The sequence below is a fragment of the Mycetocola zhujimingii genome, assembly GCF_003065425.1.
GTDB lineage: Bacteria > Actinomycetota > Actinomycetes > Actinomycetales > Microbacteriaceae > Mycetocola_A > Mycetocola_A zhujimingii.
Map to the genome: position 1 here is coordinate 913818 of NZ_CP026949.1, position 113875 is coordinate 1027692.

Sequence of the window (113875 nt, forward strand, 5' to 3'; positions counted from 1 at the left end):
CGCGACCGAGTCCCAGGGACGCATCCACACGTCGACAACCGGTGTGCTCGTCTTCCCCGAGGTCGATGCTCCCGAAGAGGTTGAAATCAGCCAGAACGACCTCAAGATCGACGTCTACCGCTCGAGCGGTCCCGGCGGCCAGTCGGTCAACACGACGGACTCCGCTGTGCGGATCACCCACCTTCCGACCGGCATCGTCGTTGCGATGCAGAACGAGAAGAGCCAGCTGCAGAACCGCGAGGCCGGAATGCGCGTTCTTCGCGCGCGCATCCTCGCCCGCCAGCAGGAGGAGCAGGCTGAGCTCGACAGTGCCAAGCGCAAAACCCAGATCCGCACCATGGACCGGTCAGAGCGCATCCGTACTTACAACTTCCCCGAGAACCGGATTGCAGACCACCGCACCGGGTATAAGGCGTACAACCTCGACGCCGTCATCAACGGCGCTTTGGATCCGCTGATCGAATCAGCGATTCAGGCCGACGAAGAGGCGCGTCTCGCCGACATCGGTGACACCAACTAGCCGTTCCTCCATCGAAAAAGCCGGTCATCTCGCGATGACCGGCTTTTTTGTGAAGGAGCGGATGCCGCGTGCACGCTTGGTGGCAATGCGGCATCCCGCGCTAGATGTTGTATTCGGGTTCGGTGAGGCCGTAGGTCTTTCCCTGAACCCGCGGCCTGGCCCGAGCCGGCACGCCGACCAGTACGGACAGCGCCGGCGCGTCCTTCGTGACGACGGCGTTGGCGCCCACGATGCTGCCCTTGCCGACGACGACGGGGCCGATGATCTTGGCACCGGCACCGACCTGCACACCGTCCTCAAGCGTCGGGTGCCTCTTCTCCCGTCCGCGACTCTTTCCGCCGAGAGTGACGCCGTGGTACAGCATGACATCGTCGCCGATCTCCGCCGTCTCACCAATGACAACGCCCATACCGTGGTCGATGAAAAAACGACGGCCGATGATTGCACCCGGATGGATCTCGATACCGGTCAGGAACCGCGCGAACTGTGACAGGGCACGCGCGGGCATTTTCGCACCGCGAACCCACATCCGGGAAGAGAGCCGGTACGCCCACACCGCGTGCAGTCCCGAATAGGTCAGGAAAATTTCGACGTTGCCGCGGGCGGCGGGGTCGTGAACGCGTGCTGCTGTGATGTCTTCCCGGATGCGGGTCAGGATTCTCATTCTCAGTCGAGCAGGTCTGACCAGAGCGGGGTGGAGATGTAGCGTTCGCCCGTGTCGCAGACCATCGCGACGATGCGCTTGCCCTTGTTCTCCGGGCGCTTGGCGAGTTCTGTTGCCGCCCAGATGATCGCGCCGGATGAGATGCCCGCGAGAATGCCCTCCTCGGCGGCGAGGCGCTTGGCCACGCGGACCGAGTCCTCGAAACTCACGTCGACGACCTCGTCGTAGATCGTCGTGTCGAGGATGTCGGGGATAAAGTTCGCACCGATGCCCTGGATCTTGTGTGGGCCGGGAGCCCCACCATTGAGGATGGGGGAGTCCAGCGGCTCCACGACAACGATCTTCACGTCTGGCTTGCGCTGCTTGAGCACCTGGCCGACGCCGGTGATCGTTCCGCCGGTGCCGACGCCGGCGACGAAGATGTCGATGTCGCCGTCGGTGTCTCGCCAGATCTCTTCCGCGGTCGTCGTGCGGTGAATCTCGACGTTGGCCTGGTTGGCGAACTGCTTCGCGAGGATTGCGCCCGGTGTCGATGCAACGATTTCCTCCGCCTTCGCGACGGCGCCCTTCATGCCGAGGGCGGGCTCGGTCAGGACCAGTTCAGCTCCGAACGCGCGAAGGAGCACGCGACGTTCGGTGCTCATCGAAGCGGGCATGGCAAGGATGACCTTGTAGCCGCGCGCAGCGCCGACGAGGGCGAGGGCGATGCCGGTGTTTCCGCTCGTGCCTTCGACGATGGTTCCGCCCGGCTTCAGTGCGCCGGATGCTTCGGCCGCATCGACGATTGCGACGCCGAGCCGGTCCTTGATGCTCGATCCAGGGTTGTAGTACTCGAGCTTCGCGAGCACGGTGGCACCTGCGTCGTCCGTGACACGGTTCAGCTGGACAAGAGGTGTGTTGCCAAACGCCTCGGTGATATTGGCGTAGATTTTTCCGGCCACGAATATGCTCCTTGGGTAATGGGGACGCAACTATGCGCGTCAGGTTACAGCTTATTGCTGGGTGTAACCGGCCTGTGACGGCCCGAATTCCGGTCGGTGCGTGCCTGCGAGCGGGTAAGCTCGATCTGCGGCGGCACGACCGCAAGGGATTTGCTAAGAGAGCGCATGACTTCTTTTCGAACGACGTCTGTCGGTGAGGTCAGGGACCTCGCCATCGCCGCACTGGAGAACGCGGGAGTTCCCGGCCCCGGCGTCGACGCTGAACTGCTCATCGGGCACGTGCTCGGCATGGGCAGGGGCCAGGTTCAGGCCGCAATCGTCATGGGCCGTGAGGTCTCGGGCGAGCACGCCGACGAGATCGCCGCTCTCGTGGAGCGCAGGGCGACGAGGGAACCGCTGCAGCACATCCTCGGGGTAGCCCCGTTCAGGGCCCTTGAACTCTTCGTTGGGCCCGGCGTGTTCGTTCCCCGCCCCGAAACCGAGCAGGTGGCCCAGTTCGCCATCGACGCGCTCGGCGCTGACTCTGCCCCTGAACCCATTGGTATCGACCTCGGCACAGGTTCGGGCGCCATCGCCCTGGCGATGGCGACGGAGGTCCCTCACGCACGCATTTATGCTGCCGAGAACTCAGTGGATGCCTTCATCTGGGCGAAGCAGAATTTCCGGAAGGTGGGTGCGAGCAACGCGACACTGGTCTTCGACGACCTCGCGGGTGCGTTCAGCGAACTCGACGGACAGGTATCCGTTGTCATCTCCAACCCACCGTACGTGCCGGCAGCCGCCATCCCGCGCGACCCGGAGGTGCGGTTCTTTGACCCTGCCGCCGCTCTGTACGGGGGAGAGGACGGGCTTGACGTCGTTCGGCAGCTGTCGGTGACGGCAGCCCGACTGCTTCGACCGGGCGGCACGCTCGTTATCGAGCATGGCGAGTTGCAGGGCGAAGCGATTCGCGACATCCTCACCCGCGACGGCTGGCGCGCCGCCGCGACCTTCCGGGACCTGACACAGCGGGATCGGACGACCACGGCACTTCGCGCCTAGCCGTCGTGCCAGCATGGTGTCTATGAACGACCGGGACCAGCGACCCATGGCTTTCCGTGCGACCGCGTATCTGCGCACCTCCTGGTGGTCGCGCCGCGAGGTTCGCGCTTTCCGCTACGACGCGCTGTGGGCGGACGGTCGTGTGGACCGGGACATCGATCTCGTGAAGGTGATGTACCAGGGCGCGCCGCCGGATTTCGCGACCACGTCCAAGGCGATGCATGACGGATGCCCCGACGTCGGGATCGGGCACTGGATCGAGTACGCCACGTGTAACAACATCCCCGGGCCTCTGTGAGTCGAAACGAATTCGCGGCATCCTCCCACACTGGCTCGGATAGAATCAGCGGAATGTCACGTCTCTTCGACTCCTCAGTGGAATCAGACCTCCTCACCGGCATGCGACTGGCTCGAACAGCGCTTCGCCGCGGTGAGCTCGTCGTGATTCCCACGGACACCGTGTACGGAATCGCCGCTGACGCGTTCTCGCCGAGGGCCGTCCAGCGGCTGCTCGACGCCAAGGGTCGGACCAGGCAGTCGCCGCCGCCCGTGCTTGTACCGGGTGTGCAGACGCTTGAGGCACTGGCCGCGGTCATTCCGGACGCCGTCAGGAAGCTCGTCGACGCATTCTGGCCTGGGGGACTGACCATAGTTCTGCCCGCGCAGCCTTCGCTGGCATGGGACCTCGGAGACACAGACGGCACAGTGGCCGTGCGGATGCCGGACAACCGCATCGCGCTTGAGCTGCTCACCGAGACGGGACCGCTCGCGGTCTCGAGTGCAAACCTCACAGGTCAGCCGGCAGCCACCACGGCCACGGCCGCCGAAGCAATGCTCGGGGACACGGTTGAGGTCTACCTCGACGGTGGGGAGTCGTCGTCGGTCGCATCGACGATCGTCGACGCCACACGGCTGATCGCCCCGGGCGGACGACTCTCGATTCTTCGCGAAGGCGCGGTCTCCCGCGAGCAGATCCGCGACGTGATCGGTGACCTCCTCGAGGAGGGGGGGCCGGAGGACGGCGTGTCAGACGCATGACCCTCTATGCGATCATCGCCGCGGTCACTGCGCTGATCACCTTCCTGATGTCGATCGTCGTTTACAAACTGGCGCTCAGGTTCAAGCTCTACCCGTCGATCCGCGATCGCGACGTCCACACCAAGCCAACCCCGCGACTCGGGGGAGTAGCGATGTTCATCGGTGTGGTCGCGACGTTCGGGATCGCCTCGCAGAACCCGTTTTTCAAGGACACCTTCGCTGACCCCGGTCCGATCCTCGCCATTCTCGGCGCGGCGTTCCTGATCGTGCTCATCGGCGTTGCCGATGACATCTGGGACCTCGACTGGATGATCAAGCTCGCCACCCAGTTCCTTGCGGCAGGCCTGATCGCGTGGCTCGGCGTGCAGATCTATTCGCTTCCGATCGGCGGTCTTACCGTCGGCTCCTCCTGGATGAGCGCGACCCTGACGGTCTTCGCCATCGTGCTCGTCATGAACGCCGTGAACTTCATCGACGGTCTCGACGGCCTCGTCGCCGGTGTCGGGCTGATCGCCAACGGCGTCTTCCTGATCTACGGATACCTCCTGGTTCGTGAGATGGGCCAGTCGAGCTTCTTCAACCTCTCGCTGCTGATCTCCGCGGTTCTCGTCGGCGCGTGCGCGGGGTTCCTGCCGCTCAACTGGCACCCGGCAAAGATGTTCATGGGAGACGCGGGAGCGCTCCTCGTCGGCCTGCTCATGGCGACGTCTGCGGTCGCGATCACCGGCCAGATCGACCCATCGGCGCTCAGTGCGGGCCCCTCGGACGCCGGCGTGGTCGGACGGAGTCAGCTCCTCGGTGCCTTCATTCCGATCATCCTTCCGTTCGCGATCCTCGTTGTTCCGCTCGTTGACTTCGCACTCGCGGTGATCCGGCGGCTCAGGGCCGGGAAGTCGCCGTTCAGCGCCGATCGCCTCCACCTGCACCACAGGCTCCTCGACATGGGGCACTCGCACCTTCATGCCGTGCTGTTGTTCTACGCCTGGACCGCGGTGATCGCGGTGTCGTGCCTGATGTTCTTTGTTTTCCAGCCGTACTGGTTCGCGCTTGGCTTCCTCATTGTCGGGGTGATCGTTTGCACGGTCTTCACACTCGCCCCCCCCGGGAGACGTAAGGCCGTCGAGATCACCGTGCAGTCGGCAGAAGAAGGCACGGAGGTCGCCGAAGACCTCGCGCGCTACGACCCGCTTGACGAGGCATCGGTTGTCCGCAACCCCGACGCCCCAATCTCAGAAGACGTGGTGAGCCGTGCGCTTGCCGCAGGACCCGAATCCGACCCGCGGAATACCGAAGTACGGGCTAACGAACCACAGAAAGATCAGCGATGAAATCAACACCCATCTTCCGGCAGAGTCTCAAATGGGGCGCTGTCGCATCGCTGGCCATCGCCGTCATCGGCGGGGGGATCGGCTATATCGTCGACGGCACAGTCGGCCTGGGCAGTGCGCTGATCGGCACAGCGCTCGCACTGGTGTTCCTCAGCATCACGGCGGGCAGCATCCTGTTCGCCAACCGGTTCTTCGGGAGCGACCTGTACGTGCCGATCTTCTTCGGCGTGGTGCTCGGCGGGTGGATCGTGAAATTCGTGCTGTTTCTCGTCATGGCACTGTTGCTCAAGGACCAGCCGTGGATCAACCCGGTCGTGCTTTTCCTGAGCATCATCACCGGCGTACTCGTCACCCTCGTGATCGATGTCGTCATCGTTTCCCGGTCGCGGATGCTGTATGCCAGCGACGTTACTCTTCCCGGCGACAACAACAGATCGAACTGAACCTGTGTTTAGTTCGCCGCTCGGTTCGTGGGGATGCTTATCGTTTGATAGTGTTGGTGTGTATTCCCGCTTGAGCATCCCACTTCGTTCGTGGCTGTCTTGCACCCCCCATTGTTCGTCGTCGCGAGAGCTTAGCTCCACGCCCGAAACAGGAGAGCGCGCTGTTAGCTAACGCTGTGAACCTACTGGTTCAGACCTCAACCGACGACACGTCGTTCCACGGTCCGTCGATTCTTGAATTCTTCCCGGATGTTGTGCTCTTCGAGGGCACCGGATTCGACATCAACCGAATCATGCTGATTCGATTCCTCGCGGTCGCCGTGCTCGTCGTGGTGTTCTGGCTCGGAACCAGGAACATGAAGGTTGTTCCCGGCAAGTTCCAGAACCTCATCGAGATGGCCCTGGACTTCGTTCGGGTCAACATCGCCGAAGACCTCCTTGGCAAGGTCGACGGGAAGCGATTCCTGCCGATCCTCACGACGATCTTCTTCATGGTCGCCGCCATGAACATCACGGGCATCATCCCGTTCCTCAACATTGCAGGAACCTCGGTCATTGGTGTCCCGCTCGTTCTCGCACTGATCTCGTACGTCACGTTCATCTACGCCGGCGTTCGGAAGAGCCCGGGCAAGTTCTTCAAGAACGCCCTGTTCCCGGCCGGTGTGCCGTGGCCGGTGTACATCATCGTGACGCCGATCGAGCTCATCTCGACCTTCGTCATCCGGCCGGTCACGCTGACACTCCGACTCCTCATGAACATGGTCGTCGGGCACCTCCTGCTCGTGCTGTTCTTCGCAGCGACCCAGTTCTTCGTCGTCACGCTGAGCGGATGGTTCATCGGCCTCGGAGCCGTCACCTTCGCCTTCGGCTTCGCTTTCACCCTGTTCGAAATCCTGGTGGCATTCCTCCAGGCTTATGTCTTCACCCTGCTTACCGCGGTTTACATTCAGCTCGCGGTAGCTGAAGAGCACTAAAGAGTCGGCAACCGCCTACTCTTACATCACGGAAGGAAACACACGTGGACGCAACAACCGTTCTCGCCGAGATCAACGGAAACATCGCGACGGTCGGTTACGGTCTCGCAGCCATCGGCCCAGCCATTGGCGTTGGAATCGTCGTTGGCAAGACCATCGAGGGTGTCGCCCGTCAGCCTGAGCTGGCCGGTCGCCTTCAGGTCCTGATGTGGATCGGTATCGCCTTCACCGAGGCGCTCGCCTTCATCGGCATCGCCACCTACTTCATCTTCACCAACTAGTCCTCTTTCACCCCTCGTAAGGAGGCAAGATGCTTCACGCACTCGTTGCGGCGGCAGAAGAGGGTGCTACCAAGAACCCCCTTCTCCCCGAGACCTATGACATTGTCTGGTCCGCGGTGTGTTTCGTCATCCTCTTGGTGCTCTTCTGGAAGCTCGTTCTTCCTAAGATGCAGACCATGCTCGAAGAGCGTACTGCGGCCATTGAGGGCAACATCGCCAAGGCGGATGAGGCACAGCGTCAGGCTGAGGCGGCTCTTGAGCAGTACACCGCTCAGCTCGCCGAGGCACGTCAGGAAGCCGGCTCGATTCGCGACACCGCTCGCGAAGACGGCAAGAAGATCGTCGCTGAGGCCAGGAACCAGGCAACTGTCGAGGCCCAGCGCGTGACAGCCAGCGCCCAGGCGCAGATCGAGGCAGAGCGCCAGGCCGCTCTCGTTTCGCTCCGCACTGAGGTTGGAACACTCGCCATCGACCTCGCCGGAAACGTCATCGGCGAAACGCTGTCGGACGACGCGAAGGCAACGGCCATCGTCGACCGCTTCCTCGCGGACCTCGAGGCTTCGGAGAAGGCAACCAACTAATGGGAAGCGCTACCAGAGAAGCACTGGCTCAGTCGAAGAAGGCACTGTCCGACCTCGAACGCGTCGACCTGGCAACGGTTGCGGAGCTTTTCGCAGCCGGCCGGGTCGTTGGCGACTCTGGTCAGCTGCGCTCGCTCCTTGCGGACCCGTCCGCCCAGCCCGGTGTCAAGGCGACGATCGTCGATCGCGTGTTCGCACGCAGCATCGGCGCATCGTCTCTTGCACTGCTCAAGGATGTCGTCTCAGCGCGCTGGTCAAGCCAGATGGACCTGCTCGGTGGAATCGAGGAACTCGGCCTCCGTGCCGCCGCCCTCTCCGCCGGGTCGGACGCCAGGCTCGAAGCTCAGCTGTTCGAGTTCGGCACGACCGTCTCTTCCGATCCGGAACTCGAGCTCGCGCTCGGGTCGAAGCTCGGCAGCCAGAACGCAAAACTCGCGCTCGTCGACACCCTGCTTACCGGCAAGGGATCGCCGGAGATCGTCGAAATCGTCAAGCACCTCGTCCTGCAGCCTCGCGGCCGCCGGATCGGGGAACTTCTTCGCCACGCGGCATCCGTCGTTGCTGACCAGGGCGGCTTCTCAGTCGCAACTGTGTCGAGCGCACGGCCGCTCGGCGCCGCTCAGCTCGAGCGACTCGAAAAGGGACTCGCGGCACAGTACGGCCGCGCAATCCGTCTCAACCAGGTTGTCGACCCCGCTGTCATCGGAGGCCTGCGCGTGCAGGTCGGCGACGATGTCATCGACGGCAGCATCGCATCGCGCCTCGGCGAACTCAGACTTCAGCTTGCTGGCTAGCGCCAGTAGACAACGTAGGGGACAAGACGTCTCCACACAGATAGGGAAGAAGATGGCAGAACTCACGATCAGCCCCGACGAGATCCGGGATGCTCTCAAGGAATTCGTCACGGCTTACGAGCCGGGTAAGGCAAGCGCAACCGAGGTCGGCAAGGTCATCGACGCCGGTGACGGCATCGCCCACGTCGAGGGTCTGCCAGGCGTTATGGCCAACGAGCTCATCCGCTTCGCGGATGGCACGCTCGGCCTCGCCCAGAACCTTGACGAAGACGAGATCGGTGTTGTCGTCCTTGGCGAATTCAACGGCATCGTCGAGGGCATGGAAGTAACACGCACGGGAGAGGTGCTGTCGACTCCGGTCGGCGACGCATTCCTCGGTCGTGTTGTTGACCCGCTCGGCGCTCCGATTGACGGACTTGGCGAGATCAAGGCCGAGACGCGTCGCGCACTCGAGCTCCAGGCTCCCGGTGTCATGCAGCGTAAGAGCGTGCACGAGCCGATGCAGACCGGCATCAAGGCAATTGACGCCATGATCCCGATCGGCCGTGGCCAGCGCCAGCTCATCATCGGTGACCGTCAGACAGGCAAGAGCGCTATTGCCATCGACACGATCATCAACCAGAAGGACAACTGGGCGTCAGGCGACGTCAACAAGCAGGTTCGCTGCATCTACGTCGCCATCGGTCAGAAGGGCTCGACGATTGCCGCCATCAAGGCGTCGCTCGAAGAGGCCGGCGCCATGGAGTACACGACGATCGTCGCCGCTCCGGCGTCTGACCCCGCAGGCTTCAAGTACCTCGCTCCCTACACCGGTTCGGCCATCGGCCAGCACTGGATGTACGGCGGCAAGCACGTACTGATCGTCTTCGATGACCTGTCGAAGCAGGCAGAGGCATACCGTGCCGTATCGCTGCTCCTTCGCCGTCCGCCAGGACGCGAGGCATACCCCGGTGACGTGTTCTACCTGCACTCCCGCCTGCTCGAGCGTTGCGCCAAGCTGTCCGACGAACTCGGCGCTGGATCGATGACCGGTCTCCCGCTCATCGAGACCAAGGCGAACGACGTCTCGGCATACATCCCGACCAACGTGATCTCGATCACCGACGGCCAGATCTTCCTTCAGTCAGACCTCTTCAACGCCAACCAGCGTCCCGCTGTTGACGTCGGAATCTCGGTCTCGCGTGTTGGTGGAGACGCCCAGGTCAAGAGCATCAAGAAGGTTTCAGGAACGCTGAAGCTCGAACTCGCTCAGTACCGCTCGCTCGAGGCATTCGCGATGTTCGCATCCGACCTTGACCCGGCCAGCCGTCGCCAGCTCGCCCGAGGCGCACGCCTCACCGAGCTGCTGCGCCAGCCGCAGTACTCGCCGTTCCCCGTCGAGAACCAGGTCGTCTCGATCTGGGCCGGCACCAAGGGCAAGCTCGACGAGGTTCCTGTCGAAGACATCCTGCGGTTCGAAAGCGAACTTCACGACTACCTGGGTCGTAACACCCAGGTGCTCTCGAAGCTCCGCGAGACGAACGTGCTCAGCGACGACATCGTCGACGAGCTCGACGCGGCTGTCGACGCCTTCAAGAAGGAATTCCAGACCGGTGCGGGCAAGCCCCTCAACGGCCCGGGTTCAGAGCAGTTCACCGAACTGCCCGCTGAAGACGTCAACCAGGAAAAGATCGTCAAGGGACGTCGATAAGTAATGGGTGCACAACTTCGGGTCTATACGCAGAAGATCAAGTCTGCGCAGACGACCAAGAAGATCACGAAGGCGATGGAGCTCATCGCCGCCTCGCGCATTGCAAAAGCGCAGGCGCGCGTTGAAGCATCCGGGCCGTACTCTCGTGCGATCACCCGCGCGGTGTCAGCCGTGGCGACGTACTCAAACGTCGACCACGTGCTGACCACCGAGCCGGAGACCATCGAGCGTGCAGCCGTTGTGATCTTTGCGTCTGACCGCGGCCTCGCGGGCGCGTTCAACTCGCAGGTTCTGCGCGAAGCCAACGAGCTTGCCGAGCTGCTCCGCAGCCAGGGCAAGGACGTTGTCTACTACCTCATCGGTCGCAAGGCCGTCGGGTACTTCGCATTCCGCAAGCGTTCCTCTGAGGGTCAGTGGGTCGGCGAAAGCGAGAACCCGACCTTCGCAACAGCGCAGGAGATCAGCGCTGCGCTTCTTGAGCGATTCGTTCAGGATGCGTCAGAGGGTGGCGTCGACGAGATCCACATCGTCTACAACCGTCTCGTCAGCATGATGAGCCAGGTTCCCGAGGTTGTGCGGTTGCTTCCACTCGAGGTTGTCGAGGGTGTCGAAGAGCCCAACGACAAGACAGTGCTTCCGCTGTACGAGTTCGAACCAGACGCATCAAGCGTGCTTGACGCACTCCTGCCCGTGTACATCGAGAGCCGCATCTTCAACGCGCTGCTTCAGTCCGCTGCTGCAAAGCACGCGGCGACGCAGAAGGCGATGAGCTCGGCCAGCGACAACGCGGACAAGCTGATCACGGACTACACACGGCTGCGGAACAACGCTCGTCAGGCCGAGATCACCCAGCAGATTTCCGAGATTGTCGGCGGCGCAGACGCACTGTCGTCCGCCAAGTAACTTTACGAAGAGAGAAGAAGAGCATGACAGACATTGCCACCGCTCAGGACACGACGAGTGAGGTGAAGGCCGGCGCCACCGGCCGAGTCGCTCGCGTCACCGGTCCGGTTGTTGACATCGAGTTCCCGCACGACGCGATTCCCGGTATCTACAACGCACTGAAGACCACAGTGAACATGGCCGGCGTGACCCAGGTCCTCACCCTCGAGGTTGCACAGCACCTCGGTGACGACCTGATCCGCGCCATTGCGCTCAACCCGACCGACGGACTCGTCCGCGGCCAGGAGGTCACTGACACCGGAGAGCCGATCACGGTTCCCGTCGGTGACATCACCAAGGGCAAGGTCTTCAACGTCATCGGTGACGTTCTCAACGCTGCTCCCGGCGAGCAGATCGAGATCACCGAACGCTGGCCCATCCACCGGAAGCCACCGGCATTCGACCAGCTTGAGTCGAAGACCGAGCTCTTCGAAACCGGCATCAAGTCGATCGACCTTCTCACCCCGTACGTACAGGGTGGAAAGATCGGTCTGTTCGGTGGCGCTGGTGTCGGTAAGACGGTCCTCATCCAGGAAATGATCCAGCGCGTTGCGCAGGACCACGGTGGAGTTTCTGTCTTCGCCGGTGTCGGTGAGCGTACCCGTGAAGGTAACGACCTCATCGCCGAAATGGAAGAAGCAGGCGTCTTCGACAAGACCGCCCTTGTCTTCGGCCAGATGGACGAGCCGCCAGGAACGCGACTCCGCGTCGCCCTCTCGGCCCTCACCATGGCTGAGTACTTCCGCGACGTGCAGAAGCAGGACGTTCTGTTGTTCATCGACAACATCTTCCGCTTCACGCAGGCCGGTTCCGAGGTTTCCACCCTTCTCGGACGTATGCCGTCCGCCGTTGGTTACCAGCCGAACCTCGCCGACGAGATGGGTATCCTCCAGGAGCGCATCACGTCGACCCGTGGCCACTCGATCACGTCGCTCCAGGCAATCTACGTTCCTGCTGACGACTACACCGACCCGGCTCCCGCGACGACGTTCGCGCACCTCGACGCGACCACCGAGCTGTCACGTGAGATCGCATCAAAGGGTCTGTACCCCGCGATCGACCCGCTGACCTCGACCAGCCGCATCCTTGACCCGCGCTACATCGGTGACGACCACTACAACACGGCCGTCCGCGTGAAGGCGATTCTGCAGAAGAACAAGGAACTCCAGGAGATCATCGCGATCCTCGGTGTCGACGAGCTGAGCGAAGAAGACAAGATCACGGTTGCCCGTGCGCGTCGTATCCAGCAGTTCCTCTCGCAGAACACCTACATGGCGAAGAAGTTCACCGGTGTCGAGGGATCGACGGTTCCGCTCAAGGAGACCATCGAATCCTTCTCCGCCATCGCCGATGGCGAGTTCGACCACGTTGCTGAGCAGGCGTTCTTCAACGTCGGTGGCATCAACGACGTCGAAGAGGCCTGGGCCCGCATCCAGAAGGAGAACGGCTAGTCATGGCTTCGCTCAAGGTCAGTGTTGTCGGGGCAGACCAGGAAGTGTGGTCAGGGACCGCGTCCATGGTCATCGCCCGGACTGTCGAGGGAGAGATCGGTATTCTCCCCGGCCACGAGCCGATGCTTGCCATCCTCGCCGAGGGTGAAGTTCGCGTCACGGCTGACAACGGTGAGAAGATCACCGCAACGGCTGCTGACGGGTTCCTCTCCGTCGAGAACAACACAGTGACGATCGTGGCTGGCAACGCCAGCCTGGTCAAGTAGTACCGCCGCAAGGCTCCTCGTAACGCCCCGTGCTTATCCTGCTCCCTCCGTCTGAGACGAAGCGAGCGGGTGGCACGGGGCGTTCGTTGTCTCTCGACGGCCTGCGTTATCCCGAACTCACCGCGGTGCGTCGTCAGCTCACGGACGACGTTGTGCGGCTGTCTGCAGACCGGGATGCCATGATTGCGGCGCTTAAGCTTGGGCCAAAGCAGCACGGCGAGGTCGAGGTGAACCGGATGCTGTGGGAGTCGCCGACGATGCCGGCACTCGACAGGTACACCGGCGTGCTCTTCGATGCTCTCGACGCGGGAACGCTCGATGCTGAAGCCAGGGCGTTCGCTGGCAGGCATGTGCTCGTTCACGCGGCGCTCTTCGGCCCGGTTGGTGCCCTTGACCCCATCCCCGCTTACCGGCTGTCCCACGACTCGCGCATTCCTGGGGCGCCGATGAAACGCCTCTGGGCACCTGTCGTTGCGGAGGCGCTCGCCCAGCACGACGGTCTCCTGATCGACATGCGCTCCGAGGCGTATGTCGCTCTGGGGCCGACACTCGCGATGCCCAACTCGTTCTACCTCCGGGTCCTCACCGACGGGCCGAACGGCTCGCGCCGTGCCCTCAACCACTTCAACAAGAAGGCCAAGGGCGAGTTCACGCGCGCCATCGTCCAGGCGCGGATCCCTTTTGCCCACGTCGACGAACTGTGCGCCTGGGCGCCGACGGCGGGTTTCAGGCTTGAAATTCTCACCCCGGACTCCGGCGCCAGGGAACTCGCGCTACTCGTCTGAGTTTCGCGCCCGGAGTTTCGCCGACGGGGATTCGCCGGCTGTTCTTTACACCGCCCGCCAGCATCCCTCGACGTGATCGTCGACGATCCCCGCTGACTGCATCAGCGCGTACATGGTCGTCGGCCCCACGAACCGGAAGCCGCGACGACGGAGCTCATTACTGAGCGCCGTTGACTCCGCGGTGATCGCCGGGATGTCGCTGAACGACGCCGGGCGTGGCGGGAGGGGATCTGGTCGAAAGCTCCAGACGAGATCCGAGAGGCTTTCGCCGAGCTGAAGTGTTGCCCGCGCGTTGCCGATCACGGCGGTGATCTTGCCGCGGTGCCGGATGATGGCCGGGTTCTGTACGAGCTCTTCCACTTTGGCATCTGAGAACGAGGCGACCGTCTCGATATCGAAGTTGGCGAACGCTTCCCGGAACGCCGGCCGCCTCTTGAGAATCGTGATCCAGCTCAGGCCAGCCTGGAAACCCTCGAGGCTGATCTTCTCGAACACCGCGCGGTCGCCGATCAGGGGCGTTCCCCATTCTTCGTCGTGATAGCGCTGGTACTCGGGGTCGTTGACCGCCCAGGCGCACCGGCTCTTGCCGTCGGTTCCGGGAACTATCGATTCGGAAGGGGGCATGCCGACCAGAGTACCGGCTGGAAAAGAGAGAGTACCCGCGCGGGGAAACGGCTGGCGACCGTCTGCGGAGCTCCGACGCGTCACGCAGTCTGGAGCGTTGCCCGCTGCATCGGCTGCCGGTATTCGATGCCCTCGTGGTCGAGCAACCACTCCTTGGTGGGCACTCCGTTGCCCTGCGTGTACCCGGTGATCCGGCCTCCGGTCGCAAGCACCCTGTGGCACGGCACGAACAGGGGCAGTCGGTTCGCACGCACCGCACTTCCAATGGCCCGGCCGGCGAGGCCTGCACCGATGTCGTGCCCGAGCTGCCCGTAGGTTCGTGATTCGCCGAAGCCGATTCCGGCGAGGCCGGTCCAGGTCGCCAGTTGGAACGGGGTACCGACGGGGGAGAGCGGCACATCGAACGTCCGGCGAGTGCCGTCAAAGTAATCGGCGAGCTGTTCGGACGCGAGCACGAGCACATCGAGCGGGGATTCACGGTAGCCGTCGAGGGGAAGTTCACCCCCTCGCTCGATGGCGAGCGTCGACACCGAGGTGCCATCGCTCGTCAGTTCGATCCTGCCGAGCGGGCTGGAGAAACGGAGGAGACCGACGGGGCGGTCGAACAGGGTCGGCATCGGGCCGGGGCCGGGGCCGGGGTCGGGGCTGGGCGCGGGCGCTGGGTTGCTGTGGTGTCGTGTCATGCGCTCGACGGTAGGCGGTCGCGACACGGAGGGCTGGCGTCGCGCAGCATCGGTGGAGTCGCGCTCCCGGAACACCGGCTGTGGGGGAGCGTGGCAGCCCGGTAGCCTGATCGAATGGCAGACATCGAATATCGCACACTCGGCTCAAGCGGACTTCGCGTCTCGACGATCGGGCTCGGCTGCAATAACTTCGGGCGGCTCGGCACGGCGAGCGAATCGCAGGAGGGCACGAACGCCGTGATCTCAGCCGCGATCGACGTCGGCGTCACGCTCTTCGACACCGCCGACATGTATGGCAAGGAGCCGGGGCTCAGCGAGACGCTCATGGGCAATGCGCTCAGGGGGCGTCGCGACCAGATCGTGCTCGCGACCAAGTTCGGCCACTCAGGGGCGGACGTTGGCATTCCCGCATGGGGCGCCAAGGGATCCAGGCGGTATGTGCGGCTCGCCGTCGAGGCATCCCTGCGGCGGTTGCAGACCGACTGGATCGACCTCTACCAGCTGCACACCCCTGACCCCCTCACGCCGATCGAGGAGACCCTCGCGGTGCTCGATGATCTCGTCACGGAGGGCAAGGTGCGCTACATCGGCCACTCGAACCTCCCGGCCTGGCAGGTTGTCGAGGCAGAGCTCACCGCCGAGCTCACGTCCCATCCGAAGTTCATCTCGTCGCAGAACGAGTTCAGTCTCATCGTGCGCGACGCCGAGCGCGAGTTGTTCCCCGTTCTGGCGAAGTACGACATCGGCTTCCTGCCGTACTTCCCGCTCTACAACGGCCTCTTCACCGGCAAGTTCTCGAGGGATGGCGGACCGTCGGACAGCCGGATCGTTCGCCAGCGCAGCTATCTCCTCGACAGCGCACCGTGGGATGCCATCGAGGCGTACCAGAAGTTCTGTGACGACCGCGGAATCACGATGCTCGAAGCAACCTTCGCCTGGCTGCTCGCCCAGCCAGACCTCACGAGCGTCATCGCCGGCGCGACGCGGCCCGAGCAGATCATTCAGAACGCGGATGCCGCCACCAGCTGGCATCCGTCTGCGGAGGACCTGACCTTCATCGGTGACCTGTTCGCTCCCCGCGAAGAGGTGAACGGGTAAGACTCTCCTCGGCGCCGAGCCGCTCGGCTAGGCTCGCTGCGTGGATCTGCCGATGGGTCGGCGGTATCCCTGACAAGGACTCCCATGCTCGCAAAACTCGTCGGCCGTTACCTGAAGCCCCACTGGCCGCTTCTCGTCGGCGTCGTCGTTTTTCAGTTCGCGCAGGCGATAGCGTCGCTGTACCTTCCCACCCTCAACGCCGACATCATCGACAACGGAGTTGCCACCGGAGACACGGCGTACATCCTGAGGGTCGGGATGCTCATGCTCGGCATCACGCTGATCCAGGTGCTGTGCGCCATAACTGCCGTGTACTTCGGAGCCAAGGCGGCGATGAGGCTCGGTCGCGACGTGCGCGCGGCGGTGTTTACCCACGTCGGTCGCTTCTCCGAGCGGGAGGTGTCGAAGTTCGGCGCTCCGTCGCTGATCACGAGGAGCACCAACGACGTCCAGCAGGTTCAGATGCTCGTCCTCATGACGTGCACGCTGATGGTGTCTGCGCCGATCCTCGCCATCGGCGGTGTTGTCGCGGCGTTGAGCCTCGACCTCGAGCTGTCCTGGCTGATGGCGGTGTCGATCCCCGTGCTTCTCATCGCCGTCGGGCTCATCATCGTGCGGATGATTCCGTTGTTCCAGTCGATGCAGAGAAGGATCGACCGGGTCAACGGAATCCTGCGGGGTCAGCTCACCGGCATCCGTGTTGTTCGTGCGTTCGTGCGGGAGGCCGAGGAGACTTCTCGCTTCGAAAAGGCCAACGATGAACTGACGGATGTCGGCCTTCGCGTCGGTCGACTGATGGCGCTGATGTTCCCGATCGTCATGCTCGTGCTCAACGTGTCGAGTATCGCCGTGCTCTGGTTCGGTGGGTTCCGAATCGCTGACGGTTCCATGGAGGTCGGAACCGTGATGGCGTTCCTCCAGTACCTCATGCAGATCCTCATGGCGGTCATGATGGCGACATTCATGGCGGTGATGATCCCACGTGCGGCGGTGAGCGCCGACCGGATCGAAGAAGTGCTCACCACCGACTCAACAGTGCGGCAACCGGACCGTCCCGTCTCGACACTGGATGTCGCAGGGAGAATCCGGTTCGACCACGTCGAGTTCTCCTATCCCGGTGCCGAGCAGCCGGTGCTGCGCGACATCACATTCGACATCGAACCGGGCACAACGACCGCGATCATCGGGTCGACGGGATCGGGAAAGACCACACTGATCAATTTGCTTCCCCGGCTTTTCGACGCGACCAGCGGGCGGGTGCTCGTCGATGGCGTCGCGGTCAACGAAACGGATCAGGACCTGCTGTGGTCGAAGATCGGTATCGTGCCCCAGCGGCCGTATCTCTTCTCGGGCACCGTCGCGACCAACCTGCGGTTCGGAAAGCCGGACGCAACCGACGAAGAGCTCTGGCGGGCTCTCGAGACGGCGCAGGCGCGCGACTTCGTCGAGGCGTTCCCTGATCAGCTGGACGCGCCGATTTCGCAGGGAGGCGGCAACGTGTCGGGCGGGCAGCGACAGCGCCTCGCCATCGCCAGGGCGCTCGTGAAGCGACCGGAGGTCTATGTCTTCGACGATTCGTTCTCGGCGCTGGATCTCGCCACCGATGCGCGGCTGCGTGCCGCTCTCGCGAGGGATGTCAGAGACGCGACGATGGTGATCGTCGCGCAACGCGTGAGTACGATCCGGGATGCTGACCAGATCATCGTCCTCGAAGACGGCGCCGTCGAGAACACAGGAACCCACGAGGAGTTGCTCGAGTCATCTGAGACCTATCGGGAGATCGTCGAGTCGCAGCTCGCCGTCGAGGAGGCACTGTGAGCGACATCGACGAGGTCGACGACGACGCACCGGTCAGGGTCCCGGCACGACCACCACGCGGTGGCGGTCCGTTCGGCGGAGCGGGGATGCCCGCCGAGAAGAGCATGAATTTCGGGCCGAGCGCGAAGCGGTTGCTCGCGAGGCTGAGGCCTGAACGGTGGAAGCTCGTCTTTGTCACGGTCCTGGCCGTGATCAGTGTCACGCTGTCGGTGATGGGACCGAAGCTCCTCGGCGACGCGACAAACATCCTGTTCGAGGGCGTCATCTCCCAGGGGCTTCCCTCCGGTGCCAGCAAGGAGCAGATCGTCGACTCGCTCCGGGCGACCGGCGACGATGACCGGGCCGACATGCTGAGCGGAATGACCCTCACACCGGGGCAGGGCATCGATTTCGGCGCCCTTTCCCGCGTGCTGCTCATCGTGCTGGCTGTGTACTCCTTCGCCTTCCTCTTCGGCTGGATCCAGGCTCTCGTTCTCAACGGTGTCGTCCAGCGGACGATGTACCGGCTTCGCGAAGACGTCGAGGTGAAGATCAACCGTCTTCCCCTCAAGTACTTCGACAGGATGCAGCGCGGCGAGCTGCTCAGTCGGGTCACCAACGACATCGACAACATCGCACAGACCCTGCAACAGACGCTCAGCCAGGTGCTCGTGTCGCTGCTCACCGTGATCGGCGTGCTGATCGCGATGTTCACGATCTCACCGCTGCTCGCACTCATCGCCCTGGTCACGATCCCGGCGACGATCCTCATCACCGGCGTGATCGCCAAGCGGTCACAGAAGAAGTTCGTCGCGCAGTGGAAGCACACGGGTGAACTCAACGCGCAGATCGAGGAGATGTACTCCGGCCACGCCATCGTCAAGGTCTTCGGTCGTGCCCGCGAGGTGGGGTCACGGTTCTCGTCGAAGAACGAGGAGCTTTACGAGGCCAGCTTCGGTGCTCAGTTCATTTCGGGCATCATCATGCCGTCGATGATGTTCGTCGGAAACCTCGTGTACGTCGCCATCGCGGTCGTTGGCGGAATCCAGGTCGCGCCCGGAGGTTTGAGCCTCGGCAGCGTGCAGGCCTTCATCCAGTATTCCCGGCAGTTCACCCAGCCGCTGACCCAGCTCGGATCGATGGCCAACCTGCTCCAGTCCGGCGTGGCATCCGCTGAACGCGTCTTCGAGCTCTTCGACGCCGACGAACAGTCGCCGGATCCCTCCGACCCGGTAACCCCGCCGCGAGACGGCAGGGGGTGCCTGGTCTTTGACGACGTCTCGTTCAGCTACTCGCCGGACAAGCCGCTGATCTCGCACCTCAACCTCGTCGCGGAACCCGGGCACACGGTGGCGATCGTCGGTCCGACCGGAGCGGGCAAGACAACGCTGGTGAACCTCATCATGCGGTTCTACGAGCTGGACTCGGGACGGATCACCCTCGACGGCGTCAACATCGCGGACATGACGCGCGACGACCTGCGCTCCCGCACCGGCATGGTGCTGCAGGACACCTGGCTCTTCGGCGGGACGATCCGCGAGAACATTTCCTACGGTCGACCGGATGCCACAGAGGAGGAAATCCTCGCGGCCGCGAGGGCTACCTACGTCGACCGCTTCGTGCACTCGTTGCCCGATGGCTACGACACAGTTCTCGACGACGAGGCATCGAATGTCTCAGCGGGAGAGAAGCAGTTGCTCACCATCGCGCGGGCCTTCCTGGTCAAGCCGAGCGTTCTCATCCTCGACGAGGCGACGAGCTCTGTGGACACCAGGACCGAACTGCTCCTGCAGAAGGCGATGTCGGCGCTCAGGCAGGACAGGACGAGCTTTGTGATCGCGCACCGTCTGTCGACGATCCGCGACGCCGACCTCATTCTCGTGATGGAATCCGGGGCGATCGTCGAGCAGGGAACGCACGCCGAACTGCTCGCGGCCGGTGGTGCGTACTATGCGCTCTACAACTCGCAATTTGCCCAGGCGACGACCACGGACGACGCCTGATCACGGTCGCCAGCGCCTGATCACCCGACGAATGCGGGTCGTTCCCCTCACAGTTGCTGTGGAACGCTCGCTCATTCACCACCGAGGAAGGCTGACGTACGCCGGGACGTCCCTGGGTGAAAACTGCCGTCATGACGACGATCATCACTGCACACGGCGCCCACGATTTCCTTGCCCTCGTCCCCAGCCTCGCTGGCTTCGTCCCGCGCGACAGCCTCGTTCTCGTTGCCTTTCGCGGCAACCGCACCTGCGGCGCGTTGCGCATCGATCTGCCCGGTGAGGACGCACCGGCTCCCGTCCGCAAGGCGTTTGCCACGACAACGCTCGGTATGGTCTGCAAGATCCCCGACGTCGACGCCATAGTGCCGGTCGTGTATACGGATGACACCTTCGAGCGTTACGCCGGACCACCACGTCGCGCGCTCATCGCCAACCTGACGACGCGGGCCAGACACGGGGGCTTCCTCGTGCGGGACGCGCTGTGCGTCGCGTCCGATGCGTGGGGGAGTTACCTCGACGACGGACCGCGGCGAGGCAGGTCGCTCGCGCTCATCGCCCAGTCTGTGGCGCAGCAGGAAGAGCGGCTGCCGCGCGACGCACCGGCGCTCGCCGACGTCCCCGCGCTCGCCGATGTCGTGGCTGCCGCGACGCTCGAGGCTGCCGACGCAGCCGAGCGTGAACGTGTGTCGTCTCTGTACAGCGTGCTCAGCGCACTCAGGGAGAGTGCCGAGCTCCTGCCGGTTCTCTACTGGGAGTACAACTTCGCCGGCGATACCGTCGCGTTCGCCGATCATCTCGTCACCGCTCGCCCTCATGCTGATGCTGATGCTGATGCTGATGCTGATGCTGATGGCACTCTCGGGAAGAACGCGGCGCTGCTTGCTTTTCTCGTGCAGAGTCCGGCGGTCAGGGACACCGTACTGATGACGTGGGGATGGGGAACGACCGCGGGCGATGACAGCATCCTGACGCAAAGGATGTTCGCCTCGGGTCAAGATATCAGCGGGATTCCGGGCGCGGGTGCACTCGGCGGGTGGGACATGCCGAGGCCGGATCCCGACCGGATTCGCTCGGCGATCGCGGTGCTGAGGTTCGCCGCTGCGCGGATTCCGCCCGAGGCGGCCCCAGCGCTCCTGACGATGATCGGGTGGTTGTACTGGGCGCTTGGTGCCGGTTCGATTGCGGCCAGGTGGGTTGCTCAGGCTGTGACCATAGACCCTGGATACGGCCTCGCAGAGCTGCTCGGCACCATGATCGGTTCCGGGCATCTGCCGGAGTGGGCCTTCGACGTACCCCCGGAGGCCACCCTGGGCGAAGCAATTGAGCCCTGAAGGCGACCAGGGGGAACCACACGGTACATTCCGCCGGTATTATCGACGGAAGGGGCGACTCGCTCTGGCACCGAGAGGACGACCGCGTGACTGAGATTGACGTGCGCACCGATTCGTACGTGGTCAACGTGCCCAACGGACAGCCGCTCGCGCTGTCGTGGGCAAGTGTCACCGACACTGGCCGCAAGCGCCAGGTGAATCAGGATGCCATCATCGTCGAGTATCCGGTTTTCGCCGTTGCAGACGGCATGGGCGGTCACGAAGCCGGCGAGGTCGCAAGCGCCGCCGTCATTGCACGGCTCGCTGAGCGAGTGGAGTCCGGCGAGACCGTTGACCGCATGGCGGTCGAGAACGCCCTCCGTGACGCCGTCGCCGACATGCTCGAACAGGTCGGTGAGTCCGACCTCGGCACAGGGACGACGGTCACGGGGATCGTGCTCGGGTTTTCCGGCCCAGAGAACTCGGTCCCGTCCTGGACCGTATTCAACATCGGCGATTCGCGGGTATATCGGCTTCTCGGTGATGAACTCGTGCAGGTGACGCTCGATCACTCTGTCGTGCAGGAGCTTATTTCCATCGGTGCGATTACTCCCGCCGAGGCGGAATCCCACCCGCACGGAAACGTCATTACCCGCGCGGTCGGCTTCTCGGACGAACCGCTTCCCGACTACACCGAGGTTCCGATCCAGGACAAGGCGCGCTGGCTTGTGTGTTCCGACGGGCTCACCAAGGAGCTGACTGACTTCGGTCTCAGGCACTTCCTTCTGCAGTCTCCGACTCCGGAGCAGGCTGTCCGTGCTCTCGTGGACGCTGCCCTCGAGAACGGTGGCCGCGACAACGTCAGTGCCATAGTTTTGGACGAATTGCTCGTCTCCGGTTCCTGACCCGTCGGTTCTCTGACGGTGCCCGGCCGGTTCCGGGTGCTGCTCTCCACACGGACGGAGCCCTCCACACGGACATTGCCGCGAGGCGGCATCCACCGAGCTTGCCCCGATGTCCACCGTCACGTTCTCTCGTGATGGTGTGGACCCATGAGCGTCAGCGCGCCGAACACCGAGCCCATTACCCTCCCGCAGCAACCGGTGCGCTCGCCCCCGTCGCCCTTTCCCGTCCTCGCTGCACTGGCGCCGGTTGTCGTGTCAGTTCTGATCTGGCTCGTCACCGGATCGATATTCGCCCTGATGTTCGCCGCGCTTGGCCCGGTGATCGCGATTGCGAGCGTGATTGACTCGCGGTGGTCGTCCGGCAGGCGGCTGAAGAAGGACAGCGCCGCGTATGCAGCCGAGCTCGCCAGCATTTCACAGCTCATCGACACGAGGCTCGACGAGGAGCGCCGGGCGAGGAGACGGAACGCGCCGGGAGCGCGGGCACTCGCACGCAGCACGACCAGCGAGCCCCGCCAGACTGCTCCTCCTCGCCCTCCGCAGGATGGGGGAGGAAGCGATGTTTCCCGCGCGGTCCGAGTAGGCCGCTGGCGTTCCAACGGCGCGGCGCGGACCCGTGTGGTGGCCGGTACCGGCACCCTGCCGAGCACGCTCCGAATCGATGGTGCGGTTGACTCAGCGGCGGCTCGTGGACTGCGCGATCGAGCGCGGCTTGTGTCGGGAGTTCCGGTCGATATCGATGCTGTTCGGGGTATCGGCGTCGTCGGCGCCCCGCTTCCAGCCAGGGCGTTCGTTCGGGGAGTGCTGCTTCAGCTGTGCAACGCGATGGGACCGGACACCGCTGAAGTACGCACCGAGGGCGACGCCTGGCGATGGGCATCCGCGTTGCCGCATGCGTCGACGGGACGAGGTGTCCCGGTGACTGTCGTGATCAGGGACCTGACCGCTGAGGCGGGTCCGCTGCCGGACCAGCCGGTGGCGGGCGGGAGATCGGTGGCGGCAAATCGCAATCACGCCAGCGCCAGGCCCGGTCGCGCTGTGGGCGATGGCGACGGTGTCACGACAGTACTGATCGTGCTCGCTCGCACTGTCGAGGAGATCCCGCCGGAGTGCGGCGCGGTTGTCGAAATCACAGGGCTGGCGTCGGCGGTTCTCCACGACTCCGACCAGGACAGAGCCTCTGGCGTTACCAGAACGGCGACCCTGACGCTTGAGCTTCTGACCGAGGTCGAGTGTGAGTCGTTCGCGCAGGCGCTCGCGGGACTCGCGGAAAGGCTCGGCGTTGCGGCGGCGGCATCCGACCTTCCCGCGCACGTCGACTTCGGTGCCGTTCACCGGCTGGTCGGGAATGAAGGCACGTTGGATGTCAAAGGTGGGTCATCCCTCTCGGCGGTGCTCGGGCTCGGGGACGGAGCCGGAGCGTCTACGGGAGGTGCTGATGGGGAAGGCGGCGCGTTCGGGGGTGGCGCGGCGGTCCTGGTCGACATCGTGACCGACGGGCCGCACGCGATCGTCGGCGGCACAACGGGAAGCGGCAAGAGCGAACTGCTGACGACGTGGGTGGCCAGTATGGCGATGAGGCATTCACCGGCGGTCGTGACGTTCCTGCTTGTGGACTTCAAGGGCGGCAGCGCGTTCGCGCCATTGAGGTCGCTGCCGCACGTGGTTGGGCTCATCACCGATCTCGACGAGGTCGCGGCAGCCAGGGCTCTCGCCAGCCTCAGCGCAGAGATCGTGTACAGGGAACGGATGCTCGCGGACCTCGGATCTCGCGACATCGCCGAGACACGCGGCGCATTCCCTCGCCTTGTCATCGTCGTCGACGAGTTCGCCGCAATGCTCGACGGATTCCCCGATCTCCACGCTCTGTTCGTCGACATCGCAGCGCGGGGGCGCTCGCTCGGCATGCACCTCATTCTCTGCACTCAACGCCCGGCGGGGGTGGTCAGGGACGCCCTCCTCGCCAACTGCGGACTTCGGCTGTCACTGCGCGTGCACAGCCGCGGCGACAGTGTTGCGGTCATTGGCACCGACTCTGCCGCTCACCTGCCGACCAGCACGCCCGGTCGACTGATCCTCGCCACCGGCGGACGCGAGCGGCGGGTGCAGGTCGCGAGTGTTTTACAGGCAGAGATCGAGAGCATCGCAGCGAGCACGCAACCCGGGATCGAGCCGCGTCGGCCGTGGCTCGACCCGCTTCCCGTGCGGCTCGCCCTGAGCGATCTCGAACCGCTGAACGATACGAACGCCGCACCCGACACGATCCCGAACGCGATCCGTATCGGGCTCGCCGATCTTCCCGGACTCCAGCGGCAGGACACAGCGCTCTGGATGCCGGAAACCGATGGAAGCGTTGTCGTCGTCGGTACGGCGCGTTCGGGAAAAACGACGGTACTCGACACGGTGACCGCTGAGGCGATGGCATCCGGCGACACGGCTACCAGGAGCCGGCAAGGTTCTCGTCCGGGAGGCCAGGGCTGGCGGCTCTTCCGGGTCGGAGCTGACGACGAAGAGACCTGGGACACAGTGGTCGGGCTGGCCGCCAGCCTGCGCACCCCGGTCACAGTGGCCACAGCCGGCGCAGGCTCAGAGCAGCGCGCAGCGGCGCAGCGGCCGGGCGACAAGACTCTTCTCCTCATCGATGATCTTGACTCGACGCTCGCGCGACTGGACGACGACTATGCCACGAGGCTCCGTGATGCCGTGGTGGAGTTGCTCCGTGACGGACCCCGCCGGTCCGTCTGGGTGATGCTCACGCTCAAGCGGCTGGCGGGAGCGCTCAGCGTAGTGTCCGGGTTCGCCGGTGCTGTCCTCATGCTGCGGATGGCGAATCGGCAGGAACACCTCATGACGGGTGGTGACAGTTCGACCTGGCTGGCCAATCGGCCGGACGGCAACGCTGTGTGGCGTGGGGCTACCGTCCAGATCGCTGTCGCAGACACAATGACCGGGCCCGAATCCGGGCGTGGCCGGGCAGACCCAGCCAGACACGGGCGCAGCAGTACCGCCCCTGAGTACGTCCTGGGCCAGCATGCTCTGACGGTGCTGGTCTGCCGGTCACCCCAGCAGCGGGTGGAATCGATACTCAACGATCCGTCGCACCGGCGGGCTCCGGTACGGGTTGTTGCGGTCGGATCGGCGACGCGCATCACCGCAGGCGACCTCGGACTCGACGCTCCCGGCACCCTGGTTCTCGTTGGCGACAGCGACGACTGGCAGACCCAGTGGGCACTGTTCGCGGCGCTCCGCCAGGACGCGGAACTCATCCTCGACGGGTGTACGGTCGCCGAGTACCGGGCACTCACGAAGCGACGCGAACTGCCACCCCTCCTGGTCTGGCCCGGCCACGCGTGGCATCTCCCTCCCGGCGGCCAGACCAGACGGGTCAGCCTCGGGTGAGGGGCACGCCGTCCCCAAACGCGATGGTCGACCAACGCGCGACTACGCGTCCAGGAGTGCCTCGAGCGAGCGGTATTCGCGTCGGTGGGCGGTAGCGACCGGTGCACTGTAGACAGCACCGTCGTGCACGTTGAGTCCAAGGGCGAGGGCAGGATCTGCGCGAAGGGCATCCCTCCAGCCATGGCCGGCCAGGGTGCGGGCGTACGGCAGTGTCGCATTGGTGAGCGCGTATGTGGACGTATGGGGAACGGCACCGGGCATGTTGGCGACGCAATAGAACACCGAGCCGTGCACGGTGAAGGTTGGATCGGCGTGGGTCGTCGGATGCGAATCCTCGAAGCATCCGCCCTGGTCAACCGAAATATCGACGAGGACGCTGCCCGGCTTCATCCGGGACACCAGTTCGTTGCTCACCAGCTTGGGGGTTTGCGCGCCCGGGATCAGCACCGAACCGATGACGAGGTCCGCGCTGAGCAGTGAGTGTTCGATCTCGAGTGCGTTGCTCATGATCGTTTTGATCCGCCCGGCGTAGATGGCGTCGAGTTCCCTGAGCTTCGCGATGTTCGTGTCAAGAATCGTGACGTCAGCGCCAAGTCCTACCGCGACAGCTGCGGCGTTCGTGCCGGCCACTCCTCCGCCGAGGACGGTGACCCTGGCTGGCGACGTCCCGGGCACGCCAGGAACGAGAAGCCCTGGCCCGCCGTTGGGCTTGAGCATCGTGTTGGCGCCGACGATCGTTGACAGGCGCCCGGCGACCTCGCTCATCGGCGCCAACAGGGGGAGAGAGCGATTCGGCAGCTGCACTGTCTCGTAGGCGATCGCGGTCATGCCAGACGCGATCAGGGCGTCGGTCAGTGCCGGCTCGGCCGCGAGGTGGAGATACGTGAAGAGCACAAGATCCCGCCGAAAGTAGCCGTACTCGCTCGCTATCGGCTCTTTCACCTTGAGCAGCAGCTCCGCGCGCTCCCAGGTCGAGGCGGCATCCGGAAGTATCGTCGCCCCGACGCGTTCAAAGGCAGCGTCAGGAATGGATGAGCCGGTGCCCGCTCCCGTCTCGATGAAGACCTCGTGGCCGGAGAGTACGAGATCGTGGACGCCGGCCGGGGTGATGGCTACCCGGAATTCGTTGTTCTTGATCTCGCGGGGGACGGCAACTCGCATGGTGCTCCTCGATTCGCTGCGTGGCCCTGGTGGGGCTGGCATCTCAGGACGTCGCGCTGTAGTCCGACGTCACTGTCGGTTCGGGCCGGATCCGGCCTCGCCTCAGCCTAGCGAGAGAGGGTGCGTTTAGAGCGAGCCGGACACACGGATTTCGCCGACGACAGCCGTGCCCCCGAGGACATCGAGGTTGAGGTCGGGCCGGATCTCCTCGATGGCGTCGCGGCTGAGGGCACCGGCGTCGGCGAGCAGTTCGAGACCAACGATCGTCGCGGCACGAAGGCTTCCGTCGAGCATCTTCAGGGCGACTGTGGTGCCGTCTGGGGCAGCCATCACCATGACGCCCTCAGCGCCGAGCTTCGCGAACACGCCAAGCCGGTCGATCACCACGGTGTTCGGGCGACCGGGCCCGTCGATGGCCCAGCCGTCTTCGAGGGCCGCCTGGCACAGGATGCCGGCGTTGCGGTAGATCGCGAACGGTGAGGTCGGGCTCGAGGTCCGGATCCGGCTGATGCCGCGCGCGAGTCCGGCGAGCGACAGTGCGTGCACCGGTGCGCCACAGCCGTCGATTCCGGAGGCTGCGGGGCGCTCGCCGGTGAACCGCTCGACGACGTCGAGGATCGCGTGCTGCAGCGGGTGTTCCGGGTCGAGGTAGCTCTCGATAGGCCAGTTGTTCGTGACGCACGCGAGCAGCATGGCCGCATGCTTCCCCGAGCAGTTCATGTAGATGGGTGACTTGTCGCCGTTGTCTTTCAGCAACTCGTCGCGGGCAGCGCTGTCTGACGGCCAGTCCGCCGGGCACTGGAGGGCGGTCTCGGTGAGTCCGGCCTGCGCCAGGATGCTGCGAACGACGGAGACGTGGCGCTGGGTTCCCGAGTGGCTCGCCGTTGCGAGCACAGCGGCGGCACCGCGGAGGCCGACACCGGCGTTCATCACGGCGATGGCCTGGAACGGTTTCATCGTCGAGCGCAGGAACACGGGAGCGCTCGGATCGCCGAGGGATCGAAGGACGTCGGCGTGCTGGTCGATGACGATGGCGGAGCCGGAGTGGCGTGATTCGACGAACCCGCTTCGTTCGACGACGGCGAGCTCCACTGCGCTGGTCACCGGAAAAGTCTCGACGGGGTTCGCTGTACTGGTCACCGGTCAAGATTAGCCGGGATGGTGACAGACTGAGGCCATGGTGCGTGAACACAGCTACGGTATCGATGTCGTGTGGCAGGGCAACCTCGGTTCGGGCACAAGCGGGTACCGCGAGTACAGTCGCGACCTCGTCGTGTCAGCCCCTGGCAAGCACGAGATCGAAGGGTCGGCGGACAAGCCGTTCCGCGGTGACCTGTCGAGGTGGAACCCCGAGGAACTGCTCCTCGCGGCTCTCGCCCAGTGCCACCTGCTCTCCTACCTGTATGTCGCCGTGACGGAGGGAGTCGTCGTCACCGACTATTCGGATTCAGCGACAGGCACCATGGCGGAAGACGGCGCCGGCGGGGGAGCGTTCACCGAGGTGCTCCTGCGGCCCAGGGTCACCGTCGCTGACGCATCGATGGCGGATGCCGCGATGCGGGCGCACAAAAAAGCGAACGAACTGTGTTTCATCGCGAGGAGCGTCAATTTCCCTGTGCTGCATGAGCCGGAGATCATCGTCGCCTGAGTGCGGGTCCGAGGCTGACCGGATGCCGCAGGGAGCGTCAGAGACGTTCAGGCCGGAGCACTGCCCGCTTGATCTTTTCGATGGTGTCCGCTGGTGGCGACTCGTTGTAGGCGTGTGCCAGTTCCTGAGCGGTGAGCGTGTGGATCGCGGCCATGATCTCGTCGGTGGCCTGCCGCCTGGCCTTTCCGCTCGTAGCCGGTCCGTGCACGGTGACGTCAATGGGCTCACCAAAGATGACGGTCACCTTGCCGAGGCGGGGGAACTTGCTTCCGACCGGCATCAGGCCATCGGTGCCGATAAGCCCGACGGGAACCACGGGTGCCCCCGTGGAGAGCGCAAGCCATGCCACGCCGGTTCTGCCCTTGTAGAGGCGACCGTCGAGCGACCGAGTGCCCTCGGGGTAGATGGCGAAGGCGCTCTCGGTTTCGAGTATGCGTTTACCGGCATCGAGCGCTTCCTGCGCCGCCTGGCCTGCACCGCGCCGAACGCCAACAGCGCCGATCGAGGTGAAGAAGGTGCGGGATGCCCAGCCCCTGGCACCCTTGCCGTCGAAGTACGACGACTTCGCGAGGAATTGCACGCGACGGGGGGCAACGACGGGGATCGCGATGCTGTCGATGAATGACAGATGGTTGCTCGCGAGAATGACGCGGCCTGTCTTGGGAACGTTCTTCCTGCCGATGATCTTCGGGCGGAAAACGAGTCGCACGATCGGCATGAGAACAGCCCGGCCGAGCAGGTAGACCATGCCGGGCGCCGTGGGTTCCGAGAGCGGCGCTTCATCAATTGACACAAGGAAGCAGCGTACCCGCTCGCATATTCTCAGCGACGCATGAGGCGTGTTGCAGGCATGCTGCGATCGTTCGCAGCAAATACAGAAATGACTACGGCAGACTTGGGGCTGACCCTTCCGTTTCAGAAAGTGACCCTCCCTTGCGAACCAGGCTTCCCGTCTTTCTTGCTGCAGCAGCGGCATCCGCTCTCGTCCTGACCGGCTGCTCCGGCGGCGGTGAAGCTAAACCCGACGCGACGAAGGCATCCGCAGAGTGCCACGACACGAAGGAAGGCAGCGTCGTGACATCGGTCGACATCTCCGGGGACTTCGGAGTGACTCCCACCGTCGACTTCGCCGAGCCGCTGAGCGTCGAGAAGACCGAGCGCACCGTGCTGATCAAGGGCGACGGCGAGAAGACGGCGCCGTCAGACCGCGTGGCCGTCGAACTCACGCTGTACAACGGAACAAGCGGTGCGACGCTCGCACAGACCCGTTACGACAATCTCGGGAGCCAGCAGATTGTCATCGACGACGCGTCAGGCATCCTTCCCGGCATCGTCAGGGCAATCGAGTGTGTTCCGGCCGGCTCGCGGGTCGCCGCGGTGATCAGCCCCGACGACGGCTTCGGTGATGTCGGTGCGTCCGACGGAAGTGTTGCGGCCACAGACTCGCTTCTGCTCATTGCCGATGTGCTGAGCATCACTCCGGAAAAGGCCACGGGTGCCGAGCAGGCGCCGGTCGATGGCATGCCGACCGTCGAGCTCGCCAAGGACGGCCAGCCGACGGTCACCATTCCGGAGACCGACCCGTCGCCCGAACTCCAGATCGCGAACCTCAAGCTCGGCGACGGTGAACAGGTCCAGGCCGGCGACACCGTGACGATGCAGTACCAGGGCGTCAACTGGCGCACCGGTGAGGTCTTCGACCAGAGCTGGGGCACCCAGATCGCAAGCTTCAAGACCGTCGGTCTCATCCCCGGTTTCACGGCTGGGCTCGTCGGACAGTCCGTCGGTTCGCAGGTTCTCGTCTCGATCCCCCCGGCACAGGGCTACGGCGAAGCCGGTAACTCCCAGGCGGGCATCGAGGGTACAGACACCCTCGTCTTCGTGATCGACATCCTCGCCACAACGAGGTAGCGGCAGCGCGGTGACGGATGCCGCTGGCTAGGCTGTGGGCATGCGACGCGTCATAATTCTCGGATCCACTGGGTCCATCGGTGTCCAGGCCCTCGACGTCATTCGGGCGAATCCGACAAAGTTCGAGGTCGTCGGCCTCGGCGCGAACAGCAAACGGGACGAGGTTCACGCCCAGGCCGAGGAGTTCTCGGTCGATGACATCGCCTTCGGTGCCGCCGATGCCGAGCAGCTGGTGCGGACCGTCGAGGCCGACGTCGTGCTCAACGGAATCACGGGCTCGGTCGGGCTCGGCCCGACACTCGCCGCTCTCGAGACCGGCCGCACCCTCGCGCTCGCCAACAAGGAGTCGCTCATCGTTGGCGGCGACCTGGTGAAACGGCTCGCGAAGCCGGGGCAAATCGTCCCGGTCGACTCCGAGCACTCGGCTATCGCGCAGGCGCTCCGCTCAGGAACGAGCGATGAGGTTCGCCGTCTCGTGCTGACGGCATCCGGTGGCCCGTTCCGTGGGAGGACTCGCGAATCCCTCGCGAAGGTCACTCCGGCTGAGGCGCTCGCCCACCCGACCTGGGACATGGGACTCGTCATCACGACGAACTCGGCAACCCTCGTCAACAAGGGCCTCGAGGTGATCGAGGCGCACCTGCTCTTTGACGTGCCGTACGAGCGCATCGATGTCGTCGTTCACCCGCAGTCGATTGTGCACTCGATGGTCGAGTACATCGACGGCTCGACGATCGCGCAGGCCTCACCGCCGAACATGCGCCTGCCGATCTCGCTCGGTCTTGACTGGCCGCACCGCGTCTCGGGGGTGGGGCGTCCGCTCGACTGGACGACGGCATCCACCTGGAGCTTCGAACCACTCGACTCCGACGCGTTCCCTGCCGTCGAACTGGCGAAGACGGTCGGTCGTGCCGGTGGAGCCTACCCGGCAGTTTTCAACGCAGCCAATGAGCAGGCCGTCGCTGCGTTCCACGCGGGAGGTCTCGGCTTCGTGGACATCGTCGACACCGTCAGGCGGGTCGTCGATGCGCACAACCCGGACGGGGAACTGACCCTCGAATCCCTCGCCGAGGCTGAGTCGTGGGCGCGAGCCACTGCTGATCGCCTGATCGCGGGAGTCCGCTGAGGTCAGGCCGTTACGGGGTGACCCAGCCCGCCTCGGTCAGGGCTGCCCGAGTCTCGTCGAGCACCGAGAACGGAATCTTGACACCGGCTACTTCGCGGTATTCTTTCTCGGGAAGCCCGGCCCAGAGGATGGTGTCTTCGGCTGTCGCCTCGGCGACCGCGGCGCGAATGGCGAGTTCCGGCGCCGCAATCTCGCGGATGTCGCCGTCCGGTTTTGCCTCGCGGGCACCGGCGAGAACGGCGCTGCGGATCTCCGCCGGATCCTCAGATCGCGGCTGGTGATCGGTGATGATGAGCACATCGCTGCCCAGCGCCGCTTCCCGGCCCATCTCCGGTCGCTTGAGTGCGTCGCGGTCGCCGTTGGCGCCGGCGACCATGATGACGCGGCCCCGCGTGAGCGACCGCACCGACTCAAGGGTCTTGGCGAAAGCGTCGGGGCTGTGGCCGGCGTCGACGTAGACGGCCGGGCCGTCAACGACCGGCACGAGCACCGATCGTCCGGGAAGCGTCGCGAGGATGCCGCCGTCCCGGTCGAGCACCGAACGGATATCGTTCGGCGAAATTCCGGCCTCGACGAGCATGGCGATTGCGAGGCCTCCGTTGGCGGCCATGTGGCGCCCGATCACCGGCACCCGAGTCGAGAACGAGCCGGCGCGTTCGGAGTGCACGGTGAATGCCGTCGAATCCGGCTTCTCGTCGTCGATCGTGACGGTCCAGTCGGATGCCACTCCCGGCGTCGACGAGATCGTCACGACATCGACACCGGCGCGTTCCGCCACAGCGAACCCGGCAGGGGTGTCGAGGCTCACAACCGCCTTCCGTGACCGTTCGGGGGTGAACAAGGCGAGTTTCGCTTCGAAGTACTCGTCCATGTCGGCGTAGTCATCGAGGTGGTCGTGGCTGAGGTTGGTGAAGGCGGAGACATCGAAAACGACACCGTCGACGCGGTGCCTCGTGAGGGCGTGGGCAGACACCTCGAGGACCGCCGCGTCAACGTCGACCTCGTGCATGCGCGCGAGCAGCGCGTGAAGTTCGGGGGCCTCGGGGGTGGTCAGTGAGCTGACGACGACCTCGTCGCCGATGCGTCGTTCGGCCGTCGAGCTGAGGCCGGTCTTTCTGCCGAGTTGCGTGAGGATCGCGTCGAGGAAGTGCACCGTCGACGTCTTCCCGTTCGTGCCGGTGACGCCGAGGGTCAGCGGGCGGTCCGTCGATGTGCCGTAGAGCCAGGCAGCCAGGTCGCCCGCGATGTCGCGAGGGGACTCGGTGACCAGGAGAACCGGAACGCCGGCGGCTGTCGCCTCAACCGCGCCACTGGCATCCGTCAGGATCGCGACGGCTCCGCGAGCCACGGCATCCTTCGCGAACGCTGCTCCGTGGAATCGCGCGCCTGGCAGTCCGAGATACAGGTCGCCGGGCTCGACGTCCCGTGAGTTCATGGTGATGCCGGTGAGCAGAACGTCCGGTGCCTCACTGTGCAGGGCGAGCATGAAGTGTTCGGCGAGATCGACAAGGGGCCTGGGGGTGGGGTGGAGAGGACGCACAGCCCATGTTCTCACAGGCCCCCGTGCCAACGCCGGGGGCGAAAGCCCCACCGGGGTTGGCGTTCATTCACAGCCCGCCGCCAGTCCTCATCCAGCGCGGGGATGTAGTGTTCTGGCGTGGAAACCGTCCTGCTCTATATCCTCGGCATCGTCATCATGGTGATCGGCATCGCCGTGTCGATCGGCCTGCACGAAATCGGTCACCTGGTTCCGGCGAAGCTCTTCGGCGTCAAGGTCACGCAGTACATGATCGGCTTCGGCAAGACGCTCTTCTCGAAGAAGAAGGGCGACACCGAGTACGGCGTCAAGGCGATTCCCCTCGGCGGTTACATCTCGATGATCGGCATGTATCCGCCGGCGAAGGACGGCAAGGAAGAAACCGCGAGCAGGGGGTTCTTCCGGACCCTCGTGCAGGATGCCCGCAGCGCGAGTGCCGAATCCGTCGGTGACGGCGAAGAGGACCGCACGTTCTACAGGCTTCCCGTCTGGAAGCGCATCATCATCATGCTCGGCGGTCCGACCATGAACCTGCTCCTCGCGATCCTGATGTTCGCTATCGTCCTCGTCGGATTCGGAGCGCCGCAGGCGTCGACGACGATCGCGACGGTCAGCGAGTGCGTCCTGCCCGCGTCGAGCACGAAGACGAGCTGTGACCCCGACGACCCGCTCGCACCGGGCGCGGCTGCAGGACTGGAGCCGGGCGACACCATCATCTCTGTCGCCGGTCAGAAGGTCGACACCTGGGACGACGCGACGGAGATCATCCGCACCTCACCGGGCACAGACCTCGAGGTCGTCCTCGAACGTGATGGCGAGACCCGGACGGTGACGCTGACGCCGCTACTCACGGAGCGTCTCGTTCTCGACGACACCGGTGAGGCCCAAACGGATGCCGCTGGCGAGCCAGTGACGGAAGAGGTCGGTTTCGTTGGCATCGGTTCGCAGTCCGAGCTCGTGCCTCAGCCGGTGACCGCAGTTCTTCCCGCCGTCGGCGACAACGTGGCCCAGGTCGCGAACATGATCCTGAACCTGCCGGAGCGGCTCGTCGGCATTGCCAACGCCGCGTTCGGACCGGGGGAGCGCGACCCCAACGGTCCAATGAGTGTTGTCGGTGTCGGACGCGTTGCTGGCGAGATCGTGAGCCTTGAAGAAGTTCCGGTGTCGGCGAAGGTACAGACCATGGTCGGCCTTCTCGGCTCGCTCAACGTCGCCCTGTTCGTCTTCAACCTCGTTCCACTGCTTCCGCTCGACGGCGGGCACGTGGCAGCGGCGCTGTGGGAGTCGATCCGACGGTTCTTCGCGAAACTCTTCTCGCGCAAGGATCCCGGCCCCGTCGATGCGGCCAAGCTGATGCCGCTCACCTTTGTCGTCGTGATCCTCCTCGGCGGGATGAGCGCGCTGCTGATCTTCGCTGACATCGTCAAGCCGGTGAACCTGTTCGGATAGCAGTGCCTGCCGAATCCCCGGTGCTCTTCGTACTCCTCCGGGAGTAGTGTCAGGCGCTTCGCGAGGCCGACGCCCTGCCCGGTGTCTGGCGATACCCTCGGAGGATGGACGCAGCGCGCACGGGACAGGGCGGCGCACAGAGGTACGCCGGGCCAGCCGGGCCAGCGGGGCCGGGGTTCCGTGGGCTGCCTCCCGCTGCTCGCCTGTGGTTCCCCGTTATCGTGTCGTTTCTCGTACAGGTGCCGCCAACGCTGTTCATCCTGTGGAGGACCGGGACGTACACCGCCGGTGAAGCCGCGCTGGCATTCGCCCTCGCGGCCGCAAGTCCGCTCCTTCTGATCGGTGCCAGGCGGTTCCCCGGACCCGTCGTGGCCGCTGTCGCGGCTGTTGCCGTTGCCGACCTGCTTCTCGCTCCCTTCGTCGGCCCGCCGACCGTCGCGCTCGCGTTCGCCATTGTGTCGGGGATTTTCCGCGGTGCGCGCGTGTGGGTCTACGCGTCGGTGGTCATCGGCTGGCTCGCAGCGGTGATCGGTGGTTCCCTGCTCGGGATGGACTGGAATCCGGTGCGGATCGCATTTGCGACGGCCGGACTCGCGTTGCTCGTTGCGCTCGCCGAGGGCGCGCGGACGCGGCGGGAGCACCTGAGCCAGGTTCGGCAGCAGTCGATGCAACACCGGGCGGAGGTGGAGCAGGCTGAACGAATGCGAATCGCCCGTGAATTGCACGACGTCCTCGCCCATTCGCTCTCGCAGATCTACGTGCAGGCGGGTGTTGGACTGCACCTCATGGACACCCAGCCCGAGAAGACCCGCGAGTCGCTCTCGAGCATCAAGTCGTCGAGCAAGACCGCGCTGGATGAGGTGCGTGGCGTGCTCGCGTTCCTTCGCTCGGATTCCCTCGATCCCGTGAGCCTGACACCCGAACCCGGCCTGTCGGCGTTGCCGCAGCTCATTGAGTCGTTTCGCGCGCAGGGCATCGAGGTCTCGTTCGAGAGTTCCCTGACCGAGTTGCCATCCGCCACTGTGCAGCTCGCTCTCTACCGGGTTGCCCAGGAGAGTCTCACCAACGTTCTCCGGCACGCGCGTGCGTCTAAGGCGAGCGTTGTTCTCGAAGACGTTGGCGACAACATCCGGTTGCGGGTGGCTGACGATGGTGCCGGAATGCAGCAGAGTGCACGCGACGTGCCGAGCGGCAGCGGGCTGCTCGGCATGGCGGAGCGTGCGGCCCTGCTCGGTGGCACTCTCGATGTGGGCAATACTCCGCAGGGTGGGTTCGCGGTGACCGTGACGGTACCGAGGGAGCAGAAATGACGATCAGGGTGGCGCTCGCCGATGACCAGCAGCTGATCAGGGCCGGATTTCGCGCCCTCCTCGAGGCCGAAGCCGACATTGAGGTCGTCGGTGAGGCGGCGACGGGGGCGGATGCTGTCGACCTTGTTCGTTCACAACGCCCCGATGTCGTACTCATGGACATCCGGATGCCCGGAGGTGACGGACTCTGGGCAACGGAGCAGATCACCGCGGCTCCCGAGCTCTGCGGGACCCACATTGTCGTCGTGACCACCTTCGAGCTCGACGAGTATGTGGCGCAGGCGATTGCGGCTGGGGCCAGCGGGTTCCTCGTGAAAGACACGGAGCCCGTTGAACTGATCCGATCGGTGCGCGTCGCTGCTGCCGGCGATGCGCTGCTGTCTCCGAGTGTGACCCGGCGGCTGCTCGAACGTATTTCAAGCGGGCTCGTGGCGAGCCGGCCGGTGGATGGACTCACCGAACTCACCGCCAGAGAGCGCGAAGTGATGGTGCTCATTGCAGCGGGGCTCAGCAACGACGAGATCGGGGCGCGACTGTTCCTCAGTCCGCTGACGGCGAAGACGCACGTGTCGAGAATCCTCACCAAGCTCGGGGCGCGTGACCGGGTGCAGCTGGTGGTGCTCGCGTACGAGAGCGGGCTGGTGACTCCCGGCTTCTCGGTGTAGCCGCGGCGGCTCTGTGCTCCGTGTGGAGTACCGCCGATTCGTCGTTCCGGCAGATTTGCTGTGAGGCGGGATTCGGGAGAGTGAGAGCAGAAGGTTCCGACGGGACCGTCACGGACAAAGGACACGCTCATGCTCACCTCACTGACTCATACGGCACTGGCAACTCTGCCTGGCACGATTCTCGACCTGCACCCGGGTGGCTGGGGTGGAGGACCGGGCTGGCTCTTCCTCCTGATCCCGCTGTTCTGGATCGTCGTTCTCGCGCTCCTGTTCGCTTTCCTCGGCCGCCGCTTCCGGCGCTCAGGGCCGCCGTGGGCGATGGCGCATCAGGCAGGCAGAAGCGCTGAGGCCACCCTCGCGCAGAGGTTTGCGAACGGGGATATCGACGAGACCGAGTACCGCGCACGGCTCGAGGTCATTCGAGCGAACAACCCCGATCCGCGGCAGAACTAGAGCAGGCGCGGGGAAGACAGGCGCGGGGAAGACAGGCTCGGCGACGAAGGCCAGGGGAGCTCAGGCGGTGGCGTATCGCTTCGCCGAGCGTTCCCTGGCCTTTGCCGCCTCGACCTCCCGGTCTTTGGGTGGCGCCGTCGTCACGAGGTCCTCGAGAAGGTGTCGCGTCGCATGAGCGATGTCACGGACCGCCCGGTCGAAGGCTTCCGCATTCGCCTGTGACGGGCGGGTCGAACCGCTCACTTTCCGTACGTACTGGAGGGCCGCGGCGTGGACCTCGTCATCTGTCGCTTCTGGCTTGAAGTTGTGGAGCTGATGAATGTTCCTGCACATGCCACCGAGGGTAGTTCGCGCTTCGCGACTCCGGTAGCCCCCGCGGGCTCAGGGTCAGAGCGAGAACTCGGCCTCTGGTCGGTTGTCGACGGCGGCACGGATCCGCTCCGTCATGTCGTCGGACATCGGGGGAAGGTCATCGACGGGGAACCATGCGGCTTCGGTGTTCTCGCCGTCGGCGGGGAACGGTGTGCCCGACTCGAATCGCAGGCGGAAAACGAGATCGAGGTACTGGCTCCTGTCGCCGTTGGGGTAGACGACGGGGTCAGTGACGCCGACGCGGACTAAACGCTCGACGGATGCCGTCACATCCGCTTCTTCTTCGACCTCACGAATCGCCGCCGTCGCCGGTTGCTCGCCGGGATCGATGATGCCGGTTACGGGTGTCCACGCTCCGGTGTCACTGCGGCGGACGAGGAGAATCTCATTTCCTCTGAAGACCACAGCAGTCACCCCGGACAGCCACAGCGGGGCCGTGCCGATCTTTTCGCGGAGAGCAAGGACGAAATCGGGAGTCGGCATGGCAAAACTCTATTCGACGTCGCGAGCAACACGCTCAGGAGGCCCAGCGTGCGCCACCTAGGCTGAGGGGCATGACCTTCGTCGAAGACTCCGATCCGTACCGCTGGCTTGAGGATATCGATGGCGCCGAAGCGCTGGACTGGGTGCGCGCCAGGAACGCGGTCGCCGAATCCACACTCGCGGCCACGCCTGATTTTGCGCGGGTGGAGGCTGCGGTGCTCTCCGTGCTGGACTCGGACGCAAAGATTCCGATGGTGCAGAAGATCGGCGACTGGTACTACAACTACTGGCGGGATGCCGAACATGAGCGGGGATTGTGGCGGCGAACGACGCTCGAGGAGTACCGCACGTCGACTCCGGCGTGGCAGACAGTCCTTGACCTCGATGCGCTCAACGCCGCGGAGAACGAGGATTGGGTCTGGCATGGCGCTTCGGTGCTTCGACCCGGCTACCGCAAGGTGCTCATCGACCTCTCGCACGGCGGTTCCGACGCCGATGTGACACGTGAGTTCGATCTCGAGACGCTGTCGTTTATCGAGCCGGAAGACGGCGGATTCTTCCGACCGGAGGCGAAAGGCAGCCTCGGCTGGATCGATGACGACACCGTCTATCTTTGCTCGGACCTGGGCGGGGACTCGGTGACCACCTCCGGGTATCCCCGGGTTGCGAGGAAGTGGCGTCGCGGGACGCCCATCGAGTCCGCTGAGGTGATTTTCGAGGGGGAGTTCACTGATGTGTCTGTTGGTGCCTTCCGCAGTCACACCCCCGGCTACATCCGCGACTTCGTCTATCGCGGAATCACGTTCTACACGTCGGAAATCTATGTCGACGTGAACGGGACGATGACGAAGATCGACGTTCCGGCATCCGCTGAAATCGGGTTCTCCCGGCAGTGGCTGATCATCGAGCTGCGCGACGACTGGGAGCTGAACGGGAGCACGTTCGCGGCCGGTTCACTGCTCTCGGCAGACTTCGATGCATTCGTGGGCGGGGACCGAGCGGTTGAACTGGTTTTCGAACCGACGCCGTCGACATCGCTCGCGAGTGCGACCTGGACGCTCAACCACCTGGTCATCTCGGTTCTCGACGATGTGAAGAGTCGAATCCACGTGCTGACGAGGGCGAATGACACGTGGAAGCGGAGCGAGTTTACGGGCGCACCGGAGTTCGGTTCCGTCCAGGTCGCTGCCGTCGACAGTGAGGAGAGCGATCTGGTCTGGCTGGTGACGACCGATTACCTCACCCCGACGACGTTGTCGATCGCCAGGGTCGGACAGGCGGATGCCGATCCGGTCGAGCTCAAGGCCCAGCCCACGTTCTTTGACGCGAGCGGGTTAACCATCGACCAGCATTTTGCCCGGTCGGATGATGGGACCCGGGTTCCGTACTTCGTCGTGCGGCGCGAGGATCTCCCCTTCGATGGAACGGCGCCGACCCTGCTGTACGGCTACGGAGGATTTGAGGTGTCGCTGACTCCCGGGTATTCCGGGGCGCTCGGGCTGGCCTGGCTCGAGAAGGGCGGTGTTTACGTTGTCGCGAACATCCGTGGTGGTGGTGAGTACGGCCCGCGCTGGCACCAGGCGGCGCTCAAGGAGAACCGGCACAGGGCATTCGAGGACTTTGCCGCTGTCGCTCGCGATCTCATTTCGCGTGGGGTGACATCCGCTGCCCATCTCGGTGCGCAGGGTGGGTCGAATGGTGGTCTCCTGGTCGGCAACATGCTGACGCAGTATCCGGAGCTCTTCGGTGCACTGGTGATTCAGGTTCCGTTGCTCGACATGAAGCGGTACTCGCACCTGTTGGCCGGCGCATCGTGGATAGCGGAGTATGGCGACCCGGACAACCCTGACGAGTGGGAGTTCATCAGTACCTTCTCGCCGTATCACCTGTTCGATCCCAGCCGGGAGTATCCGCCGGTGTTGGTGACGACGTCGACGCGCGATGACCGGGTGCATCCTGGTCACGCTCGAAAGCTCGCGGCGCGGATGATCGATGCGGGCAAGGACGTCACGTACTTCGAGAACATCGAGGGCGGGCACGGGGGAGCGGCGACGAACGCTCAATCGGCGCACATGGCTGCGTTGTCATACCGGTTCCTGGCCGAGCGGCTGGGTTTGGACGGGTAACGGATCGGCAACTCCTCGACCCGGTGTGATGCGGCGCGGGGTCCGATGTGGGACGGTCGGTCTGTGCGCACACACCGACTGGGTTTGCTTCTTCTGGCCTCAGTGCTCTGCGTCGCCGTCGCTGGGTGCGGGTGGATCGGCGGATGGGGTGGAGTGTGCCCCGCGATCGGATACATCAGCGAGGTTCGAGTTGTGCTCGTCGGGGACGCCGGGTCTGTTGATGAGGTGCGGCTCTGTGATGAGGTGGGGGTCTGTTCTGCGGTGGAGGCCGAGGTTCTCATCGGGGAGGACGAGCCCCTCACCCTCATGGGCCCTGACCAGCTGAGCGAGCAACCGACGCCGGTCGAGATCCAGCCGGAGGAGGAGATGCTCGACTCGGTGCCGTTCGAGGTGAACTCCGGCAATGTGGTTCCGGGGCCGACGCTGGAACCCGCGCCCGAGTCGCCGGGTGCGACGCCGGGTGCGACGCCAAGCGGAGCGCCGGTCGAAATTCCACCGTATCTGGCGCGTTCCGAGAGCGAAAACGTGTGGGTCATCACCATGATGGCCGGGCGTCCCGACGAGGTTACGGTTACGGCGTATCGCCTGGACGGTTCGGTTGCCGGGGAGAGCAGCAGTGTTGCCCTCGAGTGGAAGAGGGTCGGAGGGTCCGAACAGTGTGGCGGGCCGACGGAGACGGACCCGGTAACGGTTGTGGTCAGATAGCAGCGGCCTTCCAGTCGGGCGATCTACTCGAATATAGATTCGGGTAAACTTATCCACACCTTCAATTTATATCGAAGCAATGTCAGTGGTGTGGTGTTGACTTGTGGTATGGAAAACAACGACAGGGCCGTCGGTCCTCCGGGTGGTGAGAGTCAGGATTCACCCGATAGCGGTGCGGATGCTGCCTCTAACGTGCCGCAGCAAGAGCAGGGATCCGACCCCGGCGCTTTGGCCAAGCGTGCCCCTGGCGCCGAGCCCGAAATGGGGCTGCAGCCGGCGCTCGAACAGGTGCCCGACTTGGAGCCGGAGCCGGAGCCGGAGCCTGAGCCTGAGCCCGCTGCCGAGTCCGCGCCCATGTCCGAGCCGGCGTCCGACCGAGAGTGCGACCCAGAGCCTGCTGCTGATGCTGATGCTGATGCTGATGCTGATGCTGATGCTGATGCTGATGCTGATGCTGATGCTGATGCTGATGCTGATGCTGATGCTGATGCTGATGCTGATGCTGATGCTGATGCTGATGCTGATGCTGATGCTGATGCTGATGCTGATGCTGATGCTGATGCTGACGCTGACGCTGACTCTGACGCTGACGCCGACGAGCCTGAGCCGACGGTGTACGCGAAAATCGCGGATACCTGTACCGCTCTGGTGGAGGCGGTGGGGCAGGTCGAGAAGCTGGAGGCCCGTCAGGCTGCGTGGAAGGCGGAGTTCAGCGACCGCGCACGGACGCTCGCCGTCGCCGCGGAGGAAGGCGTGCTGGTCACGGCCCGGTCGCGGAGTGTGGTCGAGCGTCAGGATCTGGCATTGCGGTCCTTCATCGCGGAACTGGCCTGCACGTTACGGGTTGCCGAACGCTCCGCCACAGCACTGGTCGACGAGAGTCGGGCCTTGTTGCACCGGCTACCGGTCACCCTGGCAGCGTTGCGGGAAGGGGAGATCAGTTACCGCCACGCCCAGGTGCTGGTCGACCAGACCGACACCCTGACCGATGACGCTGTTGCGGAACTTGAGGAGAAGGCGGTGCCGTTTGCGAAGACGATGCCGGTGGCGCGGTTCCGGCAGAAGACGAGGATGTTGCGGGAACGGTTGTGTCCGGAGTCCGCTGTTGCTCGGTGTCGGAAGTCGGTAACCGATCGGCGGGTGGAACTGATCCCGGCACCGGACGGGATGGCCTGGCTGAACCTGTTCACCACCGCACCGGCCGCGGAAACGATCTTCGACACCATCCGTGCCCAGTCGATGAAACTGCAATCACCGGTCGAACCACGCACCCTGTCCCAGTTGGATGCCGACGTTATCTTCGCGGCGATGATGGAGGCGTTCACCGGCGAGTTCACCCTGCCCGACGCCACCGGGACCCGGATCTTCGGCACCGGACTCGGCACCCGTAACCCCTACACCGACCCGCGCTCAGATCCTCTCGACGGCGACACCAGCACCATCGGCAGCACTGTCACGAACGGTAGTCGCACGAGCGCTGACATGCTCGACGGCGACAGGAGTGCAGCCTCGAAACTTAATGGTTACGGGACAGGCACCGCACCCACCGGCGACGAAGGTGGCAACGGCGTCGACACCGGGGGTCGGCGTAGGCCAAGCCGGTCGGGACCGGGACGTGACCCGGCGACGGCGTTCCGGAAGATCGTGCCCACCGTGATGGTCACCGTGCCGGTCCTCACCCTCCTCGGTAAAAGTGTCGAACCGGGCAACCTCGACGGATACGGCCCCATCGACGCGGACACCGCAGGGCAACTCGCCTCCCAGGCACCCGAGTTCAGCAGAATCCTGACCCACCCCGAAACCGGAGTCGCCCTCTCACTCGGCCACACCAAATACACCCCATCGAAAGCGATGCGACGGTTCCTCCGCTACCGCGACGGATACTGCCGGTTCCCGGGCTGCACCCGCAAAGCAGTGTCCTCCGATATCGACCACACCCAACCGTTCGACTCCGGTGGTAACACCGACTTCGACAACCTCGCCAGCCTTTGCCCCAAACACCACAAACTGAAACACGAAACCAACTGGCTGGTCGAACAACTCGGCGACGGGATCCTGAAATGGACCTCACCCCACGGCCGCGAATACACCACCCACCCGGAGAACCCGGTTCGAAACCCGAGCCGAGATCCCATCCCGCGTCCGATCCCGCCGGCGAAAGCGGCACCACCGAAACCCGCACCATCACAACTCGCCGCGGGGACTGAGCCGGACGACGCAATCGAAGCTCACACAACCGAAGAAGCCACCACCCAGGCACAGGAGGAAGATGACCGGCTGAACAACGTTTACACCCGACTACTCGACGCCCAGAAAGCAAAACGCGAGAGGGAGAGAAGCGAAAGAGGGAAATCCAGTGAGGCTCATGAAAGCGATGCTCAACGAGGGGCCGAACCGCGTGACGACGACGGCCCACCGTTCTGATCCACGAGGGTCAGCCAGACCGGGTTCTATTTCGGAACGGTCAGCCAGATCTGGGATCTGCGTCACGACGGTCATCCACACAGGTTTGCTTCGGGACGGTCATCCAGGCCTGGATCTTGATTCACGACGGTCATCCCGATCCCTCCGCTCGAGCCAGAGAACGCGAATCTGACAGTGGTTCATCTCCGAACACGGCGAGAGGTCGACGCCTGGCTCGATGGCCCACTGGCGATGTCACTCAGTGCGCGCGATGCCTAACGATCCGCCCGCCTGAAGCCGACATACAGTGCAACGGCACCGACGGTCAACAGGATGATATTCGCGGTGATGTACACGCCAGCATCCGCTACGGAACGCATCGCCGACCAGCCGGCAAGAGAACCGACGACGGCAAGTGTCACCGATGAGAGCCCCAGAATCTTGAGCCGCCCGCGCGTCTCGGTGCTCACAGCGACAGGAGTAACGCGTCGCCCTGACCGCCGCCACCACACAGCGCCGCTGCTGCTTTACCCGAACCCCGTCTCGACAGTTCGAGAGCCGCATGCAGCACAAGCCGCGCACCGGAAGCCCCGATCGGGTGCCCCAGCGCGATAGCACCGCCGTGGATGTTGACCTTCTCATCGTCGATTCCAAGGTCACGCATCGACTGAACGCTGACGGCAGCAAACGCTTCATTGATCTCGATCACATCGAGGTCGGATGCCGTCCAGCTCGCCTTGGTGAGGGCATCCGCTATCGCTCGCGAGGGCTGTGAATGCAACGAGTTATCCGGCCCGGCAACCGACCCTGAGGCCCCGACCACAGCCAGCCAGCTCAGCCCGTGCTCCTCTGCGTACGAACGACTCGCGAGCACGAGCGCACACGCACCATCACTGAGCGGCGATGAATTGCCGGCGGTAATCGTGCCGTCCTTGTCGAACGCCGGACGCAACGCTCCGAGAGATTCGAGCGTCGACTCACCCCTCACGCCTTCGTCCTGGGTGAGGATCGTCGGCTCACCGCGCCGCGACGGCACCTGCACTGGAGTGATCTCGTCGGCAAAAACGTCATCCGACTGCGCCCGCGCGGCCCGCGTATGCGAGCCGAGCGCAATCCGGTCCTGCTCGTCCCGATCGATGCCGAGCGATCCGTTGTGCCGTTCGGTCGAGATGCCCATCGATTCGCCGTCGAAAGCATCGGTCAGACCGTCGAACGCCGCAGTGTCGAGCAGGGTCACGTCGCCGTATTTGTAGCCCTTCCGCGAGGCGGGCAGCACGTGGGGCGCATTGGTCATCGATTCCTGACCGCCGGCAACAACGACGGATGCTTCGCCAAGCCGAATCATCCGGGCCGCGTCGATGACCGCCTGGATACCTGACAAGCACACCTTGTTCACGGTCACGGCGGGCACGTCCCATCCGATTCCTGCCGCACGCGAGGTTTGCCTGGCGGGATTCTGGCCGGCGCCGGCCTGAAGGACCTGGCCGAAGATCACCGCGTCGATATCTGCAACATCAACGCCAGACCGCTCGAGTGCCGCCTTGAGCGCGGTCGCACCGAGGTCGACGGCGCTGAAGCCGGCCAACTGGCCAAGCAGTCGCCCCTGCGGAGTGCGGGCTCCCGCAAGGATGACAACATCGTTCTGGCTCATGAAAACTGACTCCTTTGTCGTGAACTTCGGCGCCCGGGCGCCCGGGCTTCCGTGTTCGGTACGGGGCATTCGGCACGCGGTGCTCTCTCCAGCTTGGCACGTTTTTATGTCACCCCAAACGGTGACCCGCACTCCCGTCAGGCGCACATGGTGCGCCCCTGGTGGGATCAGACCCGCCGGGCGGGCAGTGTCGCGGTAGGTTGGAAATCGTTGGCCACCGTCGGTCTCCTCGCAGGCTGCCTCTGCCGACACAGGATGCTGCGGGACCGCGGCATACGCAGCGACGGAGGTTCAACAATGACGATGGACAAAACAGTGTCGAGCGCAGCAGAGGCGATCTCCGACATCGGCAGCGGATCGTCGATAGCGGTTGGCGGCTTCGGGCTCTGCGGAAACCCAATGATCCTCATCGAGGCGCTTCTCGAACTCGGCAGCGACGAACTGTCCATCGTGAGCAACAACTGCGGCGTCGATGACTGGGGGCTCGGCATCCTGCTCGCCAACGGCCGCATCCGCAAGATGACCTCGTCATACGTCGGCGAGAACAAAGAGTTCGAGCGACAGTTCCTCTCGGGAGAGCTCGAGGTCGAGCTGACGCCACAGGGCACCCTCGCCGAGAAGCTCCGCGCCGGCGGTGCCGGGATCGCCGCCTTTTACACGCAGACCGGAGTCGGGACGCAGGTCGCCGAGGGTGGGCTGCCGCGTCGATACGACGGCAACGGGGGAGTGGCCATCGCCAGTGAACCCAAACCGGTTCACGCATTTCCGGTTCGGGGTGAGGACAAGATCTTCGTTCTCGAGGAGGCCATCTCTACCGATTTTGCGCTTGTTCACGCCAAACGGGGCGACCGGCACGGCAATCTTGTCTTTGACAAGTCTGCGCGAAACTTCTCTCCACTGGCCGCAATGGCGGGAAAGATCTGCATCGCGCAGGTCGAGGAGCTGGTCGAGCCAGGAGGCATCGACCCGGATGCCGTTCACCTGCCCGGAGTGTTTGTCCATCGCGTCCTCGAGGTCGGCACCGACATCGACAAGCGGATCGAGCGCCGCACAGTTCGGCAGACGGAAGGTGCGTGACCATGGCTCTCACCCGCAATGAAATAGCCGCCAGGGCCGCTCTCGAACTCGAAGACGGTGCGTACGTCAACCTGGGAATCGGATTGCCAACGCTCGTCCCGAACTACGTTCCGGACTCGATCACCGTCACGCTCCAGTCGGAAAACGGAATCCTCGGTGTTGGTCCATACCCCACAGAGGATGCCGTCGATCCAGATCTGATCAACGCGGGCAAAGAGACGGTAACGACACTTCCCGGCACCTCGTTCTTCGACTCCGCCCTGAGCTTCGCCATGATCCGCGGCGGCAAGATCGACGCCGCGATCCTCGGCGCGATGCAGGTCTCCGCTCGTGGAGACCTCGCGAACTGGATGATCCCAGGCAAGGTCGTCAAGGGACCAGGGGGAGCGATGGATCTCGTTCACGGCGCCGAACGGGTCATTATCCTGATGGAACACGTCGCGCGCGACGGCAGCGCCAAGATCGTGAACAACTGCTCTCTGCCCCTCACTGGTCGGGGCGTCGTTGACCGGATCATCACGGATCTCGCCGTCATCGACGTCACCGCCAGCGGTCTTGTTCTCGTCGAGACGGCACCCGGTGTCAGCGTCGACGACGTGATCGCCGCGACAGAGCCGCCCCTCACCGTCGCCCTGCGGAGCTGAACAGATTCCAACTTTCGGACCATCATTCATCGGCTTGTGTTCAGGGGCGCGGCGTAGGATGGCACGGTGCCAGCAGTTAATTTGGGAATGCCCAAGGTCCCCGAGATCCTCGCTCCGCGACGCAAGTCCCGTCAGATCAAGGTAGGCAAGGTCCTCGTCGGTGGTGACGCGCAGGTCAGCGTTCAGTCCATGACGACGACGCCAACCACGAACATCAACGCGACGCTCCAGCAGATCGCCGAACTGACGGCATCCGGTTGTGACATCGTCCGAGTCGCTGTGCCGAGCCGTGATGACGCCGAAGCTCTTCCGATCATTGCGAAGAAGAGCCAGATCCCGGTCATCGCCGACATCCACTTCCAGCCCAACTACGTTTATGCAGCGATCGACGCCGGGTGCGCCGCCGTCCGTGTGAACCCGGGCAACATCCGCAAGTTCGACGACCAGATCGGTGAGATCGCCCGCCGCGCCAAGGCCGCTGACGTCTCACTCCGCATCGGCGTGAACGCGGGATCACTCGACCCCCGCCTGCTGCAGAAGTACGGCAAGGCAACGCCAGAGGCTCTCGTCGAGAGCGCCGTCTGGGAAGCCAGCCTCTTCGAAGAGCATGACTTCCACGACTTCAAGATCTCGGTCAAGCACAATGACCCCGTTGTCATGGTCAAGGCATACCGCCTGCTCGCCGAACGCGGCGACTGGCCGCTTCACCTCGGCGTGACCGAAGCCGGTCCGTCATTCCAGGGCACCATCAAGAGCGCAACGGCGTTCGGCATCCTGCTCTCCGAAGGCATCGGCGACACCATTCGGGTCTCCCTCAGCGCGCCCCCCGCCGAAGAGATCAAGGTCGGCCTGCAGATCCTGCAGTCGCTCAACCTGCGCGAGCGCAAGCTCGAGATCGTGTCGTGCCCGAGCTGCGGCCGCGCCCAGGTCGACGTCTACAAGCTCGCCAACGACGTGACCGACGGTCTCGAGGGAATGACGGTTCCGCTCCGCGTCGCCGTCATGGGCTGTGTCGTGAACGGTCCAGGCGAAGCCCGCGAAGCCGACCTCGGTGTCGCGTCCGGCAACGGCAAGGGCCAGATCTTCGTCAAGGGTGAGGTCATCAAGACCGTTCCCGAGTCTGAGATCGTCGCAACGCTCATCGAAGAGGCCAACCGCCTTGCAGCCGAAATGCCCGCGAGCGACACCAGCATCGGTTCACCGGTCGTCAGCGTCAGCTAGCGCGATTCCGGCTAGCCCTCGCCGCGGGGCTAGCATGGACGGGTGGTAACTCGGCTAACTAATTATTTCCTCAAGACCCTCCGCGAAGACCCTTCAGACGCCGAGGTGATCAGTCACCGCCTCCTCGTCCGGGCCGGATACATCCGGCGCCAGGCGCCGGGTATTTTCGCGTGGCTGCCTCTCGGTCTCAAGGTCAAGGGCAAGATCGAAGAGATCATCCGCGATGAGATGACCCGCGCTGGTGCGCACGAGGTGCACTTCCCGGCGCTTCTCCCGCGCGAACCGTACGAGGTCACCGGACGCTGGGACGAATACGGCGACGGACTCTTCCGGCTCAAGGACCGCAAGGGAAGCGACCTGCTGCTCGCTCCCACCCACGAGGAAGTGTTCACTCTTCTCGTCAAGGACCTGTACTCCTCCTACAAGGACCTGCCCCTGTCGATCTACCAGATCCAGGACAAGTACCGCGACGAGGCACGTCCCCGCGCCGGTCTGCTGCGTGGCCGCGAGTTCACGATGAAGGACGCGTACTCCTTCGACTACACCGATGCCGGCCTCGACGCGAGCTACATGGCACAGCGTGACGCCTACGAGCGCATCTTCACCCGCCTCGGCCTCGAATACGTCATTGTCCAGGCGGATGCCGGTGCAATGGGCGGATCACGCAGCGAGGAATTCCTGCACCCCACCCCGGTCGGCGAAGACACCTTCGTGCGCTCAGCGGGCGGCTACGCGGCCAACGTCGAGGCGTGGACCACGCTCGCACCGCCCGCGATCGCGATCGAGGGACAGGCGCCTGCAGAGGTGCACGACACCCCGAACACACCGACCATTCAGACCCTCGTCGATGTCGCCAACGCTGAGCACCCCCGCGAGGACGGTGCAGCCTGGACGGCGGCAGACACGCTGAAGAATGTCGTCCTGGCACTCAACCACCTCGACGGCACCCGCGAACTCGTTATCGTCGGCCTCCCCGGCGATCGCGATGTCGACCTCAAGCGCGCCGAGGTTGCCTTTGCTCCGGCTGAGATCGAGGCTGCAACCGAGGCCGACTTCGCCAAGCACCCCGGACTCGTCAAGGGATACATCGGCCCGTGGAGCGAGAACGGCCCGGTCCTCGGCGAGAAGTCGGCGACAGGCATCCGTTACCTGCTCGACCCCCGCGTCGTGGACGGAACCAGCTGGATCACCGGAGCTAACGTCGACGGAAAGCACGTCTTCGGCCTCGTCGCCGGTCGGGACTTCACCGCTGACGGAATCGCCGATGTCGCTGAGGTACGTGCCGGCGATCCCGCGCCTGACGGTTCAGGACCCGTCGAGCTCGCACGCGGCATGGAGATCGGCCACGTTTTCCAGCTCGGCCGCAAGTATGCCGAAGCCCTCGGACTCAAGGTCCTCGACGAAAACGGCAAGCTCGTCACCGTCACGATGGGGTCATACGGCATCGGCGTCACTCGAATCCTCGCGATCATCGCCGAGCTCAACAACGATGAGAACGGCCTGATCTGGCCGGAGACCGTAGCTCCGTTCGACGTTTACGTCGTTGCCACAGGACGCGATGCAGCGGTGTTCGAGGCGGCCGAGAGCGTCGTCGCCGACCTCGAAGCTGCAGGGTTCGACGTGCTCTTCGACGACCGCCCCAAGGTCTCGCCCGGTGTGAAGTTCGGCGACGCCGAATTGATCGGCATCCCGAAGATCGTCATCGCCGGTCGCGGTGTCACTGACGGTGTTGTTGAGCTGTGGGACCGTCGCACAAACGAGCGCACCCCGGTTCCGATTGCGGAAGCAGCAGCGACGCTCAAGGCAGGAAGCAAGGACAGCCAGAGCGTCTGACGCTGACACGCGAAAACCCCGGTCGGAGAATTTCCGACCGGGGTTTTTGTTTCCGCCAGAGAGCTAGCGGCCGTGGTGCGAGCCGTGCTTGATGATCGGCATCGGGCCAGTGACGCTCAACTGGTCCTGCCAGCACTCGACGTTTTTGAGCTCCGGCAGCCGCTCGCGGGTGAAGACCGGATCGAAGCCATCGCGCCTCTGGTCTGAGTAGTCCTTGAGGAGCTTGAATGCGACTCCACCGAGCAACCCGATCGCGGTGAGGTTGACGAGTGCCATCACGCCCATGAGTCCGTCAGCGGTGTTCCAGACGAGGTCAGCGGTGAGCACCGATCCCACCAGAACGGCGGCGACGGCGAAGACGCGATAGACCGTCAGCCAGATCGGTTTCGTCGTGATGAATTCGATGTTCGACTCGCCGTAGTAGTAGTTACCGAGGATCGAGCTGAACGCGAGCAGGAACACAATCACACTGAGCAGGATGCCGGACCACGCCCCGAGCTGACCGGTGACAGCATCGAAGGTGAGGCCGATTCCCCGCTCGGCATTCGCGAGGTCCGGGGTCGAGACGAGGATGATGAACGCCGTGATCGAGCAGATGAGGAACGTGTCGAAATAGACGCCGAGCGTCTGCACGAGGCCCTGCTTCACGGGGTGGGTGACCGCCGCTGACGCACCGGCGTTCGGCGCTGAGCCGAGTCCAGCCTCGTTCGAGAACATCCCACGTTTGACGCCCTGGAGGATGATCGTGCCGATCGCGCCGCCGGCGACCTGCTGGAACCCGAACGCGCCGGCAAAGATATCCCCGAATACCCGGGGTACCTCGGTCACATTCAGCGCGACGATGATGACGCCGACGATCAGGTACAGAACGGCCATGAGGGGCACGATGGCCTGCGTGACCGAGGCGATCCGCCGGACGCCGCCGAAGACGACGAGACCGGTGAGCACAGCGAGGGCGAGGCCGACAACCCACGGAAGCCAGGTGAGCTCAACTCCGACAGTGCTCATGACAGTCGCGCTGATGGTGTTTGCCTGCAGTGAACTGAACGCGAGCGGGAAGCAGAGGATGAGGATCACCGCGAAGAGGATGCCCATCCACCTGGCCCCGAGACCCCGTTCCATGTAATAGGCGGGGCCGCCTCGGAACCCGTCTTTGTCGCGGGTCTTGTACAGCTGCCCGAGCGTCGACTCGACGAAGCTCGATGCGCCACCGATGAACGCCATGGTCCACATCCAGAACACCGCACCGGGACCGCCGATGGCGATCGCGGTTCCGACACCGGCGATGTTGCCGACGCCGACGCGGGATGCCGCCGAAATGGTGAAGGCCTGGAACGCGGAAACCGACTGCGCCTTGCCACTTGCATCGAGCGGCGTCTTGTCGGTGAGCGTCTTGAACATCTCCGGAATCATGCGGAACTGGACGACGCCGGTTCTCACCGTGAAGTACAGGCCGAGAAGTCCAACAACGGGCAGTAGCACCCAGGTCCAGAGTCCATCTCCTGCTGCGAGCACGAGATTATTGAGTGCGTCCATCATTCAAATCTAATCGCCAGCGGGGCCTCCTTTGTCCACGGGGGTGTCGGCGCCGGGTTTTCAGGGCTGCCGACACCGGGTTACCAGCGGTTGCGCTTCGCGGCACGGGCAGCGGTGTGGTGTCGGAAACCGTGAGCGTCGGGTAAGTTAGAAGATCGATCCGCCAGTGCAGAAGTGGCGGTGGCAGCTGAATAGAGGAGTACCCCGGTGGACATCGATCTCAACGTACTGAAGATGATGGAGCGGGAGAAGGAAATCCCCCTCAGCGAACTCATCGGCATCATCGAGCAGGCCATTCGTACCGCCTACATCAAGAGCCAGACCGAACCGGGTGAAGCAGAACCCGAAGTCCGCGTGGAGCTTGACCGAAAGACCGGTCACGTCGCCGTGCTCATTCCTGAAAAGGACGAAGAGGGCAACGTCATCGGCGAGGCCGAGTCGACTCCAGAGGACTTCGGCCGCATCGCGGCCTTCGCCGCAAAGCAGGTCATCAACCAGCGCCTGAGGGATCTCGCCGACGACGCGATCCTCGGTGAGTTCAAGGGCCGCGAGGGCGATATCGTCGCCGGTGTCGTACAGCAGGGCCCCAACCCGCGCATGGTGCACATCGACCTCGGAACCATCGAAGCGATCATGCCTCCCGAAGAGCAGGTCCCCGGAGAGGAGTACAAGCACGGCGCACGCATCCGTGTCTATGTCACGAGCGTTGCCCGTGGAATGAAGGGGCCGCAGATCACGGTGTCCCGCACCCACCCGTCCCTCGTTCGCAAGCTCTTCGCACTCGAGGTCCCCGAGATCGCATCGGGCGTCGTCGAAATTGTGTCGCTCGCCCGCGAGGCTGGGCACCGCACAAAGATCGCCGTGCGCGCCAATGACCCCAGCGTCAATGCCAAGGGAGCGTGCATCGGCGAACTCGGACGACGCGTCCGCGCGGTGACGGAAGAACTCGGCACCGAGAAAATCGACATCGTCGATTACTCTCCGAACCTGGCCACGTTTGTCGCCAATGCGCTCTCGCCGGCGAAGGTCACGAGCACGTTCATGATCGACGAGTCCACCAAGGCCGTCAGGGCTCTCGTGCCCGACTACCAGCTGTCCCTCGCGATCGGCAAGGAAGGGCAGAACGCCCGCCTCGCCGCCAAGCTCACCGGCGCGAAGATCGACATCCAGCCCGACTCGATCCTCGAGGACTAAGCACGCTGCTGAGCGGCTCAGCCGTATTGCCGGGGCGTGTGGCCGAATTCTAGCCCTGCGTCCCGGGCAGGCGCTGCCGGGCGTCTTCGAATTGAGGAGTGCTAGGATGGAACCCGTTAGAACGTGCGTCGGATGCCGCGTACGTGCCGAGAGATCCTCCCTCGTGAGGGTCGTGGCCAGGGACTCACAGCTCGTGGTGGACACCACCGCGTCGCTGCCAGGCCGAGGCGCGTGGCTGCATCCGCAAATCCAGTGTTACCAACTCGCAGTGAAGCGGCGGGCCTTCGGGCGTGCCCTTCGTGAGCCGAGGTCCCTCGACACGGCAGCACTTGAAATTTCAGTACGAGAGAACAGGCTGAACGGCTAATGGACAACTAATGAGCGGCTCGAAATGAGACCCGTCCGTAAATAAAGGTCCACCCTGTCTGGGTGGACCCAGACAGGAGAATAGTGGCTGGAAAACCACGCGTACACGAGATCGCATCTGAACTCGGTGTCGACAGCAAGGTAGCCCTTGCGAAACTGAAGGAACTGGGCGAATTCGTCAAGTCGCCCTCATCAACTATTGAACCCCCGGTTGCACGGAAGCTTCGTGCTGCCCTCGAAGCGGATGGCGCAAAGCCTTCTGCTCCTGACGCGGCAAAAGCACCGGCGACCTCGGCAAAGCCGGGATCACGCCCGACTCCTGGTTCGGCCAGGAAGCCAGCGGCCGCCGCAGCGGAGCCCACCGCTCCCGCCGCAGCGGAACCCACAGCGCCCGTCGCCGCAGAGCCCTCCGCTCCCGCCGCGAAGACGGAAGCACCAGCAGCACCGGCCGCTGATGCAGCACCGGCAGCATCCGAAACGCCGTCGCCCGCTGCTCCGGCAGCCGCAGAAGCGTCAACAGACGCCGCTGCACCCGCGACCGGCTCCGCTGACAAGCCAGCAGCACCGGGCGGTCCTCGTCCCGGCGCGCCTCGCCCGGGCAACAACCCGTTCGCGAGCGCACAGGGCATGGGTCAGCGTCCCGCAACGCCTCGCCCGGGCAACAACCCGTTCGCGAGCGCACAGGGCATGGGCCAGCGCCCCGCTCCGACCCCGAGCAACATTCCTCGCCCGCAGGCACCCCGACCCGGTTCGCCGCGTCCGGGCGCTCCGCGTCCCGGCGCTGCAGGTCAGCGTCCCGGCGGCGGCGGATTCCAGCGCCCAGGTGGCGCAGGTCGCCCCGCTGGCGGCGGATTCCAGCGTCCAGGTGCTCCGGCTGCTGGTGGATTCCAGCGTCCGGGTGGTGCCCCAGGTACTCCCGGCTCGAACTTCGGCCCCAACCGCCCCGCAGGCGGCGGCGGTCGCGGCCGTGGCCCAGGCGGAGGAACCGCCGGTGCGTTCGGTCGTGGTGGCGGCAAGAGCAAGTCACGCAAGTCGAAGCGCGCCAAGAGGCAGGAATTCGAGCTCAGGGAAGCCCCGTCGCTTGGTGGCGTGAGTGTTCCCCGCGGTGACGGAACGACAATCGTCCGTCTGCGCCGCGGAGCCTCCATTTCGGACTTCGCCGACAAGATCGACGCCAGCCCCGGAAACCTCGTCACCGTGCTGTTCCACCTCGGTGAGATGGCAACGGCTACCGAGTCCCTCGACGAGGCGACTTTCGGCATCCTCGGTGAAGAGCTCGGCTACCGGATCCTCATTGTTTCGCCCGAGGAAGAGGACCGCGAGCTTCTCGAAGGCTTCTCGATCGACCTCGATCAGGAACTCGAAGACGAAACGGACGAGGACCTCGAGGTTCGCCCGCCCGTCGTCACGGTCATGGGTCACGTCGACCACGGTAAGACCCGACTGCTCGACGCCATCCGTAACGCCAATGTCGTTGCGGGAGAAGCCGGCGGCATCACGCAGCACATCGGTGCGTACCAGGTCGTCGCTGAGCACGAGGGCGTCGAACGCCCGATCACCTTCATCGACACACCGGGCCACGAGGCGTTCACCGCCATGCGTGCCCGTGGTGCGCAGGTCACCGACATCGCGATCCTCGTGGTCGCGGCTGACGACGGCATCATGCCCCAGACGATTGAGGCACTCAACCACGCACAGGCAGCTAACGTGCCGATCGTGGTCGCGGTGAACAAGATCGACAAGGAAGACGCCAACCCGCAGAAGGTGCGCCAGCAGCTCACCGAATACGGACTCGTCGCCGAAGAATACGGTGGAGACGTCATGTTCGTCGACGTGTCAGCGCGCAACAACATCAACATCAAGGAACTCCTTGACGCTGTGCTGTTGACCGCAGACGCCGGCCTCGACATGCGCGCCAACCCGAACAAGGACGCCCGTGGTGTCGCGATCGAAGCGAAGCTCGACAAGGGACGCGGTGCTGTTGCGACAGTGCTCATCCAGTCGGGAACGCTCAAGGTCGGAGACCCCATCGTCGCCGGTACCGCTTACGGCCGTGTCCGTGCGATGGCAGACGAAAACGGCGACGCCGTCGAGTTCGCTACTCCGTCACGTCCGGTCCAGGTTCAGGGTCTGTCTTCGGTGCCTCGCGCCGGTGACACCTTCCTCGTCACCGACGATGACCGCACAGCACGTCAGATCGCTGAGAAGCGTGAAGCTGCTGAGCGCAACGCCCAGCTGGCCAAGTCCCGCAAGCGCATCAGCCTTGAGGACTTCACCCGTGCACTCGAAGAGGGCAAGGTCGAATCGCTCAACCTCATCATCAAGGGTGACGTCTCCGGTGCTGTTGAAGCACTCGAAGAGTCGCTGCTCAAGATCGAGATCGACGACAGCGTCCAGCTGCGCATCATTCACCGCGGTGTCGGTGCGATCACGGAGTCGGACGTCAACCTGGCGACCATCGACAACGCGATCATCATCGGCTTCAACGTTCGCCCCGACCCGAAGGCTCGGGAACGTGCCGCTCGCGAGGGTGTCGACATCCGGTTCTACTCGGTCATCTACAACGCGATCGACGATGTTGAGGCAAGCCTCACCGGCATGCTCAAGCCCGAGTACGAAGAAGTCCAGTCCGGTGTCGCCGAGATCCGCGAGGTGTTCCGCTCCTCCAAGTTCGGCAACATCGCCGGTGTCATCGTTCGCTCGGGAACCATCACGAGGAACGCAAAGGCCCGCGTCATCCGCGACGGCGTTGTGCTCGGCGACAACCTCGCCATCGAGTCGCTGCGTCGGTTCAAGGACGACGTCACCGAGGTTCGGACGGACTTCGAGGCTGGAATCGGCCTCGGCAAGTTCAACGACATCCAGATCGGTGACGAGATCGAAACGACAGAGATGAAAGAGAAGCCGCGCGTCTAGGCTCCTCTGGACTGCGGCAGCCTCTCCGGGGGCTGCCGCAGTCATTCTTAAGGTGGGACACAGGATCCACCAAACAGACGAACTGAAGGCTGAAGGAGAAGATCATGGGCGAGAACCCACGAGCACGTAAACTGGCCGACCGTATCCAGGAAGTCATCGCCAAGCGCATCGAGCGCGGAATGCGTGACCCCCGGCTCGGTTTCGTCACGATCACTGACGTTCGCGTCACCGGAGACCTCCAGCACGCGAGCGTGTTCTACACGGTCTACGGCTCGGACGAAGAGCGCGCGGACTCCGCTGCCGCTCTCGAGGCGGCCAAGGGCATGCTTCGAAGCGAAGTCGGCAAGAACATCACGGCACGGCTCACCCCGAGCCTCGAGTTCATCCACGACGCACTCCCGGAGAACGCCAAGCACCTCGACGAGCTTCTCGCCAAGGCACGCGAACGCGACTCATCGATCGAGGCGCTCAAGTCCACGGCGACATACGCCGGCGATCCCGACCCGTACGTCAAACCACGGGTTGCTGACGACGACGAATAAACCGCGTACGCAGACCTTCGTGAAACGGGTTGTGTGCTGCCTCAGGGCAGCACATAGCCCGTTTCCGCGTTAACGGCCAGCCCGTCAGCGACGAGTCCAGCGAGTGCACGTTCACGCTGAACGGCGTCCGGCCACAGGCTGTCGATTTCAGCCCGTGTGACGGGAACGTGGGCCGCACGCAACTCAGCCATGATCAGGCCGCGAACGTGTCTGTCGCTGCCCTCGTACTTCTTCTGGACAGCCTTCCGTTTGCCCTCATACGCGGGATACCCCGCGAGACGCCACGCGCACGCATCGGCGATGGGGCACTCGCCGCACTTGGGTGCCCTTGCCGTGCATACGATCGCGCCAAGCTCCATCGCACCGGCGTTGAACACCCTCGCATCCTCGACGCTTTCCGGCAGCAGTCGGTCCATCGCGGCGAGGTCACGGGAATTCGACGGGGGAGCGGGCTCCTGATTGCCGTCGATCGCGCGCGCGATCACGCGCCTCGTGTTGGTGTCGACAACCGGATGCCTGTGGCCATACGCGAACACCGACACGGCACGTGCCGTGTAGTCGCCGACCCCAGGCAGGGCGAGGAGATCGTCGACCCCCTGCGGCACGACTCCATCGTGCCGCTCGGCGATCGTGACGGCAGCGGCGTGCAACCAGAGGGCACGGCGGGGATAACCGAGATTTGCCCACGCCCGAACGGCTTCACCGGGTGGAACGCTCGCGAGCGCCCCCGGCGTCGGCCATCGCTCGAGCCACTCGGCGAGCCGGGGGATTACCCGGGCGACAGGAGTTTGCTGCAGCATGAACTCGGACACGAGGATTCCCCACGCCGGGAACCCCGGCTCGCGCCAGGGCAGGGCGCGGCCGCTTGAGGCAAACCAGTCGATGATCCGGGCCGACAGCAGCGGGGCCGACAGCAGCGGGGCCGACAGCAGCGGCACAGGCGGCGCCGCGGCGGGCGGCACCGGGCCAGACGATCGCGGGGCAGACGCCAGCGGCGCAGGACTCGGGGCAAGGGGAGTGTCAGACATACGTCCGTCAAGCGTATGCGGTCGGCCGGCGGTATTCTCGACTGATGAGTCTTGTTTCGACGCCCAGGGTAGAGCTGTTGCGTGACCTGCGGGAAGAGATCACCCACAACTACCCCGCTGGCCGCACGATTGTGGCGGTGGACGGCATCGCAGGCTCAGGCACTGCGGCGTTCGCCGATGGCCTCGCCGATGTGTTCCGTGAAGCGGACAGAGCTGCCTTCCGCGCCTCGATCGATGACTTCCACAGGCCGAGGGAGGAGCGATACGCGCGGGGACGCAACTCCGCTGAGGGTTATTACCATGACTCGTTCGACTACTCGCTGCTTCGCCGTGTGCTCATCGAGCCGTTCCGGCTGGCGGGAGGCACGGGATTCCAGTTGGCGGGTTTCGACGAGAAACGCGACACGGGCGAAGAGCTTCGGTGGGTGACCGGACCGAAAGACGCCGTGCTCATCGTCGACGGTGTTTTCCTCCACCGGCCTGAGCTCCGCGGCCTCTGGCACTATTCCATCTGGCTCGACGTGCCGTTCTCGAAGGCGTACCGGAGGCTGGCAGAGTCCCTCGGCGCAGACCCGGATCCTCAGGCCGCGTCCAACGCGAGGTACGTCGGCGGCCAGCAGCTCTACCAGCGAGAAGCGAACCCGCGCACGAGCGCGACAGCGGTGGTCAACAATTCTGTTGAAGCCAGTCCCGTCCGGGTCTTCCTCGACAGCTGCTGAGTCCGGTCACCGGAGCGAACCGGCCGACGAACCGGCCGACGTGCCGGCCTCAGCGCCCGCCACAGCATCCGCCACCTGCCGCGGTGTGAAGAAAACCCCGGTCTTTTCGACCTCGTGCACGAGCGCCGTCAGTGTTTCATTGACCGGGGCGCGACGTCCGACGAGACGCGCCTGCCGAACGACGGCTCCGTTGAGGAAGTCGATCTCGGTCCGCTGGCCGCGCCGAATCGACTGCAGTGTCGAGCCGGGGTTGGGCACCGGTCCCATCCGGGAGGCGAAACGGGCGGGCAGCGCCTGCCCGAGCACGACGGGCAGCCGCGCGAAGAAGCGAAGCCTGAGGTTGCCAAGCCCCTGGATCGACCCGAAACGGATGCCGGTGGCAGCCCCGACGCGCACCGTCTCACGCATGCTCCTCGTCATGATCAAGCGAAGGGTGCGATCGGCAACGACCTCTTGCACGCTCAAGCCGGTGATCGCCGGCAGGGCGTTGAGCTGATTGACGAGGAGCTTCGTCCACTGCGCTCCGACGAAGTTACCGATGGCCGTGAGTCGCAACGCGTCGCCGAGTTCTGCCTCGATCCGGCGTACCTCGGCGTCAGGGTCGCCGGTGCCCCTGCCGATGTACGTCGTCGCCGGGGTGGTCACCCGCACCGACCCTGGCTCCAGATACGAGGCAGCGACGATGGACAGCGCGCCGACGCACGACGAGTCGACGAGCGATTTCGACACTGTGTCGACACCGTCGAGACCGTTTTGCACAACGATCACCGGTGTCCCGTCGATCGCCCCGCCGTGTTCGGCGATGGCGGTGGCCGTGTCCTGGGCTTTGACGGCAAGGAAGACGAGGTCGAAGTCCCCACCGGGCGTCGGGGGAGTCTCGAGGCGCGGAACGGCCACGAGCTTTGTCGTTTGCCAGTCGCCAAATCCGCCGTTCAGGTGGATTCCGCTCGCGCTGACCGCCTCGAGCTGTGCTCCGCGAGCCACGAGGGTGACGTCGTGGCCGGCCCGGTCGAGAAGTGCCGCGAATGTGCAGCCGAGGGCTCCAGCTCCGATCACGGCAACACGCATGTTCCCAGCCTACGGTGCCGCGTGTGGGAAGATGGTCTGTCGCCCGCAAGGCACGAAAGGACCATCTGTGCACTCCGGCATCCTCCTCGTCGACAAGCCCCAATCGATCACGAGCCACGACGTCGTCGCGCGCACCCGCAGGCTCGCTGGCACCCGCAGGGTCGGTCACGCGGGCACCCTCGACCCCATGGCAACGGGCCTTTTGATCCTCGGCATCAACTCATCGACCCGCCTGCTCACCTACCTCGTCGGCCAGGACAAGGAATACCTCGCGACGATCAGGCTCGGAATGTCCACAACGACGGATGACGCCGAGGGCGACACCGTCGAGCGGGCGGATCCGGATGCGGTTTCCCGCGTCACCGACGCTGCGATCGCGTCAGCGGTCGCCGACCTCACCGGAAACATCTCCCAGGTTCCGTCGAGCGTGAGCGCGATCAAGGTCGATGGCAAGCGGGCATACGCACTCGTTCGCGCCGGCGAAACCGTCGAGCTCAAGTCGCGCCCGGTCACTGTGTCACGCTTCGACGTCCTCGACCGCAGGGACGGTGACGGATTCCTCGACCTCGATGTTCGCGTGGAGTGCTCGTCAGGCACCTACATCCGCGCGCTGGCGAGGGACCTCGGCACCGCACTCGGCGTCGGCGGCCACCTCACGAGCCTCCGGCGCACCAGGATCGGGCCGTTCAGTGTCGACAATGCTCCCCGTCTCGACGAGCTCGACGTCGCATCGAGCCTCATCGGCCCGGCAGAAGCGGCTTCCGTTCTCTTTCCGCGCATCGACCTCACCGAGCAGCAGGCCATCGACCTTGGCCACGGTAAGAAAGTCCGTGCCGCCGAGCTCGCGGTGTCCGGCCCCCTCGGCTCCGATGAGCTCGCTGCCGCCGTGGCACCTGACGGACGGCTGGTCGGACTCGTGAAAATCGCGGGGGATGTCGCGAAGAGCGCCGTCAATTTCCCCGCGGATGCAGAGGCGCCCCGAAAGGATGCTCAGGCACCAGGTGAAGCGACGCCCTCCGGGCACGCTGATCCAGCAGGTGAAGAGGAACCAGGCGCATGATCGAGTGGTTTACCTGGCTGCAGGTGGCTGTGGCCGTTGTCGCGGGCGTGCTCGCTGTCATCCTCGGTTTCGCCGGCAGGAAACCAAGCGACCTCACCCTCGGCGCACTCGCGCTCGTGGAACTCCTGCTCATCGCGCAGCTGATTGTGGCCATCGTCGCACCGTTCACGGGCAACGAACCGGTCGGAAGCGTCCTCGAGTTCTACACCTACCTCGTTTCCGCGATTCTGCTCCCCGCAGCAGCGGGCTTCTGGGCGCTGGTCGACCGCAGCAAGTGGAGCACGGTGATCCTCGGCGTCGTCGCACTCGCGATCGCCGTGATGGTCTACCGGATGCAGCAGATCTGGACGACACTTCCGCTCTGAGCCCGACCGGGGAGTGCCTGTCGAACGCGAATAGAATTGGCAGAGTCATGACATCACACAACGAACAAGTCTCAACCGGGACCGGGACGACAGTTGCGCCCCGCCGGAGCATCTCGGGAATCGGCCGCGTTCTCGTCGTGGTCTACGGGATCCTCGCGCTCGGGGCGACGGGCCGTTCATTCGTGCAGATCGCCGAGCGGTTCGGCGATGCGCCGCTCGCATACTCGCTGTCTGCACTCGCCGCCGTGGTGTACATCGTTGCGACAATCGCGCTCATCCGCAGCGGATCGGGTTGGTATCGCATCGCCTGGCTGACGATCGGATTCGAGCTTCTCGGCGTCCTGACCATCGGCACTCTCAGTGTGCTCGAACCCCAGCTGTTCCCCGAGGCGACAGTGTGGTCGTACTTCGGCGCCGGATACCTCTTCATTCCGCTGGTGCTTCCTCCCCTCGGAATGTGGTGGCTCGCGAGCCACAGGCCCGCCCGCCGCTCAACGGTTGCGGCAGCGTGATCACGTTCCGGCGGGTGAGCGATATCCCCGCGGGCTTCGGCCCTACCGCCGTCACCATCGGCAAATTCGACGGTGTGCACGCGGGTCACCGCGCGGTGATCGACCGGCTGAAACAGGCAGCCCGTGAACGGGGACTCAACTCCGTCGTCGTGACGTTTGACCGGCATCCGGCCGCCCTTCTCGCCCCGGAAAAGGCACCACCGGTTCTGGTGAGCAATGACCAGAAACTCGACCTCCTCGCTGAAACCGGAATCGATGCGGCGATGCTGCTGTCGTTCGACCGGGAATTCTCGTTGCTCAGCCCCGAGGACTTCGTCACCACAGTGCTCACCACTGGCCTGAAGGCAAAGCTCGTGCTCGTCGGCAACGACTTCAGGTTCGGCCACAGGGGAGCGGGCGATGTTGCCTTGCTCCGCGAGCTGGGCGCCCGGTACGGGTTTGACGTTGAGACCATCCCTGACGTTGCTCCGAACGATGGCAGGCGCGTGTCATCCACCTGGATCCGTGAGCTACTCGCCGAAGGGCGGGTGGCTGAGGCCTCGCGGCTGCTCGGTCACGACCCTGCCGTGCGCGGAGTCGTCGTTCACGGGGCCAAGCGCGGGCGTGAACTCGGATATCCGACAGCCAATCTTTCACCGGATTCGGACGGCCTCATTCCCGCAGACGGTGTGTACGCCGGCTGGCTGCGGGTCGGCTCTCGACGTTTTCCCGCGGCAATCTCGGTGGGCAACAACCCGACGTTCGACGGCGTGCCGCAAAAGCAGGTCGAAGCGTACGTGCTCGACGAGGACATCGACCTCTACGACCAGGTCGTCGAGGTGCAGTTTGTCGACCGCATCCGCGGCCAGGTCGCCTTCACCGGCATCGATCCGCTGATCGTGCAGATGGCAGACGACGTCGAGCGGGTCAGGCGACTACTCTCCTGACGGCCTGACGGCCTGACCGTCTGACGGCCTGCGAACTCAGGCAAGCCCTGGCGTCGGAGCGGGCGCCAGGATGCGCTCGCGTTGCGGCGGCTGCATTGCCTTCCGGCCGTTGAGGAACAGGATGACGCTCGCGGCATCCGCGACGATCTCCGATCCATGTCCGATCCGCCACCCGGCATCCTCGGCGACGAGCGTACGGTGCCTGATCACCGAGCGCACGCGGCGCGGTGCCTTCAGCGCGCTGGCCGTCGCCACTCGGTGGGTCGTCGCGGGCGGGAAGGGAAGCTGGATGCCGAGGGGGTGCAGCGCGTCGTAGCCGTGCACGACGACCTCGAGCAGCTCGCCGGCGTTGGTGCGCCCGTGCCCCTGCGCTTTCTCGTCAGCGATGGCACGCAACTCCCGGCGCAGCTCGTCTGTGCCGCCCGAATCGGCAATTCCTCGGGCGATGTCATCCAGCGACTCCATCGGGTTGGCGTGGCGCCCCGCGACGGATGCCCGAACGATGTCGGTGGCCAGTCGCATCGATGGGGTCCCGAGCCGCCAGACCAGGTGGGCAATGGTGTCCTTGACGCTCCAGCCCTCGCAGAGACTCGGGCTTGCCCACTGCACCGCGGTGAGCGAATCGAGGCCGTCGCCCACAATGGCAAGAGCCTGGGCGATCTCGTTTCCCCTGGAGGGTGTTGATGGTTCCTGGCGCGATGGGGAAGCAGACATGAGTACAGGGTACGCGCGGCGGGCACCGCCGGTCGAGAAGCGAACCGCCCATACACTTGGACCGTGATGTCGACCGCGAACCGTCCGCTGCTCGCCGGCAGGATGCTCGCGTTCATCGGCATCATCCTCGTCGCGGCTAACCTCAGGACCGCGGTTGGCGCACTGTCGCCGATTATCGGCCGCGTCTCGGCCGAACTGCCGCTCGACCCTCTCGTCGTCGGCCTGCTCGGCGCGATGCCGCCCGTGTGCTTCGCCCTGTTCGGCATCATCACCCCGGCGCTCGTCCGCCGAAGTCGGCTCGAGGTCGTGCTCATCCTCGCACTCGCGGCGATCCTCGTCGGCCACCTCATCCGTGGCATCGCCGGTGACGTCCTGACGCTCGTGGCAGGCAGTGCGGTGACCTTCGCCGGTCTCGGCCTCGGGAACGTACTTTTGCCACCGATCGTGAAGAAGTACTTCCCCGATCGGATCGCACTGATGACGACGCTGTACGTCACAATGCTCTCCATTTCGACGCTCATCCCTCCGTTGATCGCCGTTCCTGTTGCCGACGGGGCGGGGTGGCGGATCTCGCTCGCCATGTGGGCGGGGGTCAGCGTGGTCGCTCTCGTTCCGTGGCTCGTGCTCAACCTCCATGCCAAACGGACTCCTCCGCCGCCGCGCATGGACCCCTCGCGCACCGAGGTGGTTGGCCGGCTCTGGCGTTCTCCGCTGGCCTGGTCTCTCGCCGTCATCTTCGGCCTCTCGTCACTCAACGCGTACGCGATGTTCGCGTGGTTACCGAGCCTCGTCCAGGACATCGTCGGGGTGAACGACGCAACAGCGGGAGTGTGGCTGTCGGTGTTCGCCTTCATGGGATTCCCGGCCGGGCTGCTGATTCCGATCCTTGCCGTGCGGATGAAGAACATCGCACTGCTCGTGTACGTGGCCGTCGGATGCCTCGTGGCCGGTTACGCGGGGCTCCTCATCGTTCCCACGATCGCGCCCCTCGCCTGGGTGGTGCTCATCGGCCTTGGGCCGCTGCTGTTCCCGCTCGCACTGGTACTCATCAACCTGCGGACCAGAACACACGACGGAGCGATCGCCCTGTCGAGCTTCGTCCAGGGCGTCGGCTACGTCCTCGGAGCGCTTGGCCCGCTCGTCGTCGGCATCACACACGATCTGACCGACGGCTGGACGGTTCCACTCGTGATCCTGATCGGGGTCGCGTTCATCGGCGTCTTCGCCGGGGCGATCGTGGCCAGGGACCGCACTATCGAGGACGGCGCGTAACGTCACCGGCGTGCCCGGACCCGGTCCACCGGCAGCAGCCAACATCCGGCGGGGGATTGCGCACATGGTGCTCATGTGAGCAGAAACCGCTACCTGTGTTGTTTTGAGCACGACCGGGATTTAGTCTGGGGGATGGCGGACTGGCAGTGTCCGTGACGGCAGCGGCCGTGTCGGCAGAGCAACGAACGTCAGGGGAAGCGGTGGAAACCATCGACAATGACGAGCTGCTGTCCATCCGCGCGGCCGAGCTCTACTACGACGAGAACAAGACCCAGGACGAAGTCGGGGCGATTCTCAAGCTCACCAGGTGGAAGGTCGGGCGGCTGCTCGCCTCCGCCAAGGAAAAGGGCTTCATCCGCATCGAGATCGTCCACCCCCGTGCGCGCAAGCTGACGCTCGAGCGCAGTCTTCGCGAGCGCTTCGGCATCGACGACGCCATCGTCGTTCCCGCGGCCGGGACGAACAGCGCCGACGACCTCCGCGCACGGGCCGCTCAAGCCGCGGCAGACTATCTCGCGAGTCTTCGCCCGGTACCCAGGGTGCTCGGCGTGAGCTGGGGTCGAACGCTCCACGACGTTGCCGAACACCTCAGTGAAGGCTGGGCGACCGGCGTGAACGTCGTGCAGATCAACGGCGGGGTGAGCGTGAACCAGAGGGCGGGCACCGCGGCCGCAACGGCATTCGAGATTGCCCGCAAGGCATCCGGTCAGGCCACGCTTCTGCCGAGCCCCGCCATCCTGGAGCGACTCGAGACCAAACGATCCATCGAGGCCGATCGCACCGTCGGTGGAGTGCTCGCCATGGCGGGAGACGCATCGGCGTACCTCTACAGTGCCGGAGTGGCCGGCCACGACTCTGCGCTCGTCGACAGCGGGTACCTGACGCCGAACGACGTGGATGAACTCGTGCGCCGTGGTGCTGTCGGCGACGTCGTCGGGCGCTACATCGATGCGGCAGGCATGATCGTCGACCCGTCACTCGACGAGCGAACGGTCGGCTTGAGCCTCGCCACGCTCCGCAGCGCAGCGACCAGCATCGCGGTGATCGCGGGCGCTGGCAAGATCGCCGTCGCGCGAGCCGTGGTCACGAGCGGCCTGTGTACGGTGCTCGTCACCGACGAGGCAACGGCGCTCGCCCTGCTCGACACCGGCACCTGACGCTGCCTCATCCCGCCCGGCGCCCCCAACACTTATCGACCTGAACACACTTATGCAGGAGGATCCACGCATGACCGAAACCAGACAGGCTGTTGTTCCGAGAGCAACAACCCTTGAGCTCTTCGATGGGCCGATGACCGATGCGAATCTTCGTCGCTACCTCGAGGGGATTCCCGGGGTCGACGCCGTCGGCCTCGAGCAGCGCGCTGCCGGACTTGGCACGCGTTCCATCAAGACCAGCTCCAAGAAGTGGGCGCTCGACACAACAATCGGGCTCATCGACCTCACCACGCTTGAGGGTGCCGACACTCCGGGAAAGGTACGTTCCCTCGTCGCCAAGGCGATCACCCCGGACGCATCAGATTCATCGACGCCCCGGGTTGCAGCTGTGTGCGTGTACGGAGACATGGTGCCGTACGCCGTTGAGGCGCTTGGCTCTCACCACGCTCGTGGCACTGACTCCGGAATCAACGTCGCCGCCGTCGCAACCGCATTCCCGTCCGGTCGCGCCTCGCTCGCCATCAAGCTGAGCGATACAGCGGATGCCGTTGACGCTGGCGCAGACGAAATCGACATGGTCATCGACAGGGGCGCGTTCCTCTCCGGTCGTTACGGCCAGGTGTTCGACGAGATCGTCGCCGTCAAGGAAGCGTGCAGGCGCTCTGACGGCAGTTACGCGCACCTCAAGGTGATTCTCGAGACCGGTGAGCTCAACACCTACGACAACGTCCGCCGGGCGTCGTGGCTCGCCATCCTCGCCGGTGGCGATTTCATCAAGACATCCACGGGCAAGGTGGCTCCGGCGGCGACGCTTCCAGTCACCCTCCTCATGCTCGAAGTGGTGCGCGACTGGCACCGCCTCACCGGCGAGAAGATCGGCGTCAAACCGGCCGGCGGCATCCGCACCTCGAAGGACGCCATCAAGTACCTCGTCACCGTCGCCGAAACCGTCGGTGAGGAGTGGCTGCAACCGCACCTCTTCCGCTTCGGTGCGTCGAGCCTGCTCAATGACGTTTTGCTCCAGCGGCAGAAGATGTCGACAGGGCACTACTCCGGCGCCGACTACGTCACAATCGATTAAGGGATTTTCAATGAGTTTTCTGGACTACGCACCGGCCCCCGAGTCGACGGCGATCCTCAACCTGAAGAGTGAATACGGCCTCTTCATCAACGGCGAATTCGTGAGCGGAAACGGCTCGCCGTTCACCACGATCTCACCGGCGACCGAGAAGACAATCACCACTCTCGCTTCTGCCGACGATTCTGACGTCGATCGAGCTGTTGCGGCCGCTCGAGCCGCATACGACAACGTCTGGTCACGGATGTCTGGCGCAGACCGAGGCAAGTACCTGTTCCGCATCGCGCGGCTCGTCCAGGAGCGGGCTCGAGAGCTCGCCGTCGCTGAGAGCCTCGACAACGGCAAGCCGATCAAGGAGAGCCGCGACGTCGACGTGCCACTCGTTGCGGCCTGGTTCTTCTACTACGCGGGCTGGGCGGACAAGCTCGATCACGCCGGTGTCGGCCCAAACCCCGCATCGCTCGGCGTCGCCGGCCAGATCATTCCGTGGAACTTCCCGCTGCTCATGCTCGCCTGGAAGATCGCCCCTGCGCTCGCCGCGGGTAACACCGTCGTGCTGAAGCCCGCCGAAACCACCTCGCTCACCGCGTTGCTGTTTGCCGAGATCCTGCAGCAGGCCGACCTGCCAGCCGGTGTCGTCAACATCATCACCGGCGCCGGCTCGACGGGGTCAGCCCTGGTCAACCACCCCGACGTGAACAAGATCGCGTTCACCGGATCGACGAACGTCGGCCGCGGCATCGCGCGCGCCATTGCGGGAACAGACAAGCGCGTCACTCTCGAGCTCGGTGGAAAGGCCGCGAACATCGTCTTCGACGATGCGCCGATCGACCAGGCCATCGAGGGCATCGTCAACGGCATCTTCTTCAACCAGGGCCACGTCTGCTGCGCGGGCTCACGGCTCCTCGTCCAGGAGAACATTCACGACGAGGTCGTCGACCGGCTCAAGGAGAGGTTGTCGACCCTGCGTCTCGGCGACCCGCTCGACAAGAACACCGACATCGGTGCCGTCAACTCGGCGGCGCAGCTCGAGCGGATCCGCACACTGACCGACGTGGGGGTGGCCGAGGGCGCCGAACGATGGAGCCCAGACTGCGTTCTTCCGTCTGAGGGCTTCTGGTTCGCACCCACGATCTTCACCAACGTGTCGACGAGCCACAGGATTGCCCGCGAGGAGATCTTCGGACCGGTGCTGAGCGTGATGACGTTCCGTACCCCCGCCGAAGCGATCGTCAAGGCGAACAACACGCCGTACGGTCTCTCGGCCGGCATCTGGAGCGACAAGGGCAGCCGCATCCTCGCTGTCGCGGACAAGCTTCGTGCCGGGGTGATCTGGGCGAACACCTTCAACAAGTTCGACCCGGCGAGCCCATTCGGCGGGTACAAGGAATCCGGCTACGGCCGTGAGGGCGGACGGCACGGGCTCGGCGCCTACCTCAAGCCCGCCGGTTCGGCGCGTCAGGTCACCTCGGCGCCCGCCGCCGACCTCACCACTCCTGCCGCAGCATCCGATGCAACGCCTGCAACGCCTACAACGGATGCTGTGGATGCAACGACACAGAAGGGCACCAAATGAGCCGCCTCGCCGTTCCCAAGACCTACAAGCTCTACATCGGGGGGAAGTTTCCCCGCTCGGAGTCAGGCCGCACCTACGAGGTGACCTCGAAAGACGGCGTCTTCCTCGCCAACGCCGCGAAGGCATCCCGCAAGGATGCCCGCGACGCCGTCGTTGCAGCACGCAGCGCGCTGTCGGGCTGGTCTGGCGCGACGCCGTACAACCGCGGCCAGGTGCTCTACCGCATCGCCGAACTGCTCGAGGGGCGTCGCGTTCAGTTCATCGACGAGATCGAGCAGTCAGAGGGCGTCTCGACCGAGGCCGCGACCGCACAGGTCGATGAAGCCATCGACCGCTGGGTCTGGTACGCCGGCTGGGCTGACAAGTACGTCCAGGTCGCCGGAAACGCCAACCCGGTCTCTGGCCCGTACTTCAACCTCTCGGTTCCTGAGCCCACCGGAGTCGTGGCGATTGTTGCTCCACAGGGCACATCGCTGCTCGGTCTGGTCAGCGTGGTAGCCCCGGCGCTTGTGGCCGGCAACACGGTCGTCGTGATCGCGTCAGAGTCGCTGCCGCTCTCGGCGATCAGCCTCTCCGAGGTGCTCGCAACGAGTGACGTCCCCGGTGGTGTCGTCAACATCCTCACGGGCTCGCCTGCCGAGATCACCCCGTGGCTCGCGTCGCACGCCGACGTCAACGCGCTCGACCTCACCGGTGCGGGAGACCTCGACTGGATCGACCTCGAGATCGCCGCCGCGGAGACGCTCATGCGGGTGCTTCGGCCCGAGAACGGTGCGGATGCCGCGGCGCCGAGCCTCGACCGGATCACGGCGCTGACCGAGACGAAGACCGTCTGGCACACCAAGAGCCTGATCTAGTCTCGACGCAAAGCAGAAGCAGGGCCGCTCCGAAAGGGGCGGCCCTGCTGTCGTTGGATGGGTGTGGGAGCGGTTGGGTGGCGCTGCCGAGAGAAGGAGACAGTGCCGAGCTGAGGGCACTGTGCCGGGGTAAGGACAAAGCGCCGAGATAAGGATGCTGTCGCCCGTTTCGTCCTTCTCTGGTGCTGATGTCCTTTTCTCACGGCTGGGCTGAAGAGCGGCCCTGCCGCGTCGGATGCCTAGTGGCTCTTTTTCATCGCGGTGATCCCGACCCACAGCCCGACAGCCGCGAGCGCAAGGGCCGCAGCGAAGCCGCCGAGCACGACAGGCGCTCCGAGGTCGCCGGCGAGCAATGCCCGGCTCGCACCGACAATGTGGCTGATCGGGTTGATGGACGCGGCCACCCGCATCCACTCGGGTCCTTGTTCAAGGGGGAGCAGCATCCCGGACAGGATCATCAGCGGGAAGATCAGCGCCTGCTGTACGACCCAAAACATCCAGTCGGTCTTCCTGCTCGCGAGGGCGAGCGCGTAACTGAGCGCTCCAAGACCAATGCCGAAGATGGCGAGCAGCACGAGCGTCAGGAGCATTCCCGGGATGCCGGGCTGGAATCCGAACGGGATGGTCACGAGCGCGATGACCGCGACCTGCACCGTGATGGGCACCATTTCCTTGAGCGCCCTCCCAATGAGGAGTGACGAGCGGGCGATGGGGGCGACGAGTGTCCTTTCGTGCGAGCCCGTCTGCATCTCGTACAGCAGGTTCGATCCCGTTGCGCTCGCGCCGAAGAGGGCGATCATGACGAGGATGCCGGGCACAAACCAGGCGAGGACCTCGAGAGCGGGGTCTCCCGAAGACCCGATGAGCAGCGGCCCGAACAGCCCGAGGAAGATGACGGGCTGGACCAGGCTGAAGATGAGCGAGAAGGGATCGTGCAGGAGGGGTTGGAGTTCCCTCCGGAACACGTTCCAGATGTCGCGCGGAAGGTGCGTGTCGCGGTCGGTGAGTGTTGCTGTGAGAGCGGTCATGATCGAACCTCTGTGTTCTCGAGTGAGGGAGTCGCGGAATCGGGGGACCCGGGGCCGGTCGCGCTGTCATCTCGGAGGCTTCGACCGGTGAGTGCGAGGAAGACGTCATCGAGCGTTGGCTGGCGGAGTGCCGCCGTGCGCACGGCAATGCCCGCGGCGTCGAGGTCGCGCAGAAGACGCGGAAGCACTTCGTCACCGCGCTCGAGGGTGATGTCGAGCACTCGCTCATCGTGCGCTGCCCGGTTGAACCGGGCGTTCGGGAGCGACGCCGAGACGAGCTCGGTTGTTCGAGCGGCATCGGCGGGAGAACGGAGCCCGACGCTGAGAACGTCGCCCGCCAACCGTGATTTGAGTGCCGGAGCCGTGTCGTCGGCGATCATTCGGCCCGAGTCCATCACCATGACCCGTTCGGCGAACTGGTCCGCTTCCTCGAGATAGTGGGTGGTCACGAAGATCGTGGTGCCGTGCTGGCGCCGCAGGGTCAGAATGTGCTGCCAGAGATTGGCGCGACTCTGCGGATCCAGTCCGGTCGACGGCTCGTCAAGGAACAGCAACTCGGGGGAGTGCACGAGTCCGAGGGCGATGTCGAGTCGGCGCTTTTGTCCGCCAGACAAGCCGAGCACCGGTCTCTTCTCCAGGCCGACGAGTCCGAGTGACTCGATGAGCTCGTCGGCCCGCTTCGCCGTTGCCGCTCTCGGCATGCCGTAGAAGGATCCCTGGTTGAGCAGTTCGTCCCGCACCCGGTGGTTGTGGCCGGCGCTGTTGCCCTGACCGATGTATCCGATGCGTGACCGCACCCGGGAACTTTGGGTAGAGATGTCGAAGCCGGCAACGGTTGCTGTTCCCCTCGTCGGTGGCAGCAGGGTCGTCAGCATCCTGAGGCTCGTCGACTTGCCCGCGCCGTTCGGCCCGAGGAATGCGACGAGTTCACCGCGTTCGACGTCGATCGTGAGGTCGGTCACCGCGGCGGTGAGGGTCTTCTTCACGGTGAACTCCTTGCTGAGCCCCCGTGCGCTAATCATGATGTCTCGTGTCATGAGACCGACATTAGAAACGAATGCGGCCACTTTCCGTCCTGATGAACCACGAGAATGAGAATATGTCAGCTACCACGTCTCGGGCTCTCGAACTTCTCGCCCTGCTGCAGACTCACCGGCATTGGCCAAGCTCCGACCTCATCCAGCGCCTCGGGGTGACGGCGCGCACCCTCCGCCGTGATATCGACAGGCTGCGAACCCTCGGTTATCGGGTGACGGCAACGCGGGGGTCGATCGGCGGCTATCAGCTCGAGGCCGGTCAGGAACTCCCGCCGCTGTCGCTCACCGAGGAGGAAGCCGTCGCGATGGCGATCGGGCTGCGGGCGTATGCAACCGAGGGCATCGCCGACGGCGAAGTCACGGCGCTGACCGCGCTCGCTAAACTCGAGCACCTGCTCCCGGCCGAACTCCGCAGGCGGGTGAACGCGCTGTCGGCGCACGTGCAGCCGCTCCGCAGGGACACGCCGCAGGTATCCGCCGAGCTCCTCGGCCAGCTCGCCCTTGTGTGCCGTGATCGGGATCGTATCCGGTTTCACTATGAGGCGCGTGACGGGTGCCAGACCGACCGGCTCGTCGAGCCGCACTCATTGGTGTCGTCGTCCCGTCACTGGTTTCTCGTGGCCTGGGACGTCACCCGGGCCGACTGGCGCACCTTCCGCGTCGACAGGATGACCAGGTTCTTCGACACCCGTGTGCGGTTCGACGCTCGTGACCTGCCCGCCGAAGACGCCGCGGAGTTCATTCAGGTCGCGGTCTCGCAGCTGGCCGAACCTCGACTGCTCGCCGACGTGGTGATGGCCATTCCCCTGGAGCAGATGCGGGCCCGGTTCGGACCGTGGTCGGACGGAGCCGAAGCGGTTGACGACGGCCACACCCGCTGGCCTCTTGGCGGTGGGTCGTTCGAAGAGCTGATCAGCGCGCTCGCCTGGGTCGAGCAGGGCGTCGAGTACCGGATCGAGGGAAACGACGAGTTTGCTGAGTTTGTCCGGGAAGCGGCGACGCGGATGCTGCGGGCAGTTTGAAACCAATACCCCCTAGGGGTACCGTGGAGGAGTGAAGACCGCGACGCTCGAAATTTCGGGGATGACCTGTGCCAGTTGCGTTGCGCGCGTGGAAAAACGCCTGTCCCGGCTGGACGGTGTGACCGCCGAGGTCAATCTGGCCACGGAGCGGGCCAGCGTCCAGTTTCCTGGCACTGTGTCGGCCGAGCAGCTGGTGACGGCGGTTGAGTCCGCCGGCTATGGGGCAACGCTGGTGCCAGAACGGTCGCTCGCCGAGCCCGCTCCCCGCGCTGAGCCGGCATCACTTCGCATCAGGCTTCTCGTGAGCGCTGTCCTCACGCTTCCGGTCGTCGTTCTGGCGATGGTTCCGGCCTGGCAGTTCGTGAACTGGCAGTGGGTGTCGCTCGCGCTCGCCGCTCCGGTTGTGATCTGGGGCGGATACCCCTTCCACCGGGCGACCTGGCTGAATCTCCGCCACGGCACGCTCACCATGGACACCCTCATCACGCTCGGCACGGGAGCGGCATTCCTCTGGTCGCTCTGGGCGCTGTTCTTCGGTATGGCTGGAATGCCGGGAGTGACGCATGAGTTCAGCCTGTTCACCCCGGACGCCGACCCGTCGGAGACCATTTATCTCGAGGTGGCCGCCGGGGTCACCGTCTTCCTTCTCCTCGGTCGCTACATCGAGCAGCGCTCTCGTCGTGCAGCGGGGGAGGCGCTCCGGTCGCTGCTCGAACTGGGAGCGAAGGATGTGACGGTGCTGCGATCCGGACCGTCGGGCCCGCAGGAAACGACGATCCCGGTTGGCGAGCTCACGACCGGCGATCGGTTTGTCGTCCGACCCGGTGAGACGATCGCCACCGACGGCGTCGTCGAGTCCGGCTCAGCCGCCGTCGATGTCAGCATGCTCACGGGGGAGTCGGTCCCCGTCGAGGTGGCGCCCGGCGATGCCGTCATCGGTGGAACGATTGCCGGCGGTGGGCGGCTCATCGTCCGGGCGTCCCGGGTCGGAAGCGAGACACGACTCGCCCAGATGGCCCGCCTGGTCGAAGCCGCCCAGCTGGGAAAGGGGCAGGCCCAGCGGTTGGCCGACCGGATCTCGGCGGTCTTCGTACCCATCGTCATCGCCCTCGCCGTTGTTGTGTTCGCCGCGTGGGTGCTCACCGGTAACCCGCTCTCGTCAGGGTTCACCGCGGCGGTTGCCGTGCTCATCATCGCGTGCCCCTGCGCTCTCGGGCTTGCCACCCCTGTCGCACTTCTCGTCGGGACCAGTCGCGGGGCGCAATCGGGCATCCTCATCACCGGTCCTGAAGCGCTCGAGCGGGCGCGCCGGATCGACACGGTCGTGCTCGACAAGACGGGCACGGTCACGACGGGAACGATGACGCTGACCCGCGTGACGGCGACCGACGAAACCGCGCTCGGGCGTGCGGCGTCGCTCGAAGCCGCGTCGGAGCATCCGATCGCCCGGGCGATCGTTGCCGGGGCAGCGGATCGTGTGGGTGCCGATGGGAATCTCGCGGTGACGCACTCAGTGTCCGACTTCAGGAGCGCAGCGGGACTCGGCGTGACGGGAACCGTGAACGGGTCCGCTGTCGTCGTTGGTCGGCCCGCCTTCGCCGCCGAACACGGTTGCACCGTGCCCGATGAGCTTGCGGATGCCGTCACCGCGGCTGAATCCGCGGGATCGACAGCGGTGGTGGTCGGTTGGGATGGCGAAGTTCGAGGCGTGCTTGAGGTGGCCGACACGGTCAAGCCCGAAGCGCACGCCGCCGTCGAACGCCTGCGCAGGCTCGGACTCGACGTCGTCCTGCTGACCGGTGACAATGAACGCGCCGCCCGCGTCGTCGCCGGTGAGGTCGGGATCGACAGGGTCATCGCCGGCGTGCTCCCCGAACAGAAAGTCGACGAGGTCCGGCGCATCCAGGGCGATGGCCACAGCGTTGCGATGGTCGGTGACGGGGTGAACGACGCGGCAGCGCTTGCAACGGCAGACCTCGGCATCGCGATGGGTTCCGGAACTGATGCCGCGATCTCGGCGTCAGACATCACACTCGTCCGTTCCGACCTCGGTAGCGTTGCCGACGCCGTCGAGTTGTCGCGAAAGACGCTCGCCATTATCCGCGGCAACCTGTTCTGGGCGTTCGCCTACAACGTCGCTGCGCTCCCGCTCGCCGCTTTCGGACTGCTCAACCCGATCATCGCCGGCGCCGCTATGGCGTTCTCCAGCGTGTTCGTGGTGCTCAACAGTCTCAGACTGCGCTCATTCACACCACGCTGACCTCTTCCATGGCGTAGAATGAGCGAGCGCCCGCCGTGTGGGGTGTGCCGATCCGCAATGAACATCTTCGCGTCGATTGGTCACGTAATCGGCGCCCGCTGTCTCGGCCACCGGCATCCGCCTGGCCATTCGACTGCTCAGGAGGAGCATGCCGCACACCGGTACACGCCGCAGTTCTGGCCGACAGGCCACCCGCGGATCTTCATCGCGCGCATCATCGTCGCGCGGTTCATCGTCACGACACGATGACGAATCCCCGATCATTCCCATCCTCGCCCGCAAGGTGCGCGAGGTAGAAGCGAAGGCGCAGAAGGGCAAGGTCGGGCCAACGAACCGGACCAAGTTCCAGGTCATCGCGTTCCTGGTGCGTGAGGAACGGGCAAAGGTCAAAGCCGACACCACCCTCAGCGACAGCACGCGAGCCGAACTGCTGAAGCGGCTCGACGGTGTTGCAACCATTCTTGCGAAGACCGCCGCGCGCGACACGTCGCTCATCACGCTGCTCGAAGCGGATGCCGCCACAACGCCGGTTGCGCAGAAGTTGCGTCGCGACTGGCTGCTCGAGTCCGGCGCTGAACTGAGCCCCGACGAGCTGATCATCACCACAACGAAGCCGGTGCTTGAGCCTGTTGTCCCGGCCGAACTCGCGGAGAAGCAGGTCATCCCGCAGTCCGTGAAGTCGCGTCTCCTCGCCAATCCGTTCCTGGCGCCGGCCCTCGACCAGCCCGAGCCGAAGGCGCCCGTCCGCGGACGCCTCTCCAACTGGGAACTGATGGGCCCGCTGTACAAGGCGTTCGAACAGGGCTCAGGCGGCCGCGCCGCGAGCATGGAACTCCCCGAGGCGCCGAAGATCGACAGGCTCTCACCCAAGGGCCGCGAGATCATGCGCCACCAGGCTCGCTTCGTTGAAGCGGTCCGAGAGGGCCACCGCACCTTCCTGCTCGCCGACGAGCCCGGGCTTGGCAAGACCGCTGAGTCGATCCTCGCCGCCAGTGTGGCCGACGCGTGGCCGCTGCTCGCCGTCGTCCCCAACGTCGTGAAGATGAACTGGGCACGAGAGGTCGAGCGCTGGGCGCCGAACCGCCGCGCAACGGTTATCCACGGTGATGGCCGGGACCTCGATGCGTTCGCCGATGTCGTCATCGTCAACTACGAAGTGCTCGACCGCCACCTCGCCTGGCTGGGAACCCTCGGGTTCAAGGGCATGGTGGTCGACGAGGCACACTTCATCAAGAACCTGCACTCGCAGCGCTCACAGCACGTGTTGTCGCTCGCCTCGCGCATCCGAAAGTTGACACCGGGCGGTAACCCGCTGATGCTCGCGCTCACCGGTACGCCGCTCATCAACGACGTCGAGGACTTCAATGCCATCTGGCAGTTCCTCGGCTGGGTCGAGGGCGACAAGCCCGCGCCCGAACTCATGGCGAAGCTCGAGGAGACCGGACTCACCCCGGCCGACCGGGACTTCTATCCTGAGGCTCGCAGCGCCGTCATCGACATGGGCATCGTCCGTCGTCGCAAGATCGACGTCGCCAAGGACCTGCCGTCGAAGATGATCGCCGACCTCCCCGTCGAACTCGACGACGACCTCGGGCGTTCCATCCGCGACGCCGAGCGCGAACTCGGCGCACGGCTGCTCGCGAAGTACCGTCGCATCATCGAAGCACGCGGGGAACGCGCATCGTTGGCCGGAGAGCCGGACACCGACATCATGCGGCTCGTCGCACAGGGCGAACTCGACGAGTCCAAGGCGTCTGGGGGAGCGGAGAACGTCTTCACCATGGTGCGCAAGATCGGCCAGGCGAAAGCAGTGCTCGCGGCCGATTACACGGCGCAGCTGGCTCACTCGGTGGGCAAGGTCGTCTTCTTCGCCAAGCACATCGACGTTATGGACACGGCAGAGCAGGTCTTCGCCGGCCGCGGCATCCGCACGGTGTCGATCCGTGGAGACCAGTCGACGCCCGCCCGCCAGGCAGCGATCGATGCCTTCAACAACGACCCGGACGTGGCCGTTGCTGTCTGTTCGCTCACCGCTGCCGGAGTGGGACTCAACCTGCAGGCCGCATCAAACGTCGTTCTTGCCGAACTCAGCTGGACCGCCGCCGAGCAGACGCAGGCGATCGACCGGGTTCACCGTATCGGCCAGGAGGAGCCGGTGACCGCGTGGCGGATCATCGCAGCTCACACCATCGACGCCAAGATCGCCGAACTCATCGACAGCAAGCAGGGCCTCGCGGCTCGCGCACTCGACGGAAGCGACCAGGAGATCACGACGAGCGATTCCGTCCAGCTCAACGCACTCGTCGCGCTTCTGCGCGACGCGCTGGCGGCGTAATCGTGGCGAAATCACCGGCACGGTCTGCTGAACCGACATTCTCCAGGCCGGCCCTCGCCCCCGGCATCCTCGCTGCCATCGTCCTGATGGCGGGTGTTGCGTTCATCGAGGACTCGTGGTTCATCGCGGTGCACTTTGCTGTGACCATCCTCGCGGTGATCATCGGCTGGTTCGCGATCCAGGGCAGGCAGTACTGGTGGCTGATCGTCCTCGTGCCCATCATCGTGCTGTGGAACCCCGTGTTCCCGTTGCCGCTCTCGGGCGACGGCTGGTTCGCTGCACAGCTGATCGCGGCGATCCCGTTCGTCGCGGCCGGTGTGATGATCAAGGTCGACACCCCGGCGGACGTACACGCAGAAGACCGCCGCAAGCGCTGAGGCCAACGGCGGTCGGGGTTCCGGGCAGCCTGTGTTACGGGCAGCCCGGGTTCTGCTGAGGCAGGCTTCGTCAGGCGCCTGGCTCTGGAGTGAGTTCCTCGGCTTCGGCCGGGGTCGCGGCGTCGACGGCCGGGTTCTCGGCGATACGGTCGGCCTTGTCATTGGGCTCGTCGGTGACGGCGTCGTCGCCAGCGGCGTTGTTCTCGACCGAACCGGAACCTGAGTCGTGTGACTCCGGGTCACCAGCGGCATCGTCAGCGACGATGTCGGCGTCCTGCGGAATCGAGAAGTCGGTCAGCGGGTCGTTCGAGGTCGCCGTGTTCGCGGTGCCCTCGGTGTTTTCGGTGTTCGGCCCGGTCTTTGGGGTGTTCTGTGCGTCGGTCATGGCTCGAGGCTACGGCGACGACGACGGGCGAGGCTACCCCTTGCGCTCGCGAAGCGGATGCTGTTCACCGCTCGCGAGCACACCGAATCTGCGTCTCTCAGACGCCGAGCGCAGCCTTGACGGCGATGAGGGACGGGTTGGTGGCCGAGGTGCCGTCGGGGTAGATCACCGTCGGGACCGTCTGGTTGCCGCCGTTGAGGCTCGCGACCAACTCGGCCGTTCCAGGCACCTCTTCGATGTTGACCTCGGTGTAACCGATACCGGCCTTGTCGAGCTGGCTCTTCAGCCGTGAACAGTAACCGCACCATCCCGTCGAGAACATGGTGATGGTGCCGTCTTCGGGAATGTAGCTGGTCGTTGTGCTCATAGATTCGTGGGGCTTTCTTGGTACTGTTCTCGGGTTATCGCGAGTCGCGGTGGCCGGTGGTCAAACCCCGGCGCGCGCTTCACGCTATCCTCATTGCAGCAAGGACGCTGCTCTTTTCATTCCCCCATCTACCGTATGAGGAACGTAACCCTATGAGAATTGGTGTACTCACCAGCGGCGGCGACTGCCCCGGACTGAACGCCGTCATCCGTGGAGCCGTGCTCAAGGGCACCAAGATCCACAACCAGGAGTTCATCGGAATTCGTGATGGGTGGAAGGGCGTCGTCGAGGGACTGACCATGCCGCTCGACCGCCACAGCGTGCGCGGCCTTGGCAAGCAGGGTGGCACCATCCTCGGCACCAGTCGCACGAATCCGTTCGAGGGCCCGCACGGCGGCCCCGAGAACGTCCAGGCAACTCTCGACAGGCTCGGGATCGACGCACTCATCGCGATCGGCGGAGAGGGCACTCTCGCAGCGGCGAAGCGGTTGACGGATGCCGGACTCCAGATCGTCGGAGTGCCGAAGACCATCGACAACGACCTCGACGCCACCGATTACTCGTTTGGCTTCGATACCGCCGTCGAAATCGCCACCGAGGCGATCGACCGACTGCGCACCACTGGTGAGTCGCACAAGCGCTGCATGGTCGTCGAAGTGATGGGTCGCCACGTCGGCTGGATCGCACTGCACTCCGGCATGGCAGCAGGCGCCCACGCGATCCTCATCCCGGAGCAGCCACAGTCGATCGATCAGATCTGCGAGTGGGCGAAGAGCGTCGGAGACCGCGGCCGCGCCCCGGTCATCGTGGTCTCAGAGGGATTCACACTCGACACCATGGAGAGTGCTCACTCCGAGAAGGGGCTCGACGCGTTCAACCGTCCCCGCCTCGGCGGTATCGCTGACGTGCTCGCACCCATCATCGAGGAGCGCACCGGCATCGAGTCCCGCGCCACGGTGCTCGGGCACCTCCAGCGCGGCGGTGTTCCGAGTGCATACGATCGCGTTCTCGCCACCCGCCTCGGCATGGCGGCGATCGACTCCGTCATGAACAAGGAGTGGGGCACCATGGTCGCGCTGCGCGGCACCGACATCGTCAACGTTCCGTTCGAGGATGCCCTCGGCGGGCTGAAGACGGTGCCTCAGGAGCGCTACGACGAGGCCGCAATACTCTTCGGTTAAGCCATCGAGCGCTGCACTTCCATGCCCGCGCTGCAGAAACTTCTGCAGCTTTGAGCATGGATGTGCAGCGTTCGGCGTTTAGTCGGCCAGCCCCAGCACCTTGAGCAGCCATGCCAGCTCGTACGCACGCTCGTGCCAGGCCTTGTACCGGCCGCTGACTCCGCCGTGACCAGCGCTCATCTCGATCTTGAGCAGCGCCGGCGCGCCAACGTCGCGCAACCGCGCCACCCACTTCGCTGGTTCGACGTAGAGCACCCGTGTGTCGTTGAGGCTCGTGACCGCGAGGATCTGCGGGTACGTGACTCCTTCCCGCACGTTCTCGTACGGCGAGTACGACTTCATGTACTCGTAGACCTCGGCGTTGGCCAGAGGGTTTCCCCATTCGTCCCACTCGATGACGGTGAGCGGGAGATCAGGATCGAGGATGCTGGTGAGCGGGTCGACAAAGGGGACAGCGGCAAGGATGCCGGCGAAGAGTTCAGGGGCAAGGTTGGCGACCGCGCCCATGAGCAGGCCGCCAGCGCTTCCACCCTCCGCGACCATCCGCTCTGGTGTCGTGTAGCCCTCAGCAATCAGATGACGGGCGCACGCGACGAAGTCGGTGAACGTGTTCTTCTTGGTGAGTGTCTTGCCGTTCTCGTACCACGAGCGGCCCAGCTCGCCACCGCCGCGGACGTGCGCGATGGCAAAGGTGACGCCCCGGTCCAGGAGGCTCAGCCGGGCCACAGAGAACGACGGGTCCATGCTCGCCTCGTACGAGCCGTACCCGTAGAGCTCGAGCGGCCCCGGGTGTGCAGTGCCCTTTTTCCAGACCAGTGAAATGGGGACCCGCGTCCCGTCGTCGGCGACGGCCCACTCCCGTTTCTGTTCGTAGTCCAGCGGGTCGTAGCCGCCGAGCACCGGCTGCTGTTTGAGCAGCGCGAGCTCGCCGGTGCGAACGTCAAGGTCGAACACCGTCGCGGGTGTCACCAGCGAACCGAAGCCGAACCGGACCGTCGGCTGCGTCCACTCGGGGTTCCTCGACGAGCCGACGGTGTACAGCGGTTCGGCAAACGGCACCTCGTCCACGGCGACAGCAGCGGGGGAGTCGATCCCGTCCAGGGTCGCGATACCGAGCTGGCTGAGCCCCGCCCGCCGGTAACCGAACACGAGGTGGCCGGCGAACGCCTCGACGTCCTCGAGCCTGACCTCATCACTGTGTTTCCGAACGACGATGCCGTCCGCAGGACCGGTGCCGACGGCATCCGGTCGCACAGCGACCAGCTCGAAGTTCGGTGCACCGTCATTGTGCAGGATGAGGAACCAGTCCTCGCCCCCGATCACGGCGTGCTCGAGGGAGTATTCAACGTCGTCGCGGCGTTCCCAGATAACCCGCGGCTCGGCGGTCGGGTCGTCTGCATCGAGGATGAGCCACTCGCTCGTGACGCTCGAGGAGACAACGATCACGATGTACTTCGCGCTGCGGGTGCCCCCTGCGCCAACCCAGAACCGTTCGTCCGGCTCGGTGAGAACGACGACATCGGCGCTCGCAGCCGTGCCCACCTCGTGTCGCCAGAGGGTGTCAGGTCGCCAGGACTCGTCAACCGTCGTGTAGAACACGTGGGCACCGTCGGGGGAGAACGTCGCCCCGTGTGACGTGTTGGGAATCTGATCGGGCAGGTCGGCGCCCGTGGCCAGGTCACGGATGCGGAGGGTGTAGCGCTCGTCACCCTCGGTGTCGACGGCCCAGGCCAGCAGCCGGCCGTCGAGCGAGACGTCGAACGATCCGAGCGAGAAGAACTCGTGCCCCTTGGCCTCGACGTTGCCGTCGAGCAGCACCTGTTCACCGGGGACGTCGACGCCGGGGGTGAGCGTCGGCGGTGTCCAGTCGAGCGGGTCGGTGATGGGCGCCCGACAGTGCAGGGCGTACTCCTGGCCCTCGATGCTCCTCGAGTAGTACCACCAGTCACCCTCGCGCACAGGAACGCTGAGGTCGGTCTCGAGCGTTCGTCCCTTGATCTCCTCGAAGATGCTTTGCCTGAGTGGCGCGAGTGACGCCGTCTGCGCATCGGTCCAGGCGTTCTCGGCTTCGAGGTGGGCGATCACCTCGGGGTTTGCCTTGTCGCGCAGCCACTCGTAGTCGTCGACGACAGTATCGCCGTGGTGAGTCCGTTCGGAGGGGCGCTTCTCGGCGCGCGGTTCGGCACGAGGTGCAGAAATATCAGGCATGATTCCACGCTACCGGGCATCACCCGGGCATAGGGTCGACACATGACTTCTCTCCGCTCGCTCTCGCTCAATGACGGCAACCAGCTTCCCGGAATCGGATTCGGGACCTACCCGCTGAAGGGTCAGGAGGCGACGGATGCCGTGGCATCCGCCCTCGAGATCGGCTACCGGCTGATCGACACCGCGGTGAACTACGGCAACGAGGATGCTGTCGGCCGCGCGATCGCGGAGAGCTCTGTGCCTCGATCGGAGATCACGCTCACGACGAAGCTCCCCGGCCGCGACCACGGCTACGACGAGACCCTCCGGTCGTTCGATGCGTCTGCCGACGCTCTCGGTGTCGACACCATCGACCTCTATCTCATCCACTGGCCGAACCCGTCGGTTGGCAGGTTTGCCGAGAGCTGGAAGGCGATGGTGCAACTGCAGAGGGACCACAGGGTTCGAAGCATCGGCGTATCGAACTTCACCCGGGAGTTCATCGAACGGCTTGGCGCCGAGACCGGTGTGCTCCCCGCGGTGAACCAGATCGAGGTGCACCCGTACTTCCCGCAGGAGGCCCTCATCCAATTCCACGCCGAGCGCGGCATCGTCACCGAGGCGTGGAGCCCGCTGGGTAAGGGCGCAGCGCCATACAACGACAAGGTCGTCGTCGATATCGCTCGCGAACACGGGATCACCCCTGTCCAGGTCATCCTGCGCTGGCACACGCAGCGCGGCACTGTCCCACTGCCAAAGTCAGGGAACCCTGAGCGGCAGCGGGAGAACTTCTCACTGCCCGGTGGCGACCTGTCCGCCGAGGAGATCGCCGCGATCACCGCGCTCGGGCGCGAGAACGGGCGGCTGTTCGGCGGCGATCCCAACACTCACGAAGAGATGTAGGGCACCAGGCCCGCGACGCCGTAGCGGAACCTGCGCATGAACGGTGTGCGCTCTTCTAGGCTGGTGCCATGACGCTCCACCCGACATCGTCGTCCCGACAGTCCGTCCGTTCCAGGTTCGCCCGCCGCGCGGCACTCTTCATCGCCGTCACGGGGACGTTGGTGATGTCAGTGGGGGTCCCTGCGACCGCCGCCGTGCCGCAGCAGGCGACTGCAGGCATCCGCTCTGATGTCGAAGACTTCACCTTCAGCTCGTTCGACGGGGAGTACACGCTCGGCAGGGACGACAACGGCAACTCAACGCTCACCGCCGTCGAGACCTTCGTCGCCGAATTTCCTGAGTTCGATCAAAACAAGGGCATCATCCGGGCGATTCCCGAGGGGTATCTCGGCGTCAATCTGCACACCGAGATCCAGTCGGTGACGGATGCCGATGGCAACCCTGTCGAATTCGACGATTCAGACACCGAAGACGGCTTTATCCTCCTCGCGCTCGGTACAGACGATTATGTCCGTGGCACCCAGACCTATGTAATCGAGTACACCCAGCGGGATGCCGTCCGCGCCTTTGCAGACACTGACGCTGACGAGTTCTACTGGGATGCCCCGGGAACCGGGTGGGACCAGCCCTTCACCGAGGCGCAGATGCGCGTCGTCGTGCCCGAGGAACTGGCGAGCGAGCTGACGGGCGCCGCGGCCTGCTACACGGGTCCTGAGGGCTCGACCGACAGATGTGAACTTGAAGAGACGGCGATGGGCGGTGACGTCGAGTTTGCCTCGCCCGTCACTGGACTCGCGCCACACGAAACCTTCACCGTGGCCATCGGTTTTGAGCCAGGTACCTTCGTCACCCCGGAGATCCCATCGACCTGGCCCATCTTCACCGTTGTTCCCGCCGGGATCGCCGGGGTCGGACTGATCGGGTTCATCGCGGCCGTCTTCACGAGGCGACGGAACGTCCAGGATGCGCCGGGACGGGGAACCATACTGCCGCAGTACACCGTGCCAGCCGGCGTCGACATCGTGGTGGCTGCCGACCTGATCGGCAAGATCACGAAAGCCATCCCCGCCCTGTTCCTGAGCCTCGCGGTGCGAAGGAACATCCGCATTCTCGATGACGGTGAGGCGTCGAAGCTTGGCGCGAAGAAACGCAACTACCGCATCCAGTTCCTCACCGACGCGGGCGCCTCAGGCGCTGATCTCAAGGCACTCGATGCGCTGTTCGGCGCCACGAGGCGCCCGAACATGATCATGCCGCTCAGCGCAACGAACACCGAGCTCAGCAAGAAGCTTCAGGCCATGACGATCAAGGCGACGGATGCCTCGGTCGCTGCGGGCTACCGTGTGAAACGCAAAGTCCCGCGTGCTGGCTGGTTCTCCCTGTTCTCCCTCGCGGTTTTCGCTGTGATGTTCGTGCTCTTCTGCGTTGGCGTTGCGTCATATGCGGCGAACGCGTGGCTCATATTTGGGCTGATCATCGCGCTGGCGTCTCTGATCGGCACGGTGGTGGCGGTCTCGTCGAAGAAAGCTCTCACGCCCCAGGGCGCCGAGGTGAAGGATTACCTTCTTGGTCTCAGGGAGTACCTGGCGCTCGCCGAAAAGGACCGCATCGCCATGCTCCAAAGTCCGGAGGGCGCAGAACGGGTGACCGTCGAGGACGCGGTGAACCCCGGCGACACCGTCGAGGTGATCAAGTTCTACGAGAAGCTGCTTCCCTTCGCTGTCCTGTGGGGCATCGAGAAGGAGTGGGCGGAAGAACTGGGCAGGTACTACGAGACCACCGGCACCGATCCTGACTGGTACTCGAGTCGATCGGGCTTCTCGCCATACGGTTTCACCGCGGGATTGAGTACCTTCGCGACCTCGTCCGGCGCGTCAACACCGTGGTCCGCCAGCGCGACAGCGAGCTCGAGCGGTGGTTCGAGCGGTGGTGGGTTCTCCGGCGGCGGTGGAGGCGGCGGAGGCGGCGGGGGACGCTGAGCGTTTGCCCAAACGGGGGTGTCAAGTTGACGGCTGGATCGAGGGGTGTAATCATCGTTTACGGCCCCTCAACTGGCAACCTCGATCACATGAACCCCTCCTGAACTTTTGGGGGATTCCTGTGCGCGGGCGAGTCCCTACTCAGAGAACTATGCCGGTGGATATCACCCTCATTATCGTGCTTGTTATAGCACTTGCCCTTTTCTTCGACTTCACCAACGGATTCCACGACACAGCGAACGCTATGGCGACTCCGATTGCCACGGGGGCGCTCAAGCCCAAGATGGCTGTCACGCTCGCGGCGATTCTTAACCTGATCGGTGCGTTTCTGTCGACTGAGGTCGCCAAAACGATCTCGGGTGGAATCATCCGTGAGGGTGAAGGTGGAGTCCTGATCTCGCCGGAGCTCATCTTCGCCGGCCTGATCGGCGCGATCGTCTGGAACATGCTGACCTGGCTGCTCGGATTGCCATCCAGCTCCTCTCACGCGTTGTTCGGCGGTCTGATCGGTGCAGCCCTCGTGGGGGCAGGTGTCGGTGCCATCGATTTCGGCGTGCTCACCTCGAAGGTGCTGCTGCCGGCGCTCCTCGCCCCTCTCACGGCCATGCTCATTGCCTTCGTCGCCACCAAGCTGGCATACGGCGTCACCCGCCGTTACGACGGCAAGCCGGACGGACGTTCGGGCTTCCGCTACGGCCAGATCTTCTCCTCCTCGCTCGTCGCCCTCGCACACGGCACCAACGATGCGCAGAAGACGATGGGTGTCATCACCCTCGCCCTGATCTCGGTCAACCTCCAGGCACCGGGTGACGGCGTGCAGTTCTGGGTGGTGGTCGTCTGTGCATTCGCTATCGCGCTTGGCACCTACGTCGGCGGCTGGCGCATCATCAAGACCCTCGGCACCGGCCTCACCGACGTGAAGCCGGCGCAGGGCTTCGCCGCCGAGACCAGCACCGCCGCAACGATCCTCGCGTCGAGCCACCTCGGTTTCGCGCTGTCGACAACGCAGGTTGCGTCCGGTTCCGTCATTGGCTCTGGGCTCGGCCGCCGCGGTTCGACAGTTCGCTGGAAAACCGCGGGCAGGATCGGCCTCGGCTGGCTGATGACGCTTCCCGCTGCTGGCATCGTCGGTGCCCTCGCCGCCCTCGTCGCACACCTCGGGACCTGGGGTGTGATCGTTGACGCCGTCGTCGGCATCGGCACGATCGCCTTCATCTTCCTGTGGTCACGCCGCGACCAGGTCGGCCATCACAACGTCGTCAGCGAGGTCGCAGCGTCAGGTGAAGCCGTGTCGATTGCTCCAGAGCCCGAAATCAAGAAGGTGAACAAGTGATCGACTGGATGGGGTTCGTCGTCGTCCTGCTGGCGGCGCTCACCGGCACCGTCATCGTTGTCGGCCTGTACTCTCTCGGGCTCAAGTTGCTCGTGCGGGCGGGCCGCGTGCCCGTGGTCTCGCCGGCCACCTTCACCGACGCGATCACCGTGTTCACGGAGGCCGAGATCAAGTCGGCCGCGAAGAAGGCCGCCAAGGCTGTCAGGAAGAACCCGCTGTCGCCGATGCAGAAGCGGATCGCTCTTGTTGCCGCATACACCTGCTTCGCGCTCTGTGGCGCGGCAGTGCTGTTCGGCATCTACCTCATCGTGCCCGCCCTGCACGGATAGCAGAACGAGAAAGCCCCCGGCCGCGACGCTTGATGCGTCGCGGCCGGGGCTTTGTGCGTGGCGCTTTGTTGGCGCGCAGCGCGACTGGCCTTAGTCGGTCCCGCGGAGCCGACCGAGAGAGTTCATCACGTGATAGACGATGATCGCGGCGAGGGTTCCGAGCGCTATCCCGTTGAAGATCACATCCCCGAACTGAAGGGTGTAGTTGGCGATGCCGAGAATGAGGGCGATCGCCGCGGTGAACTGGTTCTTCGGCAGCGAGAAGTCGACCCGGTTGTCGATCCAGATCTTCACGCCGATGATTCCGATCAGGCCGTACAGTGCCGTCGTCACCCCGCCGAGGACCCCCGCAGGGATGGTGTTGATCACCGCTCCGACCTTGGGGGAGAGCCCGAGGAGGATGGCAAAGATGCCTGCGACCCAGTACGCGGCGGTTGAATAGACCCGCGTTGCGGCCATGACACCGATGTTCTCACCGTACGTTGTGGTTGCCGAACCGCCGCCCATTCCCGCAACAACCGTTGCGAGGCCATCGGCGAAGAGGCCCCGTCCGGTGAGTTTGTTGATTGTGGGGTCGTCGGTCATTTGTGCAACGCCCCGAATGTGGCCGACGTTCTCGGCGACGAGCACGAGCACAACCGGCAGGAACGCTGGCAGCACCGCCCAGAGTGCTGAGTCGGTGAACGGGTTGCCGGGGCTGCTGAACTGGGGCAGACCCACCCAGGCCGCCTCGCCAACACTGGAGAAGTCGATCTCACCGGCAACCACCGCAGCGATGTACCCGACGATCACGCCGATGAGGATGGACATCCGGCCGAGGATGCCTCTGAAGAGGACGGATGCCAGGATCACCGCCGTGAGCGTGATGGTCGCGGTGAGCGGCGCTTGCTGGAAGTTGTTCCAGGCTGCAGGGCCGAGGTTGAACCCGATCAGGGCCACAATGGCACCGGCGACGACCGGCGGCATGAGCGCGTTGATCCAGCCGATACCGGTGAACTGGACGAGAAGCCCTACGAGTGCGAGCAGAAGGCCGACGATGACGATGCCGAAGAGCGCGCTTCCCATTCCCTGCGCTGTTGTCGCAACGGTGATCGGAGCGATGAAGGCGAACGACGAGCCGAGGTAACTTGGCAGGCGGTTCTTCGTGATGATGAGGAACAGCAGTGTGCCGATTCCTGAAAACAGCAGTGTGGTCGACGGTGGGAAGTCGGTGAGGATGGGGACCAGGAACGTGGCGCCAAACATGGCGACGACGTGCTGGGCGCCGAGACCTATCGTGCGTGGCCAGGTCAGTCGCTCCTGTGGCGCGACGACTTCGCGCGCACCGACATCCTTACCGTCACCGTGCAGCGTCCAGGGTAAATTCATTCGATCTCGTCTCATTTTCGGGCGTGGTCCTTGCGATACCGTACCCGCAAATAACCGGCGTGCGCGGACGAGCACAAGGCTGGCAATAAACTGGCAGTCTGCGCGTTACACGTGCACGTGTCGTACATTTCCGGCTCGTGTGTCTGGCGCCAGTCGGTTTCATCCCATTCTCCTGTTCGGAAAGGCCCCTGAGTGGCATCCTCAACTGCGCCAAGCGTCAAAGACCGCGTCGACAGATTCTTCGAGATCACGAAGCGAGGCTCCACCTTCGGCGGTGAGATCCGCGGCGGCCTCGTCACCTTCGTGGCGATGGCCTACATCGTCATCCTCAACCCCATCATCCTGAGTGGGGGAGTGGACGTCGACGGCAACTCTCTCGACTTCGCCCAGCTCTCCGCGGTCACGGCGCTCACCGCCGGTGTGATGACCATCCTCTTCGGCCTCGTTGCCCGACTGCCGTTCGCATTCGCGGCTGGGCTCGGCATCAACTCGTTCCTCGCGTTCAGTGTTGTCGGCCAGGTCACCTGGGCCGAAGCGATGGGGCTCGTTGTCATCAACGGCCTGTTCATCGTGCTCCTCGCGGCAACCGGGCTTCGACGGCTGATCTTTGAGGCTGTGCCCATCCAGCTGAAGATCGGCATCACCGTCGGTATCGGTCTCTTCATCGCGTTCATCGGGCTTGTCAACGCAGGCTTCGCAACGTCAACCGGCCAGGCCTCGCCGCCGGTCGGGCTCGGCGTCGACGGCTCGGTCGCGACGATCCCCACCCTCATCTTCGTGATCACGCTCCTCCTCGGCGGCGTCCTCGTCGCCCGCAGGGTGAAGGGCGCGCTCCTGATCGCCATCCTGGTCGGCACCGTTCTCGCGGTGATCACCGAACTCATCTGGCCGGTCGGCGCGTCGAACGGTGGAGAGAACCCGGGCGGCTGGAGCCTCACGGTTCCCGCGCTTCCGACCCAGGTCTTCAGCGCTCCGGACCTCGGCCTCATCGGCGCGTTCAACTTCGGCGCCTTCGAGCGCATCGGTGTACTCGCCGCACTCATGCTCGTCTTCACCCTGGTCTTCACGAACTTCTTCGATGCGATGGGAACAATGACCGGCCTCAGCAAGGAGGCGCGGGTCGCCGATGAGAACGGCAACTTCCCGCGCATCAAGTCCGCGCTCATCGTCGAGGGCGTCGGTGCTGTTGCCGGTGGAGCGACGTCATCGTCCTCCGCAACCGTCTTCGTCGAGTCCGGTGCCGGAATCGGTGAGGGCGCCCGCACGGGCCTCGCCAACATCGTCACCGGTGTGCTGTTCATCCTGGCGATGTTCCTTACCCCGCTCACGAGCATCGTTCCGAGCGAGGTTGCTTCTGCCGCCCTCGTTCTCGTCGGTGCCATGATGATGCTGCAAATCAAGGACATCGCGTGGTCTGACTTCTCCGTGATCTTCCCGGTCTTCCTGACCATCGCGATCATGCCGTTCACGTTCTCCATTGCGAACGGCATCGGAGCTGGCTTCATTGCGTGGGTTGTCCTCCGTGCACTCAGCGGCAAGGCACGCGAGATCAGCCCGCTGCTCTGGATCGTTGCGCTCGGCTTCGTGGTCTACTTCGCACGTGGACCGATCGAGATGCTGTTCGCCTGACCCTGACCTGATGGGCCAGAGGGCCCGCCGTCTGCGAGAGCGGGCCGACTGTTACAGTCGGCCCGCTCTCGTGTTTCATCCGGTGACATCTTCGGTGTTGTGTCCGTGGCCCGAACTAGGCTGGGCGCATGGTTCAGCTCGGTCAGTACCCGAAGGCACAGCAGGTGCTCGTTCATCTCAGCGATACGCACTTCCTGAGCGGCGGGGCATTGCTCCACGGAGATCTTCCGGCCGAGTCCACTCTCGAGCGCGCACTCGAGCAGGTCGAGTCAATGGGTATCAGCCCGTCGGCGCTCGTTTTCACCGGCGACCTTACCGACGAGGGAGAGACGGATGCCTATGCTCGCCTCCGCGAGCGAGTGGAGCCCGTCGCCCGGAGGCTCGGGGCCGAGGTCATCTGGCTCATGGGCAATCACGATGAGCGCGGCGCGATGCGTTCAGCGCTTCTCGACGAGGAGGCGTCCGACGCGCCGGTCGACCGGGTCTGGGACCTGGGCGGACTTCGGTTCATCGGTCTGGACTCGAGCGTCCCTGGTTTCCACCACGGCGAGCTGACCGACGCGCAGCTCGACTGGCTCGACGCCGTGCTCGATGTTCCCGCGCGCCTCGGAACTGTGATCGGTATGCACCATCCGCCCGTCCCTGCTCCGCAGCCGTTGTTCGACCTGCTCGAGCTCAGGCACCAGCGCCCGTTCGCCGAGGTGCTCGCCGGTCGCGACGTCAGGGCCATCCTCGCGGGGCACCTCCACTACTCACTCAGCTCGACATTCGCCGATGTGCCTGTGTCCGTTGCCGCTGCGACCTGTTACACGATGAATCTCTCGCGGCCGCCGCGAGAGGCCAATGGTATGAACGGCGGACAGTCTTTCAACCTGGTGCACGTCTATGACCAGCAGATCACGCACTCGGTGGTCCCCATCGGCGACTTCGAGACAGCCGACACCTTCAGCGCTGAGTTCATTGCCGAGATGGAGGCGCTCTCGCCCGACGAACGCGTCGAAGCCTTCTCGCGCAAGCGATAGGCGGCTCGCGGCCCGCCCGGACGACGCGTGCACGCGCCCTGCCATTCCGGCGCGCTCGGCGGCATCCGGATGCCGGTTCGGCCAGCATCCGGGCAGCCAGAAGCGGGTACAGTCGAAACTGTCCGGCCACAAGCACACGACACAGGCGATGGAGCCACAGTGAGAATCAGCAATACCGCCACCCGCGGAATGACGATCGACGACGAGAGCACAGAGGGGTTCACGGTGAATTCATCAGGAGAGACGCGAATCGAGACCGATTCACTCGGATCACTGGAGATTCCCGCCGATGCATACTGGGGCATCCACACCGCACGAGCGCTGGAGAACTTCCCGATATCGAAGCGACCCATCTCGGTCTATCCCGACCTCGTCGAGGCCCTCGCGAGTGTCAAGCAGGCGGCGGCCCGCACGAATGTCGAGCTCGGCGCGCTGAGTGCCGAGAAGGGCGCCCTGATCGACCAGGCATGCCAGCGCATCATCGACGGCGAGTTCCACGACCAGTTTGTGGTCGGGGTCATCCAGGGCGGCGCAGGAACGTCGACCAACATGAACGCCAACGAGGTCATCACCAACGTCGCCCTCGAGATCGCCGGCAAGCCCAAGGGTGAGTACAGCTACCTCTCGCCGATCGACCACACGAACCGCAGCCAGTCGACCAACGACGTTTACCCGACCGCGATCAAGATCGCCCTCTCTTTTTCGCTCCAGACCCTGCTTGATGAGCTCGAATATCTCAAGGAGTCGTTTACCCGGAAGTCCGCGGAATTCCGTCACGTCCTCAAGGTCGGGCGCACACAACTGCAGGACGCCGTTCCAATGACCCTCGGCCAGGAGTTCCACGGATTCGCGACAACCCTCGGCGAAGACCACGCGCGGCTGAACGAGACTCGGTGGCTGCTCGCCGAGATCAACCTCGGGGCCACGGCAATCGGCACAGGAATCACCGCGGATCCCCGGTACGCGGCCGCTGCCGTCAAGCACCTGAACCGGATCACCGGACTCAGCCTCGAGACCGCACCGGACCTCATCGAGGCGACGAGCGACGCCGGCGGGTTCATGTCGTTCAGCGGAACCCTCAAGCGTTCGGCCATCAAGCTGTCGAAGATCTGCAACGACCTCAGGCTTCTCTCGAGCGGCCCTCAGGCAGGGTTCGGCGAGATCAACCTCCCACCGGTCCAGGCCGGATCGAGCATCATGCCGGGCAAGGTCAACCCGGTGATTCCCGAGGTCGTCAACCAGGTCGCGTTCTCTGTGGTTGGTGCGGACATGACCGTGACCATGGCTGCCGAAGCCGGGCAGCTCCAGCTCAACGCGTTCGAACCGGTGATCGCGCACTCGTTGCTGCAGAGCATCACCTGGATGACCCAGGCGTGCCACACGCTCCGCGTCAACTGCATCGACGGCATCACGGCCAATCTCGAGCGGCTGGAGACGATGGTCGGCTCGTCGGTCGGCGTCATCACCGCCCTCACCCCCTACATCGGCTACTCAGCGGCAGCGGCCCTCGCGAAGACAGCGCTCCTGACCCGGAGAAATATCGCCGATCTCGTGGTCGAGTCGGCGCTGATGACGCGCGAAGAAGTGACCAGGCAACTCTCGCCCGCGCGACTCTCCGGACTTGAGGTGGTCACAACGGCGATTCCGATCATCGACGGATCAGCTCACTCGCACCCGCGCCCGGTCGGAGAAGAGGTCGCCACGGCGGTCGAGGGCACCGATCGGGTCTGACCCGGCTGGCTGACCTTGTGACCGCGTCCGTCAGTGGCTCGCAGCCTGCTCTTCGGCCACCCAGTCGAAGGCGAGGGGGAGGAGGTCCGCGATGGCGACGTTCCGCACCCCCGCTGGTGTCGGGACAATAACCCGGATGCCGGGGTGATAGTCGGCGAGCACCTGCCGGTCGCGCCCGCACGGCGCCTTCACTCCACGCCCACCGTCGCCCACCGCCACGATCGTCACCAGTTCACGGGCGCTGGCACTGCGGGCTGCCCCGAGGGCAACGAGTTCAGCGCAGGGTCCGCCGGTGAAGTGATAGAGGTTGACCCCCAGGTGCACGCGGCCTGTGGCATCTCTGACAGCCGCACCGACCGTGTGTATCCCGGACTCGGCATCAGCGTTGGCGTCGATGACCGCCGTCGCCTCGGCGATGAGGTCGATGTCGTCGTGGGTGAGCTCGCGCATGTCCATGTCGTCGAGCCTATTGCCGGTCGGTGCTGGTGCTGGCCAGACTGCGGGTCAGCGGGTCAGCGGGATCAGCGGGATCAGCCGATCAGGTCATCCGGCAGTGCGTGGTGAGGGCTCCGACGCCCTCGACGGCAACCGTGACCGTCGACCAGTCGCGAAGGAAGACCTGCGGCTCCCGGGAGTATCCGGCGCCGCCGGGGCTGCCCGTGGAGATCAGGGTGCCCGGCAGCAGTGTTGCCGAGCGCGACAGGTGGGCGATGAGCTTCGCCACACTGCGGACCATCAGCCCCGTTGTCGAATCCTGCATCAGGTGCCCGTCGAGCATGGTCGTGACGTGGAGGTCCTGCGGATCGGCGATCTCGTCGCGGGTAACGACGGTCGGGCCCGTCGGCGTGAAGCCGTCGAAGGACTTGCAGCGGCTCCACTGGGTCTCGGCAAACTGGATGTCGCGGGCTGTGATGTCGTTGACGACCGTGTAGCCGAAAACGTAGTCGAGGGCATCCGCCTCTGAAACGTCTTTGGCGTGCTTGCCGATGATGACGCCGAGCTCCGCCTCGTAATCGATCGACTCGCTCAGTGCCCGCGGCCAGCTCGTCGTTGCTCCGTGTCCGGAGAGAGAGTTGGGCCAGAGGGAGAAGACAGTGGGGGCGGCGTCGGCTTTGACGTTGAGCTCACTGGAGTGGGCCGAGTAATTGAGGCCGATGGCGATGATCTGCGGCGGGCGGAGTACCGCCGACGCGTGGGTGAGCTCAGACACAGGGGTGAGTCCGACTCCCTGGGCGAGTGCAGCGTCTGAGTGGGACTTCACCCGCGCCAGCTCGGCGTCGCCCCGCTCAAGAAGGTGCTGCAGATCGACGGGAGCGTCATCGAGGATTTCGTCGAGGAAGAGAGCACCGTCTCCGGAGATCACAGCGAGTCGAGCGGCGGGCGTGCCGGGGGCACTGGGATGGGCGTCATCGATCAGGTGTGCAAATCTCACATCCTCAGGGTAGTGGACCTCGCTGCGGTTCATTTCGTGAGCGCGGGAACCAGTAACCTGATCCAATGGCGAACGAGTTTCCTGGCGGTTACCGGCACACTCCAGACAATCGAGCGCGCGGCCGGGATGCAGCGAGTCATCAGCCGCTGCAGATCTACACCGGCTCCGCATACTCCACGCCGGGCGGATTCGGCCAGCCGACCTACGCCCAGCCGGTCGCTCCGGAGTCCTGGGTGCAGCCGGTGTGGACGCAGCCCGTATCGCGTACGCCGGCCGTAGCCATCGTGGGCGTTATCGCCGTTGCGGTCCTGGCCCTCCTGCTCTTCTCTGTGCTCGGCTACTTCGTGATCTTCCTCGGGCCCGCCGCGACGCTCGTCGGCTTTCTGATCGCCCTCGTTCCGCTCGCTGTCGTGCTCTGGGCGATCCGCTGGGTCGACAGGTGGGAACCGGAACCCCGACTCGCGCTGTTGTTCGGCTTCCTGTGGGGGGCCGCTGCGTCGGTCGCAATCGCCCTCATCGTCGGTCTCACCATCGAAATTGCCGCGATGGCCACGACAGGACAGGGGACCCCGACGTTCCTCCAGGCCGCCCTGCAGGCACCGGTGGTCGAAGAGACGGCCAAGGGCATCGGCGTTCTCATTCTGTTCTTCGCGACGCGCAAGCATTTCACCGGTCCCGTCGACGGGCTGGTGTACGCAGCGATCGTCGCCGCCGGGTTCGCGTTCACCGAGAACATCCAGTACTTCGCCGTCGCCCTCGTCGAGGGAGGCCTCGGCGAACTCGGTGCCACATTCTTCATGCGCGCGATCCTCGCGCCATTCGCCCACGTCACCTTCACCGCTCTCACGGGACTTGCGATCGGCATGGCGGCATTGCGCGGTGGCCGGATGCTGATCGGCTGGTTCATTCTGGGACTCGCTGGTGCGATCGCCCTGCACGCGCTGTGGAACGGGTCGCTCTTCGTGGTCAGTTCGCTGGAGTCGTATGCCATGTACTACGTACTCATCCAGGTGCCGATTTTCGTGATTCTCATTGTGATCACCATCCTGATGCGCCGGCACGAGGCCCGGATCACCGCGGCGAGACTCAGCGAATATGCTGCCGCCGGGTGGTTCGTTCCAGCGGAAGTGCAGATGCTCGCGTCAGCGACAGGGCGCAGGCAGGCCATGTCGTGGGCTCGCACGCTGCCGGGAAACAAGGCGGGCGTCATGAAGCAGTTCATCAACGACGCCACCCGGCTCGCATTCACCAGGCAGCGGATCATCACGGGGCGGAACGACCTCGTTCACCGCAAAACGGAGCAGGAACTCCTTGTCGCTGTTGCCGGTGACCGCCAGGTGCTGCTCGGGCCGTAAGCTCCCGCCGACTGGCACGAAAAAAACCCACCACCCCGTGCTGCGGCACTGCCGGCGAGTCGACGGGGCGATGAGTTTCTTGACTTCAGGATGCACCCGCCCGGGCCGCAAAGCAAGCACTATTTCCGCACTAGCGCCCGATAGCTCGAGCTTCAATGCCCCCCACCCGCTTTGACGCACGCACTCCGACGCGGTTGTATTGTTCTATGACCGAATCGCAGAACACCAAGCCCGAAATTGACGCACCGGAGGGCCCAGCTCCCTCCGAACTCGAGATCGTCGACATCACCGTCGGCGAAGGAGACGAAGCCAAGAGCTCGTCGACAGTCAACGTGCACTACCTCGGCGTCAGCTATGACACCGGTGAAGAGTTCGACTCATCATGGAGCCGTGGCGAACCCATCAACTTCCCGCTGTCTAACCTCATCCGTGGCTGGCAGGAAGGCATCCCCGGCATGAAGGTCGGCGGTCGTCGCAAGCTCACCGTTCCGCCCGCCCTGGCGTACGGCGCCGCAGGAAGCGGACACCCGCTCTCCGGCCAGACCCTCGTCTTCGTCATCGACCTGCTTGGCGTGAAGTAAAGTTTGAGCGTTTCAGACCTCGTTCTCGAGCTGAGCGACACGATCCCCGACTTTCCGAAGCCGGGGATCGTGTTTCGTGACCTCACTCCCGTCTTCGCCAACGCGGATGCCTTCACCGCGATCATCGATGACCTCGCCGCGCGATTCGCGGGGAAGTACGATGCGGTGGCCGGCCTCGAGGCCAGGGGCTTCCTGCTCGCCGCTGCATTGGCGTACGCCGGACACGTGCCGCTGGTCGCGATCCGCAAGGAAGGCAAACTTCCCGGTGAGGTGCTGTCGGAGACCTACGACCTCGAGTACGGGACGGCGACCTTCGAGATCCACCCGGGACAGATCGTGAGCGGGAGCCGGGTGCTCATTGTCGATGACGTCCTCGCGACCGGTGGAAGTGCCGTCGCTGCGACCCGGCTGGTCGAGCGCGCGGGCTACGTCGTCGGCGGAATCGGAGTGGTACTCGAGCTCGATGGACTCGGCGGCCGGGACCGGCTCGCGGAGTACGAGCTGTACTCGATAGTTACCGAAGCGGCTGAGTAACCGTTCGGATCAGCGTTCCGTCACCCAGCTGGTGATGTAAAGCACGACCGTGATGAGCGGGAAGATGCCCTGGATGACCGCGGCGGGCAGTCGACCCTTCCCGCTCGTCACGAGCACGACTGCGGCGGCGAGCATGCTCGCGACGCAGAAGATGCCCAGTGCGAAACCGGCGTCTGCCCGGCCGATGCCGTACATGATCGAGCCGATGAGCGCACCGATGCCGAGGAAGAGGTTGTAGAAGCCCTGGTTGTACGCGAACGCTTTGGTGGTCTGTGCATCCTCAGCGCTTCTGATTCCGAACCGCTTCCACACGGCGGGGCGCGTCCACGCGATTGATTCCCAATAGAAGATGAGGAAGTGGACCGCGGCGGAGAGGGTCGCGGCGATCGTGATGAGGATGACCATGGGCTGAGCCTATTGCGGCAGCTTCGCCTGAACCAGTGTCGCTGGAAATCAGCGCCGCGCGCAGCACACCGGGAGCGCGGCCAGGGCGCCATAGGGGGTCACTGACCCGCCATCTAGGATGAGACAACCGGCAAATCGTCGCAGATGATGCACGCACCATGAGGGATCGCCCGATGGAATCGAAGAAACCCCCACTCGACAGCACCGATCGTGCACTTCTGCGCGCACTGTCGAGCAACGCCCGTGCGTCGGGTTCGCAGCTGGCCGCTGACCTCGGTCTTGCCGAGTCGACAGTGTCGCTCCGCTTGCGGCGACTGCACCAGTCCGGTCACATCGTCGGGTACCACGCCGATATCGACCTTGCGGTGCTCGGTGCACCGCTCCAGGCGCTCATCGCCGTTCAGCTTGCCCAGCACAACAGGGCGGACATCCAGAAGTTCCGCCGCGAGGCGCCGACCTGGCCCGGGGTGCTCTCGATGTTCCATATGGGCGGACGAGACGACTATCTGATGCACGTCGCGGCGCGCAGCACCGCGGACCTCAGGGAGTTCGTCGTCCAGTACCTCACCGGCCACCCCGCCGTCGCGCACACCGAGACGAACCTCGTCTTCGAGCACGCCGCGGGAACCGGCTGGCAGCAGCTTCTCGCCTGATTTGGGAATGTCGGCGGGTCCGCCGTGCTTGGACTTGTCGAAAGGTTGTGTTTGTGAAACTCTCTGTTCTTGATCTTGTCCCCGTCCGTTCGCGGCAGTCGTCGTCCGACGCATTGGCCGCATCCATCGATCTGGCGAAAGCCGCGGATGCCCTTGGCTACACCCGTTATTGGGTTGCGGAACACCACAACATGCCGTCGGTCGCATCGACGAACCCGGCGGTCATCATCGGAATCCTGGCCGCGCACACCGACAGGATCCGCGTCGGCTCCGGCGGCGTAATGCTGCCCAACCACGCGCCCCTGGTTGTCGCCGAACAGTTCGCGCTGCTCGAAGCAAGCGCCCCCGGCCGGATCGACCTCGGACTCGGGCGTGCACCGGGAAGCGACCCGGTCGTCACCGCGGTCCTCAACCGCTCAGGCGCCACGAGTGACGTCAACCAGTTCCCGAACTATGTCTCAGACATCGTCTCCCTGCTTGGCCCGGATGGCGCAACGGTCCGGCTCACGAGCGGCACCGAGTACCAGCTCAAGTCGACGCCGGCCGCCACGAGCGTTCCGGACATGTGGTTGCTCGGCTCGAGCGACTACTCGGCGACTCTCGCCGCGTCGCTTGGCCTGCCATACGTCTTTGCCCACCACTTCGCGGGCCACGGTGCCGAACGCGCGCTCGAGATCTACCGCGGCCAGTTCCAGCCGTCGGAGCTTCTCGACGCGCCCCGCACCTTCGTGACGGCGAACATTGTCGTCGCGCCGACGGCATCCGAGGCCTATGCTCTTGCCCTGCCGAACCTGCAGCACATGGCGCGGCTCCGAAGCAATGAACCGCTCGGCAGGCTCGCGACGGTCGAGGAGGCCGCGAACACCACGATGAGCCCGATGCAGGACGAGTTCATCAGTGCTTCGCTCGGGTCCTGGATCATCGACGAACCGGTCGCGGCGGCACAGCGCGTCCGGGAGCTGGCGAAACGATTCGACGTCGACGAGGTGATGGTGTCTCCCGGAGCTTCGGCGTACGACGCCGAGAGCCTGACCGAGACGCCGGGCCGGGTTCAGACGCTCGAGTTGCTCGCGCAGCAACTGCTCGCAGACTGACCACACAGGGGTGGTGCGCGTTGCCGCGCTGACCCGCCAGAATAGGCAGATGACGTTACCTCCGAGCTCGCGGTTGGCGAGGCTTGACGCACTTCCGTTCACCAAACAGCACAGGAAGCTCCTGGTTGGATCCGGCGTTGGCTGGGCGCTTGATGCCATGGACGTCGGGTTGATCTCCTTCGTTCTCGCCCAGCTCGCCGTGACGTGGCAGCTCGAAAGCACAGAGCTGAGCTGGATTGCCTCGGCCGGGTTCATCGGCATGGCCGTCGGGGCAAGCCTCGGCGGCCTGCTCGCTGACCGGTTCGGTCGCAGGCAGGTCTTCGCGATCACGCTGCTGGTCTTCGGAATCGCCACAGGGGCGGCGGCGCTGTCCTGGTCGCTCGGCGTGCTCATCGTCCTCCGGTTCATCGTCGGCCTCGGTCTCGGCGCCGAGCTGCCTGTGGCGTCCACCTACATGTCCGAGTTCGCACCGCCACGCATCCGCGGACGCGTCATCGTGCTGCTCGAAGCGTTCTGGGCCATCGGCTGGACCATCGCGGCACTCATCGGCTACTTCATCGTGCCGCTGAGCGACAACGGCTGGCGCTGGGCACTCTTCATCGGAGCAATACCGGCGATCTACGCCGTTGTCGTGCGGTTCGCGATGCCGGAGTCCGTGCGCTTTCTCGAGTCGCGCGGTCGTACGGCCGAGGCCGAAGCGACGGTACGCCGGTTCGAGATCTCGGCTGGACAGGCGACGGATGCCGTCAGCGACGCGGCCGGCGAACGTGAGGCGGCGGCGGAGCGCGCTGGCGCTGCAACCCCGCACGTGAAGCCACGGCTCACCGCGCGGGCGCAGGTCGCGACGCTCTGGGCGCTGCCGCACCGCATCCAGACCCTCGCGCTGTGGGTCGTCTGGTTCTGCGTGAACTTCTCCTACTACGGAGCCTTCGTCTGGTTGCCGTCGATCCTCGTGGCATCCGGGTTCTCGCTCGTGAAGTCGTTCGAGTACACGCTCATCATCACGCTCGCCCAGTTGCCCGGCTATCTCGTCGCCGCCTACCTCGTCGAGAAGTGGGGCAGGAGCAAGACGCTCGCCGTCTTCCTGACCGGTTCGGCCGTTTCGGCCGTGCTCTTCGGCCTGGCTGGGCTCGAGTGGCAGGTGATCGGTGCTGGCATGCTGCTGTCGTTCTTCAACCTCGGGGCGTGGGGTGCGCTCTACGCTGTGACGCCGGAGCTGTACCCGACCGAACTGCGTGCAACAGGTTCGGGCTGGGCGGCAGGGGTCGGCCGGATCGCGTCGATCATCGCCCCGCTGCTTGTCCCGATCCTCACCGGGGTCGGCGGCAGTGTGCTGCTGTTCAGTGTGTTTGCGGCGTTCTTCCTGATCGCGGCGGCCGCAGCGCTTGCCCTCGCAGACAAGCGAGGCAAGGCGCTCGAGGAATTCGTGCCCGCCGTCGCCGAACGGGTGTGAGCTAGAAGCGGTTCGGTGTGCCGCCGGTACGATCCGTGCGCCTCGGCTGCTCCGGCGTCGGATCGAACGCGCGAACCCTGTCGACGAGTTCACGCCAGCCGCCGGTGAGGGACTGCTCGGGGATGACCGCCTCTTTGGGCTCAGGGCGGGCCTCAGGTACCGGTTCCAGCCGGATCCGGTAGATGTAGCGGTCGGGCTGTGGCGGTTGGGGGCGCTGGTTGTCCCATGGCAGATTTCGGAGCAGGATGAGCCACGAATCTGCGTCCGGCTGCTCGTCGACGCGCACTTCCCACCGCGTGCTCAGCCCGGCGAAGCCGCCGCTCCGGATAACCGTCACCTTCATGCCGGGAATGCTACTCCGGTTATGCGGTGACACCTACCGTCTGCCAGGCGGTGCGAACGGCGGATGTTTCGCGGGAGTCGTCTCCGAAGAGGCGGGATGCGACGGCAACCGTTGCCTCGGCAAACTCCCGAAAATCGGCGTTGGCTTTGACCTCGGTGGTCAGGGTTTCGTACCAGATCTGACCCGGGGCCTCCCACGCGTTGCCGCCGATGGCGGTCGCGGCGAGGTAAAACGCTCGATTGGGGATTCCGGAGTTCAGGTGGACTCCGCCGTAATCGTCTTCGGTTTCGATGTACCCGCTCATGTCCGCCGGTTGCGGATCCTTGCCGAGGACATCGTCGTCGTACGCGGTGCCCGGCGCCTTCATTGAACGAAGTGCCTGGCCCTCGACCTCGGCGGAGAAGATCCCCTCGCCGATGAGCCAGCTGGCCTCGTCGGCACTCTGGCCGCGAGAGTGCTGCTCGACGAGCGCGCCGAACACGTCGGACACTGACTCATTGAGAGCTCCGGACTGCCCGGAGTAGACCAGGTTTGCCGTGTACTGGGTGACGCCGTGTGTGAGCTCGTGCCCGATCACACTGAGCGAACTGGTGAACCCGACGAACACCTGGCCGTCGCCGTCGCCGAAGACCATCTGGGTTCCGTCCCAGAACGCGTTGTCGTACGCCTCGCCGAAGTGCACGGTTGCGGCGAGCGGGATGCCCTCGCCGTCGATGGAGTTCCGGGAGAATGCCTCCCAGAACAGGGAGTAAGTTTCGCCGAGTCCGTCGTATGCCTCGTTGACGCTCTCGTCGGGTGTCGGCGGCTCACCCTCCGAACGGACGAGGCGACCGGGCAGCTCTTCTGTGCCCTCGGCATCCGAGATGTATCGCTCAGGCCGACCGGGAGCTGATGCCTGCCGCCGCACGGCGTCTGTACCCCGCATCGACTGCCGCGGGGGAGCCGGTTCACCCCTCCGCACCGCACGGATCTGCGACGCGGCTGCGAGCGCACGCTGCGCCGCACTCGCCGCGTGGGCGAGCCGTGGGTCTTCGAGCTGCGCCAGGTGGGTGAGGAGATACGGCGGCACTATGAAGCAGCGAGGGGAGTCGGTGTGAGTGCTCATGGCGACAGTGTCGCACTCGCCGCAGACATCCGGACACGTCCGTGTGGCGTTTTCTCAGGGGGTTGGCGTGCCACGTGGAGGGTCCGTGGGGGGTCTTCTAGACTGCGGGGATGCGTTGTGGAATCATCATTCTTCCCCAGGACCCGTGGCACGAAGCGAAGCGCAAGTGGCAGGGCGCTGAGGAGTTCGGCTTTGATTCGGCGTGGACCTATGACCACCTCTCCTGGCGGAGTCTCGCCGATGAGCCGTGGCATGCCACGATCCCGACACTCACCGCCGCATCCGTCGTGACCAGCCGCATCCGTCTCGGGACGATCGTGGCGTCGCCGAACTATCGGCACCCTGTTCCGTTCGCGAAGGACCTGGCGACCCTTGATGAGATCTCGGGCGGGCGATTCGTGCTCGGTGTCGGCGCGGGTGGAACCGGGTTCGATGCGTTCGTGCTCGGTGATCGTGAACTCACCCCGCGGGAGCGCCACGAGCGATTCGCCGAGTTTGTCTCTGACCTCGACGCGCTGTTGCGGTTCGAACTTCCGGACAGCGGTGGAGTGAGTTTCGTGGGCGACTGGTACACCGCGGTGAACGCCCGGATGGTGGGAGCGCCAGCGCAGAGTCCGCGGATGCCGTTCGTGGTCGCGGCAAACGGTCCCAAGGGAATGCGCGTCGCTGCCGAGTACGGCTCAGGCTGGGTCACGACCGGACCCGACGGGGAGGTCGGCGAGGACTGGTGGGCGGCTGTCGCAACGCTCGGCAGGCGATTCGAGGATGCCGCGTTGTCTGTCGGCACCGACCCGCTGTCGGTCGAGAAGTACCTCATGATCGACTCGGGCGGCTCGTACGCGCTCGACAGCGCGGCCCGGTTCGAGGACAGCGTTGGGCGAGCAGCCGAGCTGGGATTCTCCGAGGTCCTGACGCACTGGCCACGGGCGAACGGGATCTACGCCGGGAACGAATCCGTGCTCGATGACGTCGCGGGACTGTTGCCTAAGCTGAGGGGATGAATATTCTCGACGCACCCGAATCTGACGGCCTCACCGGCCTCGAGCAATTGAAGGCCATGCTGGCAGCGGGGCAGCGGCCGTCCATTTGCGAGACGCTCGGATTCGATCTCGTCGAGGTCGGTCGGGGCTCCGCGGTCTTCGAGGGCACGCCGGGAGCGCACGTGCTCAATCCGATCGGCACCGTCCACGGCGGATTCGCCGCCGCGTTGCTTGACTCCGCCTGTGGCACCGCGGTGCACACCCGCCTGTCACCGACGCAGGGGTACACCACGCTCGAACTCAAGACCTCGTATCACCGACCGATGACCGTCGACACAGGTGTGGTGCGCGCGGAAGCGAACCTCATTTCGTTCGGACGGCGGGCAGCGTTCGCGTCTGCAGCGCTGACGGATGCCGACGGCAGGGTGCTCGCGACGGCGACATCGACGCTGCTCGTGTTCGAGCGCGAGGCGTAGAGCGCAGTCGGGTCGGAGAGAGAAAGTCGTGATGCACTTCGAGCGCGATCTCGGCGACGGGTATCGGCTGAGCCTTCGCACGAGAGCGACCGATGAGGGGATGCTCCGCCTGATCGAGAAGAACCTCTCGCGGTTGAGAGCGTGGGAACCGTGGGCGCTCACGGATCAGACACGCGAGACTCTCGGGGCCTTCACGCAACATCAGCTCGAGGGCTTCTCCCGGGGAACCATCGTGCCGACCGTCGTTTTCAGGGGCGATGAGATGGTCGGTGCAGCTTCTGTGGCGCTGGACCGCGCGACGCGGAAGGCAGAACTTGGCTACTGGCTCGATTATGAGGTCGAAGGGAAGGGCATTGCGTTCCTGGCCTGCTCCGCGCTTATGGAACACCTCGCCGAGCAGGGCATGCGACGGGTCGAAATTCGCACGGCAGCCTCGAATGAGCGCAGTTGCCGACTTGCAGAGCGCCTGGGTTTTGAGCGCGAGGGTGTTGTGGAGCGGGCGCTCGTGCTCGGGGAGAAACGGCTCGACCTTGCGATCTACAGCCTCGCCATCGACAGTCTCACCAGCGACAGCGCGTGAGTCGGCGCTCACGCGCCGACGCGGTGCCGCTAGCCGGTCTTCCTGCGGAAGTCGCGTTGGTGCGTCGCTGGCCCGTGCGCACCGTGGATGGCTGAATCGCCGTCGAGGTGATCGGTGCCCTTGCCCTGCGACTGCGCCTTCTTGCGTTCGAGTGCCTCGCGGAACTTGCGCTTCGTTTCCTCGGCGCGTTCTGCGGTCTCATCGGCATCCGGTGTCGGATTCTCAGAACTCATTATGGTCCTCACGCTGGATTTCAACTGTTTCAGTTTAGGCACTGACGGCATCTGTTGACAGGGTGGATTTGGGCGGAGGGGTTCATTCGCCGAGGAGGACGGCGCCCGTCTCATCGATGCTCCAGGCCGGGTTGTGCGCGATCTCCCACACCACTCCGTTCGGATCGGTGATATGGCCGTGATAGCCGCCGAATGCCGCGAACTGCGGCCTTTTCAGCAGCGTTCCGCCCGCGCGGAGAAGCGCTTCGATGGTTTCGTCGACAAGGGTTGGGCTGTCGACATTGTGCGACAGCGTGAAGCCGGATGGCTCGGCGGTGCCGGGCAGCAGGAGATCCCGGTTGAACGCGCGGGAGGCGTAGAGACCGAGCACGAGACCGGGGCCGACCTGGAAGAAGATGATCTCGCCGGGAACGTCGACGAGCGGTTCCCAGTTGAGCCCATCGACGTAGAAGCGGCGGGCGGCGTTGAGATCGGCGGCAGCGACGGTGAGGAAGTGGAGGCGAGGATCCATGGCGTCAGGATGCCAGTGCGGCGGTCGAGGGGGAAGACCCGACTGGCCTAGGCAATCGTCCTGAGGGTGCCGTTCGCGTCCCGCCCGAGCCACGCCATGAGGATGAGCACGAGTGCCGCTCCGGAGAGCAGGCCGTCGGCGAGACCGGCCGGCAGGAGGAACACCATGAGGGTGAGCGTGATGACGCAGTTGACGAGGGAGAGCGCGAGGCCCCAGAGCCGATTGCGGAGGAGCCCGACCGCTCCGGTCACGCGGAGCGCGGCAAAGATTCCGCTCATCGCCATCATCAGGTAGAGGTTGTCCTGAAGGTAGGGCAGGGCGAAAATGTGCGCGTTTTCCGTGATGATCGTCTGGCTGACTCCGGTGCCCAGCAGAACCACAAGGCCGATGACGACGAGGCCTTCCATCAGGACGCCCTGAATGAGGAGCAGAACGCCCGCGATCGTCAATTGTCGTCGGGCAGGTCCTGGCGCACGGGTCATGGGTCTCAACCTAGTGGCTGCGGTGGTGGCTGATCCGATTGCGAATACAAATTCGATAAGCAGGATTGTTCGCAGTCCGGTTAATCGAACGGATGTCAGTAGGTGGGTGTCTACTTAAGGCATGGAATTCGACGAAGAGTTATCCACTTCGATGCTGCAAGACCAGCCGCAGTCCGAGTGGCGGGTGCCAGACCGGCTGTTGCTGAATCGAGTGCCGCCCCACTGGCTGCTGCCCCGTGAGTTGCCGCCGGACGATGGCCCACGTGCCGAGGAACTGCGGGGCGACGAGTTGTGGGGCGAGCAGGTCTTCGCCAGTGACGCGATTGAGGGGCAGGCGCGCCGGGAGTTCTTTCTCCGTTTGTCGGGCGGTCGGGCGCTGCCACCCGGCTGCGGGCAGTTGTATGGCCTGGTCGTTGGCGAGGTGTCCGTCGACAACGTGTTGATCGGTGATGCCCTGGTTGACGCTGAGTTCAGAGACGCCCTGTTCGCTGATGACTTACTCCTTGCGAAGTTCCCGGTCGACGACATGCCGCCTGGCTGCGGTACCTATGACGAAGCACCCGACTCTCCGCCGACGCCATACGCGATCGACGCCGACGCGCTGTCCACGCTGGTCGACGACATCGTCGCTGTGAACGAACAGATCGCCAAGGCTCACGCGACGAGAGCACGACTCATCGACCGGGCCCGGGAGTGGAGCGAGGTGACGGCGAGATCGGTCGTCGTCCTCGGCCCGCCGCGCACAGAGTCCGAAGTGCAGGAACTGGCGAGACGCTCGTTCATCTGGGAACTGGCCAGCGCGCTGCGCGTTCCCGAGAGCACGGCGTCGAGTCTCATCGCAGACAGCGAGATGCTCGCCCATGAGTTGCCGGCGACGCTGGAGGCGCTCGCCGATGGTGGGATCTCGTACCGACACGCTCAGCTGATGGTCGACCAGGCGACGACTCTGCCGCCGGATGCCCGTGCCGATTTCGAGAAACAGGTCCTTCCGGCGGCCAGGTCGCTGACCGCCGCGAAGTTCAGTTCACGGGCTCGCAAGCTGCGCGAACGAACCCATCCCGAGTCCATCACGACCCGCAAGCGGTCGGCGTTCGACCGGCGGCGCATGGAATTCCACGCCGACCTCGACGGGATGGCATGGGTCAACCTCTACCAGCCGGCGGCGACAGCAATGGCGTTCTACAACGCGATTCGCGCTGAGGCGATGACGCTGCAGCGGGACGATGAGCCCCGGACGTTGACGCAGCTCAGTCTCGATGTCGCGGTCGATCGCCTGCTCGACAGCGTGCAACGGGAGCTGCCGTTCGGTGCCACAGTGCGCCTCCCGTGCGGTTGCCCCGATGTGGCTGCTGCCAGTGACACACATGCCGAAGGGGAACCCGAAGCCGAGAGCGGAGACAAGGCGGAATCCGAAGACGGTACCGAAGCCGAGAACGCTCCCGAAGCAGCCCGCGTTGGAGAGAAGCGGCGAACGAACGAGCGGACGGATAGGCGTTCCGGTCGGCGGTCGAGTCACCGACCGAAGGCGCGGCGGCGGAACGGCATCCTGCGCGGGATTCGACCGACGGTGATTGTCACGGTGCCGGTGATGACGCTCATGGGGAAGAGTGGCGAGCCGGCCGAGCTCGAGGGATACGGGCCTATTGATCCCGAGACCGCTCGGGAGCTTGCGGGGGAGGCGACGTCGTGGATGCGATTGCTGGTGCATCCCGAAACCGGAGTCCCGCTCTCACTCGGGCGAAAGAAGTACAAGATTCCTCGGGATCTGCGTCTCGCGCTGGAGATCCGGGACGGCACGTGTCGCGGACCGGGATGCAATCGGCGAGCCACGGAATGCGACATGGATCACACCGTCGACTGGCAGTTCGCAGGACGGTCCGATTACGCGAATCTGGCGAGCATGTGTCGACCGCACCATCGGCTCAAGCACCAGACGACCTGGTCGGTTGAGCAGGTGGGCGACGGGTTCCTCGAGTGGACGTCGCCCCTCGGGCACACATACACAACCGGGCCCGAGGTGGTTCTGCCGGTGCCACCACCGCCGCGTAGTGGCGTCGGGAGAAGCGGTGACACAGCACAAGCGGACGACACAGGAAGCGACGACACAGGAACCGACGACACGGGCGAGCGCGGAATCCGGGGCGCCGACCCCGCACCGTTCTGAGGACGTTGTGACCCGACCTGACCTAACCGACTACGGCCAGAGCAGCCCGCGCTCCCACGAGCGCCCGTGCAGGCGGTACTTGAGCCGGAGGTGTCCGCGGTCACTTGACGCCTGCCAGAACTCAACCTCGTCGGCGATCACAGCCCACGTGCTCCAGTTGCGGTCGACACGAGACGGGTCCTGGGTCACAAGAGAAACGGCATCCTCGAGCGCGTCGCGGTAGGTCTCGGGGGAGTCCAGCGGCTCGCTCTGGTGCCCGACAAAGGCAGCGGCACGCGAGGTCTCCGGTCGCGCCAGGAAGTCCTCCTCGCTGTCGGCCCGCGTCCCCTTCCGTGCAGCACCGGTGACCCGCACCTGCCTGCCGAGCTGCGGCCAGAAGAAGGTGAGCGCTGCGAACGGGTTCGCGCCGAGGTCCCGCGCCTTCGGGCTGTCGTCGCGCGACGCAAACACCCAGCCGTGCTCGTCGATGTCCTTGAGCACGAGAGTTCGCGCCGTAACCCGGCCATCGGGCTCGCTCGTCGACAGGGTCATGGCGTGCGGCGCGGGTACACCGGCATCCACAGCCTCGGTCAGCCACTCGTCGAAGAGGTCGGCCGGCTGCTCCGGCGCCCGTTCCCAGTCAAACACCGGAAGATCGGCGGGGAACGACGGAATCGAACGCAGTGTTTCCCGAAGGTGGCTCATGGCATCCCTTTCGCTGCAGGTGTGGACCAGGGCCGGGTTGCCCCGGTCGCCCCCGATCACTCGTGCCGATCCGATTCACACTAGCGCCGACCGGAGGAGCGAAACCTGCTAAACTCTTGAGGTTGCCGTCAAACGGCCGCGGATAAAGAGAGCCCACACATTCTGTGACGGGCACCGCGCAACGAGAGAAAAGGGGATCAACCTATGGCACTTGAAGGCGAAGCCAAGAAGGCGATCATCGAAGAGTACGCAACCCACCCGGGTGACACGGGATCCCCCGAGGTCCAGGTCGCAGTGATGACCCAGCGGATCAAGGATCTCACCGAACACCTCAAAGAGCACAAGCACGACCACCACTCACGTCGTGGCCTGCTTCTGCTGGTTGGTCAGCGTCGCCGCCTGCTCGGTTACCTCGCTGATGTCGACATCAACCGTTACCGCTCGCTCATCGAGCGTCTCGGCCTCCGTCGCTAATTTCAGCCGGAAACCGCGTCGGTCCCTGATTTGATCAGGACGATGACAACGCGATCTTCTTAAAAACGGGCCGTTCACCTTCGGGTGAACGGCCCGTTTTTGTGCACCCGCGGGTGCCGGGTCAGAGCCGGTACAGCCGCGCCTCCCACGGACGCAGCGGCATGTCACCGTCAACCGGGTAGTTGCCAAGCACCAGTTCGGCTGAAGCGACATCGAGGGGGAGTGCCCCGTTGAATGGCGCGTCAGACACATTGGCGACGACGAGCAGACGTTCCGAAGCGGATGTCCTCATAAACGCGTACAGCGTCGGATGCGACGGCTCCAGCAGTTCGAAGTCGCCGAGCGCGACGGTGTCGTTCGTGTGCCGCAGCTCGATCAACCGCTGGTAGAACGCGAACACGCTCGTGCCGCTTGCCCGGTCGGCCTCCGCGTTGATCTCCGGATAGTTCGGGTTGACCGAAATCCACGGCGTACCCGTCGTGAAACCGGCTTGCTCACTCGCATCCCACTGCATGGGAGTCCGTGCGTTGTCTCGCCCCATCGCGTGCACGGCGCTCAACACGCTCGACGGTGCCACGTCGAATTCTTCGACGGCCTCGCGGTAGTGGTTGAGCGACTCGATGTCCCGATAGTGCTCGATCGACTCGAACCGCACATTGGTCATGCCGATCTCTTCGCCCTGGTAGATGTAGGGCGTTCCACGGTGCAGGTGCAGCACAAGGGCCCAGAGCGTCGCCGACTCGTAGCGGTACTCGGTGTCGTTGCCGAAGCGCGACACCAGCCGGGGCTGGTCGTGGTTGTTGAGATACAGGCTGTTCCAGCCGGTCTCGGCGAGACCCACCTGCCAGCGGGCGAGGTTGGTCTTGAGGGCAACGAGGTCGAGGGGGATCGGATCGAACTTGTGCTCACCCTGGTCGAGCGAGACGTGCTCGAACTGGAACACCATGTCGACCTCGCCCTGCGTCGGGTCGGTGAACAGCGCAGCATCGTCGATACTCACGCCGGGCATCTCGCCGACGGTGAGGTAGGTCTCGTCGCGCCCGGCGAAGACCTCGCGGTGCATCTCCTTCAGGTACTCGTGAATCTGCGGTCCCATCGCAAAGCCACTGCCCGTGCCGCGGTCCGGCCCGTCGATCAGTTCGCGCCGTTTCGCAATCAGGTTGATGACGTCCATCCGGAACCCATCGACACCGCGGTCAAGCCACCGCCGCATCATCGCGTAGACGGCCTGCCGCACGTCGGGGTTCTCCCAGTTGAGATCCGGCTGCTGCTTCGCGAAGAGGTGCAGGTAGTACTCACCGGTCTTCTCGTCGAGAGTCCACGCCGGCCCTGAGAACGCGCTCGTCCAGCCGTTGGGCGCGCTGCCGTCATCCTGCGGTTTACGCCACCAGTACCAGTCCCTCTTCGGGTTATCGAGCGACGACCGCGACTCGCGGAACCAGGCGTGCTCATCGCTGGTGTGGTTCACCACGAGGTCCATGACGATGCGGATGCCGCGCTCGTGCGCTTCGGCGACCAGCGCATCGAAGTCGGACAGAGAGCCGAACACCGGCTCGATGTCTTCGTAGTCGCTGATGTCGTAGCCGTTGTCGTGCTGTGGAGACGGGTAGACCGGTGAGAGCCACACAACATCGACTCCGAGCTCAGCCAGGTAGTCAAGCTTCGAACGGATGCCGTTGAGGTCGCCGACCCCGTCACCATCGGAGTCTGCGAAGCTCCGCGGGTAGACCTGGTAAACCACGGCGCGGGTCCACCATGGTGCGGCGCTCGCTGCCTCGGTCTCGGTCTGGGTTGCGGTTGCGGTCCCCGCCTCGGCAGCGGTCTCGGTCTCGGCAGAATCGTTGGAAATGTGGGTCTCTGTCATGGACTCGATCCTCTCATCTCGACGCGGCATCCGATGTCTGGCATTCTCGGTAGGTGCCCCCTTCGGGTCACACAAACGGGGAGAGCAACAATGAGCCTTTGGCGGACCAAAAGCATCGAGGAGTCGCTGGCAGACTCTCACCTCGAACACCGGAGCCTGAAACGCACACTCGGCACCTGGGATCTCATGGTCATGGGCGTCGCCGTCGCTGTGGGAGCCGGAATCTTCTCGGTCGGAGCCCGTGCTGCTGGCCAGTATGCAGGGCCATCGGTCAGCCTCTCGTTCCTGCTCGCCGCCCTCACCTGTGCCCTGGCGATCATGTGTTACGCCGAGTTCGCATCGACCGTGCCCGTCGCCGGCTCTGCCTACACGTTCACCTACGCGACCCTCGGCGAACTCGTCGCCTGGATCATCGGCTGGGATCTGATCCTCGAGATGCTCACGGCAGCAGCGGTCATCGCCAAATACTGGGGCATCTACCTTTCCCTTGTCTTCGACCTGTGGGGGTGGAGTGTTCCTGACACCCTGAACCTCGCGGGACTCCAGGTCAGCTGGGGTCCGTTCATCATCGTCGCGATCTTCACCACACTCCTCGTCCTCGGCACCCAGCTCTCGGCGCGGGTCGGCGCTGTCTTCACCGTCATCAAAGTCGCCATCGTTCTCTTCGTCATCGTGGTCGGCGCGTTCTTCATCCGCCCGGAGAACTACGTGCCGTTCATCCCGGAGTCGGTTCCGACCGAGGGCGGATCGAGTGACGTCTGGAGCCAGTCGCTCTTCGCGTTCCTCACCGGAGCGGCTCCCGCACAGTACGGGGTGTTCGGCCTCCTCGCCGGTGCGAGCCTGGTGTTCTTTGCCTTCATCGGATTCGACGTGGTGGCAACGAGCGCAGAGGAGGTGCGTGACCCGCAGAAGAACCTGCCTCGCGGCATCCTCGGTGGCCTCGCCATCGTCAGTGTGCTGTACATCGGGGTAAGCCTCGTGCTCACCGGCATGGTGCCGTACACGACGCTCGCCGAGGCGGAAGACCCGTCGCTCGCCACCGCCTTCGTCGCGGTCGGAGCCGACTGGGCGGCCCAGGTGATCTCCGTCGGGATCCTCGCGGGTCTCACGACGGTCATCATGGTCCTCCTGCTCGGTCTCGCCAGGATCCTGTTTGCAATGAGCCGCGACGGGCTGCTGCCGCGGTCGCTGAGCGTCACGAGTGAGAAGCGCAGGACCCCGGTACGGGTCCAGATCATTTCGGGCGTCCTCGTCGCGCTGCTCGCCGGCCTGACGGATGTTGGTGTTCTCGAGGAGATGATCAACATCGGAACCCTGAGCGCCTTTGTGCTGGTCAGCATCGCCGTCATTGTCCTCCGCAAGAAGCGGCCAGACCTGCCGAGGGCCTTCCGCGTGCCGCTGTCGCCGTTCCTCCCGATCCTCTCGGCAGTGCTTTGTCTGTGGCTCATGTTCAACCTCACGACCCTCACCTGGGTCCGGTTCCTCATCTGGCTCGCGGCCGGCCTGGTCATCTACTTCGCCTACGGACGGCGCCACTCGGTTCTCGGCAAGCAGAACGCCGAACGCCAACTCGCACAGGACTGACGTGCAGGGCGCTCCCGGGCTATTCTCCGGAAGTGCCCTGCTCGCGTTCATCCTGGCCACAGAGAACTAGGACAGACTGAGCGGATGCTGCACCGTCACCCGATCCTCGGCCTGTTCACCGGCGCATACCTGGTCTTTGTCGGCTGGGTCACGCTCGGACCCCAGCCGTTCGACGACAGCAACAACGGACTCATTTTCCGCGCGCTCGGCGTGCTCGATCGCTACGAGGCGACCTCCTGGATCACCTACAACGTCCTTGAGTTCGCGGCCAACATCGCCATGTTCTTCCCGATCGGGCTGTTCCTCGTGCTGCTTTTCGGCCGACGACTGTGGTGGCTCGCGGTTTCCATCGGCTGTGGCATCACCGTCGTCATCGAGACCGCCCAGCTCTTTATCCCCGGACGGGTGTCTGACCCGCGGGACCTGGTAGCGAACAGTGCCGGTGCGATCCTCGGTGTGCTCGTCGGCCTGCTCCTCACGGCCAGGAAAGCGCGACGGCTTCGGCAGGAGCGGACGACGCGCCCGACATCACCCCGGCAGCGGTCGGTCGCCGGTTCGGTCCGGTAGCGGAGCAACAGGCGCAGCACCGACGGTCTGCGCACCGGGTCGCGTCAGGCGCCCTCGCGAGGAGTGCTCGGCGGGCGCTTCGCCTCCGGGGCAGGGTCCCGCTGGGCGCCCGTCGGGTCGCGCCGCGACGGTCCGGGTGGGGCATCCCGGTGATCCGCGAAAATCCACCGTGGCTTCGGCTCGATCACAGGGCGGAAGAATCGCCGCACCGGCGCGCTGGCCAGCACCACCGAGATGACGACGGCAAAGATGATCATGGCGACGAGCCAGACATCCGGCAGCAATTCGTGCCGGAGCACCCCGCTCTCCCGAAGCGGATAGAGCACGAAGCTGTGCAGCAGATAGACGTACATCGTGTACCTGCCGAACTGTGTCATCCAGGTTTCCCGTCGCGGCAGCAGGACGAAAAAAGCCGCGCTGAGCAGTGTGGCAAGGACGATGAGGCCGAGTCGGACAGCGCCACCCCACCACTGGGCTTCACCCAGACCCGCGTATGAATCGTCGTAGAAAAACCAGAAACGAAGGTCGATCTTCCGCCACAGGTCGATGAAGCTCACGAGCACGGCGATCCACGCGGCGAACAGCACGATCGCCGCGCCCCGGATCAGCCACGTCTGGCGATCCACGACGCGCCAGCGCTCAACGAGCTTCCACCTGTGCAGTTGCCAGCCGAGTACGAAGAACGGGAGGATGCCGAGCGTCCGCGCGAGCGAGAACGTGCTGTCGACGTTGTCGAGGTAGCCGACGCCGACCGAGATGATCAGTGCCCAGGCGAGCGGCCAGCGCAGCAGCGCGAGGTAGGGGAGGACCAGCCGGAAGATGCCAAGCGCCAGCAGGAACCAGAGCGTCCACGACGGCTGCGTCGGATTCAGCTCCTGCTTGCCCTCGACGAGGAACTGGACCAGGGTCCACACGGTCTCGAAAATCACGTAAGGAACAAGGATGTCCGTGATCAACCGTTTCATCTCGCGCGCGCCGGGCGGGCTGCTCTTCGTGAAGTACCCGCTGACGATGGCGAATGCGGGCATGTGGAAGGCGTAGATCAACAGGTAAACGGTAAGTGCGGCATCCGAATCGTAAATGAGCCGCTGGATGCCGTGCCCCATCACGACGAGGACGATGCAGGCGAAGCGGGCGTTGTCCCAGAACGGAACCCGGGGTTTGGGGATGCTGCCGGTCGCTGCTTTCACGCATCCACCCTATGCGCCAGAACGGGTGACCCCAGAGGCACGCCGGGAATGAAGTCGAGCTTGATCCGGTTACACTCGATATCCATTCATACGAATAGATAACTTCTCTGGTTGGAAAAGACAATGGCGGAAAGCACAATGCAGTTCGGAATCTTCAGCGTCGGCGACATCACCACCGACCCGACAACAGGTCACACCCCCACAGACGCCTCGCGCCTCAACGATGTCCTGACCATCGCTCAGCACGCTGAAGCGGTCGGACTGGATGTGTTTGCCATGGGCGAGCACCACAACCCGCCGTTCTTCCCGTCGAGTCCCGTCGCGATCAACAGCTATCTCGCGGCCAAAACCTCGACCATCATCCTGTCGACCGCGACGACGCTCATCACCACGAACGACCCGGTGCGCATCGCCGAGGAATACGCGATGCTCCAGCACCTCTCCGGTGGACGCATGGACCTCACCCTCGGCCGTGGAAACACCGGCCCCGTGTACCCGTGGTTCGGCGAAGACATCCGCCAGGGCATCCCGCTTGCCCTCGAGAAGTACGCCCTGCTCCGGAAGCTCTGGCGTGAAGACGTCGTCGACTGGGAGGGCCAGTTCCGCACTCCGCTTCAGGGATTCACCTCCACTCCGCGTCCGCTCGACGGTGTGCCTCCGTTCATCTGGCACGGTTCCATCCGCTCTCCTGAGATCGCCGAGCAGGCCGCGTTCTACGGGGATGGCTTCTTCTCGAACCACATCTTCTGGCCCGCGTCGCACACCCAGAAGATGGTTGCGTTCTACCGCCAGCGGTTCGAGCACTACGGTCACGGTCGTGCCGACCAGGCGATCGTCGGGCTCGGTGGACAGGTCTTCATGCGCAAGAACTCGCAGGATGCCGTCCGCGAATTCCGCCCGTACTTCGACAACGCCCCGGTGTACGGTCACGGCCCCAGCCTCGAGGACTTCACCTCCCAGACCCCGCTCACGGTCGGCAGCCCGCAGGAAGTCATCGACAAGACGCTCGGCTTCAGGGACTACGTCGGCGACTACCAGCGCCAGCTGTTCCTGATGGACCACGCCGGCCTGCCGCTCAAGACGGTGCTTGAACAGCTCGACCTGCTCGGCGAGGAAGTGGTGCCAGTGCTCCGCAGGGAGTTCGCGAAGAACCGTCCGGCCGACGTGCCGGACGCTCCGACTCACTCGTCGCTCCAGGCAGCTGGCGCATCGGCTGACAACGCCGCTCTCGCCGATTCAGAGGTGAAGTAATGACCACGAGGAAACTCGCCGTCGTTTCGGCGGGGCTCAGCCAGCCGTCATCCACGAGAATGCTCGCCGACCGTCTGACGGACGCAACCGTGGCGCGACTGAAGGAACAGGGTGTGGAGGTCGAGGTTACGACGGTGGAGCTGCGCGACGTCGCCACCGACGTTATGAACAACATGCTGACCGGCTTCGCCAGCCCCAAGCTCGAGGCGGTCATCGATGCCGTGACCGGTGCAGACGGCCTGATCGCCGTCACGCCGATCTTCACGACGAGTTACAGCGGCCTGTTCAAGTCATTCTTCGATGTGCTCGACAACCGCTCACTCACCGATATGCCCGTGCTCATCGGAGCCACGGCCGGCACCGCACGGCATTCCCTCGCCCTGGACTACGCGCTTCGTCCCATGTTCACCTACCTGCATGCCGTCGTCGTCCCGACGAGCGTGTTTGCGGCATCGGAGGCCTGGGGGAGCGGCGCAGACACGGTGAAGACCCTGCCCGACCGGATCGACCGGGCAGCGAGCGAGCTCGTGCCACTCGTCGCGGCATCCGATCGCTCAGGACAGGTCCGCGACCCCTTCGGATTCGACGCATCGCTGAGTCCGGTTGGCGGGTTCCAGCCGAGCTGAGCCGCGCGGGCCGAGTCAGCAGGACTGGTTCGCTGTCACCGTCGATCATGTGGTCAACTTGAGCCATGAAGACCAGCACAAAGAACCTCCTGATCGGCATCGTCGTCGTCATTCTCGCTGTCGTCGTCGCATCGTGGATCGTCAACATCGCGCTTGCCTTCCTCGCCGCCGCGATCAAGTTCGCCCTGATCGCCCTCGTCGCCGTCGTGCTGCTCATCGTGGTCGGCGTGTGGTGGGCCCGCACCCGCGACTAATCGCGCAGGGCATCCGGGATGACGGCAGCTTGCCATGCGTCGCTCGTGCCCTCGGGGATCTCCGGCAGCCACCACACGAGCTGACCCCAGACGAAGACCATCACGACAACCGTGACAGCGATGTTGAGCGACGTCGACTCAGTGCCGGGCACCAGCATCGACACCACGACGACCGTCGCGGCTGCCGCACCCGCGACCACTGACACGGTCCCTGTGTTGAGCAGCCAGGTGCGGGGGAGCTGCGCCCTTACGGGCAGCCACCCGACCGTCAGGAGCAGGGCGGCACTGAAGCCGGCCAGTGCGACCCC

At 64.7% G+C, this 113875-nt stretch carries 111 protein-coding genes (2 of these 111 only partly in view); 77 read left to right on the forward strand and 34 right to left on the reverse strand.

Going from position 1 to position 113875, the window contains the following annotated elements; genetic code table 11:
- A protein-coding gene (prfA, locus tag C3E77_RS04235; protein WP_108390484.1) for a peptide chain release factor 1 crosses the window boundary here: on the forward strand, positions 1-520 show its end. The gene continues 560 nt to the left of window position 1, outside the view; only the last 520 of its 1080 coding nucleotides appear in the window; the start codon falls outside the window, past its left edge; it ends in the stop codon at positions 518-520.
- Between the two features lie 100 nt (positions 521-620).
- Here the strand turns inward: prfA and epsC are convergent, their stop codons facing one another.
- Both epsC and cysK read right to left on the reverse strand, forming a co-directional pair.
- On the reverse strand, positions 621-1184 hold the full coding sequence (gene epsC, locus C3E77_RS04240) for a serine O-acetyltransferase EpsC (protein ID WP_108390485.1): 564 nt from the start codon (positions 1182-1184) through the stop codon (positions 621-623).
- A 2-nt stretch (positions 1185-1186) separates the two neighbouring features.
- A complete protein-coding gene (gene cysK, locus C3E77_RS04245) occupies positions 1187-2125 on the reverse strand; it encodes a cysteine synthase A (RefSeq protein WP_108390486.1) in 939 nt (312 codons plus the stop codon).
- Positions 2126-2290: 165 nt separating this feature from the next.
- Between cysK and prmC the strand changes: the two genes are divergently transcribed.
- The 14 genes from prmC (at position 2291) to C3E77_RS04315 (ending at position 13739) form a co-directional block, all read left to right on the forward strand.
- The gene (gene prmC, locus C3E77_RS04250) at positions 2291-3166 is read left to right on the forward strand and encodes a peptide chain release factor N(5)-glutamine methyltransferase (protein ID WP_108390487.1); all 876 of its coding nucleotides are present in this window, start codon (positions 2291-2293) and stop codon (positions 3164-3166) included.
- Positions 3167-3188: 22 nt separating this feature from the next.
- Positions 3189-3464 (forward strand): hypothetical protein, encoded by a 276-nt coding sequence (locus C3E77_RS04255; RefSeq protein WP_108390488.1) that lies wholly within the window; start codon positions 3189-3191, stop codon positions 3462-3464.
- Positions 3465-3517: 53 nt separating this feature from the next.
- Positions 3518-4204, forward strand: coding sequence for an L-threonylcarbamoyladenylate synthase (locus C3E77_RS04260; RefSeq protein WP_108390489.1), 687 nt, complete (start codon positions 3518-3520; stop codon positions 4202-4204).
- Positions 4201-5532 carry an MraY family glycosyltransferase gene (locus C3E77_RS04265; protein ID WP_108390490.1) on the forward strand — a complete coding sequence of 444 codons (1332 nt, stop codon included), beginning with the start codon at positions 4201-4203 and terminating at the stop codon, positions 5530-5532. Before C3E77_RS04260 ends, C3E77_RS04265 begins: the two co-directional genes overlap by 4 nt.
- Complete coding sequence (locus tag C3E77_RS04270) at positions 5529-5975, forward strand: Cg1360 family ATP-synthase-associated protein (protein ID WP_108390491.1); 447 nt, start codon at positions 5529-5531, stop codon at positions 5973-5975. The genes C3E77_RS04265 and C3E77_RS04270 overlap by 4 nt, the downstream gene beginning before the upstream one ends.
- 176 nt (positions 5976-6151) lie before the next feature.
- Positions 6152-6949: a F0F1 ATP synthase subunit A gene (gene atpB, locus C3E77_RS04275; RefSeq protein ID WP_108390492.1), complete on the forward strand. Its 798-nt coding sequence runs from the start codon at positions 6152-6154 to the stop codon at positions 6947-6949.
- A 44-nt stretch (positions 6950-6993) separates the two neighbouring features.
- Entirely contained in the window at positions 6994-7230 is a 237-nt protein-coding gene (gene atpE, locus C3E77_RS04280) for an ATP synthase F0 subunit C (RefSeq protein WP_108390493.1), read from the forward strand.
- A 29-nt stretch (positions 7231-7259) separates the two neighbouring features.
- Positions 7260-7811 carry a F0F1 ATP synthase subunit B gene (locus C3E77_RS04285; RefSeq protein ID WP_108390494.1) on the forward strand — a complete coding sequence of 184 codons (552 nt, stop codon included), beginning with the start codon at positions 7260-7262 and terminating at the stop codon, positions 7809-7811.
- A complete protein-coding gene (locus tag C3E77_RS04290) occupies positions 7811-8605 on the forward strand; it encodes a F0F1 ATP synthase subunit delta (RefSeq protein WP_108390495.1) in 795 nt (264 codons plus the stop codon). Before C3E77_RS04285 ends, C3E77_RS04290 begins: the two co-directional genes overlap by 1 nt.
- Positions 8606-8657: 52 nt before the next feature.
- Entirely contained in the window at positions 8658-10295 is a 1638-nt protein-coding gene (gene atpA, locus C3E77_RS04295; protein ID WP_108390496.1) for a F0F1 ATP synthase subunit alpha, read from the forward strand.
- A gap of 3 nt (positions 10296-10298) precedes the next feature.
- Positions 10299-11198 (forward strand): F0F1 ATP synthase subunit gamma, encoded by a 900-nt coding sequence (locus tag C3E77_RS04300; protein ID WP_108390497.1) that lies wholly within the window; start codon positions 10299-10301, stop codon positions 11196-11198.
- A gap of 23 nt (positions 11199-11221) precedes the next feature.
- Positions 11222-12688, forward strand: a complete 1467-nt coding sequence (gene atpD, locus C3E77_RS04305) for a F0F1 ATP synthase subunit beta (RefSeq protein WP_108390498.1) — start codon at positions 11222-11224, stop codon at positions 12686-12688.
- Between the two features lie 2 nt (positions 12689-12690).
- Positions 12691-12954, forward strand: a complete 264-nt coding sequence (locus C3E77_RS04310; protein ID WP_108390499.1) for a F0F1 ATP synthase subunit epsilon — start codon at positions 12691-12693, stop codon at positions 12952-12954.
- Between the two features lie 29 nt (positions 12955-12983).
- On the forward strand, positions 12984-13739 hold the full coding sequence (locus tag C3E77_RS04315) for a YaaA family protein (RefSeq protein WP_108390500.1): 756 nt from the start codon (positions 12984-12986) through the stop codon (positions 13737-13739).
- A 45-nt stretch (positions 13740-13784) separates the two neighbouring features.
- Here C3E77_RS04315 and C3E77_RS04320 read toward each other — a convergent pair whose 3' ends face one another.
- Both C3E77_RS04320 and C3E77_RS04325 read right to left on the reverse strand, forming a co-directional pair.
- Entirely contained in the window at positions 13785-14363 is a 579-nt protein-coding gene (locus C3E77_RS04320) for a DNA-3-methyladenine glycosylase I (RefSeq protein WP_108390501.1), read from the reverse strand.
- A gap of 80 nt (positions 14364-14443) precedes the next feature.
- A complete protein-coding gene (locus C3E77_RS04325) occupies positions 14444-15046 on the reverse strand; it encodes a methylated-DNA--[protein]-cysteine S-methyltransferase (protein WP_234031290.1) in 603 nt (200 codons plus the stop codon).
- A 114-nt stretch (positions 15047-15160) separates the two neighbouring features.
- Here C3E77_RS04325 and C3E77_RS04330 point away from each other — a divergent pair, with 114 nt between their 5' ends.
- From C3E77_RS04330 to C3E77_RS04355, 6 genes are all read left to right on the forward strand, one after another.
- Positions 15161-16144 (forward strand): aldo/keto reductase, encoded by a 984-nt coding sequence (locus C3E77_RS04330; RefSeq protein ID WP_108390503.1) that lies wholly within the window; start codon positions 15161-15163, stop codon positions 16142-16144.
- An 84-nt stretch (positions 16145-16228) separates the two neighbouring features.
- Positions 16229-17962: an ABC transporter ATP-binding protein gene (locus C3E77_RS04335; RefSeq protein ID WP_108390504.1), complete on the forward strand. Its 1734-nt coding sequence runs from the start codon at positions 16229-16231 to the stop codon at positions 17960-17962.
- A complete protein-coding gene (locus C3E77_RS04340; protein ID WP_418288065.1) occupies positions 17959-19944 on the forward strand; it encodes an ABC transporter ATP-binding protein in 1986 nt (661 codons plus the stop codon). The genes C3E77_RS04335 and C3E77_RS04340 overlap by 4 nt, the downstream gene beginning before the upstream one ends.
- A 131-nt stretch (positions 19945-20075) precedes the next feature.
- On the forward strand, positions 20076-21275 hold the full coding sequence (locus tag C3E77_RS04345; protein ID WP_162924908.1) for a DUF4192 family protein: 1200 nt from the start codon (positions 20076-20078) through the stop codon (positions 21273-21275).
- An 86-nt stretch (positions 21276-21361) separates the two neighbouring features.
- Entirely contained in the window at positions 21362-22159 is a 798-nt protein-coding gene (locus tag C3E77_RS04350; RefSeq protein WP_232528929.1) for a PP2C family protein-serine/threonine phosphatase, read from the forward strand.
- A 147-nt stretch (positions 22160-22306) separates the two neighbouring features.
- Positions 22307-25558 (forward strand): FtsK/SpoIIIE domain-containing protein, encoded by a 3252-nt coding sequence (locus C3E77_RS04355; RefSeq protein WP_108390506.1) that lies wholly within the window; start codon positions 22307-22309, stop codon positions 25556-25558.
- A 42-nt stretch (positions 25559-25600) separates the two neighbouring features.
- Here the strand turns inward: C3E77_RS04355 and ald are convergent, their stop codons facing one another.
- Both ald and C3E77_RS04365 read right to left on the reverse strand, forming a co-directional pair.
- Entirely contained in the window at positions 25601-26719 is a 1119-nt protein-coding gene (ald, locus tag C3E77_RS04360) for an alanine dehydrogenase (RefSeq protein ID WP_108390507.1), read from the reverse strand.
- 126 nt (positions 26720-26845) lie between these two features.
- On the reverse strand, positions 26846-27823 hold the full coding sequence (locus C3E77_RS04365; RefSeq protein ID WP_234031291.1) for an asparaginase: 978 nt from the start codon (positions 27821-27823) through the stop codon (positions 26846-26848).
- A 73-nt stretch (positions 27824-27896) separates the two neighbouring features.
- Here C3E77_RS04365 and C3E77_RS04370 point away from each other — a divergent pair, with 73 nt between their 5' ends.
- Entirely contained in the window at positions 27897-28367 is a 471-nt protein-coding gene (locus C3E77_RS04370) for an OsmC family protein (protein WP_108390509.1), read from the forward strand.
- A gap of 37 nt (positions 28368-28404) precedes the next feature.
- Here C3E77_RS04370 and C3E77_RS04375 read toward each other — a convergent pair whose 3' ends face one another.
- Positions 28405-29115 (reverse strand): lysophospholipid acyltransferase family protein, encoded by a 711-nt coding sequence (locus tag C3E77_RS04375; protein WP_108390510.1) that lies wholly within the window; start codon positions 29113-29115, stop codon positions 28405-28407.
- 185 nt (positions 29116-29300) lie between these two features.
- On the opposite strand from C3E77_RS04375, the gene C3E77_RS04380 reads away from it, so the two are divergent.
- Both C3E77_RS04380 and dxr read left to right on the forward strand, forming a co-directional pair.
- Positions 29301-30278: an FKBP-type peptidyl-prolyl cis-trans isomerase gene (locus tag C3E77_RS04380; protein ID WP_108390511.1), complete on the forward strand. Its 978-nt coding sequence runs from the start codon at positions 29301-29303 to the stop codon at positions 30276-30278.
- Positions 30279-30318: 40 nt separating this feature from the next.
- Entirely contained in the window at positions 30319-31404 is a 1086-nt protein-coding gene (dxr, locus tag C3E77_RS04385; RefSeq protein ID WP_108390512.1) for a 1-deoxy-D-xylulose-5-phosphate reductoisomerase, read from the forward strand.
- Positions 31405-31414: 10 nt separating this feature from the next.
- Here the strand turns inward: dxr and C3E77_RS04390 are convergent, their stop codons facing one another.
- Positions 31415-32944 (reverse strand): Mur ligase family protein, encoded by a 1530-nt coding sequence (locus C3E77_RS04390; RefSeq protein ID WP_234031292.1) that lies wholly within the window; start codon positions 32942-32944, stop codon positions 31415-31417.
- A 117-nt stretch (positions 32945-33061) separates the two neighbouring features.
- Here C3E77_RS04390 and C3E77_RS04395 point away from each other — a divergent pair, with 117 nt between their 5' ends.
- The 4 genes from C3E77_RS04395 to C3E77_RS04410 all read left to right on the forward strand — a co-directional run bounded on the left by C3E77_RS04395 (position 33062) and on the right by C3E77_RS04410 (position 36818).
- Positions 33062-34390 (forward strand): M50 family metallopeptidase, encoded by a 1329-nt coding sequence (locus tag C3E77_RS04395; protein WP_234031293.1) that lies wholly within the window; start codon positions 33062-33064, stop codon positions 34388-34390.
- A 104-nt stretch (positions 34391-34494) separates the two neighbouring features.
- A complete protein-coding gene (locus tag C3E77_RS04400) occupies positions 34495-35700 on the forward strand; it encodes a sensor histidine kinase (RefSeq protein WP_108390514.1) in 1206 nt (401 codons plus the stop codon).
- Complete coding sequence (locus tag C3E77_RS04405; RefSeq protein ID WP_108390515.1) at positions 35697-36365, forward strand: response regulator; 669 nt, start codon at positions 35697-35699, stop codon at positions 36363-36365. Before C3E77_RS04400 ends, C3E77_RS04405 begins: the two co-directional genes overlap by 4 nt.
- A 129-nt stretch (positions 36366-36494) precedes the next feature.
- Positions 36495-36818: an SHOCT domain-containing protein gene (locus C3E77_RS04410; protein ID WP_108390516.1), complete on the forward strand. Its 324-nt coding sequence runs from the start codon at positions 36495-36497 to the stop codon at positions 36816-36818.
- Between the two features lie 60 nt (positions 36819-36878).
- On the opposite strand, the gene C3E77_RS04415 is transcribed toward C3E77_RS04410, so the two are convergent.
- A complete protein-coding gene (locus C3E77_RS04415) occupies positions 36879-37151 on the reverse strand; it encodes a DUF2277 domain-containing protein (RefSeq protein WP_108390517.1) in 273 nt (90 codons plus the stop codon).
- A gap of 54 nt (positions 37152-37205) precedes the next feature.
- Complete coding sequence (locus C3E77_RS04420; protein WP_108390518.1) at positions 37206-37673, reverse strand: NUDIX hydrolase; 468 nt, start codon at positions 37671-37673, stop codon at positions 37206-37208.
- Positions 37674-37744: 71 nt separating this feature from the next.
- On the opposite strand from C3E77_RS04420, the gene C3E77_RS04425 reads away from it, so the two are divergent.
- From C3E77_RS04425 to C3E77_RS04435, 3 genes are all read left to right on the forward strand, one after another.
- The gene (locus C3E77_RS04425; protein ID WP_108390519.1) at positions 37745-39799 is read left to right on the forward strand and encodes a prolyl oligopeptidase family serine peptidase; all 2055 of its coding nucleotides are present in this window, start codon (positions 37745-37747) and stop codon (positions 39797-39799) included.
- A gap of 63 nt (positions 39800-39862) precedes the next feature.
- Positions 39863-40504, forward strand: coding sequence for a hypothetical protein (locus C3E77_RS04430; RefSeq protein ID WP_162924909.1), 642 nt, complete (start codon positions 39863-39865; stop codon positions 40502-40504).
- A 108-nt stretch (positions 40505-40612) separates the two neighbouring features.
- Positions 40613-42928: an HNH endonuclease signature motif containing protein gene (locus C3E77_RS04435; protein WP_162924910.1), complete on the forward strand. Its 2316-nt coding sequence runs from the start codon at positions 40613-40615 to the stop codon at positions 42926-42928.
- Positions 42929-43182: 254 nt separating this feature from the next.
- Here C3E77_RS04435 and C3E77_RS04440 read toward each other — a convergent pair whose 3' ends face one another.
- Both C3E77_RS04440 and C3E77_RS04445 read right to left on the reverse strand, forming a co-directional pair.
- The gene (locus C3E77_RS04440) at positions 43183-43377 is read right to left on the reverse strand and encodes a hypothetical protein (protein WP_108390522.1); all 195 of its coding nucleotides are present in this window, start codon (positions 43375-43377) and stop codon (positions 43183-43185) included.
- Positions 43374-44558 (reverse strand): acetyl-CoA C-acetyltransferase, encoded by a 1185-nt coding sequence (locus tag C3E77_RS04445; RefSeq protein ID WP_108390523.1) that lies wholly within the window; start codon positions 44556-44558, stop codon positions 43374-43376. The genes C3E77_RS04440 and C3E77_RS04445 overlap by 4 nt, the downstream gene beginning before the upstream one ends.
- A gap of 297 nt (positions 44559-44855) precedes the next feature.
- Between C3E77_RS04445 and C3E77_RS04450 the strand changes: the two genes are divergently transcribed.
- The 4 genes from C3E77_RS04450 to C3E77_RS04465 all read left to right on the forward strand — a co-directional run bounded on the left by C3E77_RS04450 (position 44856) and on the right by C3E77_RS04465 (position 49333).
- Entirely contained in the window at positions 44856-45635 is a 780-nt protein-coding gene (locus tag C3E77_RS04450) for a CoA transferase subunit A (RefSeq protein WP_108390524.1), read from the forward strand.
- 2 nt (positions 45636-45637) lie between these two features.
- Positions 45638-46279 carry a CoA transferase subunit B gene (locus C3E77_RS04455; RefSeq protein ID WP_108390525.1) on the forward strand — a complete coding sequence of 214 codons (642 nt, stop codon included), beginning with the start codon at positions 45638-45640 and terminating at the stop codon, positions 46277-46279.
- 66 nt (positions 46280-46345) lie between these two features.
- Positions 46346-47500 carry a flavodoxin-dependent (E)-4-hydroxy-3-methylbut-2-enyl-diphosphate synthase gene (ispG, locus tag C3E77_RS04460; protein WP_198412189.1) on the forward strand — a complete coding sequence of 385 codons (1155 nt, stop codon included), beginning with the start codon at positions 46346-46348 and terminating at the stop codon, positions 47498-47500.
- Positions 47501-47542: 42 nt separating this feature from the next.
- Positions 47543-49333 carry a proline--tRNA ligase gene (locus C3E77_RS04465; RefSeq protein WP_108390527.1) on the forward strand — a complete coding sequence of 597 codons (1791 nt, stop codon included), beginning with the start codon at positions 47543-47545 and terminating at the stop codon, positions 49331-49333.
- Between the two features lie 63 nt (positions 49334-49396).
- Here the strand turns inward: C3E77_RS04465 and C3E77_RS04470 are convergent, their stop codons facing one another.
- Complete coding sequence (locus C3E77_RS04470; protein ID WP_108390528.1) at positions 49397-50869, reverse strand: alanine/glycine:cation symporter family protein; 1473 nt, start codon at positions 50867-50869, stop codon at positions 49397-49399.
- A gap of 207 nt (positions 50870-51076) precedes the next feature.
- On the opposite strand from C3E77_RS04470, the gene nusA reads away from it, so the two are divergent.
- From nusA to rbfA, 4 genes are all read left to right on the forward strand, one after another.
- On the forward strand, positions 51077-52063 hold the full coding sequence (gene nusA, locus C3E77_RS04475; protein WP_108390529.1) for a transcription termination factor NusA: 987 nt from the start codon (positions 51077-51079) through the stop codon (positions 52061-52063).
- Positions 52064-52169: 106 nt separating this feature from the next.
- A complete protein-coding gene (locus C3E77_RS04480) occupies positions 52170-52430 on the forward strand; it encodes a YlxR family protein (RefSeq protein WP_108390530.1) in 261 nt (86 codons plus the stop codon).
- An 83-nt stretch (positions 52431-52513) separates the two neighbouring features.
- On the forward strand, positions 52514-55345 hold the full coding sequence (infB, locus tag C3E77_RS04485; RefSeq protein WP_108390531.1) for a translation initiation factor IF-2: 2832 nt from the start codon (positions 52514-52516) through the stop codon (positions 55343-55345).
- A 104-nt stretch (positions 55346-55449) separates the two neighbouring features.
- On the forward strand, positions 55450-55887 hold the full coding sequence (gene rbfA, locus C3E77_RS04490; protein WP_108390532.1) for a 30S ribosome-binding factor RbfA: 438 nt from the start codon (positions 55450-55452) through the stop codon (positions 55885-55887).
- A 41-nt stretch (positions 55888-55928) separates the two neighbouring features.
- Here the strand turns inward: rbfA and C3E77_RS04495 are convergent, their stop codons facing one another.
- Positions 55929-56801, reverse strand: coding sequence for an iron-sulfur binding domain-containing protein (locus tag C3E77_RS04495; RefSeq protein WP_418288071.1), 873 nt, complete (start codon positions 56799-56801; stop codon positions 55929-55931).
- A 158-nt stretch (positions 56802-56959) separates the two neighbouring features.
- On the opposite strand from C3E77_RS04495, the gene C3E77_RS04500 reads away from it, so the two are divergent.
- Entirely contained in the window at positions 56960-57634 is a 675-nt protein-coding gene (locus C3E77_RS04500) for a nucleoside/nucleotide kinase family protein (RefSeq protein WP_108390534.1), read from the forward strand.
- 6 nt (positions 57635-57640) lie between these two features.
- On the opposite strand, the gene C3E77_RS04505 is transcribed toward C3E77_RS04500, so the two are convergent.
- Positions 57641-58702, reverse strand: coding sequence for a ketopantoate reductase family protein (locus C3E77_RS04505; protein ID WP_108390535.1), 1062 nt, complete (start codon positions 58700-58702; stop codon positions 57641-57643).
- A 31-nt stretch (positions 58703-58733) separates the two neighbouring features.
- Here C3E77_RS04505 and truB point away from each other — a divergent pair, with 31 nt between their 5' ends.
- The 4 genes from truB to C3E77_RS04525 are packed head-to-tail and all read left to right on the forward strand — an operon-like array spanning position 58734 to position 61565.
- Positions 58734-59762, forward strand: coding sequence for a tRNA pseudouridine(55) synthase TruB (truB, locus tag C3E77_RS04510; RefSeq protein ID WP_108390536.1), 1029 nt, complete (start codon positions 58734-58736; stop codon positions 59760-59762).
- Positions 59759-60127 carry a hypothetical protein gene (locus C3E77_RS04515; RefSeq protein ID WP_108390537.1) on the forward strand — a complete coding sequence of 123 codons (369 nt, stop codon included), beginning with the start codon at positions 59759-59761 and terminating at the stop codon, positions 60125-60127. Before truB ends, C3E77_RS04515 begins: the two co-directional genes overlap by 4 nt.
- A gap of 47 nt (positions 60128-60174) precedes the next feature.
- The gene (locus C3E77_RS04520) at positions 60175-60639 is read left to right on the forward strand and encodes a hypothetical protein (RefSeq protein ID WP_108390538.1); all 465 of its coding nucleotides are present in this window, start codon (positions 60175-60177) and stop codon (positions 60637-60639) included.
- Positions 60636-61565, forward strand: coding sequence for a bifunctional riboflavin kinase/FAD synthetase (locus tag C3E77_RS04525; protein WP_108390539.1), 930 nt, complete (start codon positions 60636-60638; stop codon positions 61563-61565). Before C3E77_RS04520 ends, C3E77_RS04525 begins: the two co-directional genes overlap by 4 nt.
- 36 nt (positions 61566-61601) lie before the next feature.
- Here the strand turns inward: C3E77_RS04525 and C3E77_RS04530 are convergent, their stop codons facing one another.
- Positions 61602-62279 carry a maleylpyruvate isomerase family mycothiol-dependent enzyme gene (locus C3E77_RS04530; protein ID WP_108390540.1) on the reverse strand — a complete coding sequence of 226 codons (678 nt, stop codon included), beginning with the start codon at positions 62277-62279 and terminating at the stop codon, positions 61602-61604.
- Between the two features lie 66 nt (positions 62280-62345).
- Between C3E77_RS04530 and C3E77_RS04535 the strand changes: the two genes are divergently transcribed.
- The 5 genes from C3E77_RS04535 to C3E77_RS04555 all read left to right on the forward strand — a co-directional run bounded on the left by C3E77_RS04535 (position 62346) and on the right by C3E77_RS04555 (position 68219).
- Positions 62346-63551, forward strand: a complete 1206-nt coding sequence (locus tag C3E77_RS04535) for an MFS transporter (protein ID WP_108390541.1) — start codon at positions 62346-62348, stop codon at positions 63549-63551.
- A gap of 200 nt (positions 63552-63751) precedes the next feature.
- Entirely contained in the window at positions 63752-64708 is a 957-nt protein-coding gene (locus C3E77_RS04540; RefSeq protein ID WP_108390542.1) for a sugar-binding transcriptional regulator, read from the forward strand.
- Between the two features lie 133 nt (positions 64709-64841).
- On the forward strand, positions 64842-65789 hold the full coding sequence (deoC, locus tag C3E77_RS04545) for a deoxyribose-phosphate aldolase (RefSeq protein WP_463352346.1): 948 nt from the start codon (positions 64842-64844) through the stop codon (positions 65787-65789).
- Between the two features lie 10 nt (positions 65790-65799).
- The gene (locus C3E77_RS04550; RefSeq protein WP_108390544.1) at positions 65800-67362 is read left to right on the forward strand and encodes an aldehyde dehydrogenase family protein; all 1563 of its coding nucleotides are present in this window, start codon (positions 65800-65802) and stop codon (positions 67360-67362) included.
- Positions 67359-68219 carry an aldehyde dehydrogenase family protein gene (locus C3E77_RS04555; RefSeq protein WP_108390545.1) on the forward strand — a complete coding sequence of 287 codons (861 nt, stop codon included), beginning with the start codon at positions 67359-67361 and terminating at the stop codon, positions 68217-68219. Before C3E77_RS04550 ends, C3E77_RS04555 begins: the two co-directional genes overlap by 4 nt.
- Positions 68220-68458: 239 nt before the next feature.
- Here C3E77_RS04555 and C3E77_RS04560 read toward each other — a convergent pair whose 3' ends face one another.
- On the reverse strand, positions 68459-69247 hold the full coding sequence (locus tag C3E77_RS04560; protein ID WP_108390546.1) for an ABC transporter permease: 789 nt from the start codon (positions 69245-69247) through the stop codon (positions 68459-68461).
- Positions 69244-70284, reverse strand: a complete 1041-nt coding sequence (locus C3E77_RS04565; RefSeq protein ID WP_198410447.1) for an ATP-binding cassette domain-containing protein — start codon at positions 70282-70284, stop codon at positions 69244-69246. Before C3E77_RS04565 ends, C3E77_RS04560 begins: the two co-directional genes overlap by 4 nt.
- A gap of 62 nt (positions 70285-70346) precedes the next feature.
- On the opposite strand from C3E77_RS04565, the gene C3E77_RS04570 reads away from it, so the two are divergent.
- From C3E77_RS04570 to C3E77_RS04585, 4 genes are all read left to right on the forward strand, one after another.
- The gene (locus C3E77_RS04570; protein ID WP_108393058.1) at positions 70347-71306 is read left to right on the forward strand and encodes a helix-turn-helix transcriptional regulator; all 960 of its coding nucleotides are present in this window, start codon (positions 70347-70349) and stop codon (positions 71304-71306) included.
- A gap of 31 nt (positions 71307-71337) precedes the next feature.
- Complete coding sequence (locus C3E77_RS04575; RefSeq protein ID WP_257791023.1) at positions 71338-73566, forward strand: heavy metal translocating P-type ATPase; 2229 nt, start codon at positions 71338-71340, stop codon at positions 73564-73566.
- Between the two features lie 148 nt (positions 73567-73714).
- Complete coding sequence (locus C3E77_RS04580; RefSeq protein WP_108390547.1) at positions 73715-75901, forward strand: DEAD/DEAH box helicase; 2187 nt, start codon at positions 73715-73717, stop codon at positions 75899-75901.
- Positions 75902-75903: 2 nt separating this feature from the next.
- Positions 75904-76278 carry a DUF6804 family protein gene (locus C3E77_RS04585; RefSeq protein WP_108390548.1) on the forward strand — a complete coding sequence of 125 codons (375 nt, stop codon included), beginning with the start codon at positions 75904-75906 and terminating at the stop codon, positions 76276-76278.
- 70 nt (positions 76279-76348) lie between these two features.
- Here the strand turns inward: C3E77_RS04585 and C3E77_RS04590 are convergent, their stop codons facing one another.
- Positions 76349-76663 carry a hypothetical protein gene (locus C3E77_RS04590; protein ID WP_108390549.1) on the reverse strand — a complete coding sequence of 105 codons (315 nt, stop codon included), beginning with the start codon at positions 76661-76663 and terminating at the stop codon, positions 76349-76351.
- Positions 76664-76760: 97 nt separating this feature from the next.
- A complete protein-coding gene (locus C3E77_RS04595; RefSeq protein ID WP_108390550.1) occupies positions 76761-77030 on the reverse strand; it encodes a mycoredoxin in 270 nt (89 codons plus the stop codon).
- Between the two features lie 152 nt (positions 77031-77182).
- On the opposite strand from C3E77_RS04595, the gene C3E77_RS04600 reads away from it, so the two are divergent.
- Positions 77183-78211: a 6-phosphofructokinase gene (locus tag C3E77_RS04600; RefSeq protein WP_108390551.1), complete on the forward strand. Its 1029-nt coding sequence runs from the start codon at positions 77183-77185 to the stop codon at positions 78209-78211.
- 78 nt (positions 78212-78289) lie between these two features.
- Here C3E77_RS04600 and C3E77_RS04605 read toward each other — a convergent pair whose 3' ends face one another.
- Positions 78290-80419, reverse strand: coding sequence for a S9 family peptidase (locus tag C3E77_RS04605; protein WP_108390552.1), 2130 nt, complete (start codon positions 80417-80419; stop codon positions 78290-78292).
- A gap of 42 nt (positions 80420-80461) precedes the next feature.
- Here C3E77_RS04605 and C3E77_RS04610 point away from each other — a divergent pair, with 42 nt between their 5' ends.
- The 4 genes from C3E77_RS04610 to C3E77_RS04625 all read left to right on the forward strand — a co-directional run bounded on the left by C3E77_RS04610 (position 80462) and on the right by C3E77_RS04625 (position 84942).
- Entirely contained in the window at positions 80462-81301 is an 840-nt protein-coding gene (locus tag C3E77_RS04610) for an aldo/keto reductase (protein ID WP_108390553.1), read from the forward strand.
- A gap of 68 nt (positions 81302-81369) precedes the next feature.
- On the forward strand, positions 81370-83280 hold the full coding sequence (locus C3E77_RS04615) for a DUF2207 domain-containing protein (protein ID WP_108390554.1): 1911 nt from the start codon (positions 81370-81372) through the stop codon (positions 83278-83280).
- Positions 83281-83437: 157 nt separating this feature from the next.
- Positions 83438-84613, forward strand: coding sequence for an inorganic phosphate transporter (locus C3E77_RS04620; protein WP_108393062.1), 1176 nt, complete (start codon positions 83438-83440; stop codon positions 84611-84613).
- Positions 84610-84942 carry a peptidase gene (locus C3E77_RS04625; RefSeq protein ID WP_232528924.1) on the forward strand — a complete coding sequence of 111 codons (333 nt, stop codon included), beginning with the start codon at positions 84610-84612 and terminating at the stop codon, positions 84940-84942. The genes C3E77_RS04620 and C3E77_RS04625 overlap by 4 nt, the downstream gene beginning before the upstream one ends.
- Before the next feature lie 90 nt (positions 84943-85032).
- Here the strand turns inward: C3E77_RS04625 and C3E77_RS04630 are convergent, their stop codons facing one another.
- Positions 85033-86310 carry a uracil-xanthine permease family protein gene (locus C3E77_RS04630; protein ID WP_108390555.1) on the reverse strand — a complete coding sequence of 426 codons (1278 nt, stop codon included), beginning with the start codon at positions 86308-86310 and terminating at the stop codon, positions 85033-85035.
- Between the two features lie 192 nt (positions 86311-86502).
- Between C3E77_RS04630 and C3E77_RS04635 the strand changes: the two genes are divergently transcribed.
- The 3 genes from C3E77_RS04635 to C3E77_RS04645 all read left to right on the forward strand — a co-directional run bounded on the left by C3E77_RS04635 (position 86503) and on the right by C3E77_RS04645 (position 90692).
- Positions 86503-87939: an NCS2 family permease gene (locus tag C3E77_RS04635; protein ID WP_108390556.1), complete on the forward strand. Its 1437-nt coding sequence runs from the start codon at positions 86503-86505 to the stop codon at positions 87937-87939.
- Positions 87940-88067: 128 nt separating this feature from the next.
- Positions 88068-88961, forward strand: a complete 894-nt coding sequence (locus C3E77_RS04640) for a phosphodiesterase (RefSeq protein ID WP_108390557.1) — start codon at positions 88068-88070, stop codon at positions 88959-88961.
- Positions 88962-89150: 189 nt separating this feature from the next.
- On the forward strand, positions 89151-90692 hold the full coding sequence (locus C3E77_RS04645; protein WP_108393066.1) for an aspartate ammonia-lyase: 1542 nt from the start codon (positions 89151-89153) through the stop codon (positions 90690-90692).
- A 30-nt stretch (positions 90693-90722) separates the two neighbouring features.
- Here C3E77_RS04645 and C3E77_RS04650 read toward each other — a convergent pair whose 3' ends face one another.
- Positions 90723-91148, reverse strand: a complete 426-nt coding sequence (locus C3E77_RS04650) for a cytidine deaminase family protein (RefSeq protein WP_108390558.1) — start codon at positions 91146-91148, stop codon at positions 90723-90725.
- Between the two features lie 82 nt (positions 91149-91230).
- Complete coding sequence (locus C3E77_RS04655) at positions 91231-92124, reverse strand: fumarylacetoacetate hydrolase family protein (RefSeq protein WP_416046387.1); 894 nt, start codon at positions 92122-92124, stop codon at positions 91231-91233.
- A 65-nt stretch (positions 92125-92189) separates the two neighbouring features.
- Between C3E77_RS04655 and C3E77_RS04660 the strand changes: the two genes are divergently transcribed.
- The 3 genes from C3E77_RS04660 to C3E77_RS04670 all read left to right on the forward strand — a co-directional run bounded on the left by C3E77_RS04660 (position 92190) and on the right by C3E77_RS04670 (position 94594).
- Positions 92190-93479 carry a PrsW family intramembrane metalloprotease gene (locus tag C3E77_RS04660; protein WP_108390560.1) on the forward strand — a complete coding sequence of 430 codons (1290 nt, stop codon included), beginning with the start codon at positions 92190-92192 and terminating at the stop codon, positions 93477-93479.
- A gap of 206 nt (positions 93480-93685) precedes the next feature.
- Positions 93686-94060, forward strand: coding sequence for an FKBP-type peptidyl-prolyl cis-trans isomerase (locus C3E77_RS04665; protein WP_108390561.1), 375 nt, complete (start codon positions 93686-93688; stop codon positions 94058-94060).
- 3 nt (positions 94061-94063) lie between these two features.
- Positions 94064-94594: an adenine phosphoribosyltransferase gene (locus C3E77_RS04670; RefSeq protein ID WP_108390562.1), complete on the forward strand. Its 531-nt coding sequence runs from the start codon at positions 94064-94066 to the stop codon at positions 94592-94594.
- 9 nt (positions 94595-94603) lie between these two features.
- On the opposite strand, the gene C3E77_RS04675 is transcribed toward C3E77_RS04670, so the two are convergent.
- Complete coding sequence (locus C3E77_RS04675) at positions 94604-94999, reverse strand: DUF1304 domain-containing protein (protein WP_108390563.1); 396 nt, start codon at positions 94997-94999, stop codon at positions 94604-94606.
- A 173-nt stretch (positions 95000-95172) separates the two neighbouring features.
- On the opposite strand from C3E77_RS04675, the gene C3E77_RS04680 reads away from it, so the two are divergent.
- From C3E77_RS04680 to C3E77_RS04690, 3 genes are read left to right on the forward strand one after another with little or no spacing between them, the layout of a single operon-like run.
- Positions 95173-95652 (forward strand): Lrp/AsnC family transcriptional regulator, encoded by a 480-nt coding sequence (locus C3E77_RS04680; RefSeq protein ID WP_108390564.1) that lies wholly within the window; start codon positions 95173-95175, stop codon positions 95650-95652.
- 53 nt (positions 95653-95705) lie between these two features.
- Complete coding sequence (locus tag C3E77_RS04685; protein WP_198412191.1) at positions 95706-96746, forward strand: LLM class flavin-dependent oxidoreductase; 1041 nt, start codon at positions 95706-95708, stop codon at positions 96744-96746.
- A 49-nt stretch (positions 96747-96795) separates the two neighbouring features.
- On the forward strand, positions 96796-98199 hold the full coding sequence (locus C3E77_RS04690) for an MFS transporter (protein WP_108390566.1): 1404 nt from the start codon (positions 96796-96798) through the stop codon (positions 98197-98199).
- A gap of 1 nt (position 98200) precedes the next feature.
- On the opposite strand, the gene C3E77_RS04695 is transcribed toward C3E77_RS04690, so the two are convergent.
- Complete coding sequence (locus C3E77_RS04695) at positions 98201-98542, reverse strand: protealysin inhibitor emfourin (protein WP_108390567.1); 342 nt, start codon at positions 98540-98542, stop codon at positions 98201-98203.
- A 19-nt stretch (positions 98543-98561) separates the two neighbouring features.
- A complete protein-coding gene (locus tag C3E77_RS04700; RefSeq protein WP_108390568.1) occupies positions 98562-99647 on the reverse strand; it encodes a M4 family metallopeptidase in 1086 nt (361 codons plus the stop codon).
- 110 nt (positions 99648-99757) lie between these two features.
- Between C3E77_RS04700 and C3E77_RS04705 the strand changes: the two genes are divergently transcribed.
- From C3E77_RS04705 to C3E77_RS04715, 3 genes are read left to right on the forward strand one after another with little or no spacing between them, the layout of a single operon-like run.
- Positions 99758-100648, forward strand: a complete 891-nt coding sequence (locus C3E77_RS04705) for an LLM class flavin-dependent oxidoreductase (RefSeq protein WP_108390569.1) — start codon at positions 99758-99760, stop codon at positions 100646-100648.
- Positions 100645-101103, forward strand: a complete 459-nt coding sequence (locus C3E77_RS04710; protein ID WP_108390570.1) for a PaaI family thioesterase — start codon at positions 100645-100647, stop codon at positions 101101-101103. Before C3E77_RS04705 ends, C3E77_RS04710 begins: the two co-directional genes overlap by 4 nt.
- A gap of 31 nt (positions 101104-101134) precedes the next feature.
- The gene (locus C3E77_RS04715) at positions 101135-101683 is read left to right on the forward strand and encodes a GNAT family N-acetyltransferase (RefSeq protein ID WP_162924911.1); all 549 of its coding nucleotides are present in this window, start codon (positions 101135-101137) and stop codon (positions 101681-101683) included.
- Positions 101684-101712: 29 nt separating this feature from the next.
- On the opposite strand, the gene C3E77_RS04720 is transcribed toward C3E77_RS04715, so the two are convergent.
- The 3 genes from C3E77_RS04720 to C3E77_RS04730 all read right to left on the reverse strand — a co-directional run bounded on the left by C3E77_RS04720 (position 101713) and on the right by C3E77_RS04730 (position 102909).
- On the reverse strand, positions 101713-101916 hold the full coding sequence (locus C3E77_RS04720) for a DUF5302 domain-containing protein (RefSeq protein ID WP_108390572.1): 204 nt from the start codon (positions 101914-101916) through the stop codon (positions 101713-101715).
- Positions 101917-101998: 82 nt separating this feature from the next.
- Positions 101999-102427: a VOC family protein gene (locus tag C3E77_RS04725; RefSeq protein ID WP_108390573.1), complete on the reverse strand. Its 429-nt coding sequence runs from the start codon at positions 102425-102427 to the stop codon at positions 101999-102001.
- A gap of 47 nt (positions 102428-102474) precedes the next feature.
- Positions 102475-102909 carry a hypothetical protein gene (locus tag C3E77_RS04730; protein ID WP_234031295.1) on the reverse strand — a complete coding sequence of 145 codons (435 nt, stop codon included), beginning with the start codon at positions 102907-102909 and terminating at the stop codon, positions 102475-102477.
- 121 nt (positions 102910-103030) lie between these two features.
- Between C3E77_RS04730 and C3E77_RS04735 the strand changes: the two genes are divergently transcribed.
- Positions 103031-105073 (forward strand): HNH endonuclease signature motif containing protein, encoded by a 2043-nt coding sequence (locus C3E77_RS04735; RefSeq protein ID WP_108390574.1) that lies wholly within the window; start codon positions 103031-103033, stop codon positions 105071-105073.
- A 30-nt stretch (positions 105074-105103) separates the two neighbouring features.
- Here the strand turns inward: C3E77_RS04735 and C3E77_RS04740 are convergent, their stop codons facing one another.
- Positions 105104-105757, reverse strand: a complete 654-nt coding sequence (locus C3E77_RS04740; RefSeq protein ID WP_108390575.1) for a pyridoxine/pyridoxamine 5'-phosphate oxidase — start codon at positions 105755-105757, stop codon at positions 105104-105106.
- Positions 105758-105961: 204 nt separating this feature from the next.
- On the opposite strand from C3E77_RS04740, the gene rpsO reads away from it, so the two are divergent.
- Positions 105962-106231: a 30S ribosomal protein S15 gene (gene rpsO, locus C3E77_RS04745; protein WP_108390576.1), complete on the forward strand. Its 270-nt coding sequence runs from the start codon at positions 105962-105964 to the stop codon at positions 106229-106231.
- 121 nt (positions 106232-106352) lie between these two features.
- Here rpsO and C3E77_RS04750 read toward each other — a convergent pair whose 3' ends face one another.
- Positions 106353-108095 carry a glycoside hydrolase family 13 protein gene (locus C3E77_RS04750; protein WP_108390577.1) on the reverse strand — a complete coding sequence of 581 codons (1743 nt, stop codon included), beginning with the start codon at positions 108093-108095 and terminating at the stop codon, positions 106353-106355.
- A 90-nt stretch (positions 108096-108185) separates the two neighbouring features.
- On the opposite strand from C3E77_RS04750, the gene C3E77_RS04755 reads away from it, so the two are divergent.
- Together C3E77_RS04755 and C3E77_RS04760 are read left to right on the forward strand one after the other, a co-directional pair.
- On the forward strand, positions 108186-109679 hold the full coding sequence (locus C3E77_RS04755; protein ID WP_108390578.1) for an amino acid permease: 1494 nt from the start codon (positions 108186-108188) through the stop codon (positions 109677-109679).
- Positions 109680-109763: 84 nt separating this feature from the next.
- Positions 109764-110246: a VanZ family protein gene (locus C3E77_RS04760; protein WP_108390579.1), complete on the forward strand. Its 483-nt coding sequence runs from the start codon at positions 109764-109766 to the stop codon at positions 110244-110246.
- 44 nt (positions 110247-110290) lie between these two features.
- Here the strand turns inward: C3E77_RS04760 and C3E77_RS04765 are convergent, their stop codons facing one another.
- Positions 110291-111436 carry an acyltransferase family protein gene (locus tag C3E77_RS04765; protein ID WP_234031296.1) on the reverse strand — a complete coding sequence of 382 codons (1146 nt, stop codon included), beginning with the start codon at positions 111434-111436 and terminating at the stop codon, positions 110291-110293.
- A 138-nt stretch (positions 111437-111574) separates the two neighbouring features.
- Between C3E77_RS04765 and C3E77_RS04770 the strand changes: the two genes are divergently transcribed.
- From C3E77_RS04770 to C3E77_RS04780, 3 genes are all read left to right on the forward strand, one after another.
- Positions 111575-112687 (forward strand): LLM class flavin-dependent oxidoreductase, encoded by a 1113-nt coding sequence (locus C3E77_RS04770; protein WP_108393070.1) that lies wholly within the window; start codon positions 111575-111577, stop codon positions 112685-112687.
- On the forward strand, positions 112687-113313 hold the full coding sequence (locus C3E77_RS04775; RefSeq protein ID WP_108390580.1) for an FMN reductase: 627 nt from the start codon (positions 112687-112689) through the stop codon (positions 113311-113313). The genes C3E77_RS04770 and C3E77_RS04775 overlap by 1 nt, the downstream gene beginning before the upstream one ends.
- 65 nt (positions 113314-113378) lie before the next feature.
- Positions 113379-113567, forward strand: coding sequence for a hypothetical protein (locus C3E77_RS04780; RefSeq protein ID WP_108390581.1), 189 nt, complete (start codon positions 113379-113381; stop codon positions 113565-113567).
- Here C3E77_RS04780 and C3E77_RS04785 read toward each other — a convergent pair.
- Positions 113564-113875, reverse strand: partial view of a DUF3376 domain-containing protein gene (locus tag C3E77_RS04785; RefSeq protein WP_198412192.1) — the end only. The gene runs 3390 nt beyond the window's last position; the window shows 312 of its 3702 coding nt (coding positions 3391-3702); its start codon lies beyond the right edge, outside the window; its stop codon occupies positions 113564-113566. The two genes, C3E77_RS04780 and C3E77_RS04785, sit on opposite strands and share 4 nt — an antisense overlap.

Coding starts and splice junctions, on each gene's coding strand:
- C3E77_RS04480 (WP_108390530.1), top strand. CDS start 52,170: ATGGAACCCGTTAGAACGTGCGTCGGATGCCGCGTACGTGCCGAGAGA.
- C3E77_RS04725 (WP_108390573.1), bottom strand. CDS start 102,427: ATGGATCCTCGCCTCCACTTCCTCACCGTCGCTGCCGCCGATCTCAAC.
- C3E77_RS04310 (WP_108390499.1), top strand. CDS start 12,691: ATGGCTTCGCTCAAGGTCAGTGTTGTCGGGGCAGACCAGGAAGTGTGG.
- C3E77_RS04755 (WP_108390578.1), top strand. CDS start 108,186: ATGAGCCTTTGGCGGACCAAAAGCATCGAGGAGTCGCTGGCAGACTCT.
- C3E77_RS04535 (WP_108390541.1), top strand. CDS start 62,346: ATGTCGACCGCGAACCGTCCGCTGCTCGCCGGCAGGATGCTCGCGTTC.
- C3E77_RS04660 (WP_108390560.1), top strand. CDS start 92,190: ATGGCGAACGAGTTTCCTGGCGGTTACCGGCACACTCCAGACAATCGA.
- C3E77_RS04730 (WP_234031295.1), bottom strand. CDS start 102,909: ATGACCCGTGCGCCAGGACCTGCCCGACGACAATTGACGATCGCGGGC.
- C3E77_RS04530 (WP_108390540.1), bottom strand. CDS start 62,279: ATGTCTGCTTCCCCATCGCGCCAGGAACCATCAACACCCTCCAGGGGA.
- C3E77_RS04420 (WP_108390518.1), bottom strand. CDS start 37,673: ATGCCGACTCCCGATTTCGTCCTTGCTCTCCGCGAAAAGATCGGCACG.
- atpD (WP_108390498.1), top strand. CDS start 11,222: ATGACAGACATTGCCACCGCTCAGGACACGACGAGTGAGGTGAAGGCC.
- C3E77_RS04330 (WP_108390503.1), top strand. CDS start 15,161: ATGGCAGACATCGAATATCGCACACTCGGCTCAAGCGGACTTCGCGTC.
- rpsO (WP_108390576.1), top strand. CDS start 105,962: ATGGCACTTGAAGGCGAAGCCAAGAAGGCGATCATCGAAGAGTACGCA.
- C3E77_RS04580 (WP_108390547.1), top strand. CDS start 73,715: ATGCCGCACACCGGTACACGCCGCAGTTCTGGCCGACAGGCCACCCGC.
- C3E77_RS04345 (WP_162924908.1), top strand. CDS start 20,076: ATGACGACGATCATCACTGCACACGGCGCCCACGATTTCCTTGCCCTC.
- C3E77_RS04665 (WP_108390561.1), top strand. CDS start 93,686: ATGACCGAATCGCAGAACACCAAGCCCGAAATTGACGCACCGGAGGGC.
- C3E77_RS04720 (WP_108390572.1), bottom strand. CDS start 101,916: ATGAGTTCTGAGAATCCGACACCGGATGCCGATGAGACCGCAGAACGC.
- C3E77_RS04630 (WP_108390555.1), bottom strand. CDS start 86,310: ATGAATTTACCCTGGACGCTGCACGGTGACGGTAAGGATGTCGGTGCG.
- C3E77_RS04605 (WP_108390552.1), bottom strand. CDS start 80,419: ATGCCTGATATTTCTGCACCTCGTGCCGAACCGCGCGCCGAGAAGCGC.
- ald (WP_108390507.1), bottom strand. CDS start 26,719: ATGCGAGTTGCCGTCCCCCGCGAGATCAAGAACAACGAATTCCGGGTA.
- C3E77_RS04640 (WP_108390557.1), top strand. CDS start 88,068: ATGGTTCAGCTCGGTCAGTACCCGAAGGCACAGCAGGTGCTCGTTCAT.
- prmC (WP_108390487.1), top strand. CDS start 2,291: ATGACTTCTTTTCGAACGACGTCTGTCGGTGAGGTCAGGGACCTCGCC.
- C3E77_RS04515 (WP_108390537.1), top strand. CDS start 59,759: ATGATCGAGTGGTTTACCTGGCTGCAGGTGGCTGTGGCCGTTGTCGCG.
- C3E77_RS04325 (WP_234031290.1), bottom strand. CDS start 15,046: ATGACACGACACCACAGCAACCCAGCGCCCGCGCCCAGCCCCGACCCC.
- C3E77_RS04255 (WP_108390488.1), top strand. CDS start 3,189: ATGAACGACCGGGACCAGCGACCCATGGCTTTCCGTGCGACCGCGTAT.
- C3E77_RS04590 (WP_108390549.1), bottom strand. CDS start 76,663: ATGACCGACGCACAGAACACCCCAAAGACCGGGCCGAACACCGAAAAC.
- C3E77_RS04415 (WP_108390517.1), bottom strand. CDS start 37,151: ATGTGCAGGAACATTCATCAGCTCCACAACTTCAAGCCAGAAGCGACA.
- C3E77_RS04610 (WP_108390553.1), top strand. CDS start 80,462: ATGACTTCTCTCCGCTCGCTCTCGCTCAATGACGGCAACCAGCTTCCC.
- C3E77_RS04600 (WP_108390551.1), top strand. CDS start 77,183: ATGAGAATTGGTGTACTCACCAGCGGCGGCGACTGCCCCGGACTGAAC.
- C3E77_RS04270 (WP_108390491.1), top strand. CDS start 5,529: ATGAAATCAACACCCATCTTCCGGCAGAGTCTCAAATGGGGCGCTGTC.
- C3E77_RS04735 (WP_108390574.1), top strand. CDS start 103,031: ATGGAATTCGACGAAGAGTTATCCACTTCGATGCTGCAAGACCAGCCG.
- C3E77_RS04410 (WP_108390516.1), top strand. CDS start 36,495: ATGCTCACCTCACTGACTCATACGGCACTGGCAACTCTGCCTGGCACG.
- C3E77_RS04500 (WP_108390534.1), top strand. CDS start 56,960: ATGAGTCTTGTTTCGACGCCCAGGGTAGAGCTGTTGCGTGACCTGCGG.
- C3E77_RS04715 (WP_162924911.1), top strand. CDS start 101,135: ATGCACTTCGAGCGCGATCTCGGCGACGGGTATCGGCTGAGCCTTCGC.
- C3E77_RS04560 (WP_108390546.1), bottom strand. CDS start 69,247: ATGACCGCTCTCACAGCAACACTCACCGACCGCGACACGCACCTTCCG.
- C3E77_RS04675 (WP_108390563.1), bottom strand. CDS start 94,999: ATGGTCATCCTCATCACGATCGCCGCGACCCTCTCCGCCGCGGTCCAC.
- C3E77_RS04450 (WP_108390524.1), top strand. CDS start 44,856: ATGACGATGGACAAAACAGTGTCGAGCGCAGCAGAGGCGATCTCCGAC.
- C3E77_RS04700 (WP_108390568.1), bottom strand. CDS start 99,647: ATGAGCACTCACACCGACTCCCCTCGCTGCTTCATAGTGCCGCCGTAT.
- C3E77_RS04375 (WP_108390510.1), bottom strand. CDS start 29,115: ATGGTCTACCTGCTCGGCCGGGCTGTTCTCATGCCGATCGTGCGACTC.
- C3E77_RS04300 (WP_108390497.1), top strand. CDS start 10,299: ATGGGTGCACAACTTCGGGTCTATACGCAGAAGATCAAGTCTGCGCAG.
- C3E77_RS04565 (WP_198410447.1), bottom strand. CDS start 70,284: ATGACACGAGACATCATGATTAGCGCACGGGGGCTCAGCAAGGAGTTC.
- C3E77_RS04770 (WP_108393070.1), top strand. CDS start 111,575: ATGCAGTTCGGAATCTTCAGCGTCGGCGACATCACCACCGACCCGACA.
- C3E77_RS04260 (WP_108390489.1), top strand. CDS start 3,518: ATGTCACGTCTCTTCGACTCCTCAGTGGAATCAGACCTCCTCACCGGC.
- C3E77_RS04760 (WP_108390579.1), top strand. CDS start 109,764: ATGCTGCACCGTCACCCGATCCTCGGCCTGTTCACCGGCGCATACCTG.
- deoC (WP_463352346.1), top strand. CDS start 64,842: ATGACCGATGCGAATCTTCGTCGCTACCTCGAGGGGATTCCCGGGGTC.
- C3E77_RS04400 (WP_108390514.1), top strand. CDS start 34,495: ATGGACGCAGCGCGCACGGGACAGGGCGGCGCACAGAGGTACGCCGGG.
- C3E77_RS04425 (WP_108390519.1), top strand. CDS start 37,745: ATGACCTTCGTCGAAGACTCCGATCCGTACCGCTGGCTTGAGGATATC.
- C3E77_RS04750 (WP_108390577.1), bottom strand. CDS start 108,095: ATGACAGAGACCCACATTTCCAACGATTCTGCCGAGACCGAGACCGCT.
- C3E77_RS04780 (WP_108390581.1), top strand. CDS start 113,379: ATGAAGACCAGCACAAAGAACCTCCTGATCGGCATCGTCGTCGTCATT.
- C3E77_RS04570 (WP_108393058.1), top strand. CDS start 70,347: ATGTCAGCTACCACGTCTCGGGCTCTCGAACTTCTCGCCCTGCTGCAG.
- C3E77_RS04550 (WP_108390544.1), top strand. CDS start 65,800: ATGAGTTTTCTGGACTACGCACCGGCCCCCGAGTCGACGGCGATCCTC.
- epsC (WP_108390485.1), bottom strand. CDS start 1,184: ATGAGAATCCTGACCCGCATCCGGGAAGACATCACAGCAGCACGCGTT.
- C3E77_RS04445 (WP_108390523.1), bottom strand. CDS start 44,558: ATGAGCCAGAACGATGTTGTCATCCTTGCGGGAGCCCGCACTCCGCAG.
- truB (WP_108390536.1), top strand. CDS start 58,734: ATGGTCTGTCGCCCGCAAGGCACGAAAGGACCATCTGTGCACTCCGGC.
- C3E77_RS04705 (WP_108390569.1), top strand. CDS start 99,758: ATGCGTTGTGGAATCATCATTCTTCCCCAGGACCCGTGGCACGAAGCG.
- C3E77_RS04320 (WP_108390501.1), bottom strand. CDS start 14,363: ATGCCCCCTTCCGAATCGATAGTTCCCGGAACCGACGGCAAGAGCCGG.
- rbfA (WP_108390532.1), top strand. CDS start 55,450: ATGGGCGAGAACCCACGAGCACGTAAACTGGCCGACCGTATCCAGGAA.
- C3E77_RS04520 (WP_108390538.1), top strand. CDS start 60,175: ATGACATCACACAACGAACAAGTCTCAACCGGGACCGGGACGACAGTT.
- C3E77_RS04690 (WP_108390566.1), top strand. CDS start 96,796: ATGACGTTACCTCCGAGCTCGCGGTTGGCGAGGCTTGACGCACTTCCG.
- C3E77_RS04290 (WP_108390495.1), top strand. CDS start 7,811: ATGGGAAGCGCTACCAGAGAAGCACTGGCTCAGTCGAAGAAGGCACTG.
- C3E77_RS04775 (WP_108390580.1), top strand. CDS start 112,687: ATGACCACGAGGAAACTCGCCGTCGTTTCGGCGGGGCTCAGCCAGCCG.
- C3E77_RS04370 (WP_108390509.1), top strand. CDS start 27,897: ATGGTGCGTGAACACAGCTACGGTATCGATGTCGTGTGGCAGGGCAAC.
- C3E77_RS04645 (WP_108393066.1), top strand. CDS start 89,151: ATGACGATCGACGACGAGAGCACAGAGGGGTTCACGGTGAATTCATCA.
- C3E77_RS04285 (WP_108390494.1), top strand. CDS start 7,260: ATGCTTCACGCACTCGTTGCGGCGGCAGAAGAGGGTGCTACCAAGAAC.
- C3E77_RS04505 (WP_108390535.1), bottom strand. CDS start 58,702: ATGCGTGTTGCCGTGATCGGAGCTGGAGCCCTCGGCTGCACATTCGCG.
- C3E77_RS04355 (WP_108390506.1), top strand. CDS start 22,307: ATGAGCGTCAGCGCGCCGAACACCGAGCCCATTACCCTCCCGCAGCAA.
- C3E77_RS04615 (WP_108390554.1), top strand. CDS start 81,370: ATGACGCTCCACCCGACATCGTCGTCCCGACAGTCCGTCCGTTCCAGG.
- C3E77_RS04335 (WP_108390504.1), top strand. CDS start 16,229: ATGCTCGCAAAACTCGTCGGCCGTTACCTGAAGCCCCACTGGCCGCTT.
- atpA (WP_108390496.1), top strand. CDS start 8,658: ATGGCAGAACTCACGATCAGCCCCGACGAGATCCGGGATGCTCTCAAG.
- C3E77_RS04435 (WP_162924910.1), top strand. CDS start 40,613: ATGGAAAACAACGACAGGGCCGTCGGTCCTCCGGGTGGTGAGAGTCAG.
- C3E77_RS04650 (WP_108390558.1), bottom strand. CDS start 91,148: ATGGACATGCGCGAGCTCACCCACGACGACATCGACCTCATCGCCGAG.
- C3E77_RS04555 (WP_108390545.1), top strand. CDS start 67,359: ATGAGCCGCCTCGCCGTTCCCAAGACCTACAAGCTCTACATCGGGGGG.
- C3E77_RS04710 (WP_108390570.1), top strand. CDS start 100,645: ATGAATATTCTCGACGCACCCGAATCTGACGGCCTCACCGGCCTCGAG.
- C3E77_RS04470 (WP_108390528.1), bottom strand. CDS start 50,869: ATGGACGCACTCAATAATCTCGTGCTCGCAGCAGGAGATGGACTCTGG.
- C3E77_RS04740 (WP_108390575.1), bottom strand. CDS start 105,757: ATGAGCCACCTTCGGGAAACACTGCGTTCGATTCCGTCGTTCCCCGCC.
- C3E77_RS04680 (WP_108390564.1), top strand. CDS start 95,173: ATGGAATCGAAGAAACCCCCACTCGACAGCACCGATCGTGCACTTCTG.
- C3E77_RS04455 (WP_108390525.1), top strand. CDS start 45,638: ATGGCTCTCACCCGCAATGAAATAGCCGCCAGGGCCGCTCTCGAACTC.
- dxr (WP_108390512.1), top strand. CDS start 30,319: ATGCGACGCGTCATAATTCTCGGATCCACTGGGTCCATCGGTGTCCAG.
- C3E77_RS04695 (WP_108390567.1), bottom strand. CDS start 98,542: ATGAAGGTGACGGTTATCCGGAGCGGCGGCTTCGCCGGGCTGAGCACG.
- C3E77_RS04405 (WP_108390515.1), top strand. CDS start 35,697: ATGACGATCAGGGTGGCGCTCGCCGATGACCAGCAGCTGATCAGGGCC.
- C3E77_RS04265 (WP_108390490.1), top strand. CDS start 4,201: ATGACCCTCTATGCGATCATCGCCGCGGTCACTGCGCTGATCACCTTC.
- C3E77_RS04595 (WP_108390550.1), bottom strand. CDS start 77,030: ATGAGCACAACGACCAGCTACATTCCCGAAGACGGCACCATCACCATG.